Raw genomic sequence first — 102,650 nt, 5'->3', positions numbered from 1 at the left:
ACAATCTTCGCCAGTATCTTAGATACTTGTTGTGGTGTATAGAACTCGCCTGCTTTTTTACCTGCTGTCGCCGCAAAGCGCCCGATTAGGAATTCATATGCATCACCTAACATATCAATTTCCATATCACTATGAACAAATGGTAAATCGTCAAGGTTAACCATGACTTTGGAAATTAACGCAGTACGTTCTTTGACATTGTTACCTAAACGCGTTGAACTTAGGTCCATATCGCTGAACAGTCCGATAAAGTCATTTTCACTTTCTTCACCTAGTGTTGAAGTTTCAACTTTACGAATTGCCGTCGCCAGGTGTTCGATATCGAAATCTTGCGTTTCAATTTCACGAATCATCGCACTGAATAAATCTTGTGGCTCAATGAAGTAACCGACTTGATCAATTAATTCTGCTTTTAAGTCTTCACGATATTCTCCATCTGCCCATGCTTCTTGATACGTGATGTCTTCACCTGACAAGGCATCTGCATATTCTTGTTCGGCTTTTTCAGATAAGAAGCGATAGAAAATCAAGCCTAAAATGTAATTACGGAATTCACTCGCATCCATGTTCCCTCTTAAATCATTCGCAATCGACCATAATTTTTTATGTAATTCAGCTTGTTGCTGACGTTGTTTTTCAGTAATAGACATGTGATTCCTCCGCCTTTGAATAAGTAATTTATCTCTTTGTGTAATAGATTTATTATAACATTTGGTGTTGTTGCGATGTTGAGAATTTTGATGTTGGTGGTGGAAATTTTTGAGTTTTAGTGGCGCAATTGTTATTGAAAAATTTTAAGGAAATGTTGTAGCTTTCAAATGATTTCAAAATCATTTATATTCTCAATGATGTCAAAAAGCTGTTCATTCTTACATAAATAAAACCAATCAACAATTGAGTTGGTGAAAATCAATCATTGATTGGCTTTGATGCATATTAAATAATGCAATATATATTAATAAATGTTAGTTATAGTATATTTTGTCAGGATTGGGTGAATGTCTAAGTTTTAATTATTTATCTAAATTATCTGCAATGAATTTCTTAATTTCAGGAGAAAAATAAACAGCAAATCCTCTTTTACTTTCACCTGATGGAGTATTACCAGCAAAAATTACGCCAATTGCTTCTCGCTTACTATTTAATATAGGTGAACCAGAGCTACCAGGCTGGATAATTGCATCCGATGTCACTATATTTCCATTCACTGATAATACTTTACCAGTTGATTCATACATTTGTAGTTTATTTCCATTAGGATTTGGATAACCAATAACAGATATAGGTTCACTTTCTTTAGCTTCTGATGCTATTTTAAATTTGCTAGTGAAATCTTTGAATTTTCTACCTTTTGGTTGTGTTGATTTTTCTTCAACTTGTACGACCGCAATATCTTCTTTACCAGGATAGTCTACAATCTTAGTAACTTTATAAAGTCCACCACCGTTATTATAAAAACCATTAGGATGAGCTTTAATTTCATCACCGACTTTCATGTGATAAGTAACATGTTTATTAGTAATGATTGTATGATTTCCAACTACAAAGCCTGTTCCTGCGCCCATCCATGTAACACCACTGTATGGTGCAACATTCGTGTTGGTAATTAATTTCACACTATTTTCTGCTTTGGCCGTTTGTTGAATACCCTCAATTATTGTTGTGCCGACACCAGTCACTGATGTTAAAATCGTCAATGCCGCAATACTTTTGATGATAATATTTTTATTCATTTTTGTGCTCCTCTAAGTATTCGTATTAATATAAGGTTAAGTTTTTGAAGTTTTATTTTTTTAATCATTTCGAATAAATAGAATCACTGAGATGATTTGAATTGTTGATTTTGTTGTTAATTTTTAAAATCATTTATCTATGTAAGGATTTATTTATCTGTGTTATCTGCGATGAATTTCTTGATTTCAGGAGAGAAATAAACACCATATCCTTTTGTACTTTTATTTGCAGGGCCGTTACCACCAAAGTGAACACCTACAACTTCGTATTTACTGTTAAATACAGCTGAACCTGAGTTGCCTGGTTCTACGAAAGCATCAGTAATAATCATGTTGTCTTTAACTGTCAACACTTTTCCTGTTGATTCATACATTTGAAATTTATTTATATATGGTTCTGGATAGCCAACAATTGAAATGCGTTCATTTTCTTTCGCTTCTGATGCTATTTTTAAAATGCCTGTGTAATCTTTAAAATTCCTGTTTTTTGGATGAACAGCTTTATCTTCCACATGTAGAATGGCAATATCTTCTTGACCTGAATAACGGACAATTTTTTTAACTTTATAAAATCCGCCATTATTATATTCACCATTCGGATGCGCAATAATATGTGCGCCAATTTCCATACCTGCAACGACATGCTTGTTGGTAACAATTGTATTTTTACCGACAATGAACCCTGTTCCAGATCCTATCGAAACGATACCATTGTATGGTGCTACATTAGTATTTTTGATTAGTTTCACATTATGTTCGGCTTTAGCCGTTTGTTGAATCCCTTCAACCATTGTTGTGCCGACACCAGTCACTGATGTTAAAATAGTTAATGCTGCAATACTTTTGATGATTATATTTTTATTCATTTTTCTGCTCCTCTAAGTATTCGTATTAATATAAGGTTAGGTTTTTGAAGTTTTATTTTTTAAAATCATTTCGAATAAATAGAATCACAGAGATATGATTTGAATTGTTGATATTGTTGTTAATTTCTAAAAATCATTTATCAAAGTACGGATGGATGATTTATTTATCTAAATTATCTGCAATGAATTTCTTAATTTCAGGAGAAAAATAAACAGCAAATGACCTTGTACTTTCACCTGTTGGTTTATCACTAGCATACATAACACCAATTGCTTCTCGCTTACTATTTAATATAGGTGAACCAGAGCTGCCAGGTTGGACAACCGCATCAGATGTCACTATATTTCCATTCACTGATAGTACTTTACCAGTTGATTCATACATTTGTAGTTTATTTCCATTAGGATTTGGATAACCAATGATTGATATAGATTCATTTTCTTTAGCCTCTGATGCTATATTAAATTTGCTAGTGAAATCTTTGAATTTTCTACCTTTTGGTTGTGTTGATTTTTCTTCAACTTGTACAACCGCAATATCTTCTTTACCAGGATAATCTACAATCTTAGTAACTTTATAAAGTCCACCACCGTTATTATAAAAACCATTAGGATGAGCTTTAATTTCATCACCGACTTTCATGTGATAAGTCACATGTTTATTGGTAATGATTGTATGATTTCCAACTACAAAGCCTGTTCCTGCGCCCATCCATGTAACACCACTGTATGGTGCAACATTCGTATTGGTAATTAATTTCACACTATTTTCTGCTTTGGCTGTTTGTTGAACACCCTCAATTATTGTTGTGCCGACACCAGTCATTGATGTTAAAATCGTCAATGCTGCAATACTTTTGATGATTATATTTTTATTCATTTTTGTGCTCCTCTGTTTATTCATGATGCTTTTGATATAGACGTTTGTTTTTTTATGTTATATTCACCGATGTTTTTTCATTAAAATCATTGAACAACATGTTCTTGGTGTAAATTTAAATATGTTTATTGTTCAATGTGCTTTTGAATAAATTCTTTGATTTGAGGCGTAAAATAAACTGCACCATTGTATTCTGATCCGATTTTTCCAATACCTCCATAAACAACTCCTACGACTTCATTATTTGAATTTAAAACTGGAGATCCTGAATTTCCAGGCTCGATATATGCATCAAAATTTAAATTATTATCTTTAATACTTTTTACAGTTCCAGTTGATTCAAATTGTTTGAATGTATTTTGAGCTGGTAAAGGGTATCCAATAACTTTAATTTTGTCGTTAACTTTTGCATCTTTGGCAAATTTAAAAGCTTGTACATTTTCGTTAAAATTATAACCATTTGCTCCACGTTCAACAGCATTTTCTTCAACGTTTATTACTGATATATCCTCATTACCTGGATAATCAGAAATATTTTTAATTTTATAAATGCCACCGTTGCCTTTGTCGCCATTTGGGTGCGCGGTAATTCGATCACCCACTTTGTAATCTTTCGATACATGTTTATTAGTGATAATTGTATTTTTTCCAATTACAAAACCTGTCGCATCTTTAAATGAAACGACGCCATTATATGGAAAAACGTTTGTATCTTTAACTTGCGTAACATTCTTCTCTGCATTTGCTATTTGTTGTGTCTCATCAACGACTGCAGCATTTATTCCAGTTACTGAGGTTAGAATGGCTAATGCTGCCATGCTTTTAATGACTATATTTTTATTCATTTTCAAGCTCCTTTACAATTCGAGATATGTTGCAACGCTCGTTTAAAGTCAATTTGTTTATTTATCTATGTTTTCTGCAATGAATTTCTTAATTTCTGGTGTAAAGTAGACGCCATATGCATTTCTGTTATCATCATTTTTTACATCAGAAGCAAAATGAATACCAACTAATTCGTTGTTGCTGTTTAATACAGGTGATCCAGAGTTTCCGCTTTCAGTATGCGCTGAATATACAATGCTGCTACCTTCTACTGACATCACAGGACCAGTTGACTCATGTAAAACATATTTATTTTTGTATGGGTGTGGATAACCGATCACTTTAATTCGGTCACCAGCTTTAGCCCCTGCTGCATATTTGAATGGCGTTACATTATCATTAAAATTAAATCCTTTTGGTCCACGTTCTATTGCACGCTCTTCAACTTGAATGACTGATACATCTTCTTTACCTGGATAATTAATAATCTTTTTAATCGAATAAATACCACCATTACTTTTATCACTATTTGGATGTGCAGTAATACGATCGCCAACTTTGTAATTTTTCGCCACATGTTTATTTGTTAAAATAGTATTCTTTCCAATTACAAATCCGGTTGCACTATTAAAAGCAACTACACCAGTATATGGAAAAATATTAGTATCTTTAATTTTTGTGACATTATTTTCTGCTTTGGCAGTTTGTTGAACTTCCTCAACCAATGTTGCTCCAATACCTGTTACAGATGTTAAAATTGTTAAAGCTGCTAAACTCTTGATGACTACGTTTTTGTTCATTTTAAGTTCCTCTTTTTTAATTATTTTGATATCTAGATACATAATTCAGTATATTTAGTTAATTATGTAACCGTTTTCTTAAACACTCTTTAAAAAATCAACTTCACGAATGAATTGATGATACTTATTTTTCAATATTATTTTGAATAAATTCTTTTAATTGTGGTGTGAAATAGACACCAAAATTCTTTTCAGATTCATCTTTTCCACTACCTGCATATAAAATACCAATCAGTTCATTTTTAGAATTCAATACAGGTGATCCAGAGTTCCCTGGTTGTGCATACGCATCAAATTCCATAAATGTTCCATTGATATGATTAATCGTTCCAGTTGATTCAAACATTTTATATTTTGTTTGTGCACCCTTTGGATAACCAATAACAGAAATTCTATCTTTCGCTTTTGCTCCGTCTGCAAATTTTGTATAACTAACGTTCTTATTAAAATTCAAACCTTCTGTACTTGTTTCATGAACATGAACTATCGCAAGGTCTTCTTTTCCGGGATATTCTACAATGTCTTTAACGTCGTAGTTTCCTCCGCCTTTACCTTTACTCGAATGATGTGCTGATACTCTATTTTTAAAAATATTATTACTTTTAGCGATATGTTTGTTAGTTACGATTGTATTTTTCCAACAACTACACCAGTACCACCCGCAAATGCTACCACTGAATTGTATGTTGCCTTAGTTGCATCGGTAATTTCTTTGACATTCTTTTCTGCTTTGGCAATTGAATGAGGCTGATCAGAAATATTTTCAGCGAAACCAAGAGATGTTAAAATAGTTAAAGCAGTTAAACCTTTAACGATTACATTTTTATTCATATTTTACCTCCTTTCAAATTTATTTTTATAGTTAATGTATCTAGATAAACATTTACTATATACATTTTATATAAAAATATTAATTAAATATTAATTAACTACTTATTAACATTTTATTAAATTCATATACATGAATTGACTCATTTATTTAAATATGCTTAAAACTCAATATCACGCAATTAAAATTGACTTATCAGGATTATTTTGGTCTTAAATATTAATTATAGAACTGAAATTGTAATATTTATTCGGAAATTAGGTGATTGAATATTTATGGCGGAATGGTGAACAATTCATGTGTTTATAATCTTTCACTTTATTATGTATTGTGTTTAACTATATTATTAGCGATTAGTTCCCCTATTATTTATGACAATATGCAGTCAATCAATGAAACATGCATGTATTAGTATATTTGGAACTAGTAATGTATTGTTAATTATTGAAGATGATTGAATTATGGAATTTTTTTCGAGATATGTTATTTCGGGGATCAGATTTTGCGATTTTGACTTGGATAGAGTAGTTGCGATTTGTAAATACATTTTTCAAATTTGATTCAATTTCGTTGTTAAGATAATATGTATTATGTTCATTGACATGTTGATGCATGTCTTTTTTTGTTCTGATAAAGTATAAAATGTTTACTTAATATTACTAAGTATGACACCTGCTAATTCAAACATTATTTGAGACATTCTTTTCAAATTAATTATAAATTTTTACCTATAGACTAGTTTGATACTTATCTACATCTCAAAATTCTCACCAACAATTTTTCATTCCCAACATTTTTACTTTAATTTTTATAATTCAAAACAACAAAACGATGTTAAAAAATTATTCTATTTTTTATTTAATAGATAGTTAATACATTTTTGATGTTTAGTTAATTGTTCTTTTAAAAAAATATTATTATATTTGCATTGTAAACGTTTGTAATATAAAAAAAGGAGCAATTAAAATGAATACAAAATTTTTAGGTAAAACATTAGTAGCAAGTGCTTTAGTATTAACAACATTAGGAACAGGCTTACATTCTTCATATTTAGGATTAGATACAAATAAAGTTGTTAAAACAGCTAAAGCAGAAGAAAATATGACAGAAGGTCAATTGTGGAAAAAAGTTAAAGATTCTTTAATTGATTCACAGATTATTAGTGGTAACAATGGCGAGTCAGTTAAAGTAACTTATAGCAATGGTACAGGTCAATCTAATAGTGTTGAATCAACTGGTAATCAAACTGGTGATGTGTTTTCAACACCAAGTAACTTTTCAAAGTTAAATAATATAAATATAACTAGACAAAATGTAGGAGAAGAAGATTTCAATAAAGTTTTAAATGGAAACACCACTTGGAATACTCTTACTGAAAAACTTGAATCTAAAGGTTTAATTACAAAAGGTCAAAAAGTTACAATCCACAGTAATAGCACAACAGTTTCAGGAGTGGTTGGAGAAAAATTGACCAATTCAAATGATATCAACCTTGAAAAACGCTTCATCAACAAAATCACAATTGAATAAACCTTAAACTCAAATTTCCTTAATTCATAAAACCTTAATAACTAACCCTTTCTTACAAACCACCTAGCCCATAATAAATTAAAACGTCATTTTTATTTCAAATAGCGGAAAATAAAAAAACCATTCCGCATTAACTTTGGCAAGTTGGAATGGTTAAAAAAATATTTTAGAAGCCAGCGTTTGGCTTGCTTAGACGACATGTTCGCGCATGTCGTCTTATTTTTATATTTATATAATAACACGCAATTCAATAAAATGTCTAATCAATAAACCTCAATTACATTCAAATTCAAAAACTTTGCACCTAATATTCATCGCTTAAATAAACATTACGTTTAATTAACCAGACATTGTCAATCGCGTCTAATACCCCTGTTGTCCGAATACAAAATTATTTTGTATTCATATTTATCTGTTCTTTTTCCTCCCTTTTAAACGCAACTAAATTTCTTTTACCATTAGCGCCCCAATCTTTAATCTTTAATTGTTCTACCGCTCCATTTATTAAATCCTTTAAAGAGTAAAACTGCTAATAGCAACGTGATAATAATATAGATCGCCAATGTTAATGTAATTGGTATACTCCCTTCGATAAACATATAAACGTAACGTGTAGCATATGTGATTGGTAAATAGAACCACGAATGATCTCCAAGCACTTCTAATCCAAAATAAACGTTAAAAATAAACATTAAAACTCCGACAACAATAGCCATTACATCTTTAATGAAAATACTAAAAATAAAAAGTAGCAATAATATAATTACATTGAAAAACAATGATACGCCTATAAACATAAGTGTTATTTTCATATCATGTGAATGCCACAATAAATTAATTGATGCTAATAGAATACATATGGCTGTATTAGTATAAGTAAAAATCATTGATGCATTTAACCAATTTAGCCTATTAGCTTTTCCTAAAATATGATTAAAGTGACCAATATTTTCTTCAAAATTGATAACTTGATAGACGTTTATAGAAATTAATAGTGATGTAATTGCATTAAAACTCGCTGTAAACAAACTAATTTGTCGACCATTCCATTCATTCACGTTTAAATACCAATTAATAAATAATATAAATAGTATGGTTACAATAATAGGTACAAATGTAAGTGCTTGCTTAGAAAATTTCAACTTACATGACTTTAATTCGTTAATTATCATTTTAATCGCCAACTTTTCTTATTATTTAAAAATGTTAATATTGCGAAAAGAATGATGCTTATAATAATCGAAATATATACGGCATTGAGATCATTAAAATATTTTGAGTTATGATTTACAACTAAACCATTAGGTAATATGCCAAGCGTTACAAGCGGGATTCTCTGCATGATCGCCCATGGCAACACCCAAAATAAACTTTTCAATGTTAAAAATATGACACAAATGACTGATAATACTAAGTTTATTAATATTGATACGAACACCCCAAAGTATCGTGTTAATAAAAAGTTGAGCGGTATCAATGGTAGAGATACAACATACATAAATAATATTGTCACCAATAACAACATAGCATTAACCGGATGCGGATTAATAATAAGATCACCTATATAAGCAATAATGTATACTAAAAAGCAATGTACCAAAAATGCTAATGATAAAATGGCAATCTTTGTTCTTATTTCTTTTGTAATTGACCAATTATTACTTAAGTAATAATTAAATGATTTATTTCTCATTTCAATTTTAAATAACGAATTACAAGCCATACATAATACAATTGGAATGAATGCAATTGGCCAAATATTAAATAATAATGTTATATATGGTGACACACTATTCGCTGTTCCTGAATTACTTTTGGCGAATAAAACTGTGAAAATAGCAAAACAAAGAAATACCAGTGGACTTATTAATAATACATACATACTGAAAGAATTTTTAAATTTGATACCTTCTATCTTTAAATGTATCATTTGTAATCTCCTTTCGTTATTTTGAAGAATATGTCTTCTAAGTTTTCATCTTTGTTATTTCTTTGCTGGTATTTTAGCTCACCTTCATGAATAATACCGATATGATCTGCTAAAACTTGGATTTCAGATAAAATGTGACTTGAGATAATGATACTAGTACCTTGTTCTGTTAATAATTTTAGAAGTTCTCTAAGTTCTTGTATTCCATATGGGTCTAAACCATTAGATGGTTCGTCTAATACTAAAATTTCTGGCTTTTTAATTAATGCCATTGCAATTCCAAGTCTTTGTTTCATACCTAAAGAAAAGTCCTTAACCTTTTTCTTTTTATCGACATTTAAATTAACTAAACTTAAAACATTTTTAATTTCACTGAAATCTACACTTTCATTTAAACACACGATTTTCAAATTATCTTGTGCACTTAAATGGTTATACGTCGCCGGTGTTTCTATAAGTGAACCAACTTTGTGTAAATCATTGCGTTTCATCGGTTGATTATCTAATAATATCTCTCCAGAATCTTGTTGAAGTATGCCACATATAATTTTCATAAGTGTCGTTTTACCGGCTCCATTAATACCAAGTAATCCATAAACTTCGTTATTTTCTAAAGTGATATTAATATGCTTTAATACATCTTGATTTTTAAACCGCTTCGAAATATTTTCAGTAACTAATTTTGCCATAATCAAAAACTCCTTTGATTTATTAACTTGCTTTTTGATTTGTTACATTTAATGCTTTATACACATCAAGCTCACCATGTCCATACCTACTAAATGGTTTATTATTCTTAGATGTCCCATGCTGATATAACAATTCAATCGCTTTATCTGGATGTTTTTCAAGATGATATTTATCAATGATTAAAGCTAGCACTCCCGAAACTTTAGGTGTGGCTAATGAAGTTCCAGCTTGATAAATATATCTTCCGTTATTGGCAGTAGTTAAAATGTTCTCCTTATGCATATACCCTTCATTCATCCATTTATCCTCACCAAATTGTTTTAAATAAGCAAATGATCCTCCGGGCGCAACAATATCTGTATAATTCATACCAAAGTTGGAAAACTCAGATAGATTACTATTTTGATCTGTTGATCCTACTGTAACGACATTGTCCATAGATGCAGGAACATCTTTCACTTCGCCATTACCTTGATATTCACGCTGTAAATTTAGTTTCTGTTTGTCATTGACATCAATACCATCGTTACCAGCTGCAGCAACAACGATAGATTTTTTCTTCTTGGCGTAATTAATTGCTTTCTGTAACGCATCGTATTCTACTTTTTCATCTTTTCTAAAAGTTTGATGGTCATTTTTGTCCAAAACAGTATAACTACCAACACTAATATTGATGACTTGATTTCCATCATTTGCAGCTTGAACAATCGCTTTTGATACCCAAAGCAGTTCTGTTTTTTTACTACCAAACACGCGATACATTGTAAATTTATTATTCGGTGCAACACCTATTAATCTACCATTAGCACTCGTTTGACCTGACACCATCGTGCCATGTCCTTTTCTATCATTGACATCGCGAACATCACCTGTTTCTTCCGGTTCAGTCCCTCTAAAGCCGTTTAAAGGTACTAAATTTTTAGAATCAGTCGAGAAATTATTTTTCAAATCGTCATGGGTTTGCATCACACCTGTATCTATGATTGCTATTTTGGTGTTTGCATGTTTTGGCAAATCATCATACGATGCTCCATTTTTTGTTATTTTATTCATATCCCATTGTCTTGAAAATAATGACTCATTTGATGTTCTGTCTATTGTTTTCTCGCTAGTAATACAAGTTGAACATGTGGCATTGATATATTTAATATCATTTTTATAGTTTGCTAATGCATTAGCATGCGTTTTCGTCATTTTAATCTGTGCCACATGTAATTCCGGTATATTATAGACAACGTTTAAGGCATTCTTTTTAACTAACTTGTTAAATGTTGCTGTATTTTTGTATTCAACACTGTAATATTGTTCTTCCGACGCTGATGCAGTACTCATTGTAAAAGAAATTAAAAGACTCAATATTATTAAATTATTAAGCACGCGCTTTATGGTTTTCATCTTCTTATCTCAAATGAATTCCAGAACTTTATATGGTTCTGGTGCGACAACATTCTTTTTAAATGTTTTTGACGCTAATTCATAACTTTCTGAAATATTTACTGGATATATTGATACACCATAATCTTTTAATAATCGAATATTATTTTGAGTAACTGGATTTTCCCACATGCGTAAATTCATATTTGGAAATATTGAGAGTTTTTCAAAAGCTGTATGACAAATAGTTAGTAATAAATTGTCACATATACCGTTTGCTATTTTATTAATCGTATTAGATGTCGCAGGTAAAATAATAATCTTGTCATGTTTATTTGCTATATCAACATGATTTAAAAAAGGATTGTCAAATTCGTCATAATAGTTATCACAAAATTGTTTTAATATTTCACCGTTAATAAACTTTCTACCATTCGTTGATGCAATTACATTTACTTCATCAAATTTTGATTTCAATTCAATAATATAATGGCTAATGTTGATACTATTTACTGAGCCACACAAACAAATCAATACATTTTTTCCCATAATATACGCCTCCATTCAGCTGATTAAAAACGCATTTGTCCAATTTTTTTCATTGAGAATATTTGTATTTTGCAATGTTATCAATGTTAAATAGACTCCTAGTTCTCCTTCTAAAAGACCTACTTTCTGACTTTTAAATACGCCTTCTTGATTCTCATTAATGTCTATAAAATTCACTAGATGATTTTCCTTATAATGAGAAATCAGTTTATTTATTAATTCATTTATATAATCAGAAACTACATTTGATTCAAAATGCAAATTCATGGTCGTTAACATTAATATTTGTGAAGATAATCCATGACAAATAGTAGGACTTATTAGATTTTTCTCCTTATCATTTACAACTTGTAACATCACTTTTTTAGACGTTTGAATAATTTCATCATCTTGTAATGCTTGGCCGATTAAAAATAACGTCGTCATCACACCCGTATTACCATAACACCAGCCATTCCGAATATAATTGAAATGATTACGTTCAGAAATCAAATCGTAACGCTGCAACCATCGATCATTGCAACAAAATTTTTCATCCACAATAAATTTGTACATGTCTTTTAATATGTGCTGATGATTTTCAATCGTAATTCCTTTAATCACGCATAATGCAAATAAAGACATCGGTCCTAGCACTCCATGTGCAAGGCCAAGATTGATATTACCTTCAGTAAAATAATTTTTATCAGACTCTAAAAATTGACTTTCTTGTGGGACTACCCAGCTATTTTGAGAATATTGAATGTCTTTAAAGTATGTTAATATACTTTTTAACGCTTTAACATTTGTGGCGTTTGCGTCTACCCGATTTAATAAATATCGCCCTATCCCCGCTAAACCACTGATAGTATCATAATTTAATGGATTTAATGGTTCTTGTAATATTTGATCCATTTTATTTTCTATTTCATTCACAATGACTTCATCAATATTATTTAATATATTTTGATAATTCCTGCCATTTTGTGATGCTATATCCATTGAAAATGCAATTCCTGAAAGTCCACCAAATAGAGAATGATTATATTGATGTTTTTGTAAGTATGGTGCTAATTTCATGATATACTTATGCACGATTTGTTCAGTATTTGTGTTGTATGCTTTTTGATAGGCATCTAAAAATAATATTAAACCTGGAATGCCATGTGATAATGTTACTGGTTCAAAGTAATCTGTTTCAGTTGATGCTTTTGAAATAAAATCATCTACTTCTGAAATCTCTTGAAACTTTTTCTTCAAAATTAGATTCAAATCAGTCATTTTTATCACCACACCAATACTTTTGAGTTTTAACAATTTCTTTTACAATAGATAAAACAAATCTTTCTTGGTCCTTATCAACGCCAAATATTCGATTGCAACGCATATGAATTAAACTGCCAATAATCCTTGACCTTTTCGTAGCTAAAGGTTGTTTAAGACCTTTATTTAATTTTCTCAAAATTTGGTTGTCATCTTTTAAAATTCGATAAATATCACTATAGTGTTTGGCGATGTTTTCGAAATTATTTTCAGGATTACATATAGTTACGAGTTCATTTTTAAAAGGTCTAATCTCTTTGCTTTTATATGAGGTAGGTACATAGTTATTAACAATTTCCATACGCTCTTCATTAGAAATTGACAACATTTCAAATAAATACATTATTGAAATAGCAACAATAAATGGTCGCTCAAACTTAAAATCATTGTCAATAATATTGACAGCTAAATTCGAGTCATATTCAAAAAAGGATTCTATTTCATCAATCGTGTTTTTACCGCCATATCTAAAAAATTCTGGCTCATATGATACAATTTCATAATCTGAAACCTCTGTCGTTTGACAAATAAATGATAACCAATCTTTCAAGATACTGTATATTACATTATAATTTTCGTCATTCCTGTATAACCTCAACTTTAAAATGTCACTTTGTTTGATATAGCGCATTAAAAAATATTGATCTATATCTCCCTTATCTTTAAGATGTTTTACAAATGGATACAAATTGTCGATGATAAATGTATCTTGCGACGGCTTATCGATATGAATATGTAATGCAAACCAGTCTTTGTCATATTCAATATCTGTATTTTTATATTTTGGAATTTCGATTTCGGGTCCTCGATAAGATGATTTTTTATAAATTGGTGTAACAATTTCATACACATGATCATTCTTTGATTGAGGTAAAAATGATTCTACTAAACGTACACGTTTATGCTTCTTATATTCTTTCATCAATAAATATCTATGATTAGCTAATGATAAATTTAGTAGAAGCTTGTTATCTCCATAAACTAAATTCACGATGTTAGGTATATTGAATTGTTCTTGATATTTCAAAAATTGTTGATCCCATTCTTCATTTTTAGGTAAAGGTAATACCATCTCGTTAATTTTCCAATATGCTGGTTTAAGAATGACATTTTTATATCTGATTCGTGGTGAATAACTAAATGAATCAATACTCACATCATTCATAGGTTCAATGCATTTCACAGATTCCATTGAAATTTCTCGTAACAATCGATATAAATTACTTTCTTTTAAAAAGTTATACATATTGTTTGATTCAAATAGTACCCTTTTATTTAGTTGGCTAGAATATAAATATAATTTGTTAAAGGTAGCACCAACATAAATATCATCTAAGGTAAGCTTATACTTTGAATCACTATTACTACTTCCTAAATTCAATGAATATTCGTATGAGTCATGATTAGTTAATACATTATGATTTCTCGGATATTTCGGTATGTTATTTATAGAAACAAATTCTACATTGTCATCATGCATCGACTTTTGATAATAATGCGCTTTTTCATGTTCTAATTTTGCTAAAGTTTCAGTATCAATTAAATGATGAAAGCGCCCAAATGTAGCTCCTGCATTTAACGAAACTGTTATAGGACTAATAACAATGAGTTCATTATACTGATTGTAAAAACGTCCTAAATAAATTTCAGCATAAACATCTGCACTCATTGGCGCATGATAATGATTGATTTCATTATCGTTAATCAATGTCTCTACATCTTTTTCATTTATGACTATCTCATCGTTATTTCTCAAGGCATGTAAAAATTTTTGCTTAAGCATTACAATATTATTTTCGTCGCCTTTAACTTCATTATAAATCGATGTTCCAAATCCTGTGATATCCGAAAGTAAATCTTTAACATTAACAAGTTGTTCAAATCCATACTTTTCAATAAAACGATTGTGAAGAGCTTTCAAATCTGTGAATCCAATATTATTTCTTGATAAAAGCCACAAAAAGTACGCTGCTTCAGATATATTTGTTGCTATATCTTGGTGTAATTGATTGTTAATCATGTCAATTTTGGTATCAATTTGAAGATAATTTTTACATTTGAATAGTGCCTTCATATGCTGAATAATGTCTTTATATAATTTCTCACCAAATCCAATTTCTGTTTTTTCATAAGCTAGTATCAATTTCTGGATTTCTCTAATTTTTTTCACAAAATTATCATTATGTAAAGAAAGTTTAGTTAAAATATAATTTAAATTATCATTATTTGATAACGGTGGTCTGATTGTTGAATATATAATTTCCTTCGAGACAAGATTATGAATATATGCTTTTACTTTAGAAATATCATGAATTTCAAATTCTTGATTTATCTTTTCAGCTAAATTTGAAAAAGTAATATTATTATTCGTCACAGTGATTTTGATAAATACGAGTAATTCACTATTTTTAATGGAAAAAGATGTGTCTTTATTGTTATTCAAATAAATAGCACTTTGTTCATTTAAATATATTCGATCATTGATAATATGTGCTTTACTATTCCAAATAACTTTCAAATTTTGATAATATTCATCAATACTCTCAATATAACTAATCAGTTTATACAACCATTCGCCATCGACTTTCACATATTTTTGAATACTATTTCCAACTTTAAGACGTGTTGGTTCATTTACAAAATGCCCAAATTAATACCACTTAATAATCCAAATGGCGTTGGACGTGTTGACATTCTAATTAAATATTTTAATAAACTTTCTTTAGCATCTCTAACCTTCTTGTTATCGCCATCAAAATTTATTTCTTGTAAAGTACGATATAAGTTAAATGTTGTTGTTAGGATTGATTCTTTCATCTGAGCATTTAATTGTAAGTCGCTATATTTAATTTGTTCAGTATTTAAAAATAAATTGAAAAATTCAACTGATAATAAAGGTGTTCTAATCATACAAATACTTGACGGTTCGTAAATTGTGTTCATTTGTAAGCACCTCACATATTTGAATAGACAAATAGAGCCCTTTCAGGCTCTATTTGCTATAGTCTTAACAGCAGAAGCTATTAAAACTACCAGTCTTACCACAACCAGGAGTACAACCAATGAAACTAGTAATACGTTCGTCACCCGCTGAATCAGAAGTGTCGTTTTTCGCTTTTACTTGTACGTCTAAATCAAGAACATTTTCCATAGATAATACCTCCTATTAAAAGTTGAAGTTAAGGCCCACTTCAATTGTCATATTATCTCTTTTAACACAACAAATCAATAAATTATATAATTATATTTTGTGAATTTTTTGTAAACGCTTATTAATTTATCAATACTATTTTGACATTTAGATTTTTGTGTTTTTTTATTACTATTTATTTTCACTAATTATTTTACATCTAAGTTCATAATTTTAAATTTATTGATGAATTTTTTAATAGATTAATCATTTCATTTATACAAATACTTAGATATTTTTATCTATCAATACTATTACGAATTTGGAGATGGCTGCTTGAGATTAATTAATAGATATTTATGCAGTTTTGTTCTATTTATACAAAATTTAGAAAATAATAATTGAAGTTATTTTAAAGATGAGGATATAAACATATAATTTCAATGACTTGATTATTTTCTTAAATGACATGTTCTAAGAGGGTCAATATAATAACCAAAGCTTGTCATTACTTATATGTAAAGATAGAGGCTAATTACATAATCCTAACTTATTTAACAGGAAGTCATGAAAACTATATTACAACTAAAAGTATAACTTTCCATCACCAAAGTCAGAATGTGTTGAAACACTCAACTGATAATATAGAAGGCTAATTATAAAAATACCTGACGATTAGTAAACTGTTTCCCTTTTTAACACCTAATATATTTAAAAAGACAAATAGAGCCTTCTCAGGCTCTATTTGCTGTACCCTTAACAACAGAAGCTGTTAAAACTACCCGTCTTTCCACAACCAAAGCTACATAAAAAATGGCTAGTTATTCTTTCGTCAGCCGCTGAATCATTAGTGTTGTTATTTCCTTTAACTTGCACGTCTAAATCAAGAACTTTTTCCATAGATAAAACCCCCTATTTAAAAGTTGAAGTTAAGACCCACTTCAATTGTCATATTAATCATTACCACACAATAAATCAATGAATTTAATAATAATTATTTGTTATTAATTTGTAAATCGTCATTAATTTTATGGTACTATTGTAAGTTTAAACAAATAATGTAACTTCTATTTTATAATATGTTGTGAATATTTTTTGTTTAACTCTTAAATTTCGGGTTTAACTTCCTATATTTCTAACAGTTATACTCCAGGATTAGTTTCTTTAGAATCCGTACCGATTAATTTAACAGTATGGTTTTGCCAGTCAACTTCATAAGTAGATGTAAACGTTACTGTATTTTGATTTTTGTAGTTATTACCAATCCAGTGTAGTCGATTCCATTGATTAGTATATCTATCCATTTCTCTTTGGTAAGTTACTTTGATTTTAGATTTTTTTGTATCATTTTGTTTATGAGAAAGTACGCTTATAAATTCTGGGTTAAAGTTACCACGCGCCAATAAAGGCATTTGATGTGTTGGCAAGAAATTTTGACCAGCATTTGAACTACTTTGTCTACCACCTAAAAACAGTTCATTACCATATGTTGGGTCATAACTATCTCTACCATATGGTCCCCAACCATTATTCATAATTTTGTGCGCCTCAACACCCCAGCCAATTGATTTATGATTTGTTTTTCTATCAATCGTAGTTCTGTAACTTTCCTGTTTATAATTTATCGTTTCTGAAAATGATTTTGATCCATTCAATCCACCTGATAGGCCGTTAGATATATTAATATCTCCACCATAAGAATAACCTAATGTTTGTTGAACTTGGAATTCTTCATTTTGATTTTTAGGTGCATAGTCAACAACATTTACAGCATCATTTGACTCTGAACTAACCGAAACATTATACTTACCGCCCCAATAAAACTGTGAGTAATCGTAATCTTTTGGATTAGGCTTTTTATAACCTGAATTAACGTTTCCGGCTGCCTTAAGTACTAACGTATCTTTGTCATAACTTTTATCCTTAATGAAATTAAACGTTAAAATTTGAGAAATATTCAATTTATCATTATCAGATGTTGCTGTCGTTTTGTATAAAGTGATTTTATCGTCTACTTTTTTCTCGCTAACAGGTGTAATATGTTGAGCTGCATCAACTGTATTCGATAGCATAAGCAATGCAATTGATGTAGCAACTGATGATTTGACTAATTTCTTCATTTTCATATTAATTATGTCCTTTCACTTTAATTTCGTGTGTTTTCCAGTTAACTTCATATCTAACTACAAAGTTTCTATTTACAAATGCATTATGCTTTCTTTCTGCGTAAATACCAGTTCTAGGGAATAAAGTCGCATATGTAATATCTAAGTTTCTGCCATATGAAATTTCAAATTCACTCGTATCACTTGAACCTTTTTCATGTGATAGTGTAGTGATAAATGATGGGTTAAAGCCACTTTGAACTAATGGTGGCAATTGGTTATCAGGCACGAAATATTCTCGTGCTGAACCTGACGGACCATTTGGACTTTGTACGAATAAATATCTATCATGCGCAGATTTTTTACCATCAGGCGTAACAAATTCGTTTGCTTTAACACCCCATTTAACAGATTTTGAGTTTTACTTGTCTACTTCACTGACATAACTCTTTTGGGTATAACTAATTGTTTTAGAATAATTAAATGAGCCATTGCCACCTATAGATGGTGCTGACTGGAAATTACCTCCAATGTTATATCCTAATGTTTGACCAACATCAGTAGTTTCTATTTTATTTTTAGGAAGGTAATTGATTAAGCTAACATTTGGATCTTTAGTCGTCAGTCCTATATTATATTGGAATGGCCAAATCATTCGTTTAGTTAATTCATATCCACTACCCTTCACATCTGAAAATGAAGTTCTGGAATTGATAAAACCTTGCATTTTAACAATTAAAGCGTCTTTGTTATATTTTTTATCTTTTACAAAGTCAAATTGAACATTTTGAGTAACGCCCCATTTCTTACTACTTACATCCTCCGTACGTTTGATTACTTCAGCACCATCACCAATATTTTCAATATTAGTATTCGCTCTAGATTCTTGAATCGGAGATGCTAAAGGCGCAATCAGTCCTACTGACAAAGTTGCAGCTAACATTTTTTTCTTAAACATAAGTTTCACTTTCTTTCTATATAAATTTTTAATACAAATTTATTTTAGATTATTTCACTTATTTATAAAATTAACTGTTCATTAAAAATAAAATGCTATAAAATATTAAAAATGACACAATTTATTCATTTATGATGCTGAAAACCGGTCATTTTGGCGCAACCTTCATTGTATTTAAATAGTTCCCTTTATACTCGAACAATATGATAAAATTGCCGACACTCAACTTTTTCTCTATAAAAATCAAAACGAACTTTAATCAAATCTTAAAAAATAATGTTTGTATTATCACAAATAATCAATAATTTAATTTAAAATTAACTGATTATTAACTATTGTCCGTTAAATGGAGATGATTACTTCATATACTGTTATAACTGAATCAATACGTATATTTACATAATCGTTAACCAAAAAAGTAATGGCCCATTTACAATTAATAAAAGATAAGATGAGAAAAATCTCCTAATAAAATAATATTTTTTATTAGAAGATTTTCGTATAATATAATCATATATGGTAAATATACTGCCAATGAGTAAAAAGTACTTCAATAATGCTGTAATACTTTTTTTGTGAGAGAGAAAAAATGATTGAACAATTCTTTCTAATAGTTTTAAAAATAGTAAATTACTATAAAAAGTTAGAAATACATGGTTATATTTCATTCTTATATTAAATTTATATCCATCATTTAAAAGAAATTCTATTATTGGAGGATGCATAATGGAAACAGAATTATATAAAAACCTACTACATAAAATAAAGATTTTCGAAAATAATGTAATAAATATACCTATGATTGGGGAACAAACAAAGCATAAGTTATTTCATATAATAGATGATAAAGAAAAATTCACTCTAATTATTAACAAAGGTGGTCGTAGAAATCCACTTAACCTAACTATTTTGCTAAGAAGTAATAATTATAATTCTAATATGATTAGGTTTGATGTTAATGGTAGTGATCATGCAAATCCACCAAATAATGAAAGAATACCTACGCCACATATACACATATATACTGAAGAATATAATAATGGTGGTATTGCGATCCCATTAAAAGATATTGAAGATTTAGAATTAACAGATGAAATTATAGAATCATTAGACTTCTTTATGAAGTATACTAATATAAAACACGATAATGTTATAATAGAATCAAGATTACTGTAAAAGAAATGGAGGGATACTAAGTGAAGACTATCGAAGAAAGAATGAACGAATATTTCAACTGGTTAAAACAAAATTATATCTTCAAAGAATTAGATAGTTCTACAGAAATTACTACTCCCTTTAAGAATCATTTGAATGATTTTATTAGAATATATGCTGATACACTACCTAATAATGAAATTTGTCTATCAGATGACGGATTGACGATTAATGAATTAGAAATGTTGGGTATTGATATAAACACAAAAACGAGAACTAAACTTATACAGAATATTTTAAATCAATTTAATTTAAAATTAGTTGATAAAGAAATTACAGCCGATGTTAAAAATGAGAGTTTTGCTCAGTCTAAACATAATTTAATTCAAGGCATATTGAAAATTTATGACCTTACTTTAACTACTAAATCTAACGTTACAAACATATTCTATGAAGAAGTATTTGAATTCTTATATGACCGAGAAATAAGAGGTTTAGCACAAGTTTCTGTTTCTGGAGAATCAGGTTTAAAATATTCTATTGATTATATTGTTTCAGAAACAAAATCACAACCAGAAAAACTAGTTAACTTTACAAATAACTTAGATTTTAACAAAATAACTAATGAAGCTTATATTTACCGTGATATCAAACCAAACAGACCATCCAGAAACAAATTAGAACCTATCATGTTAATAATTGTAAATGATGTAGATCATCCGATAAATGAAAGAGCACAAACTGTAGCAGAACATGAGAACCTTGAAATTTTAAAATGGTCTAATAAATCAAAAATCATTAAAACTTTAACCTCATAAATTAGCAGTAGTCCCTTATTCATATTCTTTAATTTTCAAATCATATCGTGCAAGTAAAAAAGTAGATACTTTTTTATTTGCACGTTTTATTTTAGAACAAAAAGAGCAAGGTCAACGAATCAGAAAATCTTTTTCTTGAAACGTATTTGACACTTGCTCTTTTAAGAATACTAACATTTCATTGTATTTCTGTTAAATTAACGGAGAATGAATGATATCTTTATACTAATAATCTTAACTTTTTAACATATAAAATTAATACATTGTACTAAAGTTTCAATTATTTTATAATTATATAAATGAATCGTATACACTTAGTTAGACAAATCTAAGAATTTAGATATTGTTTAATTATAAAACTATCGATTCACATAAAAATAAAAGGAGATAACAGTATGACGAGATTATTCAGTCTATTACTAGCTAGTACAATGATTTTAGTCGCATGTGGAAAAGCTAGCAATGAAAATAAGGAAATGGAAGACGAAAAAAAAACAGAAGTCAAAAAAGAAGCTAAGAAAAATAATGATAAGCCAAAGAACGAAAAGAAGAATCAAGATATAAACAAAAACAATAATGAGCAAGTTCAAAATGTCAATAATAAACAACCAGTCTTAAATAATAATAGTAATCATAACAATCAACAACAAAGCAATAAAAACAATTACACAGTTATAGAAAACGGGAATACAGTTACAGAAATTTATAATGGGAAATCACACACAACTACAAATAACCCTATTAGAGAAGGATATGTAGAAGGAGAAACAGACCCGATATATAAAAGAGAGTATAAGCATTTTTATACACCTGAAGAAGCTCAAAGAGCACAAGAAAATAGCGATCAAATTTTAAGAGAAATGGGTCTCGAACCAGAAAGGTATGAATAAAATCAAACTAAATAATTTCGGGTAGCCCGCCTACCCTTATTATTTTTTTGCCGATTTTGAGGAGGAGAAATAAGATGGCATCATTTACTATTACAAAAAGAAAGAATAAAACGTCGACATCTTGGCAATACGATTTGAAACATCCGTCTTTCAAATCAGGAAAGAAAAGAAAGTCGGGATTCAAAACTAAAGCAGAGGCAAGTAATGCTGCACAACAATTGATTAGAGATTTGGAGGACGGAAATAACATTGAAGATAACAAAAAATTTAAAGAATACTACAGTGATTGGATAAATATAAAAAATAAAAAACAATTATCCAGCAAACAGTTTTATTGGTACAAAAGATCAATTAAGTTATTTAGCGAGTTTTTTGGGGAAAACATGTTAGTAAAAAATATTACTCGAAGCGAATATCAAAGGTTTTTAAATAAATACGCACAAGGTCATACTGACGAGACCGTGAGAAAGGTTCACGGTTGTTTAGCAAGATGTATCAAAGACGCATTATATGATGGTTATTTTAAAAAAGACCCTACCTATGATGTTAATATCAAAGGCACTGAAAAATCTAAAGATGAGAAGTTTAAATATATAACGATTAAAGACTACTTAAACTTACTAGAATACTTTAAAAAAAGAGATGAAGAAAGTTATATCTTTCTGTATATTTTAGGTATTACTGGTGCAAGATATAGCGATGTTATCAATATGACATACAAAGATTTAAACAAAGCAAATGGTATAGTTCATTTACCCGGAACAAAAACAAAGAATTCAAAACGAGACGTAGAAGTTAATCCAAGAGATATTATGCGTATAAATTCAAAGTTGGCTAGATTGCCACGTAGAATTAACGGAAAGCTATTTTCGGTTAGTCATACATCAGTGAGCAAATCATTTAAAAAAGCAAAAGAAGTAATAGGATTAAATAATGATAACATCACTCCCTATTCACTTAGACATACTCACACATCTTACTTACTATCAAAAGGCATACCGATTGAATATATTAGCAAACGATTAGGTCACTCTACAATATCGCAAACGTTAAACACCTATTCACACCTACTTGAAGAACATAAAAAAGAGCAAGGTCAACGAGTCAGAGAATTATTTTCTTGACACCTATTTGACACTTGCTAGAATAAAAAGCTGTTAAATCAAGGTTTTAAAGCTTATTTTTACGGAGAGTGAGGGAGTTTTAAAAACCTATAACAACGGTCAATTCGAGTTATTAGGAACGTTTTAGGGACGTTAATTTCCATACAAAAATAACCACGTCAATTAAGACGTGGTTTTTCTAATTATTCATTCTTTTTAAGCTTCAATTCAATATCGTTCAATTCATTTTCGAGCTCATGGCGTTCTTCCGAAGTGAGTTCTAAATTTTGCAACATACCTATAATGCTTGCCCTCTTAATTAATAGGCTTTGCCTTTTGTTATCTTCGTCATTAAAAATATCAATAGCGAAGTTATAGAGTAGCTCAGCATTTTTCAATGACATGTTGTCTAATGATCGTTCATTTTTTCTCATTCTGTGTATTGTGCTTTGTGGCACTCCTGTTTGCTTAGATATATGCAAACTACTCAAATCACTATCAAATAATTTTTGGATTAATTCCCTCATTTAAACACCACCCATAACAATATGATTATTAAGCTCCATGCAATGAATCCGGATATAAATTCTTTTTTGGTTGATTTTCTGATATTTATTTTCATATATTTTTAATGAGAATTATGTTATATTTTTATTAGAGAGGGGAAGAAATCCCCTCATTGACTAGTACTCAAAAGCAAGTTCAATTTGCAAAACGACCAAGTTTATTTTGATTGAACACTTTATGCTTTTGGGTGCTTTTATTTTTATTCTCATCTTGCTACCTCCTATACTTATATTATACTATGCCTTTTGCTATAATGCAACGCTTTTTATAAACTTTTTTCGTTTTTTTTGCATAAAAAAATAGGCAAGTACCGAAGTACCTGCCCAGAAAAGGATCATTCACTTTTTTATTCTAACTGATTTCTCCCCATAAGTCACCTAATATCTGATTAGGCGGGGCAGAACCATTCCATGTTCTAATAGGTAAGTAATATCGTTGCCCCTCCCATGTATATCCTACCCAAACGTGGCCATCTTGTAACATCACTTCTGTATAATCACAGTATCCGCCAGGTTGGAACTGATAACCTACTGGGCATGATAAGAATGGCCCTACTTTTCTCACTGTGATTGGTTGATTGCCGTTTGTGAATCTAGCACTTTCTTCCATGTAGTAAGTACCATATTTATTACGTTTCCATGCACTTGCAACTGGTTTGACTGTATTACTTGAAGCGCTTGACTCGTTTGAGACAGTGGCAACCGGTATTTTACCGTCCATATACGCTCTAATTTGCTTGATAAAATAGTCTTTTAACTGTAATTGTTTATCTTCCGGCAATAGCCCGCGAGTTATTGGGTCAAAACCAGTGTGTAAAACCGAACTTCTATGAGGGCATGATGTTGAAGTAAATTCATTATGCAATCTGATTGTATTTCTGTTTGCTGGTAATCCCCATTTTTTCAACAATCTAGCGCATTCTTGGAAAGTTGCCTGTTCATTTTTTAAGAACGTAGCATTATCTGCGCCCATTGATTGACACACTTCAATACCGTAATAATATTTATTGCCTACTTGGTTAGCAGTATGCCAACCTACTTGCGATTCATCTAAAGCTTGCCAAACTGTGTTACCTGATACATAACTATGCGCAATACCTGCCTCTAATCTCGATAAAGGTGCGTTAACTAATCCGTTGCGATACGCTTCTGCTGTTGCCCCTTTGCTTCCTGCGTCATTATGAATGACAATACCTTTAGGATTACCACCACGTTTAGGTAGGTCATAACCTTTAACTACATCTTTGATGATTTTAAGTTCTACCGCTTTAGGCTGTGACGTAGTTGTTTCCTTTTTAGACGCTTGTGTAGGAGATTGAACTGAACGTGGAGCTATTTCACTTTTGAAGTTAGGACGGATAAACCACATAGGGAAGTCATAAGCATGTTTTCGTCTTGTAACTTTTTCCCATCCCCAGCCGGGCTGTTCAATTCCGTCAGTCCAGCCACCGCCGAGCCAATTCTGCTCATATACAATGATATAATCTAAAGTTGCTTCGATAACCCATGCAACGTGACCATATCCAGCACCGTAATTACTACCGAATACAACCATGTCGCCGGGTTGTGCCAAGAAGTCTGGTGTATTTTGGTAAACAGTAGCTAGTCCGTCAAAATTGTTGGCGAATGGAATATCTTTTGCACCTACACCTTTTAGAAGTAATCCAAACAAAACTTTCCAACCAGCATTGGCATAATCAAAGCATTGAAATCCATACCATAAGTCCACATTGAATTGTTTTCCCTCAGAAGTTTTCAACCACTCTATAAACTCTTTTTTAGTTAGTTTTGCTTGCATTGTCGCCACCTCCATAATGATATTCGTTCACGTCAAAACCAACCTCATTAGAAGCATCTGTAAATGGCTGTGATGTGTCATACTCTTTCGGTGCTTTTGCGCTTAATTCCGGTGTTAAGCTAGTATCTTGTGAAGTTTTCCAAGTGACTTGTTGTTCTTCTTTGCTACTATCTCTAGGCGCTTGATATGTCTGTGCTATAGATGAATCAGCAACACCTTTTGACGTCGGGTCAGTAATAACGCCAATACCTGTAAGTAACGTGAGGATGGCGCCTATAATTGCGCTAGCTTGATTTAATTGAGTAGATAAATCTAATCCGAATAAATCCGTGATTTGCTTGATAAATAGCAACAATGCACCAACTAAACCTGTTAATACTGCTTTATTTTTAAATCTCAATTTCCAGTTAATATCCATTTGTTTGCTCCTTTTATCCAAAATAAAAAGCCAACCTCGAAAGGTTAGCTTTAAATTAATGTGTTTGCGTATGGTATTTCTGTTGTTCTGTAATTCAGTTTGAATTGCCATTCATAACCAGCTTCAATTGTTTCTTCTTTGAATTGTTGGTTATAAATCTTGCCCATGTCTGCGTTTCTATGCTCTATCCATATATCGCCTTTTATCGCATTATCGTCGATTAAAACTGGCTCATTTTTGAATATAGAACCATCTTCTAAGAATAGATGTAATTTAGGTGTCAAATTACTTTCTTTGAAGTTGATTCTGCCTTTTTCGTCGTTGATTCCGATTCTGACATAAGCTGTGTTTTCGTCTTCCGTGTAGAAGCGACAACCTATGTCGCCGATATCAACATTTTTGTTATTTATTCGCGTTTCAATGTCTTTTATTTTGTACATTTACACACCTCTTTATTTATATTTATCCCTTGTGAAGTAGATACCTTTTAAACCGATTTGTTTATATAGCTTAGCGATTGTACTTGCTTGATGTTGGCACCACTCTATAGCAGTAGCGTATTGGTGCGTAGCTGGATTCTTAGGATTCCATCTGATTCTGTACAGTGTATTTTGTCCTTTGTTGATGTAATCCTTTCTTACGAAGCTAGCACCGCCCATGATTGCTTTTGCTGGAGTTGTCCAACCTTTATTCCTTGCAAACGTCATTGCGTAGTTAGGATTGTTGTCGTAAGCGCCAATGCCGAAGTAATTATATGCACCGTATCTACCACTAGCGAAGTTACTTGTTCCGTATCCACTTTCTAAGAAAGCGTGCGCGATCAAATAAATTTCGTTAATGTTGTTTTTCTTACAAGCTTCCGCGAATGCTTTGCCTTGTCCGTCGAGCGTTCCTTTTCCTTTAAGTATTTTGTTAAGCGCACTAACTGAAATGCCTTGATACTTGCCTAAATTAAGCATTTGATAGCATTGTGTGTTACTTTCCCATATTCGCTTAACATTCATTGCCGAGCTCGTTTGTGCTCGTGTTGCATTAGCCCAGCCCCATGTATGAGATTTTTTCGGGTTACCCCTAGACATTTGTCTATCCAGTGCTTGCTGGAATGTGAATGGACTTGTTTCAGTAACGATGCTTGGTTTTTCGTCTGATGGAGTAGGGCCTCGTGTGGACGCACTGTCAACTGATGTTTTATCACTAATTCTTATTGTTGTTTTTGTCGTTACTTCTTTTATATTTTCTCGTGTCAATATATCTCGTTTAATGTATGTCTCAAGCATTTTCTTTTTAACTTGCTCATACTTTGCGTTATCCGGTATACCTTGCTTAATCAAGTCGTAATTAATTAAATCTTTCATACTACGCCAAATATTAGGGTCTACCTTTAACGTCGTTTCAGATAAGTTTTTATCAATCCCTGACAATAACCAAACACCACGTATTAACGCTTGTATTTGATTCAATAAGAATTGTCGTTTGCTATCTGTTTGACCACCACATACTTCAATAACTAGCCAATTAGGGTGACGCGGGTCATCAAAATTGGTTGGTCTAGCAAGCCATGTAGCCTCTCTATCGACATATAAATGCGGTATTTCATAATCGCTTATAAACTTATTTCTTTGCGTATACAGTTCGTCTACAGAACGCATATGCATTGATTCTTTTATATATAATCCTTGAATATCTGAGCGTTCATCACCCATTACAACTATATGATCAATGAAGTGCTCTTCTTTATCTAAAACATTGCTGTAAGCAGTGTATTTTACTGTTTTAACTTCTTTAAATTGCGGTTTCTTCGCTTCGCCAGTAATTGTTGAGTCATTGGCTTTTGATGCTGAACTTGTATCAGTACTACTAGGTTTGCTAGTATCTTTTGAATATGGAGGCCTAACAAAGCCTGTAACACTTACATAAGGGTGTCTTACTAATCTTCCTGGAGAACCTGTCCAACTATTAGAATTAACCCAGTTTTGGTCAACGCTATAAAAATAACTTTTATTAGATGGTCCTACTACTATTGCGGTGTGTCCGTCCGAACCTATTCCGTTGCCAGGGTGCCAAACTGCGATGTCTCCAGGTTCCGGTACAAATCCAGATGAATAACGATAGAATCGGAAACCCTTAGGATACCTGTAATTAGCCATATCCTTAGCATTGCCCCATGTTACAAAACCCCAATATCTTTTAAAAATAAAGTTAGGTGTATCCCAACATTGCGTTTGTATTTAATTTAACGTCTTTCCCTGTATTGATTTCTCAACGCGCTTGTATAACGTTAAACCGCTCTATAAAAAGAGCCTCATGCTTTCACATGAGACTAGACTATATCTTAATATTCATTTTTAGCTTTTTTATACGCTAAATACGCTTCTTCTGCAGTTTCGTAAACACCTAAGTATATAAATTTTTTGTTTTTGTACAATTGAGCTTGATACTTATTTATTTTAGGTTTAAAAGTGACACCAGTATATCCTGTTTTATTGTGATATTTCCTGCGATTATTTGAGTTTTCTTTATGGCTTACCCATCGACAATTTGAAGGTTTATAATCATCGTCATTATCAATTCTATCTAGTTCAGCACCTTTGAAAGGCACATCTCCCATATCTTTATAGAATTGCATAAAGTCATCTTTCCATTCATCACAAACCTTTATTCCCCTACCACCATACGCATTATAAAAATCATAATTATGGTTATAGCATCTTTGTTTCATGCCTTTCCATTTATGATAAATTAAAGTGCCTGTCATTCCGTGTTTTTTATGATGGTTATCTTTCGCTAGACAACCACAACTTTTAGAATACCCGTTTTTCACTGCAGTACCGATCATAATTTTTTCATTACCACATCTTGTACATAAGCATTTATATAACTTCTTTTTATGTTTATTTCTACCATAAAATTCCAATACTTTTAAATAATTAAACTGCATACCCACAATGTCCATTTGACCACTCCTCGTTAATCGTCAAAAACATTGTATCACATATGAATATTTAATGCACTGTCTACAAATTTGTAGCACTTAGTCGTTGAACGTTCCTCTACTGTTACCATAGAGGCTTCGCTGCTGATTGCCCAATTCTTAATATTTTTTAACATTCACGCTTATCGTTGCCAATTACGTTGTAGTTATTAAGACTCTAAGGGTGTTCCAGCAATTCACATTATTTTTTTACGTGGAACCCTTAATTAAGCACCACGATAACCGTCTATATTAATCCTCTTACCAATATTCGACTTTGCCCACTCCACCACTTCACTAGCTGTAGGCTTTCTAGTCTTTGGGTTAGGTAATCCCATGTATGCACCTCATTTCAATCAAAATAAAAAGCCAGTGCCGAAGCACTGACTCTTAACTGTTATTTACATTTACCAAACCAGAAGCACGCCCAGAAGCTATATCCTAAAATCCCTTTAAGCATGGTAATCACCTCCTTTAAATACCAAAAATAGTTCTTAGTAAAGCTATGACAATCGTACTGAAGATAGTCCCTATCAAACCGAGAATCCACATCTTGATGTCTCTAATATTTTTAGCATTTTTCTTTTTGTTTTTTTCATCTTCAATCTTATCGCGCCTTAATTCTTCGAATTTTCTATCTAACTTGTCATAAATTTTTTCTTGTGTTCTTAAACTGTTTTCAATGCTATCTAGTTTTTTAAACGTGTCTTTAGTGTTTTCTTCTAAGCGTATAATTCGCCATTCGTGCTCACGTCGTTTGATAAAACCAAACACTACGCCACCTACTTTGTGTTAAATTAAATAGCCACAAGCATTACACCTGTGACTTTTCATCTTTTGTTTCTGGGTATTTTTCTCCAGTGATTAATGCATACTCTTCTTTGTCGATTACACCCATATCTACATACCACTTAATTTGTTCGTTTTTGTAGCAACCCCACACATAAAAAGTTTTAATGTCCTTGAAAGTTGGATAAATCATCTTAATTTTCTCCATTTAAACGTCCTCCTCTGCATTTGTTTTACCAGCTTTTATTTCAGTCAACTGTTGTGTTAACATAGCGTTTTGTTGCTTTAATTCCATCGCCAAAATGTTTACTTGCGTCACCTGCATTTGCATACTTGCAACCATTCCGCGAAGTTCCTCATCACTCAAATCTGTTGCAGTTTGTTGACTTGGTGTGTTCGAATCATCTTCTTTTTCAAAATTGTTGTTGTATTTAATTTCGCCGTTAGTGAATACAAACTTTCTAGGCTCGAATTCTTCTTTAAATTTAATAGGCACATTGTTATCATCTACATCTAAACTATTGCGTAATCCGCCAGTATTAACGTATCCGATAACTTCGTTTTTATCGTTTACTGTGATTTTCATTATTTCCACCCCTCAATACGTTTAATAGTAATTTTGTTTGCATTTGCACCAGAGCCCGTACTTCTACCAATGTCATATAGGATATCAACGTCGATTCTGAATGTAGTATTGCTAGTTTTAGAAACAGAACATTCATATAAGCCACCACCGTTGCCATCACTATCAACTAGATTTGTTTTAGATATTACTATGGAATTTGGCATAGATGTTAAACTGACTTCTGCAAAAGTGCCTCCAGGATAAGTACCTGATATTACTAAAAGAGAATAGTTTTGATATGATTCAGTTAAGTTAAGTGTTGTACCAACCCCGTTAGCCGCGCCATCAAATAAAACCGCTTTTTTATACTCATTTGGTACAGTCCATTGTGAGTCTAATCGACCATTTATGATTGATCGTGTATAAACTTTTTTTGAGTTTGCAGGCGTATAGTTGAAAAATTTGTTTGTTTCATCTTTAACGAACACAGATAAATACCCCTCATAACTTTCAACGCTACTTGGTAAATCCGGCACTCTTGTTGCATAGTAATTACCTGCAGTTAGATAACCCAAATCGCCTTGCGCATTGTTTAAGTTAACTTGAATTGATTGACCGTTAGGCTCAGTTAACTTATGTTGTTGCCAGCTAGTTGTTCCAAACTTATCATCAACATACTGCTTGGCTTGATTTAAAGCGTTGTTAGAAGTTTCTTCAACAAATTTCTTCGTTAATTCTTCGTCAACTTTTTTATAGAACGGATACCATGTGCCAGCAATTTTATATTTTGTGTACTCATCGTTTGAATCATCTGGGTGCCATGTAGCACGTGCCGTACTATCATCGACAACATAGATAACTAATACGCCTGATTTACCTAAAGTATTAGGAGCTACTGGAACTTCAGAACCATCATCAACACCATCTTCTATGGGTGTATCAACAGTGCCTATATCTTTAAATGTTGGCGCGTCTGTTGCGCTAGTGATATGAATAATCCTAGATGTATTAACTGCGCTTAAAATAGCCTCTATGGACTTCTCAGATGATTCAATCGCTTTACCGTAATCATCAGTAATTTTAGATTTTTGCCAATTTGTCGTTGAGTTGCCTTTGACAAGATCAGCACCAGTGATTTGTTGCTCAACTTCATTCACACGCGAAAATATCGCTTGTTCTTTTTCAACTATTTTATTGAATTCAGATGTAACAGCCTGTGTTGCACTATTTTGTGTCGCAGTAATAGCTTGTATAGCTTCGTTTTGCTTGATTTCAATTTGTTGAATGCCTTTTGTCGCACTATCATTCACTTTTGCTATTAACGTTTGTGTATCAACCATACTTTGCTTTAATTGGTTAAAGTCTTTACCGACAGCTTCGATAGTATCTTGAATAGATTTGATATAAACAAGCTTTGTTATGCCATCAAACCCACTAACTAAATCATTTTTGATATTGAAACTAAATTGACGTTCAACAACTACGTTATTACTACCATGTTGCGTGAAGAATGCTTGTGCGTGTACTTTACCTGCATGTTTTAAAAATTCATTTGGTATCACATATTGTAATCGACCATTTATTGCGTCTATTATCGTCAATTCATCTGAAATATAAGCGCCTCTATCAACGTTATAATCATCGGTTTTTAACACGATGGAAGTTTTAACATGTTCAGAACTTATAGATAACGGTCTGTTATTCTTAGTTACTGCAAAATTTAAGACACCAGTTCCTCTATCTGATTCATAGAAACTGATGTTTGTGTCAATAACTGGATTATATTGTGATGTCGTTTGTAACTCGATTAAGTTATCATCTTTCGAAAAATTATCTACCACCATTACTTAACCTCCTCGCCTTTTATAATGCTCCAACCGCTATTGCCACCAGTTCCAAAGTTTCTAACTAAAAATTGATGCGCAGATGCAAAGTTGTTACGTCTTAACACTTGTGTTGTGTTGCCTGGTGTGTTTGATTTTACCTCTAACACCCAACCTGCAATACCTTTAAAGTCTTTAGGGAAATCAGTAAACCTCTTTGATTCTTCTGTAGTGATATAGAAGTCTAAGCCAACAATTTTTAAATCAGATAGCTTAGTAATGCTTTTCGGAATATGTTCCCAAAAACCTGCACTCTGTGGGTTAAAGTTCCATGAACCATTGTTTTTCTTGTTGAAAATGTCGACAACACGCTCAAATTTGAGCATATTTCTACCTGTACTATTTCTAGTAAGTACTTGTCTTAAAGCGCCGTTATAGTGACCAGGCAATACATCAAAGAACCAACCTGCATCCCTAAATTCTTTAGGCAATGGAAAGTCTAGCGCATTTTGCGTATCTTGAGAGTATAAGTAATAGTTACCAACTTCAGTAACATCACTTAGATACGCTGGGTTTTGCACCGGTAATGGTTTAACACGTCCGCCTGAATCAGTCATCGATACTTGAGGTGCAATGTTTTTTAAGAATTGGTTTACACCTCTTTGGCCGATAGAATAAATTGAGTGATGTCTGTTGTTACCTGGTCCAATAGTTACCCCGATTAAAAGTGCTTTACGTCCTGTTTCTAGATCGTAATACATATCTAGACCCTCAGCCTCTTGGAAATCTCCTTTAAAGTTGTTATTCACACCGCCTATATCGATACGACGTTTAAATAACAATTCTTTCGTTTTGATATCAAAGCCTTGTAAGTAATTAGGATTAGCCGGATTAGAATCGCCAGTGTACCAATATAAGATACCCGCATCATAAGCAATACCTTGCATAGGTTGCGTACCTGATGTGTATTGCATAGGGATATCCATTTGGTACAGTACTTTGTCTATACCTTTATCAATATCGTCAGCACTTCTTACTTCAACAAAATTTAATGCGTTCTTAGCTTGTTGTTCAGAAGTTTTATATTCACGTCTAAAAACCATTAAGTTTTCTATAGGATTATAAATTGCTGACGTATATCTATCGTTAAATACATTTGGCATAACGTCTTGCATTTCGTTGCCATACGTCATTTCTCCGCTTCTGTATTTAAAGCGTACAAACTTGTTTTTGTTGTTAGCGTCTAACACTGCTGAATAAACCCACAACTCATTGCCGATATATCTATAGGCGTTGTGTGTGCCGTGTCCGCCATTTTTAACTAGCAGTCTATCAATAAATTGTCCGTTAGGCTTCAATCTAGATAACATGTAATGATTGCCTGGACGCGCTTGTGTCATGTAAATAATTTTTGTTCTAGGGTCTACCCAAAATGATTGCATTACTGCGTTAGTATATGGCGATAAATCTGTGATGAATTCCGGTTCTTGCTCTTTTGGTTCAAATCGGTATTCTGTCGCTTGATATTCTTTATAGTGTTCATCTACAGCTTTCTCAACCTTTTTAGTGAAAGCATCTAGTGTTGAATAATCATGATACAAACGATCTTGCAATGTCTTATGATCATAACCAGTATTATCAACACGCGCGTCTTTTACTTCATTGATACCGTCGCCGTTATGACCTAGTACCATATTGCTGAAACGGCCGTTTAAATAAGCTAAAAAGTCTGAGACACTACCATTCAAATATTTAATTTGGTTAGCTGTGTGCGCATATATTTCTTCTTTTTGATGATATATAAACATCTTTTCAAGTTTGCTCATTCCATTATCAAGTAATCGATAGTTGTACTCGTGCTGAGCAACTACTTTTTCACCAGTGATAGAATGCAAACTTGTTATTAATCCGTAAGCCATTGGTTGCCTCCTTTAGTCGTAAAAACTGTAATAATCCTTGATTAACTCGTACATAATAACCTCGTGACCTTTTTCGTTAGGGTGTAAGCCGTCCTCCATGCTCGCTTTCCTAAAAGCTGGATTGTATGGCTTAAAGTAATCTGTGTGATATGCGTCAAACACTGGTACATCTAACTCACTACAAGCTAATATTTGAGCGTTTACATAGTCCTCAAGTGTTAACCCTAGTTTGTTTTTGTCCGTGTCTTTACGGCGTATCGTTGTGCCACTCATTGGGCATTGCCTTGTAGCTGTCATCACTAGTATTTTTGAATCTGGATTATTCTTCCGTATAACTTCAATTGCAGAACAAAAGGCACCGTAAAACGTTTTTGTATCCGTTTTATCAGTGCCTATCGGTACGCCTGCCCAATAACCGTGTAACCAGTCATCATCAGTGCCTTGTAATATGATTAGGTCTCCTCTTATTTGTTCTGCTTGTCTATAAATGCTGTTTTCTACCGCTTCTTTACCTATTGGAACTGTTGCCATTGTTGCGCCACCTCTTGCAAGATTAGTCGTTTTGGCTTTCAATTTCTTGCCTAACATTTCTGTGAAATTAGTTTTTGCGTGCGACCCTCTAGCTACAGAGTCGCCAATCGTTCCAATTGATTTGATGTTTCTTATACTTGATTGACTAGTAAAGTCGTACATGATCGTACCATTAGCAGTTGTAACTGTTTTAGTATTCATCTTATCGACTTTAGCGTTTATTTTTTCATTCTGCTTAACCAATTCATTATTTATAGATAAACTAGCATTAACTTTAGCGTTTAGTTCTCTCAAGTACTTAGCCGGGTCTGACTTAGTTGTTTTTACATTCTTAACATAGTTCGTAGCTTCATGGATAGCTTTTCTATATCTGTCACGCATTGTAAAGTCGCCTAATACTACATCTTGTTTGATGATGTTGTTATATGCATCTCTATGTGTAGTAATCTCGACTATTCTCACTAAATCGTTATAGCCTATAGTTGGTTCAGCTACTCTTACGACATCGCCAATTCTAGGGTTAGCCTCTGGAAAATGCTCAGGCTGTGCTACGAAGTCCAAAGAAATAGAAGCAGTGACACTTTTCTTTATCACTAGCTCCATTGATTTTTTCAAAACATCTTCTTTTTTTATACGTCCATCTATTAACGGAGGCGCTTCCCTTTTCCCAATAAGTTGTGCTAATGGGTGTGTGAATTCGAATTGTAATCCAGCCTCTGTAAAGGTTTGTTGACCGTCAAAGTCGCCATAACCTCTTATATATGTGTAGCATTTCGAAGCATCTTCTTGAATTTTGACATTATCAGCATTTACACCTGATTTGATGTAGTAATCTGCTACTTTAGATAATTCATCATACAAGTGAAATGTTTTTGTTTTAGCGTCGTACTCATATTCGAGATGATAGCGTTCAAGTCCTTTTTTGAATATCTCAAGTCTTGTGTCTCCCTTGCCTAATCCCTCGAACTTTGATGCGTCAACCTTAGTGTGCAATACGTACTTATAACCAGTTCCTTTAAATACAGTGTTAAAAAACTCTACGCCAGTGAAACTTTCGTTATATTCTTGGTAAATCCTAGAATTGTTTAGATCATCTAATTCTTTTTGTCTCGCTTTGATACTAAGTTTGATTTTGTTTCCAATCGTTGATTTATCAAGCATTACTATTACATATTCATCGAGGTCATCTTCCCCCTTTATATTTGTGATAGTCCACATCTTTGTAATAGCGCCGATTGCGTCGAAAGTGCTGGCATTTTCTATCATATCAATGTCTAACGTGCTATCTTCATTCAATTTTTCGTTTAATTTTGTATTAACATGAATCGCATGACCGACGCCTTGCAAACTTTTTAATAATACCGGCATATGCTACTCCTTATCTGTAATATAATTTGTGTCTAAAGACTATCTTTTTCATAAGTCTGTTGGCTTTAAAATGATTCCAACCAGGATACAACACCGGTTGTTCTAACGTCTTGTTGTATAGGTCAATATTTAAATTGCCTCTATATGTGTGCTTGTTATCAAAAATGATTTTATCGCCTGCTTTTAAATCGACATCTTTAATTACTGAGATGTTTCCTTTATCCATATAGAAAGTGAAACCGTCTTTATCATCAGCTTTAACATCTTCGGCTAATTCAATTTCAACTACATTGAATTGGTTGAACTGTGTTATCGCTACATCTCCGTTGTAATAAACATCTCCAGAACTCGTATTATAGAATGTCATTTGTCTACTTCTATCATTTTCATTTAGTGCTATTCTGTCCGGAACTGACCATTTCTCTAAATCGTTATCACTTTCTAAATCAGTGCTATAGCCGATACTTTCAAAGAACGGCAATTCTGTCGTCTCAAAGGTCAAAGTGATTTCTCCTGATGTCTTAGTTGTGTCAAAAGATACTTCGCTAACTAATCCAACGTATAGTTGTCTACCGTCAACATAATCTAATTCAAATTCTTGTTCTAATGGTTCGAACATATTTTCAAATTTGATAGTGTTATCCGGTGTCGCCAATTCTCTTAGGTAAAAGCGACCATAAAACAATGTTTGAATGTCCGATTTAAGATGTGAGGCATAAGCAATTTTAGGTACTTCATACCTCAATCTTAATTCAACTTTTTTATATTCCTCTTTAGCGTAATTGTGAAAACGTCCATCAACACCATCTAAAGGCGAATAATTCCTTTTGTAACCCGAACCGATAACATTGTAATCAAGCACTCTTAAGTGTTTGTAAGTGTGAGGATTGTCACTGACACGATACTTCACACCATTTTTAATAATTTCTACATCATGGGCTATCAATAAACAAACCTCCCTTACATTAAGTTGAAACTACCATCTTTTGCATCCATATCGTCAATGTGAGATTTAATCATGTTTAGATCGCCCTCGTTTCTAACAGTTACATTAACAATAGGTCTGTTATTTTCTTTCATGCTATGTTGCACATCGTTTGTCATATGACCGTCAACGCTTGGTGTTAAACTGTCGTTGAATCCATCTGTCAACGTTGAACCTAACTCACTAGTGAACGTTTTACCGAAGCTAGTAGCCATTACTTTAGCTTGTGATACCGCTAAACCTTTACCTAAACCACTACCTCCACCGTGTCCACTTACAAACGAAGTTACAGAGTCCCACGCTGATGAAATCGCATCGCCTACCGCGCTCACTACTTTGTGCGCGGCGTTAGCTACACCCTCAGCTACTTTGCCTATTAATTCTGCTCCGGCATTTAAAAAATCGCTGAAAAAGCTTTTAATCTTATCAAGCGCGTTTTTCATGCCGTCGCCTACATTTGAGACAACTCTTTTAAATCCATCAGCTACTTTACTTGCGAAACTTATAACTGTATTCCAAATATTAGAAACCCATTCGGAACCTTTTGTGATAATAAAGTTTAGTGCTTGCCCCATTTTTTCAGCTACACTCGAAGCCACTCGACTGAACCAACTTGTAACAGTGTTCCAAATACTGCTAACAAAATTAGTGATTGTACTCCATATCTGTGACCAACTTGTACCAAACATAGAAAGCGTTCGATTCATTACGCCAGTTAAAAAGCCGATAATTGACTCCCAAACTGATTGCATGTATTGCCAAATCGTATCAAGTACATTGGTAACCGTAGTTTTAATAGTCTCCCAAGCACCTGAGAAGTCGCCAGTAAGCAACTGAATTAAAGCAGTGAACAAACCTACTATGATTTGGACTGCTACGGATATCACTGTTCCTATGGCTTGGAACGCAATTGTAATTAAAGTCCACAAACCTTGTATGATATTCATAACATTTGTAATAATGCCTATTACTAAAACACCTAAGACTTGCATGAATATTTGTCCTAATACTTGCAATATAGGCATTATCGGTTGTAAGGTAGATTGGATTTTGCCCCACAATTCAGTTAACCAGCCAACCACACCTTGAATCGCACCAGAAACCGCCGTTTTAACGCCGTTCCATGCTTCAGTAATAGTATTTCTAAAGTTCTCGTTTGTTTTCCATAAATAAACGAGAACACCGATGAATGCGCCAATTACTGCAATTACCGCTAAAATAGGTGCTGAAATCGTTCCAAAAACACCTGTTAATGCTTCCAAAGCTCCAGTAACTAAACTTGATGTTCTAACGAATTCTAAAATCTTTTCGACGACACTGAATAAACTCAAGCCAAACACATTTGTAAGCACACTACTTATAGCAACAATTGGAGCCATTAAAGCCCAAAATGCACCGCCTAAAATACCCATAACACCAATAATCTGTGCTACTGCCGGATGCGTTTCAAACAACTTAGCAATAAAACCAGCTAAATTAGTTATGAAATCTAACAACTTACTAGCTATAGGAGCCATTGCAGTACCAAATGCTACTAACGCTTTTACGATATTACCGATTAACTGCATAATAGTGGGACCATTCTCTTGAACATAACTTATAAAGTCTTTGAACCCTTGAGATTGTCCAACTTGTTCAGACCACGCTCTAAATTGAGAAGTTAATTTAACCAACCAATCAAAAATGTTAGAACTGTTTTGAGCAAACGCAATCATTAAATTACCAATGCCAGCGAATACATTGCCAAATATCTGACCAATCTTAGGTAAGTTAGTTGTAGTGTAATCAATAAAAGTTTTAATAGCATTCTGACCAGCTACACTATTAGCCCAATTTTGGAAAGCTATAGACATGTTCTGTAATCCTTGGGACATAAATTTGAACAACGGCATTAGTTGAGTGAATATGTTAACTAGTCCATCGCCAAATCGTCCTGCGGCGTTCAATAAATCTCCGAATATTGCACCACCTACGCTATTTAATGCTTCAAATGCTTTCTTAGCTGTTTCAGAATGTTTAACCCAATCTTCAAACTTACGTGCGTTTGCTTCGACCAGCATAGATACTTCGGATAAGAAAGGTTTTAATTGAGACATCGCACTTGTAACGCCTCTGATACCTGCTGACATCGCATTAAAAATACTTGCTTGATTCTCTTTTACAATGCCTTGCCATGTAGTTTTTAATTGATCACTGGCATTTCTAAAGTTCTGCACTTCTTTTGTTACTGCCAATGTGCCATCTTTTACCATTTTCAGTGCAGTTATAGCCATTGCACCGAAACCAACTGCTCCAACACCAGCTACAGAGAACGCACCAGCAAGCCCGATGACACCGCCACCTAATACACCAACGGCATTAAGTACTGCCATAATAGCCGGAACTAATCCAGCAATTACTGGTATTAACGCTTGTATACTAGCAATCATTAAACCTTTGACTTGTTGTGCAAAGATAGTACCGAAAGTTCTAATATTTGATGCGATGCCATCCATTGTTGATTGATACTGATCTAACGCTCTTTTACCAGCAGTCAATGCTACTTGCATTTTTGTCATTCCAGTTGTATCAAAGTCTAATTTCACAGTATGTTTGCGCCAACCAGCTAGCATCGCTTTAGAAGTCGCAACATTTCTTTTTAATCCGCTTGCGTCGCCGTCAATTTCAACTTTTTTACGTCTGATATTCGATAGTTCTGCTTTAACAAACGATATGACTTGTTTTACTTTGCTAGCGTCTGCATCAATATTAACTTTATGTTCTCGCCATCGTTGAGCCATTGATTTAGCTCGCGTTAACTCTCTTTGGTAGTCTCTTATGTTAGCTGTAACTTCTGTCTTGATTTCGTCCGGTATATCAGTCTTAGCCATACGTTGCGCAGTTCTCATATTCCTTTTAAAATCACTGATTATAGCTGTAATACGAGCCAGAAAATTCTTTTCCATGCCTAACCTCCTTTATGACTTGTTTTTAAGCTGTTAAGGAACTTGCGAGTACCTTGTTTTTGTATTTCTCTTTTACGTTTGTTTTTAGCTAGCTCACGCTGTTTCATTTTTTCATATTCGTCTTCTTGACCACGAATAATATAATGTTCTCTTTCGTTCTGCCTAACAAAACGTTTTAGTGATTTACCGGCTTGAGCGACTGCATTATATTGAGCGCCGTACAACGCAATGTCCCTTTGGTCAATCAATGCTTGTCTAGCGCCTATAATCCAGTCATTCCATTCTGCAGGTAGCATGCTCATTAGCTCGTCGTTACTCATATAACCTATGTAACGACTGGTCATCTGCCTTATTTCCGAATAGTCTAATAAGGTGCTACGGTCATGATTTCTTTGTAGTTGTTCTTCATCATCTCGATACCAGCTTTCGCGCCCTCTTTCTCGTCTTCTTTGGCTAACGATGGCGCTTGGTTCATCTGTTTCCAGAATAGACGTGATTTCTGCTTGAAAAAACCGCTATTATTCATTACGTCCAACGCACCTTGCAAAAGATTTAACGTGTCGTTTTCTCTTTCGATGATTTCCATGATTTCCGCTTCAATATCTTCTCTTTTAGGTGCGCTTTTACCTAGATAAGCTGTTGCGCATTCCCAAAAGTCTACAATTGCCACTGTGTCACGTTCTAATAAAGCATTATAAACGTTAGTAAATCCTGAAATCGTTTGTTTTCTACCTTTATTATCTTCTTGTTCAGTTGCAAACTTTTTAGCAGTTTTATCGAACATAAATGTTGCTTTTGCTTTAACTTCTTCGTTGTTAATTGTTAATGATGTAATTGGATTAAAAGTTGTTTCAGTCATATTAAATACCTCGTTTATCGTTATTTTGTACAAAAAAATAGAGGGCTAATGCCCTCGTTAATTACATGCTTAAGTCGCTACTGCCAGCAGTTATTTTTTTAGTTCGGTTTTCATAACTATCTTCGTAAGCGTTCATGTCTTCGAATTCAACAACTGGAGCCAATGCGCTAGGGTTAAGCCATTCTTTTGGTAAATCGTTGATTGTACCGTCTGCACTATTGAACTTAACTTTCGCTGTGATTTCGATTTTGTTATCTTCATCATCAAATGACCATTCGTGCTCTTCGATAACTACGTATGCGAATACACCGTGATGTTTGCCATCACGTTTTTTAGTCTCCCAAATCCAAACACGTAACTGTTTGAATTGTTTAACTGATTCTTTTAATGCTAATTGTCCTTTATCTCCCGGAACGACATCAAGCGTCAACTTGATTTCTTCTTCGACAGAGTTACGGCTATAATCTTTCTTACCGCCTTGAATAATTTCAGCAAGGTCATTACTGATAGTGTGCCCACCCTCTGCTAAACTACCTAAAAGTGTTGCTTCTTCGATAGTTAGCTTTTTAGCTAAATCTTTATCAGCGATTTGGAGAGCGACAATATATTTATCCTGCGCCATTCGTTACACTCCTTTGTAATGTGTTATGTCTGTATTTAAAAACAAGCCGAATGATACCGTGTTTAGTGTACTGATCTATGTCAGTAATCACTTCTTGTGTATCAATTCGACTTTTAATGAATGAATAATAATCAATTTCTATTTCGTTGTTTAAAACGAAGCCTAAAAATTGAATTATTTGCGATGCTTCATCTCTATTACGCGCTTGACTATAAACATGCAACGTGATGCCGACATCTTCGACCATGCTCGTGGTCGTTTCTTTGTTAGTGACGTTTGTTTCACCCACAACGATATATGGGTAAACAGCGTCTTTCTGAACGCAATCAAAAACCCTACCGTCCAATTGTTTTCGGATAATAGGGTTACTTTTTAATTTGTTATATACTTTGTTAAATAAGTACCGTTCAACTGATACCCACATATCTTAACCACCTCATGAAAAATACTTATTAAAGAATGCTCGTCCAGCGTCTATTGCCGGCTCCCAAAAAGGTTGAGCATGTTGCCCTTTAGTAGTGTGCCACTTACCGTTCGCATCTTTGTACGACCACGGTATCTTTTTCGCTCTACTACCTCCAGCGCCTGTTGCATATATACCAGTACCATAATTGATATATATTGCGTATTCACTACCAATATTAATAACACCAGTAAAACCGCCGTCTTTAAAGTCCATTGTTACACTTTCTCTAAGATATCCGGTATCAACTGGCATTAATGAAATGATTGTATTGTGAATCTTAGCAGTAGTCTTTGCTATACCTCGTTTGACCCATCGCTCCATGTCTCGCTCGTAATTTTCCAACTCTTTTACTAAGTCCCAATTACCATACTTAACCTTTGCCAATAGATCGCACCCTCAATCTAGTTAAATTGATTTCATGTTGTCCGCCTTGGTCGACCGGTTCGCCTACAACTTCGTACGTTTTACCCTCGTAATTAAATAAAGTTTTGTTTGTTATTGGTATGTGATACGGCGTATATAGGTTACGGTCGAAGTCTTTGCTCATTTGATGAAATTTGAGTGTCTCGCTTGATGTAGGCGTATCCATAAATCCTTTAATTGTTTCGTTACTTTTAAAACGCTCGTATTCTTTAGGAAATGTTCCTGCAACTTCAACCTCTCCAATTTCAATTGTGTGCGGAAACTCATCGAACGGATTAAACATATCGCTTACCCCAACTCAACTTACGATAAGGCATTAGATAAGCGTAAGCACTACTAGGTATGTCAGTTACATAGGTATAACTCACAGCGCCCATCGTGCGCGCTGAGATATTGCCGGTTGCACCAAACTTGATACATTCAGCAATAAACTTCTTAACACCCGACGGCACTGCTTTGTCATCAAACTTCTGATTACAATAATCTTCTGCAACACTTTTATATTCTTCAATAAGATATTCGATTTGCTCATCGTTAGACGAATCATTGAGTGAAAGTCCATTAATCATTTTGACGTCTTTTGCGTCCATTACTTAACACCCTCTAAAACTTTGATAAGCTCATCTTTTTTCATATCGCTATAACCTTTAATTTCACGCTTTTTAGCAAGTTCTTTTAATTCTGCTACTTTCATATCAGATAAACTTTTTTGCTCGTCAGCGCTCGCCTCAGACTGTTCTACTTGCTTGTCTTCAACAAGTTTGATAGCGATTAAATTACGGCAGTTGTTTGTTGTAGATAATTCAGTGAATCGTTCTTCTGATACTTCCAAACCATCACGTGGGTAAATGTCTCCCACTTGATATTCATGTCCGTTGTCTTGTGCATCTTCAAAACGTTCGATTACTTTATACATACGTCACTACCTCCTATTACATTTCTAAGCTTCCAGAACCTTTAGTGATTTTCACTGCTTTAGATTCATCATATAAATAAGCTACATAGTGCTTATCACTGTATAATGCAGTTGTTTTTGTTGATGCATCACGCGCTACTTCTAAGAAGAAATCACGTTTCAAGATTAATTTAACTGCGCCTTTTTTAGCTAAAATAGCTGTGCCAGCTTCTAACTTATTAGTACGTACAATGATAGCGCCTAGAGCTTCGCCAAACGCACCTTTAACGATGATGTCATCGCCTAATTCGGTTGCACGTGTAAAGTTTGTTGATGCATCTCCGCGTAATTTACCAGCATCAAGTGGATTGATAAATAAAACCATTGGTTCTAAGTCTTCATCGTTAAATTTATCGATTGCTGATTGTAAACCGTTTAATTTAGTGATGTCCGCATTAACAGTAAGTTTAGCTCCCATCAAAGCGTCTAATACGTCATTATCAACTTTGTTAGCGTGCGCTAAACCGTGTTGACGTACTTGTTCGCCTTGAGGGTCTCCATAGCCACTTAATAAAGCCTCATCTGTAATAGATGTACCTTTAGCGATTTTACGGATTTTAGCCTCACGTTTTTTAGTTTCTAAGATGTCAGTTGGGATTTTTTCGCCCTCTGCAACTACTTGTGCATCTCCGCTATAAACGAATGCTGGGAATGTCAAAGTGTCTCCCGGTTGTCCTTGTAATGTGCTATCTACTTCTGCAAATGAAGCGAAACGCAATTTCTTTTCGAGTTGCGCTTGCATCATAGGCGCTAATACTTCTGGAATGATTTGATTACTTGTTTTAGTAAGTCCTTGTGGCATGCTTTTACCTCTTTCTTTGTTTAATTTTGATTAACTAATTTTTCGAATGTCTCGCGATCGTTCAAATACAATTCGTTACGTTCAGCGACACTCATGTTGTCAAACTTTTCTTTCGTTACACTTGAGTCCGGATTACCTCCGCCTTGTGGTGTTTTTCCTACAGGCTTAGACGGCGCAAATAAATAAGGCTTAGACTCCTTAAGCGTTTCAATCGCTTTGTCTAAACCTTTTACAGTGCCGTCGTCTTCTAATTCAAGTTCATCTTTATTGATGAATGCTAGAATGTCGTTAGCATCATTTGCTTCTTTAGCAACCGCTAACTTAACTGCGTTATTAAGTTGTGTTTCTTTATACTTTGTCTCCCACTCTGAATTTTGATTCTTTAATTCTTCGAGTTCTTTTTGAATCTCGCTATCATCTTTAACAGAGTCTTGCAATTTGACAATTTGTTCATCACGTTTAGAAATCTCTTCTTTTAACTCTTCAATCTCGGTATTCTTGTCGTTCAATCTTGAACGTGGTACCATTCCCGATTTCGATTCGTCAATCGCATCAATTACTTTCTGCTTATCGATTTCTCCGTCTTTAAATTGTCCTAACAATGTGTATAAATCCATTTAAACTACTCCTTTTTACGAGTTTTACGTGCAACGCCACGAAGAATTTTGGTATAAAAGGAAGCAGTTTAACGACATGCTAAGGTCGAGTAGTAAACTACTTTCTTTTACGTTTATATTTCTCCCACTCACGATAAGTCATTTGTGGTATTACTTCGGTTGTCCCGTCATCTTTACGTACTCTCGTTGTACTAGGCAAATCATCTTCATCAATGTAATACATAAGCTTACAACGACAGTTGATGTTTTCTTTTGCACTATTCACACCAACGAACAACTTAGGCGCTTGTCCAACGCAACCACTCGACTTGAACGGTTCGTCTATTTTCTTCTTAGCACCGTCTAGATGCCTGTGTGTGTCTCTTGTACGTGTATCTTTAGTAGCATGCCAATGCTTATACATCTGTAAGCCATTCTTTTGAGCTACTAATGCGCTATCAAGTCCAGCTTGTGACATCGCTCTACCCGCTTCTGTACGCGCTACACGCAACGATTGAGCTTTAGACATACCAATATCATCACGGATTGCTTTAGCTATCTTAGCGTAACCCTCTCCGCTCATAATGCCTTGTGTGATGTGTAAGCGTATCTTTTTCAATACTTCATCACGATGCTTCTGTAGCGTCGGTACTAAACGAATGAACTCGATAGGTTGTTCGATAGCTGATGTGATAACTTCTTTGCTTGGAACATCAAACTGCATAGATGTTTGACTTGCCGTCTCATATAAATAAAGGCTCATAAGGAACTTTTCTATATAAGCATCTTCCTGTGACTTCTGAATCATCTTAGCTACTTGCCTGTAGTCATCAGTCAACATTGTGCCTATACGAGTTAACTCCTTATTGAGCCTGTTATATTTATTGAATTCAGTCCATGTAACATGAACGTCGTCGCTTTGATACTTCTCAAACATATTCGCGATGATTTGCTTTATCTCTTTAAGTCGATTAGCAAATAATTGTTCTATCGGCTTCTCAGCTTTAGAGATTAGACTGTCGATATATTCATCAATATCATTCTGATTCTTTATCGTTAGATCTTTCTTGTTGTTGGGCACCGTCAGCACCTCCGTCATCTAAATTAGGCAGTTGCTTGTTGTACTCCATTTGCTCTTGTTCTATTCGTTCGAGTTCTGCTTTATAATCATCAACAAGCGGAGAACTCTTCACAAGTGTTTCTCTAGATAAATATTGAGATTGTGCAATGATTTGTGATTGTTCGGCATCATTCATCATTCTGTTAAAGTTAAACGATATCTCGATGTCTTTCACGTCCATATTTAAGTTATTAAAATCTATAATAAAGCTAATTAGCTCTTGTATCGCTACAGTTGCTTTGTTCTTAAGTTTATTCGCTTTCAAATCTAAGTTGCCATATAAGAATTTTAGTGCGATACCACTTGGAGCTGAGCCGAATTTATCAGTTTGGAAGTCAACACCTTGCCCAAATTCCATGATATAAGCTCTCATAAGGTCGATGTATTCTTTGGTACTCGAGACCGGCACCTCAACTTGTATAGTCTCTACTCCGCCGTCTCCATCAACATTGATAGCTTTATAATACTTAAGCCCACGCATGAATTCTTCTAAGTCTTGACCCTCATAACCTTTTAAGATATAGATGAGTTCAACTGATTCATCGAACATATTTTGTGCGTCAGATAATCTTTTGTCGATTGCATCGATTAATGATTTGTACATCCATATGTCTGACACTTCTTCAGGATTGTTCTTAAACGCTATAAACGGCACTCTGCCCCAATTACCATTACTGAAATGTGATTGAACATGATTAGCGCCGTAATAATAATCTGGTATTAATCCGCCGTTCTCTAGTACATAATAAGTAACAGTAGCATCAGTCCAAAACTCCACTTTTTCCTCGTTATTAAACTTGTAGTAACGAATGAAAGATTTTAATTCTTCCCTTTCTTTATCAACCCAAATCGGTATAGCTTGTTCAGCTGGAACACGGAATAGTTTCATTTCTCCGTTTTCATTAATGTAAACTTGTAGCCAGTCGATGCCCTTATTACTTGTTGCAGTCAAGATATCTATCAACTTATTATCCCAACGAGTATCTAGCACATCATGAATTACTTTTAAAACATCCTCGTCCTCGCATGAATATGTTACTGGTTTGCTAGCAACATAGCTGACTTTTTGGTCAACAAGGTTTTGATGAAAATTGGTAGTGATGCGCCAATCCGGCTTATCATAATCAATATTGCCGTGCACATCTACTTTTTTCATTTGCTTAATGATGTCGTTATCTTTGTCGTAATACCTTTGTCCTACTGTAATTTTATCTAATTGCTTTCTATGATCATCAATTAATCTAATAATCATTTCCTCTTGTGTTTCGAATTGCGGTTTTAACTGTTCGACGACTTCCTCGCCGTATGGTTTATCCCATGGCATACGAATAATGTTAAACACCTACCTCAATATACTTAGTTTGTTTTGCCTCATATCACGTTCTAGTGCGTATCTTGTTGCATCTATAGTGTGGTTGTCCTTGTCTTCTAATTTAGGCTTAACATTGCCGTCTTTGTCCGTCTCATAGTCTATGTTTTCGAACTCTCTAGCAATATTAGGTGTGCGTCTAGGGTCAATTACAATAGCATCTAAATCATCAAGCCATTGCTCCCCGAATTCCACGCTGTCAGCACCTTTTTTAACGCCTTTAATCTTCTTAATTCCGTGTTCTTGTTTCAATTCAGCGATTGATTTAGGTTCAGCACTATCAGCGAATACCTCATCACTTTGGTAACCTTTCTTTTTAAGCCAATTAGCAAACTCACGGTTACTTATCTGCACACCGTAATACTCGTCCATAGCATAAATAACACGTTTCTTTTTATCATAATGCCAACGTACAAAAGCTAATGGATCAGTAGCATAACCAAAATCGACTGCATTTCTAATGTTGTCGAATGTGTCGTATTGTCTTTGCGGTATTTCTTCTATTCTTAAATTATTAAACGGCACAACGCCACTCCCTATCGCTTCGCCCATATATTCCCATCGATAACGTTGTTCATTACGTTGTTTAGCACTCTCAGCCTCTTGTATAAACTGCTTAGATATAAACGGGTTATTCAAGTACGTAGAGTGGTGTACAAACGTGTTACCAGCTTGGAATGAGCTTTCATATTTTTTGTTAACCCACGATTGCTTACGTTTAGGTGGGTTGTAGCTGAAGAAGAATTTATAAAACAATCCCTCGTCTAACTCTCCACGTAGTAACGAGTTGGTAATCGTTGTAACTTCATCTTCTGTTTTGAACTCTGCCAACTCTTCAATCCACGAAATAGAAAAAGGAAACCTACTATCTTTCAACGACTTCAATCGCTCAGGGTTTTGTGCCCCTCTAAAGATAATACGGTTCCCTCTAGGTATATAAGTTATTTCCATTGGCGACACTTTTACTTTGAATAAGTGTGACACCTTTTGCTCTTCAATTGCCCATTTGATTTGCTCAAACACCGAAGTAGCTAGTGTGTTGTCTGTCTTACGTATAACAACCGCATTCATCGGATATCGCATAATAAGTTGTGTAATGATGATTGATATGTCAGATGACTTACCTGAGCCACGTCCGCCCTTTGCAACGATGTTAAGTACATCTTTGTCTTTCGTCGCTTTCCACAATGGGTAGAAATGTTTAGGTAGCAAGTCAGATAAGTTAATCGATATCGTCATTAAACGTCACCGCGCTCTGCATTGTTATTTCTTGTTTGTCGACAGGATTATAACCTGTACGATCTAAAATATCTTTAGAAGCTTGGAATCTCACAAGCTCACTCTTAGCGTTCAATAAATTAATCATTGTTTGTAGAGCTTTGGGTACTTGTTTTTGCAAATGCTCAGCTTGATACCCTTTAAACCCTTCTCTAAATTTATCGTTAGCTTTCCACCTCGATATAGTAGCGCGGTTCACGTCAATTTGCTCTGCGATATCCATATCTTTTGCGCCAGTGTCTGTCTTTATTTGTATATAAGCTTGTTGTTTCTTCGTTAATTCTAAATACGCGCCAAATGTTGCGTTATTTTGCATATTACTCATCGTATAATACCACCCACTTTATGTTAATTACTCTAGTTATTTAAATATAAAAAATGCCCCTACATCTTGTGCAGGAGCTACGTTCAATAAATATGAAAGGAGGGAAATAGTTATGACTCAAAATGCAAGAATTAAACTACCCACCATATAGGCAGGTAGTAAGTGATTAATAGCGTAACATATCATCTTTTATATGTTTGTCACTTCTCAATCACATCGATGAGAACATCTAATGTGGCTATTACCCCACGTCTTAAGATAATTCTTACAAATCAATTATATAAAATTAATTCACGGATTAAAAATAGTGTCATTTTCGTCATTTCCGTCATTTTTGTCATTTTCGTCACTGTAGTAGATAAATCTTTTCTGCTAACTCATCACGGCGTGCTAGGAAGTTGTTTCTGTTCAATTTAGAGTTAGGCATCTTCTTGATAATTGCATCCCTGTTATAACCTTTCTTCAATAACTCTAAGAAGCAAAAGTCAACGTGTCCTAATCTCTGTTGTGATTGATTTATAAACTCGACTTCTTTTAACATCTGCGCATACCTTTTATTTGCTCTCTCAAGCCTCACAACAACATCTTCAACTTTACTTGAGTTTTCCCCTTGTGGTTTCGGTAACGTTGCTTGTATGCCATACTGTGCGATTGAGTTGCTATCATATTCCGGTATTACATCAGCTAACACATTACACTTCATTTTATGTGTGCCTATCATATTAACGATTGACTCTTTGCTATACATCTATTCACAACCCCCGTTAATCTTCAAAATGTCTCAATCTACTTCTTAATATCTCTATCTCTCGCTCTTTAACTTTCACATCGCCTTTTAACTGTTCAGCTTGCAACATCACACCAAACAATAAGATGACTAGTAATATAATTGCTATGATCAACCACATCATCTATTCAACCACCTCTAAATTCGGTTTATATTTTAATACACGACCACGCATAAATTCAGCATCTATTTTAGCTGAAAATAAATTGTCATATGATTTAGCTTCAAAAACATTACTAGTTGTAATAAGCGTTGTCCTTTCCGCAAACGAAGATGTATATTTTTCTTGTAAATACACACCGTTTTTTAACTCAACGATATATTCGATTGGTCTGTTTTCTTTCTTATAATTTTCAAATAATTTTTCATTCTTTTTTATATCATGCTTTAATTCATCAATCTTTTCCCTCACTTCAATTTTGTCTATATACCTTACATAAAGCAATGTAATTAAAATAAAGATACCGATAGCAACTATTTCCCACATCATCTACTCCGACACCTCCGCCTTAATCAAATCTGACTGATCACTCAACTTTGCGAAATCACTCGGCGCCTCTACATCATCGTTAGCCGTCATCATAATATATACTTGCTCCGTTACATACTTACCTAACTCATACATCGTTAGTAAGAATAATAGTCTTAGTATTTCTTTAATCATTTCCCACACTCCCTTATATTTTCAAACAACTGACCTAATTTAATAACTGCATCTCTTTTAACTTGCGCCTCGTACTTCTCTTTTGCTTCTTCTTTACTCTCTGCCTCAACAACTGTAAACCTTTGATTGCTCTTAGCTCGAGTTATGTGTGTATGCTTACGCCCTGTTGAATCTTTGAATGTTGTGACTAAATATTGCGTCACTTCCCCAAAACCTCCTTGACTCGATCTAAGATGTCTTTACACTCCGCTACTTCCGAAGCCTTTTGCTCCACGTTCTGAAACACTTCCGAATTCCTCCACTTGCTTTAGTTCAGGTGTCCATATAGGCACGATAACCAATTGAGCTAGTTTGTCGCCTTCGTTGATTTGATAAGTTCCATATTGTCTTATGGCGTCACTCAAATCGATTTCTCCTTTAATATCAAAAACACCTGGTGTGATATAACCATTCGATGCAATAGCGTCATTCTTGATATTAATCCCTAAATTGCCGTGATATCCCGCATCTATCTTGCCAGTTTCAATCACTAAATGGGTTTTACTACTTACACCACTACGGCTAGTTAATAGCCCAACATAGCCCTCTGGTATACTCACAGCTACATCTGTTTTAATCACTGCCTTTTCTTGTGGCTCAAGTACAACAGTTTCAGCTGAGAATATGTCATAACCTGCATCCGTCTCATGATTTCGTTCGGGCATTCTAGCAGTTTCTGATAATAGTTTCACTTGTAATGTGTTAGTCATTTTCCTGCTCCTCCTCATATTTATAGACAACTTGACTCGTCATAATCCCTACTGCTTCATCAAGACCAATATCTTCTTTGAGTGCATCTTGCATAGCATTAGGTAAACCCTCAAGTATTTCATCAAACGCTTGCGCTTTCTTATACACGTCCTCAATCTCTTTTAACAATCCCTCTGTGTCATTGCCGTTATACGCACTAGCACTTATAACGGATTGTTCGATTTGTTCGCGGTTATTCATTAGTGTCATCCTCCATAAAAATTTTATTGTTTAATTCCATTCCAAATTTAACTCTTTCATCATCTTTGCCGAATTCGTTTATTAAATCTTTTTCAACGCTCTTGCAATACCTATCCCATGCGCTTGCTTTCTTCTCCAGCTCTTTGTTGCGTTCTCGTAACTTAGCTATATCCACGATAAGCTCATCACGTTGTTTTCTCATCTTCTTCAACCTAGCTTCCATTACGCTTAGCTGGAACCCTGTTTCATAGTTCATTTTGTTACCTCCAGTAACTCCGGATTTTCAAACTTATTGCCTAGGTATTCAATGGCTGGCATTTCACGAACTTCTTCAGCATCAAAAGCTCTCAATAGATGTACGTCGCCAATCATAGTGCCAATATGGTCGCGAGTGACTACGCCTGCAGCATCTAAATAAATGTATGTTTTATCCCGTTCGATGCCCCACAGTTTCGTTGATACGACTTTTAATATATCGCCCTCGTATAATTCTCTTCCCCACAGATTTATACCAATTGACTGCATAAGTTCTACATCTGCCATTTTCTCAGTCTTTATAAACTCCTTTATAACCTTGCCGTATTCATTTTCTTTAGTTGAATAACTAACTTCGCTATTGTGAAGATCCAACGCAACAACCTCACACATCTTTTTTGTTTCGGTGTCCCATACTCGATATTTAGGCATCATTTGACCAACTCCCCATCTTTCCAGATTAACGTCATGGTCAGGTCGTCATTTAAGATGTAGAATGCTTTGGTAGGAAAAATGTTGTCGTCTTCAAAACGTTCGTTCAAACTGATACCTTTGTGTAATGCGGATTTATAGACTCCTTCTTGAATCTCACATACCTCAAGCAACCTATCAAACTTAGTCTCTTCTGTGATTTCCTCTTCATATTCAACTTCGAAAGTGTCATCGGCTTTTATAAAATCTCTCATGAGGCATCTTCTTCCGTCGTAAAGATGGAAATACACACATGTTTCATATCTATTGCCTTGCGGATAAAATTTCTCTCCTCTTACTAATTCAGGGTTATCCCATGCCCACTTAATTAATTCATCTAGTCTCATTTCTTTTTTTACTTTGATTTTCATTTTTATATCTCCTCTAAAATAAAGTTAGTTGCTTCTGTTCCTCGTATTCCAAACCATGTTGCTTTATATATGTTTCAAGCTCTTCAGCTGTATCAAATGTCTTCTTCACACCTTGCCAACCTGGCACGATATGCCCATGAAAGTAATAAGTACCATTCACTACATGGATATGTGCCACTCGCTCGTTATCCTGATATAGATATCTCTTAGATCCGAAAAATTGGTTTAAGTATTCTTTACATGCGCTATCTGTCATGGTCATCACTCCTTTTAACAATTAGGCAGACCAAACGACATGCATTCGTCATATAGCTCTTCGTTCCTTATGCTTGTCTTATAGTTTTCAATCACATTGCTAACTTCTTTATGACTCATTGCTTTAACTTGTTCGTCTGTGTATTTTTCACAGTCTTCTAATTCCAGTTGCTCCTGTAATGACATCACATATTCAACTTGTTTTTGAGTTGCCATCGTTAACCCTCCCACAAGTCAAAAGCTCTTTGGACGTAAAACTTCGCCTTTGCTAAATCCTCATGACCATTCTTTAACGGTGCTCTAGACAAGTATTTGATTGCATTGCCTATTGCGAATGCTAGTTGTGGTGGGTACTGTGCCGTAACTTGTTCGATAAAATCTATAATTTCAATGTCGCCGTATGTGTAATGTGCAGGTTGCTTAACATTGTCTTGCGTTTCGTTCATATCTACTTTTCTGTTACTGATTATGCTCATTATGCTTCACTCCATTTCTTGAACATTTGGTTATAAGTGACATCGAACCAGTACGGATCACGTGAATGTTTCTGTGGCACATTAAACAAATGCGGTTTCTTTCTTCTTAGCTCCGCCTCTTTCTTTCGCTCTCTTTCCAATTTGCGTTCGAGTCTAGCTTGTTTAATCTTTTCCATTTGTTTCATTTCTCTGTATTCTTTTAGGTGCATACCATAGGGCGCATCTAAAGCTTCTGAAAATTCCCAACAACCTCTTACACGTTTAGAAACAATTCCAGCATTTATCCCTCGCTTTGACATTAATTCTCTTTCAAAATTATTAAATTTATATGGTTTGTTATTAATAATTACAACACTGCCCATTTATTCCACCTCTATACATTTACTGTTTTAATCCAATCCTCTAATTTGTGCGTGTTGTGATTTCTAGTAAATAGTTCACTTACATTAACACCTAGAGCATCTGCCAATTTATCTAATACATTTAAGTTAACCATCTCAGCTTTTCCGTTTTTATATCCACTAATAGTTGATCTTGATACGCCAGTTTCGTTGTGCAAATCTTGAATACTTACATTATCTCTAGCCATGATTACTCTTAAATTAGTTGCAAACACTTCGTTCAACTTCATTTATTCCACCTCTATATACGCATGTCTTATTGTTATGCTGTCATACTTTAGTAATTCATACGGATTGTCATCTAAGCGCTCTGCTAGCGCATCTTTTTCATCATCCACATCATCGAAATGCTGATATTCAACTTCTGTAGGTATCCTTATATCAATCGTTGCGTTTATATATGCTTGTTGTTGCATTAGATCACTTCCTCAACTCGCATGATTATTTTTGGTTCTAGTCCATAACGCTTTGAGCTAGTTATTTCTGTAATTTGGTTATCGTCTTTCCATACATGACCATTACAAGCATCTAATACTGTTTTAATTAAGTTATCGATATCCGGCTTAGTCACTTTATACTGTCCAACCATTTCACTTTTCTTTTTCTTCGACCACGATTTAAGCAATGGAAAGTAAAAGTCTAATTCGATTTTTAGTGCGCGCTCTAGATTTAACTTAGGTATTTGCCCTTGTATATACGCTTTATGCTTTGTGTAAGACGTAGGCATGTAAGTTTGGACAAATCTACCTGTTTTACGAAAGCGCGGACGAGGCGAGCCTATAGGTGCCTCAAACGTTTCGTTAAATTTAATTTCTATTTCCATGTGCCACCTCTAAATATCAAATATCGTTGCTTGCAAACCTAGCTCTTGCTCATATAGAAGCCCGTGAGCGCCTTTGAATCGTTTTAGGTCACTATCAGTCATAATTTTCTTTTCGTCGCTGAAATGGGCTCCTGAGAGCGAATAAACTTCATTTACGTTGTCTTTATACTTGATAACCTTAATATCTTCTGTGCCATCTTCTCGGTATAAGTAATATTTTTCTTTCGGCATTTTTAACACTCCTTAATGTGCGTTTTCTTCCAGTTGATTTCATTCATAATTTTCTCTTCAACTCTGTCGTAATCATCGAAAGGCGATAACTCGTTATTGTCCAACAATCTATTGACCGCCCAACCAGTCTCGATATATACATTTGCTACAATCGGGTCGTTTTGCTTTGTCTCTTCATACATCGATTTCAATAAGCTTTTGAATTGCATGATGTTCATGTGAAAAACCTCTGAGTCTTCTTGTAATACTCAAATTCAATTACTCCGGTTTCGCCGTCTTTGTTTTTAGCTATGTTACACTCCACAATCGATTTGCCGGTTGTATCATCTTCGTCACGGTTATAGTAATCATCACGGTAAAGTAGCATTGCCAAACTTGCATCGGCTTCTATTCCGCCCGATTCCTTCATGTCCGATAGCATTGGTCGTTTATCCTGTCTAGACTCGACACCACGATTCAGTTGTGAAAGTAGTACGATGATTGCGCCTGTCTCATTAGCGATTATCTTTAAGTCACGTGATATCTTTTCTACTGCTACGCGTCTATCAACTTTCGCATCCGTATCCATCAGTTGAAGGTAATCTATAAAAATAACTTGTTGCCCGTCTGAATGCCTCATTGCTTGTGCTCGCACATCTTGAGGTGTGATATTACTTTTATCAGAAATATCAATACCTAATTTCATGATTTTATCCATCGCATTCGTTAACTTTGTTAAGTCATCCGGCGTTAAGTTCCTGATTTCTTTTATCTTTGTTAACTCAATACCAGTAATTGTTGATAACATACGTTTCAATACCGATGTGCCGGTTGTTTCGAGACTAAAGAAAGATGTTTTGTATCCATTTTGTGCTATGTTCAGCATCATGTTTAATGCAAAACCTGTCTTACCCACTGAGGGACGCGCTGCGATGACGATTAATTGTGATGGTTCTAATCCCCCTATTTTGTAATCCATGAGCTTATAACCCGTCTTAATTTGCTTCTTAGGGCTATCGCTGTATAACTCTTCGACAAACTCCTCAACAAACTTCTTGGTTCCATCTTCTTTTTTGTTAGTAATCGTTTTTAAATCCTTGAGTTCATCAATCAAGTTGTTAAAGTTTTGATTCGTAGGTTGTTGTTTGAACTCAGTTACCAATTCGTTAGCTTTGTTGAGTTGATAACTTTCCAATAATTCTTGTTGATATCGTTCAAAGAAGCCGTATCCAATGAAATCGGAGTTGTAAAGTTTAGTTATAGTATCTGCATCTAAAAATTCTTTATCTTTAGTTGCTTTTAAATAAATTTCTTGATGGTCTATCTTTCCGGCGTCCATTACATAATTGAAAAAGGTTTTAAACTTTTCGTTCGTAAACATGTAATCTTTAACTCTTATCTTTTCTAGTACGTCCGGTTGTTTAAGTAGCGTAGCGATTATTGTGCTTTCAATTTCAAATTGTCCGTAATTCATTCGTTATCGCCCCCAAATTCTGCCAACTTATTCATGAAGTTATCTAGCGCTATCTTTCTTTGTCTGACATATTCGGGGTCATTCTGCATTTTCCATTGGTGTGTAGCGGTTTCGTTGTCTACCGGCTCGATAGATACTTTTTTAGGTTCCTTACGCATGATTGCTGGTAGGTTAGGCGGGTACGGGTTGTTACTGTTGATATATCCATCTACCGCTTTTACAGTTGGTTGATAATCTCCGTTTTGACTCAATACGTCAATCCACGTTTCTAACTTTGGTTTATCAAAATCAATGTTATAGACGTACCTAACCTTTTTAATAATTTCTAATGCTTGAGTTTTGCTCATCGGCATTAGCCATCACTCAATTCTTTTTCCATTTGTGCAATGACATCATCAGTAGTTTCTTTTTTAGAGTTACGAGGTTTCAATTTGTTTTCAGCACTTTCTTTATCTGAAACGCCTTCTTTATTCCAGTTCTTTAATACAGTTATTAAGTAATTAAGTCCTTTATTGTTTTCTTTACAGTAATCGGTAGCGACTTTTACTATTTCGAACTGATCTTGTTTAAATGATTTAATTTCGTGTTCTAACTGTTCTGCTTTTAAAGGGTTTTGTATAATTTCTAAATTGGTACTAATATACTTAAATGACTTTGAGACGTCGTCTGTCTCTCTATGTTTGTTAGTCTCTGTAGTAATCTCTGTTAAGGATTCTTGAGTTTCTTCACTATCCATTCTTGAGTTTCTTAAGTTTCCATTCTTAAGTTTCTTAAGAATCCATTCTGAAACTTCTTTAGTATCGACTTTATAATGTAAAGTGGGTGCGCCGTTCGCTTTTTTCAAAGCGGTTTCAACGAATCCAAATGATTTTAATTTATTAGTAGCACGTCTTACTTGATATTCAGTCAGATGTAATTCTTCGAACCATTCAACATATGATTTGTAAAAATAACCATCCTTCCTATTAGTTCTATCTGACCAATAAATCATCTGATTTAACAATGCTGCACTTGGATAATCTTCAGTAATCTTCAAGTAAATCACAGGTATAGGTATGACGTTGTTTTGTCCACTAAATTGCGAAATAATGGATGATATATAATCTCTGTTATTCATTTTTCTCTCCTTTCAACATTTCGTTGAGCCTCTCATCAACTTTTATCCACGAGTCATGCAAGTGGTATTTATCATCAAACGACTTGACGCCAATCGCATGTTGCTCGTTGTGATGTTCGCGACATAACGCTAATACATGTTTGTCGTAGTGATTCATCTTGTTTCTGTTCATACCTCTACCTACTGCTTCGTAATGTGCTAGGTCAGCGTGAGGCTTTCCGCATATTACACAGTTGCGGTTAACAGTTGACCAGTATAAGAATGATTTATCTTGTTTCAGCAAGTCGCTTGTTTTGTAGCTAAGTGGTATGTCATTGTAGAACGTCCAGTCAAGCGTTGCTTCAATGATTTGACTTGCTTGTGTTCTCGTACAATTACTTAGTGAAATACGTTCATCATAGCCGTAGTAAGTCCTTACATACTCGATGAACATATGTCGCATATAGTCCATTGGTTGACCTGTATATTCTTCTATGTCTTTGACAAGCGCGAATATTTTTCGTCGTTGCTTGCCGGTAATTTGAAACGGATCTATGACGCTTACATCGACTTCCACATCAAATCCGTTATCAAGTAGTAATGTTTCTTTATTGCCTAATTCAACACCCGAGATGACAACTGTTGTTGTGCCGTCGTCTTGAGTGATATAACTAGTAATTTTTGGCATTTAATCATTCCAATCAGAACGGGAGGTCTGAAAAATCTTCTTCAGTATTGTCAAACGGATTATTACCAGTTTGAGTTTGTCCTTGTTGTTGATAATTGTCATTTTGTTGTTGGTTGCTATTCTTCGGTTCTAAGAATTGAACACTGTCACATACAACTTCGGTAACGAATACACGACGACCTTCTTGATTTTCATAACTACGTGATTGTAGGCGTCCGTCAACACCAGCTAATGATCCTTTTGATAAATAGTTATTCACGTTATCTGCTTGTTTTCTAAAAGTTACACAATTAATAAAATCTGCCTCACGTTCTCCTTGTGCGTTTGTGAATGTTCTATTGACTGCAAGAGTGAAAGTAGCTACACTTACACCGTTTGGCGTTGTTCTGAATTCTGGGTCTTTTGTTAATCGTCCTACTAATACTGTTCTGTTTAACATTATTGTTTCTCCTCACTATCTAATTGTTTTAATCCCGCATCTAATTTTTGGTGTGCTTCTGCGATTTGTTTTTGACTCAATTTATTAATGTTAGAGATTTTTAGCCATCTCATCGTTTTATCGATAGTTGCATCTCGTCCCTTTTCTTGAGATAAACTCACAAACTGATTGATACGCTCTTCTAATTCTGTAATATCGTTGTCGCTTGCACTTGGCAGTTCCTCTCCGTTGTAAATATATAAACCTAAACCATGCAAAGCCGAAGCTTTAACGAAACATCGTTTTTGCGCTTTGTTGATATCGAAAGTTGTCGCATTACCTTTAGCAAGCGATTTATTTCTAAAGTCTAATACCGGAAGCCATTCAGTTTCTGTACTATCTTTCACAGTCACAGATACCTGTACAAAGTAGCCTTCTGGTGTAGCCAAATAAGGTACAAAATAGTTTTCTGTGCTAATATCCGGATGCGGAAACTCGTGCACTTTTACTGTGTAGTTAGGGTCAATCTTTTTCAGCTCTTGATGTGCATATGACCATGCTAGATAAGTTAATCCGTTTTTTTGTTCTGTATGATCATTCACGTTTTTACTGTTCAACTGTTCAAATAATGTTTGTTCAGTCATCTATTCTCCCACCTTTACCGTGTATGACGTTGGTTTTTCAACGATGCTAGCACCCTCTAAAACTTCGCCGTTTGCGTCAATCAAAGTGCCGTTTTCAGTTACGTTGAAATCTTTCTTAATGTCTGATTGGCTAAGTTTTTTAGTTACTTTTACATAGTTGTCAAAACCTCGTTGCTCAAGTTGTTTAATGACTTCTTGCTCATTGCTAACTTGAATGACTTTTGAACCTTTTCTGGCTGTTACTTTTCCGTAAGGTGTGTTTAATTTGAATTTGCTATCTTGTTCTTTTTGTATTCTGAAATATTCAACCACAAGGCTTTGTAAATACTCTTTGCCACTTTGTAATTTTTCTACTTCTTTATCTTTCCATTCGTTTATGCGTTCAATTTCTTTATTTGCTAACTCGTTGATTTCGTTCTCTTTAGTTGTGATTGCATCCAGTTTCTTAAAAACCCAGTTAGCACTGTCTAGATCAGTTACTTTGAAACGGTCGTCTTGTTCAAATGTTTCTAGTTCTCTCTCTTGTAATTCATTCACTTTTCATACCTCCTACCATCTCATGACTAAGTTAATTAGTCTGTCCTGTTCATCTGTGTTCTCTTCAATCCATTCGTTTATAACGTCGTACATTGCATCCATTGCAATATATAGTTCGCTTAAATCTGTAACATGAAATGATTTAAGTGGAACATTATTCATATCCTTGATTTGTATACTGATACCGTCATGCCTCTTCATCGCAGACACTTTAAATTCGAACCCGTTAAAGCTGATAATTTTATTTTTGATCTCACCAAATTTGTAATACATTGTTTTAGTCCTCCTTGTTGTCATCATTACCGAGAAATTTTTGTGATTTACACATTTGGAGAACATTGACAATGTCTTTATAACTCTTAGTGCTATCCAATAAGGAAGCAAGATCGAAAGTATGACCAATCACAGAACTTGAACCTGCTAAATAATCTCCGTCGATAACTCCTATTGATGAGAAAAGTAAAATATCAAATTTACTTTCTCCCTTAATTTCTTTCGCTAATTCATACAATTCTGCGGTTTTTTCAGATAATAAGTCTTTTATTTCTTTCTGCGTCATGTCTTTATATTTTTTAGTCATAGTTGACATCCTCCGTATTTCGTTTTATATTGAACACGAATTAATTTTGTTAATCGTTTGTCACTGTTACTTGTTGGCGCAAGTAGCAGTTTTTTTATTCTTCATAAAAGTATTCTTTATAGAATATGAATGTTGCGATACTTGCGAATCCTGCAATTGACCACGCTGTAGTGAAGTATAGAAACGGCATGAGTACAATCGCTAAGACTGTGAAACACAGTACTGCTACTAGGTAGCTTTTATAAGTTTTACTCATTTGTTGTGCCTCCTTTAACCTAATATCAATTTGAATTTATCTTCTAAAAACTGTTTCATTTTACTGCCTACAAATCGATATTCATCATTTCTATTTATTGGATAGTGTGCGAATTCTTCTATTTCTTTTTTATATACCGGAACTTCTAAAATATTTTTCTTTAACCAGTTACGTGACTTGCTTGTTTCTGTTTCAAGATCTTTCATTGTCCACCACGTTTTTGTGTTCATTGATAATCCCTCCTATTAAGTTGTTTGTTTTTCTCCTAAAAACTTGTTAACAAAGTATTGTTGTCCTTTGCCTGTTACTTTTGGCGTCTTACTAATTGATGTGTGACCGTCTGAATGTGTAATTGATGTTTCTTTAATTTCGAATAACTCACGTTCCATTGAATACTGTGTAGGCATGTTATAATCCACACCCTTGCGTTTAATAAGGAATCCGTTTTGACGTAACCACTCAAACAATCTGCGTTGCCCGATGTTTACACCGTTTTGTTTAATGATCTTTGCTAACTCTCCAACTAAAATTGATGTCTTAGTAGTAGCTACTGCGTCCGCAAATACAATTTTTGGTTTGTCACGTTCAATCTTTGTTTCTAATTGATTAATTGTGTTATTAGCAATTTTTAATGCGCGTTGCATAATCATTTCTGGACTGTTCCATGCTTTTTCAACTTGGATGAAGTATTGTCTTGCACGTTTACCAGGTTCACTACGTTGAATCATTGCGATTTCTTTTGCAGTGTCTAGTGTTAGTGCGTGGTCAATATAGTGAGTCATATTGCCTTGAGCTGTTGCTCTTTTTTGAGCGATAGCTGTGTAATCTGTATTTTCTTCAAATCCGTATTTAAGCATTCTTGGAAACCAATCTTTATATGCCGTCTTAACTTCTAATGCTTGATGAAGTTCTCGACCGCTGATTGCGATTTCTCCATTTTCTTTTTCTTGTATGTTGAACATTTCGCCGATGTTCGATTTTGTTTGTAATGCTTGCATTTTATTTCTCCTTTACATTAGCGATATCAATTTGTAGTGCATCGCATATTTTTTTTACTGTGAGGAAACCGGGGTTTTTAACTTCTGTTTCGATAGATCGAATTGTCGAGTTTTGTAATTCTGTTAGCTTCGCTAGTTGATAGCGTGTTATCCCCTTTTCTTCTCTCAATTCTTTTAAGTTCAGCATCTTAACACTCCTTATTGCTTGTAACGGAATTTCGTTATATACTTATCTCAACCCCACATAAACTGGGAGGTGATGGCCTTGCTTATGCGAGGTTTTAAATCACCCTGTGGTTCTATAGATAAGTAAATCTAAATTCAGAGCATCGTTTGTTGTGCTCCATCGCCAACTGAGGCGTTAAAAAGGTATGCGTACTGTAAGGTAGTAACTTATAGGACGCTAGACTTTGATTGAACACCTAAGCTCATTACAGGGCTGGGGACGATACCAGCAAAACTTGAGCTGTTAGTCGTGGCGACTAGAATCAAACAAAATTTCCGTAGCACATGCTTTCCACGACAAAGCATGTGTTTTTTTATTGGAAACAAAATGTTTGTAATGCTTGCATAATATTTATGCTCCTTTCATGTATAATGTTGTTATCAACCTAAGGAGGTGATAAGTATGGATAATATAAATCTCACTCAACGACAATTAGATTTAATAAAGAAAAATCAAGCCATCTTGTCTAAGTTGCCTATTGAAACTTACGCTAAAGTCGTAAATACTATGAATGATCTTAGAATCAACCAATCGAAATTATCTGATTGGGCTTCCTATATGCATCGAGTAACTAAGAATCATCCAATGTTCAAAACTAATTTATTTTCTGAAAAAATTCTTGATGAATTCATAAGTTCTAACAGCTTTCCGGAGGATGAAGTCCGCAAAGTTAGCACTCATTTGAGAAATTCTTTTGTCGATACTGTCGATGTCCCTGTTCTTGGTAAAACCGTCGATTCTGCCCATCCAATAGATGACGTAAATACTGAGAAATACAATAGTGTATTCAATGAATCGCTCAATCATATTTTTATTTCTCCTTCTGCAAAATTTATAAAAAAGGTTTCTGTCGGTTCTGCTATCGGAGTAACATCTCCGGTTATGGTTAGAACGATACTTGACCAATATGTGAACTACTTTATGTTTTTTAATGTAATAGCAACTCTTTTAACACTTTACGTAATTGCTAATTACTTATATGACGAGAACTGAAACGATGATTAGTTCTCTAATTTATCGATTAATCTCTTTAAGCAACTCTGCAACTGCTCGCAACAGTTCAGGGTTGTTACTTGTTTCCAAACAGTAACTAGCATGCTTTAGTAATTTGAGTTTTAATTTATTTTTTTCTTTAGCGATTCTAAATTTTTGTAACATTTGTAGTTCCTCCTATTAAGTTGTTTGTTTAAATTTCAAATTGGCTAATATCTACACCGTATTTAATCGCCATACTCTTAATCACTGAAATGTATATCTCAACCAATCTAGGTTCATCAGTAATCACATCTAATTTTGACAACTTGTTAATCTGGGTTTTCGTTGCACCATTCGCTAGCATTTTGCCTTTGCGGTTCTGCATACGAATTTTTAAATTACAGCGTCCTTTTTCTTCTAAAGCTTTATATGCTTCAGACTTAACTTTCTGGTGCATTGCTCCGCCACCTAAATGTTGCGCAATCGCAGATAACATTTTGTTTGTGTCGTTACGCCAGTTTTTTGTTTCAATACCGACAATGTGACGAATGCCTGTGATTTCTTGTTGCATTTGTTTGTTAAACTGTTCTTGGTCTTTTTGTGCTTTGAACATCATCTCTAATGCTTGCATTGGTGTTTGTGGTACATTAAGCTGTGCTTGTTGTTTAATGTATTCATCCATTTTATGGAATGCATCAACATAAGTTGCAGTAAACAAAACGCCTTTACTACCTGTCATCTTGTTTGCCACTATGTCGCAACCTTTTTTGGTTAATAAGTAGTGTTTGTATTGCTTACCTGTTCCTGCTTGATATGAACTTTCCACGAAGAAATCATCAGCCCCCAAATTTGGGTTTTGTAAAATTACATCTAAATAATTACCGATGTCTCTTACTAAGTGGTCGTGTCGCTTTCCTACCATTTCTGCTACTTCTCTACTATCTACATAATGTGTCTCGTTCTGTTCTACTATTTGTAATTCTTGCATTTGGGCTTCCTCCTATTACGGTTTAACCGTTATTTTTGATCAAAAAAATAATGTCATCATAAGATATATCAAACTCTTCTTCTATCTTTTTTAACTGAGGAACATTAGGGAAAGTTTTCCCTTTCTCCCAGTTATGCCACACATCAGCAGACACACCAACTTTAGCGCCAGCTTTAGCTTGAGTCAAATCATATTTAGCTCTCAGTGTCTTTAATGTTACCGGTTCTTTTTTAACGATGATTTGTGTCATTGTAGTACCTCCTTGCTTAAGAACTGACTTAAGTATATTACGGTTTAAACGTAATGTCAACACTTAAACCGTAATTTTATTTTTCTTCTTGTATATTTTACGATTAAGCCGTATAATGAGGTTGTAATATTAGATGAAGGGATTGAAATTATAATGTTAGGCAACAAAGAAATTATGGCAAAAAATATTTCTCGCCTCATGAAAGAAAACAATGTTGATAGAAATAAATTATCTAGAGATTTAAAAATAAGTTATACAACTTTGTCAGATTGGATTAACGCAAAAACATACCCAAGAATAGACAAAATTGAAATGTTAGCCAAATACTTCGGAGTAGAAAAATCATCACTTGTTGAATCACCTAACAAAATAGTACAACTCGACACACTACCAGTTAAAAAGATACCGGTTGTATCGCGGATATCTGCAGGAATGCCTATTTACACAGAAGAAAATTTAATCGACTACATATACTTTGCTACTAAAAATTTGAATTCTAATAAAGAAGAGTTCGGTTTGAAAGTGTCTGGAGATAGCATGGACAAACTCTTTCAAGACGGAGACGTTGTAGTTGTTGAAAAGGATTCGACTGTTGAGAATGGTCAACTAGGTGTTGTACTAGTCAATGGTTACAACGGTACTGTCAAAAGAATACGTTACAATAATGATCAAATTATTTTAATTCCTGAGTCAAATAATCCTAGTCACTATCCACAAGTGTATGGAAAAGATGACGAGGTCAAGATTGTAGGCAGGGTTGTAGCAAGTCAAAAACTATTTTATTAAATGTCGTATTGGCATTTTAATATATAATATTCATTAAAGGAGAAAGAACGATGGAAGAAAAGAACTCACAAGAACAACATAGACAACAATGGGAGCAATTTCAAGAGTATCAAAAGCAACAAGATGAGGAAAAGAAGAAAAAGCGCAAAAAAGGTTGGTTATTTGGCTGTGGTGGCTGTCTAGTCTTATTAATATTAATTATAATAGGAATTTCTGCTTGTACTGGTGCTGTAGTAAACGATGTAAACAATGGCGGAAGTGGTAGTAATTCAGAAACTAAAATTGATAAAAATGCTACACGTGAACAAAAATCTGCTTTAAACAAAGCTAAAACATATTCTAGTGTGATGCATATGTCTAAAGATGGTATTTATAATCAATTAATATCTGAAGCTGATGGTTTTAAAGAAGCTGACGCTAAATACGCTGTTGATAATTTGAAAGCAGACTATAAAAAGAACGCTTTAGCAAAAGCTAAAGATTATGCAAAAACACAAAACATGTCTAATGATGCCATTTACAATCAACTTACTTCAAGTGTTGAAGGATTCACAGAAGAACAGGCACGTTATGCAGTAGATAATTTAGATAAATAATTTCAAGGGGTACCTAGTACCCTTTTATTATACTCAGTTACATTTGAGCCGTTGAGAGTTTTTAAATATAAGGAAATATAAACAAAGGAGAAATGAAAATGAAAAGATTATTAGGTTTACTATTAGCAAGTACGTTGGTGTTAGGCGCATGTGGTAGTAACGATACAGACAAAAAAGAAGAAAGTAAAAAAATCATGAACAATCTTGAAAAGGTGTCAAAAGCAGAAAACCCATACGATCAAAAATTACTTGATGAAAACAAATCGCTGAATGACGACTTCAAAAAATATTCGAAGGTTCGCAAAAGATATGAGCGATTCAAGTATAAAAAGACCTATGCTAATGTTTTAAATATCACTACAATCAGCAAGGATAGAATATCGAAAATTAATAGGTATGACCCTGCCGGAGAAATATCATATTCAAAAGAAACAGTAGATAAAATTGAAAATAGTATAAAAAATAGATTTCTTAGTTAAATCGCTTGTACTACACTCTCTTTGATGGTATATTACATATATACAAAACAAGCCGCTGAAATATTTGCGGCAAGCTTCAAATTAGACAAGTCGCTGAAATATTTGCGACATGAGAGGGTGCATCTGCGCTCTCTCTTTTTTTATACAATTTTCACGGGTAGCCCACCTACCCTTATTATTTTTTGCCAATTTTGAGGAGGGATAATCTTGTCAGTAAATAAATATGGTAAAGGTAAATGGTATTATGACTTTGGGCATGAAGGTAAACGATATAAAAAGAAAGGTTTTACAACTAAACGTGAGGCAGTACAAGCAGAATCTATAGCACGTAATAAAGTGATGAAAGGTTTTAAAATTAATAATAAAACATCATTTATTGATTATTATAATGATTGGATTAAAGTTAACAAAGAAGGTGTTATTACAGATAAAGCTTATGCAACTTTCAAAAACGCAATCAATCAATTTAAAACATTTTTAGAAGTTGAAAATATTAGTAATCTTGTTTTATCAGATTTAAACACTACATTTTATCGAAAATTTATTAAATGGTATGGTTCTAACCATTCAACAGAAACAGTCAGAAAGATTCACAACTGCTTAAAACAACCTATCGACGATGCGATTCAAGAAGGATTAATTCATAAAGATCCTACATATAAAGTTGTTGTTAAAGGTAGTATTCCAGCACAGCGTGAAGAAGAAAAGTTTATGAGTATTAAAGACTTTATCAATCTGAAGGAATATGTTTCTAAGACCCCTATTCAATCTTATTTGTTTATTTATATTTTAATCATCACTGGTGGACGCTTTGGCGAAGTACAACGCTTATGTACCTCTGATTTAGATTATAAGAATTGTACAATTCATCTGCCAGGTACTAAAACAGAAACATCTGACAGAACGGTTGATATACCTAAGACTGATATGAAAATTTTAAAAAATACTTTAGCTGAAATGCCAATTAGTCTAACTACCCAATTATTCAACACTGGTACTTCACTAATTACGCATAACGCAGTAACAAAAGTTATGCAAAAATACTGTTTAGAAAAACGCATTGGCAAATACACATTGCACAGCATTAGACACACCCATTGCTCTTATCTATTACACAATGATGTTTCTATTTATTATATTTCAAAAAGATTAGGTCACAAAAGCATAAAGACTACTATGGACGTTTATTCTCATTTATTAGATGAAATTGAACAAAAAGAAAAGGGAAAAGCGCTCAATGCATTGGAAAATATGACGGGAACGTTAGATTAATTTTCGGGGACGTTATATACAAAATAAGCATGTCTTGGGAACGTTTCGGGAACGTTAAAATTCTTCTACGATATAAATCGAAAAATAACGGAAAATAACAAATCCCTGTTAAATCAATGTTTTGTTTAACGAGATTTAACGAGGGATAGGCAAATAACAGAGAGTGAGGGATTCGAACCCTCGAGACGCTTGTGGCGCCTACACACTTTCCAGGCGTGCTCCTTCGGCCAACTCGGACAACTCTCCTCAACAATAAATATGTAATAAAAAAACAGAAGCGATATTTCACTTCTGTTTGTATGACTCCTACGGGACTCGAACCCGTGTTACCGCCGTGAAAGGGCGGTGTCTTAACCGCTTGACCAAGGAGCCATGGCTCCACAGGTAGGACTCGAACCTACGACCGATCGGTTAACAGCCGATAGCTCTACCACTGAGCTACTGTGGAATAATAGAAAATAATGGAGCGGGTGATGGGAATCGAACCCACAACATCAGCTTGGAAGGCTGAGGTTTTGCCATTAAACTACACCCGCTAATGTAAACGATTATGGGGCGGCTGAAGGGGATCGAACCCTCGAATGTCGGAACCACAATCCGATGTGTTAACCACTTCACCACAACCGCCATGAATTAAGAATGGTTCAGGACAGAGTCGAACTGCCGACACATGGAGCTTCAATCCATTGCTCTACCAACTGAGCTACTGAACCGTAATGGTAATAATAATGGCGGTCTCGACGGGAATCGAACCCGCGATCTCCTGCGTGACAGGCAGGCGTGTTAACCGCTACACTACGAGACCTATTAAATTAAAAACTATGTATTGCGGGAGGCGGATTTGAACCACCGACCTTCGGGTTATGAGCCCGACGAGCTACCGAACTGCTCCATCCCGCGCTAATATTATTTTGAATTACCTAATTAATATACCATAATCAAAAACCTAAAGTCAAGAACTTTTTGAATTTAATTTAAATGTTATCTCTTAAATAATTACTTAAATATCGTAGCAACATGTTCTCTGTTGAACACAAATATTAGTATATTCATTTTTGTAGTATACGTCAACGACATTTTTAAAGTTTTTTGTGTAAAAAAACGCTTCTTATTCCCTTTTATCATATAAGTGTCTAATAGTTGTCATAAATAGTGTTACAGCATTTTAAAAGGTATAGAAATTATAAAGTTTATAACGCCTATACCTTCTGAAAAAGAAATTATAAAAGTTTGTTACAACCGCATATTCATTCAGTCAGCAACTACCAATATAACATTGTAGCCCTAAGACATTGCTTGGCGCCTCAATTACCACAATTTTTTCAAAATCAGCAACTACTTACTGACACAACATAACACAACAATACATTACCTATCGTGTCATGTAATCTTGCATCCGATCTTGCAACGCTGTAAATGTTTCGAAGCCATCCTCTTCTAAGAAATGCCCTCCATCTTCCACGATTCGCAAGTTCCCCTCTAATGCATTCATTAAACGCTGAGTTTCTTTATATGAAACGTATTTGTCATTTTTAGAACTCAATCCGTAAAAATTGTCAACTTTCTTTTTAATATTATCGTAATCAATGGTTACATTACTTAAATCAATATCTAAATCTATATTTTCTGCATCTTCTTTAAAGCCCGCTATACTAAAAAAGCCTTCAATCGGCTGATCAATCATTTCAATATATTTTAAAGCTGTGATTGAACCTAAACCATGTGTTACAAAATATGTATCCTTTTTGCGTACATTAATTTGTTTCGTCATAGCTTCAATCCACTGTTCCACTGTATTCGCTTCAGGGGATTCAAAATTAAATAATGTTACGTCATATCCTTCTAAAGTTAAGTTATGCTCCAACCACTGATACCAATGATTTCTACTATTTCCATGCATAGAATGTACAATGATTACATCTGTCATCTCATTCTCTCCTTTCAACTTACTACTTCTTTTCTATTTAAAAAATGAATGATTACCTATAATTGTAAAATAAAAACACCTTAATTAGAAATGTTATATCGCAAAGTGACATTTCTAATTAAAGTGCATTGTCATCATTTCAATATCATTCAATAATAGCTAAACCTTTGTCTCTGCCACAGTTTCATGAAATAATTCCCGCTGAAAGTATCATAATTTACACATTACTTCCACCATTATATAACTTAAAAATGACTATATTTCATCAAACATTATCTAAAGGCATAGCACCTACACCAACACCATCCAGCAATTAACTTACAACTCTGCGATTACTTCTTCAGCAGCAACTTTACCTTGCGTAATACAATCAGGTAGTCCAACCGCTTCAAAAGATGCACCAGTTACTCTAAGTCGTGGATATGTTTGTTTAATATGTGCTTGAATCTGTCTAATTTGTTGAATGTGACCAACATGGTACTGTGGCATACTTTTCGGCAAACGATTGACAATTGTAAATTCAGGATCGCCTTTAAATGTCATCATTTGACTTAAATCTCTACGTACAAGCGATACTAATTCATCATCTGTATGATCATCAACCACAGTATCACCTGGTTTACCTACATAAGCACGAATCAAAACCTTACCTTCTGGTGTAGTAAATGGCCATTTTTTCGATGTCCAAGTACATGCGGTAATGTCTGTATCACTCGTTCTCGCAATCACAAAGCCAGTACCATCATAAGTATTTTCAATGTCTTTTTCATCAAATGCCAATACAACAGTTGCAACAGTCGTACTATCCATCGTTTTAAAGTAATCAAATGCTGGATCTTGCCCGAACCAATTCAAAAAGACTTGATGTGGTGTTGTCACTAATACCCCATCGAATACATCTTCTTGTTGATTACTGTAAACAATTTTATATTGCTTTTGAGATGTAATAATATCATCCACTGACGTATTGTAGCGTATTGTCACACCTTTATTTTTCACATCTTGTTCTAATGCTTCAATAAATGAACTTAAACCATGCTTAAATTGTTTGAATTGTCCTTTTGGTGCGCCAGGATATAATTGTCTTTGTTTCAGACGCTTATTTTTTTCATCCTTCATACCCTTTATCAGACTTCCGAATGCCTCTTCTTTTTCTTTAAAATTAGGAAACGTACTCATCAAACTTAATTTATCAATATCGGTACCATAAATACCACCCATTAAAGGCTCAATTAAATTCTCAAGTACCTCATTACCTAATCTTGCTCTGAAAAATGCACCAACAGAAATGTCACCATCCCACATTTGAGTAGGTTTTTTAAGTAAATCTAACCCTGCTCTTAACTTTCCAAGTGGTGAAATTAATTTAGTTGTCACAAACGGTTTGATATCTGTCGGAATTCCCATAATTGATCCACCTGGAATAGGATACAATTTGTTTTTCGCAAAAATATAAGATTGTCCAGTCTTATTTGTAACAATATCTTGTTCTAATCCAATATCTTTCGCTAATTCTGTCATGATCGTTTTTCTACCTAAATAAGATTCAGGCCCTAGTTCAATCATATAACCATCTTTACGATACGATTGAATCTTTCCCCCCGGACGATTCGATGCTTCAAAGATGGTTACATCAATATTAGGATCTTGCTGTTTTAAAAAATATGCACTTGATAAACCTGTTATCCCCGCTCCTATAATAGCCACTGATTTAGTCACAACGTTTCACGCTTCTTTCGTCATTAAAATATAGACTTGATTTCATCAACAATTGCACCGATAAATAATGGATGTGTATTCGGCATTTTTGGACGATAATAATTCGCACCAATATCATCGCAAACAACTTTACATTCATAATCATTGTCATAAAGCACCTCTAAATGCTCACATACAAAACCTACTGGCGTATATATAAAGTTTTTATACTGATGTTTTTCATATAAATCACGTGTTAAATCTTGTACATCTGGCCCTAACCAAGGTGTACCAGTATTACCTTCAGATTGCCAACCAATCGCGATATGTTCAATATTAGATTGTTCTTTAATTAAAAGCGCAGTATGTTCTAGTTCTTGTGGATATGGATCATTATTCTTTTCGATTAAACCTTTCGGCAAACTATGTGCCGAAACAACTAATACCGTGTCTTTATGTTCCTCTTCCGGTATTTGAGCTAATGTTTCGTTGACTTCATTCGTCCAATATTCAATAAATTTAGGTTGTTCATAATAATGTTTCACATGCGTAAGTTGAATACCATATTTTGCAGCTTCTTCATCAGCACGTTTGTCATATGATCCTACTGAAAATGAAGAATAATGTGGTGCTAGTACTACAGTGATTGCTTCAGTAATGCCATCATTGTGCATTTGTTCAACCGCATCTTCGATAAATGGTGAAATGTGTTTTAATCCTAAGTATAGTTTAAATTCAACATCTGCATATGCTTTATTTAATGCTGAAACTAGCGCATCAGCCTGGTCATCTGTTGTACCTGCTAATGGTGATAAACCACCTATAAATTCATATCTATCTTTCAAATCTTGAAGTTCTTCTTCAGATGGACGTTTACCATGTCTAATATCTGTATAATATGGCTCTATGTCACTTTCTTTATAAGGTGTGCCATAAGCCATAACTAATAATCCCATTTTTTTAGTCATTGATAATACCTTCCTTTAAATGAATTATCTTTCATGTGCTTCAATGTAATACTATGATTATCTTTGTGTATATGTGTGTACGAATTCGCTTACTTTACGTAACGTCTCTGGTTGCACTTCTGGGAAAACACCGTGTCCTAAATTAAAGATGTGTTTACCGTTCTCCATACCTTGATCTAATATTGGTTTCAATCTCTCTTCAATGACATTCCATGGTGCTAATAAAATTGATGGATCTAAATTCCCTTGTAATGTTTTAGTAACGCCTAATTGTTGAGCCTGATTAATAGACGTTCTCCAATCTAGGCCTAATACATCAATCGGCAAATCATTCCATTCATTGATTAAATGACTGGCACCTACACCGAATAAAATTACCGGCACATCATGTTTTTCTTTAACCTCACTGATTAATCGAATCATATGTGGTTTAATGTAACGTCTGTAATCCTCGACATTTAATGCACCTACCCATGAATCGAAAATTTGAATCAATTCGGCACCTGCTTCGACTTGAGCTGTTACATATTTAACAGATACATCAACTAAATGATTCATTAAAGCAAACCATGTTGCTTCATCTCTATACATCATCGCTTTTGTAAAATTGTAATTTTTCGATGGTCCGCCTTCAATCATATATGACGCTAATGTAAATGGTGCCCCAGTAAATCCTATTAGCGGCACATTTAACTTTTCTTCTGTTAAAAGTTTAATTGTATCTAATACATATGGTACATCTCGTTCGGGGTCTATTTGAGAAAGTTTCTCAACATCTTGAATTGTTTTGATAGGATTATGAATCACTGGACCAATACCCGATTTAATTTCTACATCGACACCAATTGGCTTTAATGGTGTCATAATATCTTTGTATAAAATTGCTGCATCTGTATGATAATTATCAACTGGTAAATGTGTAACATAAGCGCACAACTCCGGCTGATGGGTAATATCGAATAGTGAATATTTTTCTTTCAATTTTCGATATTCTGGTTGCGAACGGCCAGCTTGTCGCATAAACCAAACAGGTGTATGTGTCGTTTCTTCACCTTTAATCATTTTCAAAATTGTATTGTTTTTATTATGCACCATAAAGGCCTCCTAAATTAAAATCATTCTTATCTATATTATCATATCGCTCATTCGTTCGTATTTTCAATAAATAAATGTCATAAAACTGACATTAAATTACACATCATTTGTTTGTGCATTTAAATTTTAAAATCTTGATGGATTATCTCCACATCTTTTTGTCTTGCATGACTTATTATAGTAACTTTAACCGTATATTAATAGTGGTAATGACTAGTTTATCGTCGTATAATAAATAAAAACATAAGGGGGACCTTTCATATGAAGAAATTATATACATCTTATGGCACATATGGATTTTTAAATCAGATAAAAATCAATAATCCATCTCATCATTTATTCCAAATTTCAACTGCTGATTCATCGGTGATTTTTGAAGAGACTGAAGAAAAAACTGTACTGAAATCACCTTCAATTTATGAAGTTATTAAAGAAATAGGCGCATTCAATGAAGATCATTTTTATTGCGCAATTTTTATTCCGTCAACTGAAGACCATGTTTATCAACTTGAAAAGAAATTAATCAGTGTTGATGACAATTTCAAAAACTTTGGTGGCTTTAAAAGTTATCGATTGCTGAGACCTGTTAAAGGTACAACTTACAAAATTTACTTTGGCTTTGCTGATCGACAAACTTATGAAGACTTTAAAAATTCTGATGCTTTTAAAGATCATTTTTCAAAAGAAGCATTAAGTCATTACTTTGGTTCAAGCGGACAACATTCAAGTTATTTTGAAAGATATTTATACCCAATAAAAGAATAGATTCGAAGAAAACTTCCATTGGTTATGCTGTTAACGTATAGATGCTAATGTAATCTGAACGCCGTATCATTTGGCGTTCAACATTACATGCACCTTTACAACATACATGCCAATGGAAGTTTTTTAGTCTCGTAATAATGTTTCCTGATATTTTAACTTTTTAATAATACTTCTAATCGTTAATAAACCTACAATATAGAAAATGAGTACAACATAGAATAACGTCATATGTTTTATAATAAATGTCACTGAAAACACAGTACAAATAACAAACATCAATCTATATAAAAACTGTTCATACCCTTTGATTACCTTCTCTTCAGGTACAGGCCACACTTGAGGCCATAAGCCATATACTTGTTGAGAATAAAATTGTGCCATTTGTAACAATATAATATATACAAATAAACACCCGATAATTGCTGTCACTAATGGATATGATAACCAAACCATAAGTAAAACTGCAATAATTACTAATCTAAAAATAATATTAAATGCGTCTCTCCCTCTTATAAAGCTTCTAATAAATAAGAATAAATACATCGCATTAGAGTTAAATTTACTACCCTTTGGAACTGGTAAAAGTATATCTAGATAACTTCTTCTGACTGCAGATTCTTTCAAATGTTTTACATCGGTGAACATATTAACAAATTTATAATAATTCATATGATGTCGATGTTCGATTGCAATCATTTTCTCCCAAGGATACAAAAAACCTGGTTTATATTTTTTAACTAAAAATTCTATTAACACAGGCAAAGCAACCATCACAAATGCGATGTACCATTTTGGAGCTAATAGTAAGTAATATGTTAGAGCAAAGATGATGAATGATATTAAATTAACTTGCCACGTTTTAAGTCCCGATTGATACCATTGCCATCTTAAGCGTAAACCAACATATGGAAAAATTAATGCACTGACTCCAAAACAAATATAAAATGTCACATTATGTTGATTAATATTGTAAAACAACGGGAACATCACAATAACAATAATGAGTTGGATTAATATGCGCGCAAAGTAACTATATAAAATCGCATGGCGCATAAATTGAGACATGTGTTTTTCAAATGGTAATAAAAAGATTTTATCCGCTTCTTTTAGGAGTGGTCGCATTGGAAAAATGGATGTCAACGCAACAATCACTGCTGCTATTAATGCAAAATTGATATTCGTTGGAATATGTTTTAACCATTCACCATATCCAAAAATAAATGCACCCAGCAAAATAAGTAAAAAGACCATGAAATGACCATTAAATATAAACTTATTATAATAATTTTTCTCTTTACGAAGGGCATGTAATCTTTTATTAAATAATGTGGTCGCTTGGTTACGCATGTACATCTCCACCTTGCGTCACATGAATATATATATCGTCTAACGTTTGATTATGTAAGCCAGTTTGTTGTCTCAATGCTTCTAAATCTCCAAATGCAACGACTTCACCTTCGTCTAGTATGATAAAACGATCACAATAACGTTCAGCTGTTGCTAAAATATGTGTACTCATTAGAACGGTTCTACCTTCGTTTTTCTTTTCAACCATTAAATCTAACATGGATTGAATTCCTAATGGATCTAGACCAAGGAATGGTTCGTCTATAATATACAATTCGGGATTAACGATAAACGCACAAATAATCATGACTTTTTGTTTCATCCCCTTAGAAAAATGACTCGGAAAAACTTTCAATTCATTTTCTAAACGGAATGTCTTTAATAATGGCATTGCTCGATTCATCGCTTCATCACGATCAATATCATATGCCATTGCTGTCATCTCAATGTGTTCCTCTAATGTGAGTTCTTCATAAATAACCGGTGATTCCGGAATATAAGATAACTTTCTTCTATAAGCCTCTATGTCATCATTAATGTTGATATCTGAAATTGATAGAGATCCTTCCATAGGTGTAAGCAATCCTAGCATATGTTTAATCGTTGTACTCTTACCAGCGCCATTAAGGCCAATAAGTCCAACGATTTCGCCTTTGTTTAATTCAAAATTTATATCTTTAATTACAGGGCGTTTTCCATATCCACCTGTAAGCTGTTCTACTTTAACTGTCATAAGGCACCTCCATGACTTATATTGTACCAAAAATTATAAAATGCTCATATTAAATACACATGTCCTAATATCGAATTTTTAGCGACAATGTTATAATGAATGGTAATACAAGTTGAAAAGGAGTGTAGTCATCATGTCAGAAACAATTTTCGGCAAAATTTTAACTGGAGAAATTCCTAGCTTTAAAGTATATGAAGACGATTATGTCTATGCCTTTTTAGATATATCACAAGTTACTAAAGGACATACGTTATTAATTCCTAAAAAAGCTTCTGCTAATATCTTTGAAACTGATGAAGAAACAATGAAACATATCGGTGCAGCATTACCTAAAGTAGCAAATGCTATTAAGCGTGCATTTAATCCTGATGGTTTAAACATTATTCAAAATAATGGTGAGTTTGCAGATCAATCTGTATTTCATATTCATTTCCACTTAATTCCTCGATATGAAAATGATATTGATGGATTTGGTTATAAGTGGGAAACACATGAAGATATTTTAGATAACGATGCAAAACAACAAATTGCTGAACAAATTCAAGCACAATTTTAAATGTATGCTTAATCTAAGCTCGAACGGGTATAATATGATTAATATTATAACAATTGCGTTTGAAGTGATAACATCAAGGTTAGCAATTTTAAACAAAATGAGTTATCAAGATAACAGATGTTAAAAGTGAGGAGAATATAAATGAAAGCATCACGCATTCTATTCGGTATCGGTGTTGGCGTAGCAGCTGGTTTTGTAGTTGCACTTCAAGGACGAGACGACAAAAGTGTCAAGAACAACACGATCGATCGTACTGCCCCTACTGGTTCAAAATCAGAACTACAACGTGAATTTGAAACGATTAAACAAAGTTTTAATGACATTTTAAACTATGGTGTTCAAATTAAAAACGAAAGTGCGGAATTTGGTAGTTCAATCGGTGGTGAAATTAAGTCATTACTTGGAAACTTCAAATCTGACATCAATCCTAATATTGAACGTTTACAGTCACACATCGAAAATTTACAAAATCGTGGCGAGGATATTGGAAACGAAATTTCTAAGTAGCACGTTACGTTCTCGATCACAACTATTTTTATTAGTAACAGCATATTTATTTTTTAAAATTAAATGCCAAATAAAAGAGATGACATTAGAAATTAGATATTTCTTGTCATCTCTTTTTTATAACTCGAATGAACTTATGTTTACAAATTACAGGAAGACGTTGTTTGTAGTGATTTCCACTTAAATCATATTTATGAATTGATTGAAAACATTGCTTAGGATTCATTGTGTTATCCTTGCACTTTGATTACGCTTTACTTAAATCATTATCGACAAATAACATTCTTATATTTTCATTGAGTCGAACCTTATATGCACATTACATATACCTTACTTGCACAAATAATTAATCTGGTGTTTATTATAATTACATATCACTATATTTTTAGCATTTGTATGACTTAGTTGGTCAAAAGATGCTTTTGCATATGCCCTGCCATATCCATTTTTATATTATTCAAGTTTTCAAATACTCATGTCACACGCGCCTTTTTCATAAGTGATGCTTTATTAGCAAGAATATGTGTTCGCAGAAATTTGTTCTGCATTCTACTTCTACGCTAGTCAATCAGCCAATTTTACCAATCCCCACTTTCGCGTTTCAAATCAAACAATACGTCGTCCCTTTCTTCATATATAACAATTCTTCTAACTTGATATGTTACTATTGAATTACTGAACCTGAGTTAGTTATAATCTAACTTATATTGAAAAGAGATGAGGCGTAAGATATGTTTTTATGTAAAAGACAAATTGATATCAATGCACGATTTGGGTTGCCTAGAATTGCATTTATGAGTGCAGTTGCAACCATCATTATGTTTTTAGTTAGTTATGAAGTAATGTATTTTTTATCTAATACGCCATTATCAGATAGACATTTTCTCATCTTTTTATTACTTGTATTTATGACGTATCCATTACATAAAAGTATACATTTATTATTTTTCTTACCATATAGAAAATCGTTTAAAGTTCATAAGTTGACTAAAAGAAAATGGCTTATATTCTATAATACCTACGTCAATCAACCTGTACACAAATTTTATTTTTGCATTAACTTAATATTGCCGTTAATTATCTTATCTGCAATGTTCGTTTATCTAACAATTTCATTCCCTCAATATGGACATTATTTTATGTTCTTATTGGCATTGAATTTCGGTATTTCCATTACAGATTTATTATATTTAAAAATAATTATATTTTCTAATTATGGACAATATATAGAAGAACATAGTACAGGTATTAATATTTTGAAAAAAATTAAAAATCCATATCATTTATAACAAAATAATTATAGCAAGGTGTTATTATTTGTTTTTAGGCTATGTAATAGCTTACAATCAAATGTATATAGACCTTGTTTTTTTATTTTCATCAATTACTACCCCTAAACCTAATGCTCTAGTCTGATGTCATGGGTTATTGATTGGTGATAATATAAAACTATGTTATATTCACGATGATTAACTTACAAAGGAGTTTCAACTATGAAGATGATAAACAAATTAATCGTTCCGGTAACAGCTAGTGCTCTATTATTAGGCGCTTGTGGCGCTAGTGCCACAGATTCTAAAGAAAATACATTAATTTCTTCTAAAGCTGGAGATGTAACAGTTGCAGATACAATGAAAAAAATCGGTAAAGATCAAATTGCAAATGCATCATTTACTGAAATGTTAAATAAAATTTTAGCTGATAAATATAAAAATAAAGTTAATGATAAGAAGATTGACGAACAAATTGAAAAAATGCAAAAGCAATACGGCGGTAAAGATAAATTTGAAAAGGCCCTTCAACAGCAAGGTTTAACAGCCGATAAATATAAAGAAAATTTACGTACTGCTGCTTATCATAAAGAATTACTATCAGATAAAATTAAAATCTCTGATTCTGAAATTAAAGAAGACAGCAAGAAAGCTTCACACATTTTAATTAAAGTTAAATCTAAGAAAAGCGACAAAGAAGGCTTAGATGATAAAGAAGCGAAACAAAAAGCTGAAGAAATTCAAAAAGAAGTTTCAAAAGATCCAAGTAAATTTGGTGAAATCGCTAAAAAAGAATCAATGGATACTGGTTCAGCTAAAAAAGATGGCGAATTAGGTTATGTTCTTAAAGGACAAACTGATAAAGATTTTGAAAAAGCACTATTCAAACTTAAAGATGGTGAAGTATCAGACGTTGTTAAATCAAGTTTTGGATATCATATTATTAAAGCTGATAAACCAACAGACTTTAACAGTGAAAAACAAAGCCTGAAAGAAAAATTAGTCGATCAGAAAGTACAAAAAAATCCAAAATTATTAACTGATGCATACAAAGATCTATTAAAAGAATACGATGTTGACTTTAAAGATCGTGATATTAAATCAGTTGTCGAAGATAAAATCTTAAACCCTGAAAAACTTAAACAAGGTGGCGCACAAGGCGGACAATCCGGCATGAGCCAATAACACAAAACCGAGCGACCGTGGTTCAAAAATCATACCACGGCCGCTCGGTTTTTTCGCATTAAAAATCGGACAGATGAGCTCATGTTTCAGTATACTCATCTGTCCGATATCTTTTAATTCTTAATCGAGTGATTCAGGATTGTAGAATCTACGATTTTCAAGACCAAATATTTTATCTGTAAACTGACCCTTGTCAGTTTTTTTATAAGCCTTTTCAAACATATTCATTCTAGCATCGATATTATCAATATAGCATAAAATTTCTGCTTCTTTTAAGTATGGCAGTTTTGGCGAACCATACTCTAACTTACCATGATGAGATAAAATCATATGTCTTAACAACATGATTTCTTCTCCTTCAATGTTCAATTCACGAGCTGCTTCAACTACTTCATCACTCGCAATCGAGATGTGTCCTAATAAGTTACCTTCGACTGTATACGACGTCGCAACAGGACCACTTAATTCTCTAACTTTACCAATATCATGCAAAATAATACCACTATATAACAAACTTTTGTTTAACAATGGATAAATGTCACAAATTGATTTTGCAATACGTAACATCGTTAATACATGATAGCTTAAGCCACTCGCAAAGTTATGATGATGAGAACTAGCAGCTGGATATGTGTAAAATCGTTCTTGATATTTTTTCAATAAATGACGTGTGATACGTTGTAAATTAGCATTTTCAATATCTAGCAAATAATGAGAAATCTCTTCTTGTATTTCTGCCGGTGATAAAGGTGCACCATCTACAAATTGTTCTGTTTTTAATTGATCTTCAGTTGTCGCTAGTCTAATTTGGTTGACTTTCATCTGTTTATTTCCGCGATAGTTTATGATGTCACCTTTAACATGTACAATTTCTTCAGGCTTGATTGTTGCCATATCATTTTTTGTAGCCGTCCAAAATTTCGCTTCAATTTCACCACTTTTATCTTGCAAATGTAATGTCATATAATCTTTACCTTGTGCTGTTACACCCTGTGTAGCTTTATGCACTAAGAAAAAGTGATCAACTGAATCTCCGGGATTTAGATTCTCTATATTTCTCATCGTTTCCCGCCTTCCTCTATTTTGTTTAATGTAATCACTTCTTTTGATGGAACAATATTATCTTTTACACATGTAAAGTATAGTACTTGATAGTGTTCTGATAATGATCGTAAATAATTCAACATTTTTTCAGTACGTTTTTTATCAAAATGAACAAATGCATCATCAACAATTAATGGGAACGGATAATATGGTCGTAGTACCTTAATTAAACTGATACGTAAAGCTACATAAAGTAATTCTTTTGTAGATTGACTTAGTTCAACAGGATCATATAATTGACCATTAACATGTTTAACCGTAATTGAATCTTCATTATAGTTAATCATCGTATATCTGCCATCTGTTAAATGCTTCAATATTTCTACCGCTTCATTAATAACTTGAGGCAAACGTTTATCTTTAATTTGTTTAATGTGTTCATCAACTAAACTTTGTAAATAACTTAAACTTGCCCAATCTTTTGCAATATCATTAAGTTGATTTTTAAGACTGTGATATTCATGTCTTAAATTAGCAAGTGTTGTATCAGTTTCCATGTGATTGATTTGTGCACTTAAATCACTGACTTGTGCTTGCATTTCAAGATATTGCTCATTATATTCGTCAACTTGAGTAGCCAATAAATGATCTTCTTCTTCAAGTTGTGCTGTTGTTTTTTCACTTAAACTAGAACTTAATTCATAAGAATAGTTTTGGTTCTCAAGATATTTAGTTAAATCATTAAAACGACTCAAATTACTAGTATAAGTTTGGTAATCTTCATGATGTTGATAAAAATCTTCTTCAGTACCAACATTGATAAAATCGAATAGTGCTGTAATTTCTTTATTATTTTCTTCTAATTGAGCATTTAAATGATTTAATTCATTTGTAACAAGTTTGGTATTTTCAGCATTAATACGCCATTTTTCATTCGTGTCTTCAGCTGATTTCAACCATTGTTGCACATCGTGGAATAAAGATAATTTGTTGAAATAAACAAATTGTGATTTTGTAACAGCTTCAGCATGATTGTAGAATGTATCTAATTCTTGAACCAATTGCTGGCGTTGTTGATTTAAATCACTGATATGTTGATCTAATGCTTTAATATTCGCCATTGTAGAAATACTATCAACAATTAAATCATTTGAAATTTTAGATGATAAGTATAATTCATCCTTAACGTTTTCAACTGTCGATTGCAATTCATCATGACGCCCTTTCGCATCATTTAAACGACCTTCAATATACTGACGTTTCTCTTCTAAAATATCTTTATTTTTCAAAGCTTGTTGCCAGTGATCACGAATGCGATATTGCTCATCAAGATCAAAATCTAAGTCATAGTTTTCATCTAAAATGGCTAGTTGTTCTTTAATTTCTTCGATTTCATCTGTGATGGCCTCGCTATAATCTACTTCTTTTGATTTAGACATGATGATACCGATAACAAATACTAAAGTTAATACTGCGAAAATAATACCAAACAACATGTTGTTTGAAATAAATGAGAAGGCAGTTAAACCAATACCTACTAATGTTAAAAGAATAAACGTTGTTCGTAACAATTTTTGACGTTTTTGTTTTTCTTGTTGCTCAATTTCGAAACGTTCTTTCAATTTGCTATACAAGTTCTCTTTTTCGTTTAATTCAATGACTTGTTGTGAGTATTCTTTTTTCTTTTCAAAAGTCTCTTCAGGAACTATTTTTTCTTCAACAGAATCTAGTTCGCTATGAACCGCATTATCTTCGATTTTATTTTCTTCTAAACTACGTTCTAATTGCTTAATGTATGCCGCTTGTTCTTGTTTATTCTTGATTTGCTCACTGACATAACTTTTCATTGCCTCAGAACTATCTACGTCATGATGCGTTTCAGACCAACCAATATTTGCTTGCAATTCATCTTTATCACGTTGTTTATTCGCAATATCCTTTTCGATTGCAGTAAGTTCAAATTCTTTATTTTTAATTTCATTTTCTTGTTGATTCAAACTAATGAAGGCGTCAATATCAGATTGTTTAACTGGCTCTAATTGAGTCGCTTCTTCTTTAAGTTGAGCTAAACGCTCATTTCTTAAACCAATATCTCTTTCTAACGATTGCTTATGCGCTCGTGCTTTTTCGTAACGATCCACACCTTTTTCTGGGAATGTGATTGGCTCAATATTTAACTGTTGTTCTAGAGACTTCCATTCTTGTGAATGATCATGTAAAGCAACCTCTTTTTGTTTTTCTTCATGCATTTTTGATAATTGATTTAAATTATGCTTTAAATTCTCTAATCGACGTGATGATTTATCTCGATCATCTACTAAGCGATGATATGTTTCTAGTTTAGCTTCTTCTTCACGAATTTGACTTTCTAGTTGTTTTAATTGCTCAATTTGTTGATTAATGATTGGATTTTTACCTGATTTTTTATATAATTCATCTTTTTTACGATTAATCACTTCGCGCATTGACGTGAATTCAGTTGATCCTAAAGCCCCTGCTTGTAATAAATAATCTTGCAATTGTTTTTCATTTAGGTTTCTATGAATGTCTTGAAGCCCTAGTACATCAAATGAAAAGATACCTTGATATGTCTTTTTAGAAATATAATTAAGTTTCTTTTGTAACCAAGCATCATCACGCACAGCACCATTAGGTAAATATACTTTCACATCACCTTGAGCACTGCCTTTAATTCGTTCAACTTCAATCTCTAAGCCATCATCAAGAATAAGTACTAATTTACCACCGTATTGGTTACCTAGACGTGGTTCTAGTCTTGGCTCTTTAGACTTTTTAGTTGGAAAACCAAATAATATCGAATGGATGAATGCTTGAATCGTCGATTTACCCGCTTCATTTTCACCAAAAATTTCAGTGAAGTTTTTATTAAATTCAATTTTACGTTGAACAAATTGACCGTAACCATAAATTTCAAGTGATTTAATTATCATTTTGTTCACCTCTCATTTCAGCTTTTAATATTTCTTCAGCACGATTAACTAATGCTGTATGGTCGAATGTTCCATAATCGTCTAGGAACTTAGATGCCCTTGGATTTAAATATAAGTCTGACATCGCTTTATCAAAAACAGTTTGATCGACTAATAATTCCGCTGAAAATTCATTAACTAAAGGTGACTCATCATTTTGTGCATATTGTATTTTTAACTCATCAATATATACAAATTGATTTTCGTTTTCTTCATAATCTGTAATCATTTCTTCAACTTGTAATAAATCTTGAGGTGAAATTAATGTCTCACTATTAATAACAAGCGTTAAACGATAAAAGGCTTTTCCTTCTTCTCTCACTTGTTCTTTAAAGTTTTGAATGACCTCGTATAAACCTTGCTTAGATGTCTTATCCGTTTCAATAGTTGCTTCTTCAAATCTAATATACTGTGTAGGATAAAATTTAGTTTTTAATTTTAAGTGGTCACCCTCGATTAATAAGCAACCTTTTTCACCTTGCTCATTAAAATGTCTACCTTGAATATTACCTGAATAGTTAATTACAGGCATATCACTTAATTGTTGACGTTCATGTATATGACCTAAAGCCCAATAATGATACAATTTACTGTTTAAATCTTCTAAAATGAACTCGGTATATCTTTCGTTAACAGAAGATTTACTGTACGTACCATGCAAGACACCAATATATATGCCTTTTTGGCCTTGACTTGACGGATATTCATCAATCTTGTTCTCATAACTTGCTCTATTTTCATAACTAAATCCGTGAATATAAATTGTTTCACCAGATTTAGTAATTGCTTCATACGTCTCAACTTTATTTGAAAATACAGAAACATTATCTGGCCAGTTTGATGAAATCTTTGATGATAATGGGTCGTGATTACCATGACAAACATAAACAAAGATTTGTTCATTTTGTAAACGTTCAAATTGCTGTTTTAAGAAAATTTCAGCACGTAATGTTCTGTTTTCACTATCAAATAAATCACCCGCGATAATTACAAAATCAACATCTTGTTGTAATGCAATATCTACAATGTTTTTAAAACTTTCATAAGCACTTTTTTGAACATCCTCAAAAATTTTAGGGCTTATATGACTCTTAGATTTGAAAGGACTATCTAAATGTAAATCCGAACAATGAATAAATTTAACCATACATCCATATCTCCTTAATTAAAGGTTCTAACATCAATTTTGCAAAATCCAACTATACAAAGCATACTAATCACTATATTCATACTTATAGGTGTAGTGATTCATTAGCTGATTTATTAAAACCAGTCGCCATTTTTATTTTTATTTCGTTAAAAAATTATTATCTACACAATAATAAAGTGCTTTAGTCAAATCGTGATGTTTTATTTATTAACAAGTTTATTATTTCTTCATTTTACCATAATACGCTTCATATCGTCGATGAACATATGAAATTGAGACACATTTATAACAGTTTAAAATTTTATTTGTAGCGTACGTTGATTTTTTTCAAAAATTTCAGTCGGAAATGCAATTTCCGTAGTTGTTAACACCACTAGTGAACCAACTGACACATTAACGATTTACATGTTTACTCTACTAGATTTGCTCGGCAGTAATCACCAATTAGAAGCTAAATGTCAAAACTATCATTGCACTTAATACGCCAAACATTTTCAGGCCGTTCTTAATGAGTCATTAAAAGTGAAACACTTTTCCATCAGTCCAATACATGACCGAACTAATAGTATTATGTTGAAAACTTTACACTCCAAAATGCAAAAAGGAAGTTAGGACACGTTTACTAGCCTAACTTCCGGTACTGAAAACATCACCCCAATTTGACATAGAACCTCTAACTTCTGTTATCAAGCTCATCCGCCCGTTTTGTCATAGAGCCAATATTGTTTGATTGTCCAGCTTCCGTCGTCCGTTCTGAGCTAAAGCTAGACACGTTTACTAGCCTAACTTCCGATACTGAACGCATTTGCCCAATTTGACAGAGAGCCTCTAACTTCCGTTATCAAGCTCATCTGCCCGTTTTGGCATAGAGCCAATATTGTTTGATTGCCCAGCTTCCGTCGTCCGTTCTTTGCTAGAGCTAGGACATGTTTGATAGCCTAACTTCCGGTAGTGAACGCATTTGCCCAATTTGACAGAGAACCTCTAACTTCTGTTATCAAAACTAAAAAAACTACCCACAAAGTCTCGGACTCTGTCGGCAGTCTATTCCTCTATTTAAAGGATTGAAAAATATTAGTCAGCGTAAATTTCGTCTAATGGTTTAACGATAATTTGGTTGATTTCTTGGAATACTTGACTCATTTTTTGTTCAGCATTCATTAATGCAGAGATGTTTTCATCTTTTTCAATTGCTTGCGCTTGTTCTTGCGCTTTTTGTAAATCTTCTTCAGCAATTTCTTCACCTTGCATTTGTTTTTGTTGGAAGTTAATTTGAGTTTCACGGAACTCGTCGAATAACTTTTTAGATTCTTCGTTAGCTTTTACATTAGCGAATGCTTCTTTGATTGCTTTGTATTCTTCGCTTTCTCTTAAAGCTTGTTCTAATTGATTTGCATAATCATATAAATTTACTGCCATGGTTATAGCACTCCTTTGTTGTGATGTTTATTAAAACGTTCGATATTACTTTACCACATCTCGCTTTTTTAGACAAAGATTGCAACCAAACCTTGGAAAAATCCAATAATACCACCTAAAATGAAACCTAATGACATAATCAACTTTAGTTCTTTGTTAGCAATTTCTATAATTAATTTTTCAATATAATCTAAGTCAAACGTATTAATTTGTTCTTCAATTAATCCTCGTAAATCCACTTTTTTCATAATTGCAGATAAGTGAATCGATAATTGTTCAATGATTAAATTTGCTAATTTGCTAGAGAGTTGACCTTCTAAATAATCAACGAATTGAGGCATTAATGTAACCACTGGCTTATTCGCTTGTTTGCTTGCATATGTTGTTACATACACTGATAGATTTTCAGCGATTTCATTAAACTGCGACGCATCTAACAGTTCATTCAATGGTTTATCTTTAAAAGTTTGATATTCATTGGTAATTAACGATGTCACAATTGCTCTTGCTTTAGGATGAGATGTTAAACGTATAAGTTCTTGTTGAATTCGATCTGCAATGCTCTCTTTTGTCATAAACATTTGCAACATACCAATTAACTTACCTTTCTCATTGAAAAAAGTATCCAACATATCATTAATATCTTGTGTGCCTTTTGCAGATGATAAATAATTTCTTGCACGATCACATAATAAGTCTGTTGCGTTATCTACATGCTGATCTAAAAATGTTACAAGTTGATTTGGCAATAAAGATGCTATTGTTTGGTTTTGATGCTTTGTATAATAATTATTCAATTGTGATTCAATATATTGATTTCCATTAGTTTGTAATACTTGTTCTAAATCAATATCGATTTGAGAAGTAATTTGTTTTATTGACAATTGATCTTTCGTCACCTTTTGTAACTGCTGTTGAATCATAGATTCTATTGCTTGCTGTGATTGCTCGCTTTTTAATTTTTCATTAATTAAAGTTTCTGTAAGCAAATGCTCTTCAATCACTTGGCCAATTTTAGTTGCAATTTCTTCGCGTCTTTTCGGTATTAAACCTGGTGTAAATGGGACTCTAAATTTAAATATATAGTATGGTTTAAAGGGGTGAAACAGCATTCTAATTGCAATTACATTAGTAATGCCACCAATTATCGCCCCTACTACAATCATAAATATGATAATAAATAGTGCATTCATAATTTTGACTCCTTTGTGACAACATAGTTATTCATTATACCACTATTTTTATTTTTTAATTCATTAATCATTTCACTTTCTGCTCAATTTATTATTAGTTTACATACAAAAAGCGATGCCTCACCTCTCGAAACAGGTGTGTTACATCGCTTTTATTATTTATTAAAAGTATATAGGCCTAGATATGTACTAATTCTTCTTTAGCATTTCTGTTAAAGTATGTTTCAGCTTCTCTCATTTTAGAAGTACCGAAAATTGGTTGGTTATCTGGATTTAATACACGATAAATATTGCTTACTTTGTTACTTTGTAAAATGTACCCATTACGAGTCTCAATGTTATTCCAATAAATATCACTTGTTGGTGCATGGTTTGGATATGCACAGTGATTTCTTGAAATTGTTTGAACGATTTCTAATGGATCACAGCCAAATGTACTGTTTAATACTTCAGAGTCTCTGAATAATGCACAAATTGAAATACAAGTTGTCCAGTTTGGTAATACTCTCTCTTTTTCGATTTGTACTAAAGTCTTTTTAGAAAGTCCAATTGTTTGCGCCATAGTATCTTGCGTATAACCAGCCTCTATACGAACCATTTTAAATTTTGTTTGAATTAAATCTGTAAAACTCTGTCTATCCATTCTGTTATCTACCTTTCTGTTTGGGGAATTTTATCCGGACACAAGAAATTGCAATAATACACATTTCTTGAAACACAGATTACATCTTAATATATTTTTAATAAAATGAAAAGAGTCAATTTCACATTTGTATTAAATTTTGATCAAGTCAACAAGAGTTAAGTTTACTTTATAATGAAGTGAAAGTAAATGAAGTAAAATTTTATGCATAATCACTAGATTTGATAAAACTTACACTTTTATAATGATATCAAATTTACAAAGAAAACTGTATAATAAACCCTATCGCTATAAAAAAATCATCAAAATCAGATTAAAAATTGTCTATTTTTCGACAAATATTTAAAAGCTCATTCTAAATCAACTTATTTTCCATTGCATAAATTGCTGCTTGTGTACGATCGCTAACTTGTAATTTACTAAATATATGACTGACATGTGTTTTAATTGTTTTTTCAGATACAAATAAAGTTTCTGCTATCTCTTTATTTGTTTTACCTTTAACCATTTCACGTAACACTTCAATTTCTCTCTTTGACAACTTATTCGTGTAGTGTGGTTTTTGGCTAACTGTTTCGAATACATCTTGTGCCTTAGGATGTATCATTTTTTCACCGTTCATAACTCGTCTAATAGTTTCAATTAATTGCTGAGGCTCAACGTCTTTCATTTCATAACCATCAGCACCTTTATTGATTGCTGAAATTACATGTTCATCATCAACATAACTTGTTAATACCAAAACTTTAATATCCGGATAATGTGCCTTAATATATTCCGTAATTTCAATACCATTCATGCCAGGCATCACTAAATCTAATAGCACAATATCAGGGTGCTCATGCTCTTTTAAATATTCTAAAAATGTTTCTCCATCTGCAAAGTCTTGTAAAACTTCTATGTTTTCAATCGTGGATAATAAAAATCGCAATCCTTGTCGCACAATATAATGGTCATCTACTAATATTACTTTGTTCATGGGTTATCTCCTTAAATCAAGCTATTTTATAGGAATTGTGAATTGTATTTGTGTACCCTTTGTTGGCTGAGAATGAAAGGTCACTTTACCTCTTAATAATTTAACTCTTTGTTTTATGTTATTTATACCGTGTGATGAAGCTATCTGAACATTATCAATCTCAAATCCTTGACCATAATCAATCACGTCAATATATAGTATATCGTTCATTTGTTTTAATGTAAGATCCATTTTATTCGTATCAGCATGTTTCTTAACATTATTAATACACTCTTGTAATGCTCTGTATATGTTTTCTTCGATTTCATTAGATAAATCGATTAAACCTTCTACATTTACATTTAATTGTATATGCATTAATTTACTATATGCTGTCAAAGCATGAATTAAACCTTGCTCAAGTCCAACTGGCTTAAGTTGCCAAATCAATGCACGCATTTCATTAACGGCATTTTGACTCGTTTCCTCAATCGTCTTGAATGCTTGTTTAGCGATGGATTCGTTTGACACGCCATACGCAGCATGTGCTGTTAGTTTTACAGAAAATAACATTTGATTTACTGAATCATGTAAATCTCTAGCTAAACGATTACGTTCATTAATTTTTGCTGCTTCTTTTTCACGGTCTGTTAAATAAATACGTTTGATGGCTGACCCTAATTGAAATGCGACAGACTCTAGCAACTCTAAATCTTCATCACTATATATTTCAGTATTTGGTGACGCTACATTTAAAATGCCGAATTGTTCTTGACCCGATTTAAGTGGTACCGTTGCATGATATGTAATATTGTCATTTTGGCTAGGAAATGCTTTAGAGGCTAAGTTAATACGAGAACAATTGACGATATTCGACGCTTTCATTAGCCTACGTTGATTAAATGCTTTCACACACCAACAAGACCCATCTTTAATATAGTGACAGTGGTCTGCTGTCAAAGATTGTGGTAAAGCCACATGTGATACAAGTTCATGTTCACCTACGCTATTGATGAAAAATATCCAGCCTGTCGTGAAATTACTGCCCTCAATTAAATATTTTAAAGCACCTTGGGTCATGCTATACATTTCAGTTTCTTCGTTTAAAAATTCGGCAATCTCTTTTAATAAAGCTAGTCGCGTCCTTTGTTCCATCAAATCGCTCCAATTCATTTTTACGTGTATTAACTATTATACATTGAGTTATTATATTTTTAAATCTTAGACGTGAACATGATAAAATGGCCTTGATTACTTAATAGTTATATTTCGGAGAACTGATTTGTGATATGATATTAAAGACTATAGGAGGATTTTATGAAATTTAAAATACCAGAAAACTTTAATGACTTAAGTTTACGAGATATTTTCCAACAACTTAAGGTACCTAAAAAAGATTTACATCATTTAAATATGTCTAAAGATATTACTATTAATGATAAACCTGCGCGATTAATGAATAAAGTGCATACTGGCGACGATGTATTTGTTCCAACCATCGATGAAAAAAGTAATTATGTTCCAAGTTATCGTTATGCACAAATTAAATACGAAGACGATGATATGGCAATCGTAATGAAACCTAAAGGTGTTAAGACCCACCCTAATGATTTAAAAGAAAGCAATACTTTAATGAATCATGTGATTTACACTATTGATAGTGACTATGTCGAACCAATTCATCGACTGGACCAGGAAACAGTAGGATTATTAATTGTTGCTAAAAACCCTTTAATGAAAAAAATTCTTGATCGCATGTTAGAAGACAATGATATTACGCGGATATACAAAGCAAATGTTAAGGCACTTTTACCTTTAAAACCACAAACGATTGATATGCCAATTGGTAAAGATAAATTCCATTCGAATAAACGACGTGTGTCTCCTACTGGACAGCGTGCAATTACACACATTTTAACTTCAAAAATGATAAAAGAAACTGTGTGCCAACTTGAAATCAAGTTGGATACTGGACGTACTCATCAAATTCGTGTGCATTTAGCTGAAATTGGCCACCCAGTTATTGGTGATCCTTTATACGGTGATTCAACGTTAAGACAATTAGAACTTGAAAGTTACAAAATAGAGTTTGTGCATCCCTTGACTAAGGAAGTCATTTCCGTTTCTTTGGATGACTAATTTGTTTAGTTTGGCATGATATTTAAATATGCAATACTGCATTGTAACTAAATCAAGTATCAACTTAAATCGGATAGATGGAAAATTATTAATTTTTTCAGATGTTCGGTTTTTTTATGTTTTTTACGATGCTTAGGATTTTATATTTTGATATTTTAGTAATTTTTCATTTTATAGCATCCTTGGATATTTTCAACTGCGTTACGTGTATCTATGGACAATACATGACATCATAAGATTTTTATCACAGGTTGTTTGGCCAATACATGTACAACAATTCATCATAAAAAAAATAGGTTCTATAATAAAAAGGACTCCATGAAAAGTTTTTTCTTTCATGGCTATATATCAAATCGGACTTATAAGTTCAATTTGACATAGACAAAAAAATAAAGCTTGAACACTACATCTACCTGTAATGCCCAAACTTTATTTTATATTAATATTTAATTAATGAGGATCTACCATATCTTCTGGTTTAATCCATGCTTCAAATTGTTCTTCTGTAACATATCCAGTTTGAATTGCAGATTCTTTTAAAGTTAAACCTTCTTTATGGGCTTTCTTAGCAATTTGAGCAGCTTTTTCATAACCAATATGTGGATTTAATGCAGTAACTAACATTAATGATTGATTTAAATAATTATCAATATTCTCTTCGATTGGTTCAATGCCCACTGCACAATTGTTATTAAATGTTTCCATACCGTCAGCTAAAAGGTAAATTGATTGTAGTGTATTATGCATAATAACTGGTTTATAAACATTCAATTCAAAGTTACCTTGTGAACTTGCGAAGCCAACAACTGTATCATTACCCATTACTTGGACTGCAACCATTGTTAACATTTCACATTGAGTAGGATTAACTTTACCAGGCATAATTGATGAACCTGGTTCATTTTCAGGGATAGAAATTTCTGCCAAACCAGCTCGTGGTCCTGAAGCCAACCATCTCACATCATTAGCAATTTTCATTAAGTCTCCTGCTAGCGCCTTCAATGTTCCGTGTAGTTGTACTACTTCATCATGTGCTGTTAATGCATGGAATTTATTTTCAGAAGATACAAATGGATAACCCGTATTTTCTGAAATATAATGTGCCACTTTATCACCAAATTCAGGATGCGCATTAATACCAGTACCAACAGCCGTACCACCGATGGCAAGATTTAAAATGTGCTTCTTAGATTCAGATAACATTGTTTCGCAACGGTCAAGCATATAACGCCAGCCACTAATCTCTTGTCCTAGTTTGATCGGTGTTGCATCTTGTAAATGTGTACGACCAATTTTAATAATTGAATCAAATTTATCTTCTTTTTCTTTCAATGTATTTCTTAAAAGTTTTAATGCAGGTTCTAATTTTGTTTCAACCTCTTGATATAATGCAACGTGCATAGCAGTTGGAAATGTATCATTCGAACTTTGTGATTTATTTACATCATCATTTGGGTGGATACTTTCATCACTTTGATGATCTTTTAAATACATATTAGCAACATAACTTACTACTTCGTTCACATTCATATTACTTTGTGTACCGCTTCCTGTTTGCCATACAACTAGTGGGAAGTGTTCATCTAATTCACCTGATAAAATTTGATCACATGCGTATACAATGGCATCTTTCTTTGCCTCGCTTAATTTTCCTAAATCAAAATTAGCTAATGCTGCTGCACGCTTTAGTTGTGCAAAACCATAAACTACTTCGATTGGCATACGCTCTTTACCAACTGGGAAATTACGTTTACTTCTTTCTGTTTGAGCACCCCAATATTTATCTGCAGGTACTTCTATTTCTCCAAAAGTATCATGTTCAATTCTTACTGACATTCAATTTCTCCCCTTATCACTGTTTATTTAACTGTAGTATATCATTAAATAATTTAATTGAGCAATTTATGATTAAAACGTTTTCATTATTTGAAATAAAAATACACTAATCGCACATGCCCATCCTTTATTACAGAGATACGGTCATACGATTAGTGTGTTATCTATCATTATTTAGTTATTGTTGAACTAAGTTTAATTACGATACTTTGTTTTAGTAGCTTCAACCGTAGCAATAGCTGTAAGTATATATAATACAGCACTAACAATTGTCGTATATGGATTTAGAGCAACAAGCGTACCTAATACTCCTGTTAAACTCGCATAAAACCCATCAAGTGTATAATACAATATTCCTGTTATTAATAAACAACAAATTACACTTATTACAATACCTGATTGATTACTTTTAATGAATGTTTGCGCATTAACATCATCGATTAATCCTTTTGATAAATTGAGTTGTAATTTTATTACTTTGAAAATAACAGGTAAATATAATGCCCCAATTGCCAATGGAAAAGCTTTAATTGATATTAAACTTATAATAACTGTTGCTATCAATAATTGAATCCAGTATTTTCCTAACATAAATATATAAATCTCCTCTAATTTCATTCTTCAATAGCATATCATAATCTTGACATATTAAGAAACGCGGTTTAATGATTTCATTAAAAATATTAATGATAGATGACTTCTTTCAATTATGTCTGGGGTATTTAATTATCAATTCCGTTTAAATGTTGTTTTAATATTTAAAATTGAATTTTTGATATATTACTATGTCTGGTACACAAATCAATGTTTTATGCTTTACAAAGTTATATTGGCAGTAGTTGACTACGGGCCACAACATAGAAGCTTCGGTATGTCAGCTTACTATTTCATGCAAGCTGGTGGAAAGTCAGTTTTCAATAACGTGCAAGTTGGCGGGGCCTCAAACTCAGAAGCTGGCGAAAAGTCAGCTTCTATGAATATAATAAAAAAGCTAGGTAACAAAATGCTACCTAACTTCATATTCAAGATTATCAATCCTATTTGATATAGGTTCTACAATATTCATTGTTTACATCATAAATAGCTGAATATTACACAATTATAATACTTTACTGACTGTCTTCTTCAGAATTCTTTTCTTGATCATTTTGATCAGAAATTTGTTCCATTTCTTTACCTAATTCTTTTAAATCTTCAAAATCAGTTACCATACTGTTTTCTTCTTCATGATAATTTAATTTTGGATCTTTGTCTTTAGACATAATCAATACCTCACAGATTTTTAATTAAGCAAAGCGTGACGTAAAGTAAGCTTTAACATCTTCAGGTAAACCTGCAGCCGCTTCTTTATCAAGAATAACATTTACCATTCTATGTGCTTTTAAATCAGCTGGTTCGAAGCTTGTTTTACCATTTTCTTGATATAATTTTTCAACTACATCTCGTTTATTAGCACCAGTCACTACTAAGAAAATTTCTCTTGCTTCCATTAGTCCTTGACGAATACTAACATTTAACTTACCTTGCTCATCGATAGAAACAACTTGTAATGTTAATTTCCCTTTATTTTCTTTAGTTTTAATCTTATCAGCGATTAATTCGATTGCATCTTTTTCATAAGCAATTGGATAAACTTGACCTGCTGGTACACCTAACGCTTCGAAATATGATTTTTTATCGTCATAATCTAAAATATTTATTTGGCTAAAATCAACAGCATGTTTTTCAATATTTTTCTTTAATTCATCTAGTACTGGCGCTTGATCAGTATCTAAATGAAAACCTGCAATTGTAGTAGGATTATTGTTAAATTGCTTTCTAATAATATCAGCAGCATATTCTGCTACAAGTTGACTATTGTCAAAGACTTTAAAGTTCATTGCCATGATTTCTACACTCCTCTTAGTTTGCATTTTACATAAAAACGGCGATATTAATAATTATTATACCCTAACTTTCAATATATCAAACCATTTAACTTTAACATGCTTATACTCTAAATATAGCACTTAAGCATCATTTTTATAATGAAAATGAGTAAATTTTAATTCAATCCTGGAAAATCTTGTTGACGTAACGCTTCATAAATTAACAACGCAGCAGTATTTGATAAATTTAATGAACGAATATGTTCGCTCATAGGAATTCTTAACGCTGTGTCTTGATATTTCTCTTTCACCCAGTCTGGTAATCCTGTCGTTTCTTTTCCAAAAATGAAGTAAAAATCTTTGTCATGATTTGAAAAATCAAAATCACTATAAGTCTTTTTACCAAATTTTGTTAATAAGTAATACTCGCCATTTGTGGCTTCAAAAAATGCTTCAATACTATCATGATACGTAATATTCACAAATTCCCAATAATCTAAACCGGCTCTTTTTAACATTTTATCATCAGTTCTAAATCCAAGAGGTTTAATTAAATGTAAATGTGTGTTTGTACCTGCACACGTACGTGCAATGTTACCAGTATTAGCTGGGATTTCTGGTTGATATAAAACGATATGATTTGTCATATTACTATTCTCTCCTTGTGTCCAATCCTTTTATCATTTCATTCTGAACTTCTGCATCCTCTTTATCGTAATTTGCATTGATAAAATCTCTTGCTTCTTCCCCAAGAATTTGACCAATAGCCCAATAAGCAGTTGCTCGAATCATCGGTCTTTCATCTGTTGTTGCAACTTTTTTCAATTCTGGAATTGCATCCACTTCATTAAAATGCGCCAATGCTAAAATAGCATTTCGTTGTATCGGTTTTTTACCACGCCAAGCACCTGCAAGGTGACCATATGTTTGTTTGAATTCTTTATTAGACATACGTAGTAAAGGTACTAATCTTGGCTTTAAAATTTCTGGTTCCAAAATGATGTCATCTTGTTCGGTATTAATACCTCTATTTTTCGGGCAAACTTGTTGACACGTATCGCAACCATATAATCTATTCCCAATTTTATAACGATATTGGTCAGGCATATAGCCTTTTGTTTGCGTTAAAAAACTAATGCATTTCTGACTATTTAATTGGCCATTTCCAACTAATGCACTTGTTGGACAACGATCAACACAAATTGTACAATCACCACAGCTATCTAATAATGGATCATCAGGTTCAAAAGGTATACTGACTAACATTTCACCGAGGTATGTCCATGTTCCTAGTTTAGGATTGATGACAAAGCCATTACGACCAACAAATCCTAAACCTGCTCGTTCTGCTACTGCCCTATCTGATAATACATCCGTATCTACCATAGATTTGATTTCAACATCTGGAACTTTAGATTCAATAAATGCAGCTAACATGTCTAATCGTTTACGCATAATTGTATGATAATCTTGACCCCACGATGCTCTAGCAAATAAGCCTCTGCGATCACCTCTAACACTCTTAGGTGCACCTTTCAGTTTGTTAGGATAACCAACTGCAATTGCTATGATTGACCTTGCTGTTGGTAAGGATAATTTAGGATCCGTTCGTAAAGCAATATCAGATTCTTCAAATCCTGAGGCATAACCATTTGCATGATATGCTTCTAGCTTTTGCTTCAATTCATCAAAGGGATCGGCAGTAGTAAATCCAATACTGTCGATACCAATTGTATATGCATAGTCAATGATATCTTGCTTTATCTGCTTTGTATCCAATCGTATGCCCCCCATAAAATAATACTATGTTATTTTAACACAACCATTATTCATATTGAGGTTTCATTTCACATAATTTTAATAATAAAAAGCTTGAATATATGATATAACTTTGTGGTGCGTATCATATATTCAAGCTTCGTTAGGTTATTATAATACTCTTGCTAAGAAATTTTGTGTTCTTTCATGTTGCGGTTGTTCAAATATTTCGACTGGTGTGCCTGACTCTACGACAACGCCATCTGCCATAAATATGACTTTGTCACTTACATCTTTGGCAAATCCCATTTCATGTGTCACAACCACCATGGTCATACCTTCTTTGGCTAGGTCTTTCATTACTTTTAATACATCACCAACTACCTCAGGATCTAATGCTGAAGTTGGTTCATCGAATAAAATAACATCTGGATGCATTGCTAAAGCTCTTGCAATTGCTACCCTTTGTTTTTGACCACCTGATAATTGATTCGGATATACATCTGCTTTTTCTTTTAATCCCACTTTATCTAATAACGACAATGCTTCCTTATGCAATTCATCGTTATTATCTTTCTTTAATAATTTAGGAGCTAAAATAATATTATCGACAACTTTTTTATGTGGAAATAGGTTGAAGTTTTGAAATACCATACCCATTTTTTGACGTAGTTTATCTACTTGTGTCCCTTTTTCCGTTAAGTCATTGCCTTCAAAAATCACTTGACCTTTAGTGGGTACTTCTAATAAATTCATACATCTTAACAATGTACTTTTACCACTACCAGATGGACCTATTATTGCTACTACTTCCCCTTGATTGATTTCAAGATTGATATCTTTTAAAACTTCATTATCTCCAAAAACTTTATTAAGATTGTTTATTTTAATCACTGGCATTCAATCTCCCTTCAATCATGTTCATAATGCGTGTTAGTACAAATGTTAAGACAAAGTATAATGCTGCTGCCACTAGTAATGGTGTGAATGGGTCAAATGAAATACCTTGAACTACTTGTGCATTAAACATAATTTCGCCAACTCCAATTGTTGACACAATAGATGATTCTTTAATTAAAGTGACAAATTCATTACCTAAAGCTGGTAAAATGTTTTTAATTGCTTGTGGCATAATTACACTTTTCATCGTTTGTCTATAATTCAAACCTAGACTACGTGCGGCTTCCATTTGGCCTTTATCAACAGCATTTATACCTGCACGAATAATTTCAGCAATGTAAGCTGAGGAATTAATAACTAATGCAATTGTTCCACAAACAAGAGCTGAAATATCTAGTCCTAATGCAGCAGTTATACCAAAGAATACGATAAATACTTGAACTAACATTGGTGTTCCTCTTAATATTTCGATATAGATAGAGGCAATCCATGAAATAATTTTTATTTTACTTAATTTCATTAACGCAACGAATGCACCTAAAATAGAACCTAATGCAACACCGATAAGTGAAATTAATATTGTAATCTTAATTCCTTTCAAGAAAAAACTACCATACTTAGAAATAAAACCACTGTCATCATTCATCGCATTTGCAGCATTAGTCATATATTTATCGATTAATCCTTTATCTTTAACCTCTTTAATCGTTTTATTAATTTGTGACAATAATTTTGGTGAATCTTTTGGCACTGCTATCACTGTATCTTTTTCTTCTTCATTAAATTTCACATTGGAAATTCCTAATTTAGGATTTTGTTTTAAATATGCTTCTGCTACAGGTTTTTCAACTACAGCACCTTCAACCTTTCCACTTTTCAGAGCTAATATAACGTCTGGTAAACGGCTTAATGAAGTAATAGATGCATTTTCAATTTCGGTTTGAGCGATTTTTTCTTGTTCAGTTCCCTTTTGTGCCCCTACTTTTTTATTATTAAAGTCTTTGATATCTTTATATTCATTAACTTTATCTTTCTTTACAAGCATGATATTTTTAGTCATCATATATGAATCTGAAAAATCAACTTGCTTCTTACGTTCAGGCGTTGAAGTCATTCCGGAAATAATAATATCAATTTTTCCAGTTTTAAGAGCTCCTAACAAACTATCAAATGACATATTGACGATTTTTAATTTTAAATTATTATCTTTCGCAATTTTTTTAGCTAAATCAATATCTACACCTGCATACTCAGTCTTACCATTAACTGTATGCTCAAATTCCATTGGTGCATAATCTGCAGAAAGACCCACTCTAAGTTCACCGCGTTCTTTAATCTTCTCCCATGCTTGATCTTGTTCAGCATGTGCTGTGGGATTGATATACACCATAGCACTGCTAATTAACAACCCTAATATTAATATAAACCTAATTAAACACTTCATTTATGCAGCCCTCCCTAATTAATATTCATAATTATACATATTAATACATTTTGATGCAATAGTGTTTTATAAATGTATTTTTATCAATATAAAGAAAAGCTTCTTTTTAAAAGACTTAACTTAAAAAATCCCTATTATACGCGAACAATTCTTACATTTTAAAATCAATCAAAAAAAGCGCTACTATCAATATCTTATTGACAGTAACGCCTATATTTATCATATATCAAAACTTATTCTTGTCATCAAGCTATAAATTATTGTTTTGGAACTTCAAATTTATAAATATCATTGGAATATATAGGAATGAATTTTTTACACAATTCATGAACAATAAACGCCGATACAAATGGTATGACAAAATAACCAAGAGCTAATAAAATAATATTCATTGTTGGATCACCTGACATTCGGTTAAATGCATTTATTGGGCCAACTAATCCTGTATATCCAAATCCAGCAGACAATGGTGTTCCTTTAACCTGAAGAACGTAAGCAATGATTCCAGTAATTATTCCATTTATAGTCAATGGTATCGAAATAATTAAATTTTTCAAGTAAACTGGGATCATCATTTTTGCAGCTCCTATGAGTAAAACTGCATTTACACCAATAGAATTGACACGCAATGAGCCGAATAAGAAAGTAACACAGGCAGCCACTATACCTAAGTTTGCTGCTCCACTTCCTAGCCCGTTTAAACTAATCGCAGTTGCAATCGCTACTAACGATATTGGTGTTACCATTAATAATGAAAATGCCACACTAATAAGTATAGACATTAACAACGGATTTAACTCTGTAAAAGAATGAATTACATTTCCAATTGCTTGAGTAATTTTTCGAATGTAAGGTAATGTGATTAGACCGATACCCCCACTAACGATAGGTACTAAAACTGGTAAAATAATTAATTCAAAAGATCCAAGTTTGTTTTGTAATACCATATATATAAGACATGCAATAATAACAACCAAACTCGTATTTATAATGTCACCTATACCTTTTAACATAAAACTATTATTGCTATATACAACAGCACCTGAACCAATCATAGCTGATGTACCTACTATAGCAGCACCTGCGCCATTAAATTTAAATTGATGAGCAGCTAAAACCCCAATAATAAATGCCATAAATGATTGAATTAGTATCACTAACTGATACGTTAATTCTAAAATTTCATTACCACTTTTAAATATTTTTAATACTTCACCTAATAAAGCATTCGGAACAAGTGCAATAACAACACCAGCACCAATAGAATTTAAAATCTTACTGAAAAACTGTTTATTATCAGCATTCTTTGCGTTACTCATAAACGACCTCCAATTTGAACATTAAATTCATCATATTATAGAAAATTAACTTTAACAATGATTAGTTGGCTAATTTAATCTAAATATAACAATCCACAAAAGGAATAAAGTAAATTTGAACAATCTACTCAGTAAACAATGTCATGTTAATTTTAAAATACTACTAATTACATCCTGTGACTAATAATGTAATAAATTGTAAATAATAAAATAGCCATATTACTTTTAAGATAGATAAATTGATTCGACTTGATATAAAGCAGATTAAAATAGCACTTTTACAAATATTTTATTAGAAAAGTTAAAACAAATACATAACCCCAGATAATATAGTCATTATCATTAATGTAATACCAAAAAAAGAAGTTAAACAATCTATAGTTGCTTAACTTCCTATATTGAACGCATCATTACAATTTGACATAGAGCCTATTAAAGCGTTTGCCATTTGAGTGCCACTTTTATTTGTATTGTACAAAGAGAAATAAAAAGAAACCTTGTTTTACAAGGTTTCTAGTACGTTATGTTATGTAAATAACAGTTAATATACCGGTGGTCGGGGTCGAACCGACACTCCACAAGTGGAACGGGATTTTGAGTCCCGCGCGTCTGCCAATTCCGCCACACCGGCTTAATGGTAAACAAAAAACTTCCCTTTGGAAGCAATTATGGAGCGGAAGATAGGATTTACACCTATACCTCGTTCCGGGAAGGAACGTGTTCTAAAAGTTGAACTACTCCCGCAAATATTAAATTATGGAGCGGAAGATAGGATTTACACCTATACCTCATTCCAGGAAGGAATGTATTCTAAGAGTTGAAATACTCCCGCATTATTATTAAATTATGGAGCGGAAGATAGGATTTGCACCTATACCTCGTTCCGGGAAGGAACGTGTTCTAAAAGTTGAACTACTCCCGCATAAACCTGGAGGCGGCAACCGGATTTGAACCGGTGATAAAGGTTTTGCAGACCTCTGCCTTACCACTTGGCTATGCCGCCAATAACTGGGCTAGCTGGATTCGAACCAACGAGTGACGGAGTCAAAGTCCGTTGCCTTACCGCTTGGCTATAGCCCATTAATAATAAGGGCGGCTGAAGGGGATCGAACCCTCGAATGTCGGAACCACAATCCGATGTGTTAACCACTTCACCACAGCCGCCATGGCAGGGGCAGTAGGAATCGAACCCACACCAAAGGTTTTGGAGACCTCTATTCTACCGTTGAACTATGCCCCTATTAAAAATAATAAATGGAGGGGGGCAGATTCGAACTGCCGAACCCGAAGGAGCGGATTTACAGTCCGCCGCGTTTAGCCACTTCGCTACCCCTCCATAAATGGTGCCGGCCAGAGGACTTGAACCCCCAACCTACTGATTACAAGTCAGTTGCTCTACCAATTGAGCTAGGCCGGCTAAGAAATGGTTCAGGACAGAGTCGAACTGCCGACACATGGAGCTTCAATCCATTGCTCTACCAACTGAGCTACTGAACCATAATAAAAATGTAATGATGGCGGTCTCGACGGGAATCGAACCCGCGATCTCCTGCGTGACAGGCAGGCGTGTTAACCGCTACACTACGAGACCTATAAAATATTGCGGGAGGCGGATTTGAACCACCGACCTTCGGGTTATGAGCCCGACGAGCTACCGAACTGCTCCATCCCGCGATAATAAAAAATAATGGCGGAGGAAGAGGGATTCGAACCCCCGCGGCCCGTTAAGGCCCTGTCGGTTTTCAAGACCGATCCCTTCAGCCGGACTTGGGTATTCCTCCATTATTATAGGTAAATCGCTATTAATTATAAAATTAAATGGCGGTCTCGACGGGAATCGAACCCGCGATCTCCTGCGTGACAGGCAGGCGTGTTAACCGCTACACTACGAGACCATTAGTAAAACGGAGGAAGAGGGATTCGAACCCCCGCGAGCCGTTAAGCCCCTGTCGGTTTTCAAGACCGATCCCTTCAGCCGGACTTGGGTATTCCTCCAAAATTATATGGACCTTGCAGGACTCGAACCTGCGACCGAACGGTTATGAGCCGTTAGCTCTAACCAACTGAGCTAAAGGTCCTAAATATAATTTTACAACTAATAAATAGTGGCGGTGGAGGGGATCGAACCCCCGACCTCACGGGTATGAACCGTACGCTCTAGCCAGCTGAGCTACACCGCCTTATATAGTTTGTAAATAATATGGTGGAGACTAGCGGGATCGAACCGCTGACCTCCTGCGTGCAAAGCAGGCGCTCTCCCAGCTGAGCTAAGCCCCCATAATAATTACAGTATATCGGGAAGACAGGATTCGAACCTGCGACCCCTTGGTCCCAAACCAAGTGCTCTACCAAGCTGAGCTACTTCCCGTATAATTAACGCGCCCGATAGGAGTCGAACCCATAACCTCTTGATCCGTAGTCAAACGCTCTATCCAATTGAGCTACGGGCGCATATGTTTTTATTGAAAATGGTGCCGAGGACCGGAATCGAACCGGTACGATGATCACTCACCGCAGGATTTTAAGTCCTGTGCGTCTGCCAGTTCCGCCACCCCGGCACTATAAAAATGGAGCAGAAGACGGGATTCGAACCCGCGACCCCAACCTTGGCAAGGTTGTATTCTACCGCTGAACTACTTCTGCATATGCGGGTGAAGGGAGTCGAACCCCCACGCCGTAAGGCGCTAGATCCTAAGTCTAGTGCGTCTGCCAATTCCGCCACACCCGCAAATGGTGAGCCATAGAGGATTCGAACCTCTGACCCTCTGATTAAAAGTCAGATGCTCTACCAACTGAGCTAATGGCTCTTCCATGGTGCCGGCCAGAGGACTTGAACCCCCAACCTACTGATTACAAGTCAGTTGCTCTACCAATTGAGCTAGGCCGGCAATATGTAAGAATAAATGGTGGAGAATGACGGGTTCGAACCGCCGACCCTCTGCTTGTAAGGCAGATGCTCTCCCAGCTGAGCTAATTCTCCGATTTAAAACTGCCTGGCAACGTTCTACTCT

116 protein-coding genes, 34 tRNA genes and 9 pseudogenes are annotated in these 102,650 nt (G+C 33.7%); 17 read left to right on the top strand and 142 right to left on the bottom strand.

From position 1 onward, the window contains the following. The 8 genes and pseudogenes from JV528_RS05130 to splA form a co-directional block, all read right to left on the bottom strand. Window positions 1–650: type I restriction-modification system subunit M N-terminal domain-containing protein (locus JV528_RS05130; protein ID WP_204177754.1), on the bottom strand; the 650-nt coding region annotated here is incomplete at its 3' end. A gap of 164 nt (window positions 651–814) precedes the next feature. Continuing rightward, a pseudogene (locus JV528_RS05125) lies at window positions 815–949 on the bottom strand (hypothetical protein). A gap of 64 nt (window positions 950–1,013) precedes the next feature. Next, entirely contained in the window at window positions 1,014–1,733 is a 720-nt protein-coding gene (locus JV528_RS05120; protein ID WP_044122215.1) for a trypsin-like serine peptidase, read from the bottom strand. A gap of 149 nt (window positions 1,734–1,882) precedes the next feature. Further along, the gene (gene splE, locus JV528_RS05115; protein ID WP_196931722.1) at window positions 1,883–2,599 is read right to left on the bottom strand and encodes a serine protease SplE; all 717 of its coding nucleotides are present in this window, start codon (window positions 2,597–2,599) and stop codon (window positions 1,883–1,885) included. A gap of 160 nt (window positions 2,600–2,759) precedes the next feature. Beyond that, complete coding sequence (gene splD / locus JV528_RS05105; protein WP_196931723.1) at window positions 2,760–3,479, bottom strand: serine protease SplD; 720 nt, start codon at window positions 3,477–3,479, stop codon at window positions 2,760–2,762. Window positions 3,480–3,604: 125 nt separating this feature from the next. After that, on the bottom strand, window positions 3,605–4,324 hold the full coding sequence (locus JV528_RS05100) for a trypsin-like serine peptidase (RefSeq protein WP_001038862.1): 720 nt from the start codon (window positions 4,322–4,324) through the stop codon (window positions 3,605–3,607). A 57-nt stretch (window positions 4,325–4,381) separates the two neighbouring features. After that, on the bottom strand, window positions 4,382–5,104 hold the full coding sequence (splB, locus tag JV528_RS05095; protein ID WP_001039441.1) for a serine protease SplB: 723 nt from the start codon (window positions 5,102–5,104) through the stop codon (window positions 4,382–4,384). Window positions 5,105–5,228: 124 nt separating this feature from the next. After that, window positions 5,229–5,935 (bottom strand): annotated as a pseudogene (gene splA, locus JV528_RS05090) (serine protease SplA). Window positions 5,936–6,899: 964 nt separating this feature from the next. Here splA and JV528_RS05085 point away from each other — a divergent pair. Beyond that, the gene (locus tag JV528_RS05085) at window positions 6,900–7,463 is read left to right on the top strand and encodes a DUF4888 domain-containing protein (protein WP_001092775.1); all 564 of its coding nucleotides are present in this window, start codon (window positions 6,900–6,902) and stop codon (window positions 7,461–7,463) included. A 473-nt stretch (window positions 7,464–7,936) separates the two neighbouring features. On the opposite strand, the gene JV528_RS05080 is transcribed toward JV528_RS05085, so the two are convergent. The 11 genes and pseudogenes from JV528_RS05080 to lukE all read right to left on the bottom strand — a co-directional run bounded on the left by JV528_RS05080 (window position 7,937) and on the right by lukE (window position 19,501). Beyond that, on the bottom strand, window positions 7,937–8,635 hold the full coding sequence (locus JV528_RS05080) for a BsaG family lantibiotic immunity ABC transporter permease subunit (RefSeq protein ID WP_000586137.1): 699 nt from the start codon (window positions 8,633–8,635) through the stop codon (window positions 7,937–7,939). Next, the gene (locus tag JV528_RS05075; protein WP_000581548.1) at window positions 8,632–9,393 is read right to left on the bottom strand and encodes a lantibiotic immunity ABC transporter MutE/EpiE family permease subunit; all 762 of its coding nucleotides are present in this window, start codon (window positions 9,391–9,393) and stop codon (window positions 8,632–8,634) included. Before JV528_RS05075 ends, JV528_RS05080 begins: the two co-directional genes overlap by 4 nt. Next, window positions 9,390–10,082 carry a lantibiotic protection ABC transporter ATP-binding subunit gene (locus tag JV528_RS05070; protein ID WP_001096793.1) on the bottom strand — a complete coding sequence of 231 codons (693 nt, stop codon included), beginning with the start codon at window positions 10,080–10,082 and terminating at the stop codon, window positions 9,390–9,392. Before JV528_RS05070 ends, JV528_RS05075 begins: the two co-directional genes overlap by 4 nt. Before the next feature lie 22 nt (window positions 10,083–10,104). Beyond that, entirely contained in the window at window positions 10,105–11,478 is a 1,374-nt protein-coding gene (locus JV528_RS05065) for a S8 family peptidase (protein ID WP_000849076.1), read from the bottom strand. A 9-nt stretch (window positions 11,479–11,487) separates the two neighbouring features. Continuing rightward, window positions 11,488–12,006, bottom strand: a complete 519-nt coding sequence (locus JV528_RS05060) for a flavoprotein (RefSeq protein ID WP_000517786.1) — start codon at window positions 12,004–12,006, stop codon at window positions 11,488–11,490. A gap of 15 nt (window positions 12,007–12,021) precedes the next feature. Further along, complete coding sequence (locus tag JV528_RS05055; protein WP_000130810.1) at window positions 12,022–13,266, bottom strand: lanthionine synthetase C family protein; 1,245 nt, start codon at window positions 13,264–13,266, stop codon at window positions 12,022–12,024. Next, window positions 13,259–16,251 (bottom strand): annotated as a pseudogene (locus JV528_RS05050) (lantibiotic dehydratase). Before JV528_RS05050 ends, JV528_RS05055 begins: the two are co-directional and overlap by 8 nt. Before the next feature lie 64 nt (window positions 16,252–16,315). Then, complete coding sequence (locus JV528_RS05045) at window positions 16,316–16,459, bottom strand: gallidermin/nisin family lantibiotic (protein ID WP_000432510.1); 144 nt, start codon at window positions 16,457–16,459, stop codon at window positions 16,316–16,318. 735 nt (window positions 16,460–17,194) lie between these two features. Continuing rightward, the gene (locus tag JV528_RS05040) at window positions 17,195–17,338 is read right to left on the bottom strand and encodes a gallidermin/nisin family lantibiotic (protein ID WP_000416757.1); all 144 of its coding nucleotides are present in this window, start codon (window positions 17,336–17,338) and stop codon (window positions 17,195–17,197) included. Between the two features lie 242 nt (window positions 17,339–17,580). After that, window positions 17,581–18,564, bottom strand: a complete 984-nt coding sequence (locus JV528_RS05035; protein WP_000782475.1) for a leukocidin/hemolysin toxin family protein — start codon at window positions 18,562–18,564, stop codon at window positions 17,581–17,583. A gap of 1 nt (window position 18,565) precedes the next feature. Next, a pseudogene (gene lukE / locus JV528_RS05030) lies at window positions 18,566–19,501 on the bottom strand (bi-component leukocidin LukED subunit E). Window positions 19,502–20,227: 726 nt separating this feature from the next. Between lukE and JV528_RS14890 the strand changes: the two are divergent. The 4 genes from JV528_RS14890 (at window position 20,228) to JV528_RS05010 (ending at window position 23,488) form a co-directional block, all read left to right on the top strand. Next, window positions 20,228–20,677, top strand: coding sequence for a DUF6978 family protein (locus JV528_RS14890; RefSeq protein WP_000447125.1), 450 nt, complete (start codon window positions 20,228–20,230; stop codon window positions 20,675–20,677). 20 nt (window positions 20,678–20,697) lie between these two features. Then, window positions 20,698–21,474 carry a DUF1828 domain-containing protein gene (locus tag JV528_RS05020; protein WP_000848320.1) on the top strand — a complete coding sequence of 259 codons (777 nt, stop codon included), beginning with the start codon at window positions 20,698–20,700 and terminating at the stop codon, window positions 21,472–21,474. Window positions 21,475–21,869: 395 nt separating this feature from the next. Continuing rightward, window positions 21,870–22,364 (top strand): hypothetical protein, encoded by a 495-nt coding sequence (locus tag JV528_RS05015; protein WP_000197444.1) that lies wholly within the window; start codon window positions 21,870–21,872, stop codon window positions 22,362–22,364. A gap of 74 nt (window positions 22,365–22,438) precedes the next feature. Beyond that, window positions 22,439–23,488: a tyrosine-type recombinase/integrase gene (locus tag JV528_RS05010; RefSeq protein WP_000146087.1), complete on the top strand. Its 1,050-nt coding sequence runs from the start codon at window positions 22,439–22,441 to the stop codon at window positions 23,486–23,488. A gap of 320 nt (window positions 23,489–23,808) precedes the next feature. Here the strand turns inward: JV528_RS05010 and JV528_RS05005 are convergent. The 61 genes and pseudogenes from JV528_RS05005 to JV528_RS04710 all read right to left on the bottom strand — a co-directional run. Next, a pseudogene (locus JV528_RS05005) lies at window positions 23,809–23,994 on the bottom strand (DNA-binding protein); the annotation flags it as partial. A gap of 391 nt (window positions 23,995–24,385) precedes the next feature. Next, window positions 24,386–25,831 (bottom strand): SH3 domain-containing protein, encoded by a 1,446-nt coding sequence (locus tag JV528_RS05000; RefSeq protein ID WP_204177424.1) that lies wholly within the window; start codon window positions 25,829–25,831, stop codon window positions 24,386–24,388. Beyond that, a complete protein-coding gene (locus JV528_RS04995; RefSeq protein WP_000354125.1) occupies window positions 25,812–26,249 on the bottom strand; it encodes a phage holin in 438 nt (145 codons plus the stop codon). The genes JV528_RS05000 and JV528_RS04995 overlap by 20 nt, the downstream gene beginning before the upstream one ends. A gap of 191 nt (window positions 26,250–26,440) precedes the next feature. Beyond that, window positions 26,441–26,689 (bottom strand): annotated as a pseudogene (locus tag JV528_RS04990) (BppU family phage baseplate upper protein); the annotation flags it as partial. A 12-nt stretch (window positions 26,690–26,701) separates the two neighbouring features. Further along, window positions 26,702–28,471 (bottom strand): annotated as a pseudogene (locus tag JV528_RS04985) (glucosaminidase domain-containing protein); the annotation flags it as partial. 110 nt (window positions 28,472–28,581) lie between these two features. Continuing rightward, the gene (locus JV528_RS04980) at window positions 28,582–29,202 is read right to left on the bottom strand and encodes an AP2/ERF family transcription factor (protein ID WP_031870345.1); all 621 of its coding nucleotides are present in this window, start codon (window positions 29,200–29,202) and stop codon (window positions 28,582–28,584) included. Between the two features lie 248 nt (window positions 29,203–29,450). Beyond that, window positions 29,451–29,558 (bottom strand): annotated as a pseudogene (locus JV528_RS14885) (hypothetical protein); the annotation flags it as partial. A gap of 136 nt (window positions 29,559–29,694) precedes the next feature. Continuing rightward, window positions 29,695–29,994 carry a DUF2951 family protein gene (locus JV528_RS04975; RefSeq protein WP_204177423.1) on the bottom strand — a complete coding sequence of 100 codons (300 nt, stop codon included), beginning with the start codon at window positions 29,992–29,994 and terminating at the stop codon, window positions 29,695–29,697. Between the two features lie 40 nt (window positions 29,995–30,034). After that, entirely contained in the window at window positions 30,035–30,208 is a 174-nt protein-coding gene (locus JV528_RS04970; RefSeq protein WP_001800921.1) for an XkdX family protein, read from the bottom strand. Window positions 30,209–30,217: 9 nt separating this feature from the next. Continuing rightward, on the bottom strand, window positions 30,218–30,595 hold the full coding sequence (locus JV528_RS04965; RefSeq protein WP_204177421.1) for a DUF2977 domain-containing protein: 378 nt from the start codon (window positions 30,593–30,595) through the stop codon (window positions 30,218–30,220). Beyond that, the gene (locus JV528_RS04960; RefSeq protein ID WP_204177419.1) at window positions 30,595–32,418 is read right to left on the bottom strand and encodes a phage baseplate upper protein; all 1,824 of its coding nucleotides are present in this window, start codon (window positions 32,416–32,418) and stop codon (window positions 30,595–30,597) included. The genes JV528_RS04965 and JV528_RS04960 overlap by 1 nt, the downstream gene beginning before the upstream one ends. Next, the gene (locus JV528_RS04955; protein ID WP_204177418.1) at window positions 32,418–34,316 is read right to left on the bottom strand and encodes a phage baseplate protein; all 1,899 of its coding nucleotides are present in this window, start codon (window positions 34,314–34,316) and stop codon (window positions 32,418–32,420) included. The genes JV528_RS04960 and JV528_RS04955 overlap by 1 nt, the downstream gene beginning before the upstream one ends. A 12-nt stretch (window positions 34,317–34,328) precedes the next feature. Continuing rightward, window positions 34,329–36,215 carry an SGNH/GDSL hydrolase family protein gene (locus tag JV528_RS04950; RefSeq protein WP_204177417.1) on the bottom strand — a complete coding sequence of 629 codons (1,887 nt, stop codon included), beginning with the start codon at window positions 36,213–36,215 and terminating at the stop codon, window positions 34,329–34,331. 10 nt (window positions 36,216–36,225) lie between these two features. Beyond that, entirely contained in the window at window positions 36,226–37,161 is a 936-nt protein-coding gene (locus JV528_RS04945) for a phage tail family protein (RefSeq protein ID WP_204177416.1), read from the bottom strand. A 14-nt stretch (window positions 37,162–37,175) separates the two neighbouring features. Continuing rightward, window positions 37,176–40,145: a phage tail protein gene (locus JV528_RS04940; RefSeq protein ID WP_204177415.1), complete on the bottom strand. Its 2,970-nt coding sequence runs from the start codon at window positions 40,143–40,145 to the stop codon at window positions 37,176–37,178. A gap of 2 nt (window positions 40,146–40,147) precedes the next feature. Next, window positions 40,148–40,489, bottom strand: coding sequence for a hypothetical protein (locus JV528_RS04935; protein ID WP_001580347.1), 342 nt, complete (start codon window positions 40,487–40,489; stop codon window positions 40,148–40,150). A 20-nt stretch (window positions 40,490–40,509) separates the two neighbouring features. After that, window positions 40,510–41,004, bottom strand: a complete 495-nt coding sequence (locus JV528_RS04930; protein WP_050960854.1) for a tail assembly chaperone — start codon at window positions 41,002–41,004, stop codon at window positions 40,510–40,512. 61 nt (window positions 41,005–41,065) lie between these two features. Next, a complete protein-coding gene (locus JV528_RS04925; RefSeq protein WP_137042447.1) occupies window positions 41,066–41,626 on the bottom strand; it encodes a phage tail protein in 561 nt (186 codons plus the stop codon). Further along, window positions 41,613–42,050 carry a DUF3168 domain-containing protein gene (locus tag JV528_RS04920; protein WP_000270199.1) on the bottom strand — a complete coding sequence of 146 codons (438 nt, stop codon included), beginning with the start codon at window positions 42,048–42,050 and terminating at the stop codon, window positions 41,613–41,615. The genes JV528_RS04925 and JV528_RS04920 overlap by 14 nt, the downstream gene beginning before the upstream one ends. 12 nt (window positions 42,051–42,062) lie before the next feature. After that, a complete protein-coding gene (locus tag JV528_RS04915) occupies window positions 42,063–42,476 on the bottom strand; it encodes an HK97-gp10 family putative phage morphogenesis protein (RefSeq protein ID WP_137042446.1) in 414 nt (137 codons plus the stop codon). Next, complete coding sequence (locus tag JV528_RS04910; protein WP_000482986.1) at window positions 42,463–42,798, bottom strand: phage head closure protein; 336 nt, start codon at window positions 42,796–42,798, stop codon at window positions 42,463–42,465. The genes JV528_RS04915 and JV528_RS04910 overlap by 14 nt, the downstream gene beginning before the upstream one ends. Beyond that, on the bottom strand, window positions 42,791–43,105 hold the full coding sequence (locus tag JV528_RS04905) for a phage head-tail connector protein (protein ID WP_204177414.1): 315 nt from the start codon (window positions 43,103–43,105) through the stop codon (window positions 42,791–42,793). Before JV528_RS04905 ends, JV528_RS04910 begins: the two co-directional genes overlap by 8 nt. Further along, the gene (locus JV528_RS04900; RefSeq protein WP_204177412.1) at window positions 43,105–43,431 is read right to left on the bottom strand and encodes a Rho termination factor N-terminal domain-containing protein; all 327 of its coding nucleotides are present in this window, start codon (window positions 43,429–43,431) and stop codon (window positions 43,105–43,107) included. The genes JV528_RS04905 and JV528_RS04900 overlap by 1 nt, the downstream gene beginning before the upstream one ends. A gap of 16 nt (window positions 43,432–43,447) precedes the next feature. Then, entirely contained in the window at window positions 43,448–44,272 is an 825-nt protein-coding gene (locus tag JV528_RS04895) for a N4-gp56 family major capsid protein (protein ID WP_103151602.1), read from the bottom strand. Window positions 44,273–44,292: 20 nt separating this feature from the next. Beyond that, the gene (locus JV528_RS04890; RefSeq protein WP_137042445.1) at window positions 44,293–44,889 is read right to left on the bottom strand and encodes a phage scaffolding protein; all 597 of its coding nucleotides are present in this window, start codon (window positions 44,887–44,889) and stop codon (window positions 44,293–44,295) included. A 97-nt stretch (window positions 44,890–44,986) separates the two neighbouring features. Continuing rightward, complete coding sequence (locus JV528_RS04885; RefSeq protein ID WP_204177410.1) at window positions 44,987–45,967, bottom strand: phage head morphogenesis protein; 981 nt, start codon at window positions 45,965–45,967, stop codon at window positions 44,987–44,989. Continuing rightward, window positions 45,906–47,330, bottom strand: a complete 1,425-nt coding sequence (locus tag JV528_RS04880; protein ID WP_260018618.1) for a phage portal protein — start codon at window positions 47,328–47,330, stop codon at window positions 45,906–45,908. Before JV528_RS04880 ends, JV528_RS04885 begins: the two co-directional genes overlap by 62 nt. Further along, window positions 47,331–48,596 carry a PBSX family phage terminase large subunit gene (locus JV528_RS04875; RefSeq protein WP_204177408.1) on the bottom strand — a complete coding sequence of 422 codons (1,266 nt, stop codon included), beginning with the start codon at window positions 48,594–48,596 and terminating at the stop codon, window positions 47,331–47,333. It abuts the gene before it with no gap. Next, window positions 48,580–48,960, bottom strand: coding sequence for a DNA-binding protein (locus JV528_RS04870; RefSeq protein WP_193573595.1), 381 nt, complete (start codon window positions 48,958–48,960; stop codon window positions 48,580–48,582). Before JV528_RS04870 ends, JV528_RS04875 begins: the two co-directional genes overlap by 17 nt. 346 nt (window positions 48,961–49,306) lie before the next feature. Continuing rightward, a complete protein-coding gene (locus JV528_RS04865) occupies window positions 49,307–49,708 on the bottom strand; it encodes a hypothetical protein (RefSeq protein WP_000286968.1) in 402 nt (133 codons plus the stop codon). A 16-nt stretch (window positions 49,709–49,724) separates the two neighbouring features. Next, window positions 49,725–49,871, bottom strand: coding sequence for a hypothetical protein (locus JV528_RS04860; RefSeq protein WP_000989998.1), 147 nt, complete (start codon window positions 49,869–49,871; stop codon window positions 49,725–49,727). Beyond that, window positions 49,872–50,237: a hypothetical protein gene (locus JV528_RS04855; RefSeq protein ID WP_114305773.1), complete on the bottom strand. Its 366-nt coding sequence runs from the start codon at window positions 50,235–50,237 to the stop codon at window positions 49,872–49,874. It abuts the gene before it with no gap. Continuing rightward, on the bottom strand, window positions 50,238–50,411 hold the full coding sequence (rinB, locus tag JV528_RS04850) for a transcriptional activator RinB (RefSeq protein ID WP_204177407.1): 174 nt from the start codon (window positions 50,409–50,411) through the stop codon (window positions 50,238–50,240). Beyond that, entirely contained in the window at window positions 50,408–50,614 is a 207-nt protein-coding gene (locus JV528_RS04845; protein WP_000195826.1) for a DUF1381 domain-containing protein, read from the bottom strand. The genes rinB and JV528_RS04845 overlap by 4 nt, the downstream gene beginning before the upstream one ends. Window positions 50,615–50,650: 36 nt before the next feature. After that, window positions 50,651–51,160: a dUTP diphosphatase gene (locus JV528_RS04840; protein ID WP_204177402.1), complete on the bottom strand. Its 510-nt coding sequence runs from the start codon at window positions 51,158–51,160 to the stop codon at window positions 50,651–50,653. Further along, complete coding sequence (gene higB, locus JV528_RS04835; protein WP_031889184.1) at window positions 51,153–51,401, bottom strand: type II toxin-antitoxin system toxin HigB; 249 nt, start codon at window positions 51,399–51,401, stop codon at window positions 51,153–51,155. Before higB ends, JV528_RS04840 begins: the two co-directional genes overlap by 8 nt. Further along, complete coding sequence (locus tag JV528_RS04830; RefSeq protein ID WP_204177400.1) at window positions 51,394–51,657, bottom strand: hypothetical protein; 264 nt, start codon at window positions 51,655–51,657, stop codon at window positions 51,394–51,396. Before JV528_RS04830 ends, higB begins: the two co-directional genes overlap by 8 nt. Continuing rightward, window positions 51,654–52,091 (bottom strand): YopX family protein, encoded by a 438-nt coding sequence (locus JV528_RS04825; RefSeq protein ID WP_086037655.1) that lies wholly within the window; start codon window positions 52,089–52,091, stop codon window positions 51,654–51,656. Before JV528_RS04825 ends, JV528_RS04830 begins: the two co-directional genes overlap by 4 nt. Next, window positions 52,088–52,498, bottom strand: coding sequence for a hypothetical protein (locus JV528_RS04820; RefSeq protein ID WP_204177398.1), 411 nt, complete (start codon window positions 52,496–52,498; stop codon window positions 52,088–52,090). Before JV528_RS04820 ends, JV528_RS04825 begins: the two co-directional genes overlap by 4 nt. A 13-nt stretch (window positions 52,499–52,511) precedes the next feature. Further along, window positions 52,512–52,760: a phi PVL orf 51-like protein gene (locus tag JV528_RS04815; protein WP_000178882.1), complete on the bottom strand. Its 249-nt coding sequence runs from the start codon at window positions 52,758–52,760 to the stop codon at window positions 52,512–52,514. Window positions 52,761–52,768: 8 nt separating this feature from the next. After that, window positions 52,769–52,969 carry a hypothetical protein gene (locus JV528_RS04810; protein WP_000235326.1) on the bottom strand — a complete coding sequence of 67 codons (201 nt, stop codon included), beginning with the start codon at window positions 52,967–52,969 and terminating at the stop codon, window positions 52,769–52,771. A gap of 2 nt (window positions 52,970–52,971) precedes the next feature. Continuing rightward, window positions 52,972–53,229 carry a DUF3310 domain-containing protein gene (locus JV528_RS04805; RefSeq protein ID WP_000022733.1) on the bottom strand — a complete coding sequence of 86 codons (258 nt, stop codon included), beginning with the start codon at window positions 53,227–53,229 and terminating at the stop codon, window positions 52,972–52,974. Further along, window positions 53,229–53,591 carry an SA1788 family PVL leukocidin-associated protein gene (locus tag JV528_RS04800; RefSeq protein WP_031775798.1) on the bottom strand — a complete coding sequence of 121 codons (363 nt, stop codon included), beginning with the start codon at window positions 53,589–53,591 and terminating at the stop codon, window positions 53,229–53,231. The genes JV528_RS04805 and JV528_RS04800 overlap by 1 nt, the downstream gene beginning before the upstream one ends. Continuing rightward, window positions 53,592–53,860: pseudogene (locus tag JV528_RS04795) on the bottom strand (helix-turn-helix domain-containing protein). Then, the gene (locus JV528_RS04790) at window positions 53,861–54,046 is read right to left on the bottom strand and encodes a DUF3113 family protein (protein WP_001187247.1); all 186 of its coding nucleotides are present in this window, start codon (window positions 54,044–54,046) and stop codon (window positions 53,861–53,863) included. Continuing rightward, window positions 54,046–54,453, bottom strand: a complete 408-nt coding sequence (locus JV528_RS04785) for a RusA family crossover junction endodeoxyribonuclease (protein ID WP_204177397.1) — start codon at window positions 54,451–54,453, stop codon at window positions 54,046–54,048. The genes JV528_RS04790 and JV528_RS04785 overlap by 1 nt, the downstream gene beginning before the upstream one ends. A 9-nt stretch (window positions 54,454–54,462) precedes the next feature. Then, entirely contained in the window at window positions 54,463–54,684 is a 222-nt protein-coding gene (locus JV528_RS04780) for a DUF3269 family protein (RefSeq protein ID WP_001123681.1), read from the bottom strand. Between the two features lie 2 nt (window positions 54,685–54,686). After that, entirely contained in the window at window positions 54,687–54,902 is a 216-nt protein-coding gene (locus JV528_RS04775; RefSeq protein WP_001024402.1) for a hypothetical protein, read from the bottom strand. Next, the gene (locus JV528_RS04770; RefSeq protein WP_204177396.1) at window positions 54,899–56,137 is read right to left on the bottom strand and encodes a DnaB helicase C-terminal domain-containing protein; all 1,239 of its coding nucleotides are present in this window, start codon (window positions 56,135–56,137) and stop codon (window positions 54,899–54,901) included. The genes JV528_RS04775 and JV528_RS04770 overlap by 4 nt, the downstream gene beginning before the upstream one ends. Next, window positions 56,134–56,490 carry a hypothetical protein gene (locus tag JV528_RS04765; protein WP_073391010.1) on the bottom strand — a complete coding sequence of 119 codons (357 nt, stop codon included), beginning with the start codon at window positions 56,488–56,490 and terminating at the stop codon, window positions 56,134–56,136. Before JV528_RS04765 ends, JV528_RS04770 begins: the two co-directional genes overlap by 4 nt. Further along, window positions 56,490–57,254, bottom strand: a complete 765-nt coding sequence (locus JV528_RS04760) for a DnaD domain protein (protein WP_204177395.1) — start codon at window positions 57,252–57,254, stop codon at window positions 56,490–56,492. The genes JV528_RS04765 and JV528_RS04760 overlap by 1 nt, the downstream gene beginning before the upstream one ends. Next, window positions 57,247–57,921: a putative HNHc nuclease gene (locus JV528_RS04755; RefSeq protein WP_204177387.1), complete on the bottom strand. Its 675-nt coding sequence runs from the start codon at window positions 57,919–57,921 to the stop codon at window positions 57,247–57,249. Before JV528_RS04755 ends, JV528_RS04760 begins: the two co-directional genes overlap by 8 nt. Before the next feature lie 13 nt (window positions 57,922–57,934). Further along, window positions 57,935–58,360, bottom strand: a complete 426-nt coding sequence (ssb, locus tag JV528_RS04750) for a single-stranded DNA-binding protein (protein WP_204177386.1) — start codon at window positions 58,358–58,360, stop codon at window positions 57,935–57,937. Then, on the bottom strand, window positions 58,360–58,983 hold the full coding sequence (locus JV528_RS04745; protein WP_204177385.1) for a Sak single strand annealing protein: 624 nt from the start codon (window positions 58,981–58,983) through the stop codon (window positions 58,360–58,362). The genes ssb and JV528_RS04745 overlap by 1 nt, the downstream gene beginning before the upstream one ends. Continuing rightward, window positions 58,984–59,520, bottom strand: coding sequence for a host-nuclease inhibitor Gam family protein (locus JV528_RS04740; protein WP_204177384.1), 537 nt, complete (start codon window positions 59,518–59,520; stop codon window positions 58,984–58,986). 12 nt (window positions 59,521–59,532) lie between these two features. After that, the gene (locus JV528_RS04735) at window positions 59,533–59,793 is read right to left on the bottom strand and encodes a DUF1108 family protein (protein WP_204177382.1); all 261 of its coding nucleotides are present in this window, start codon (window positions 59,791–59,793) and stop codon (window positions 59,533–59,535) included. A 4-nt stretch (window positions 59,794–59,797) separates the two neighbouring features. Next, complete coding sequence (locus JV528_RS04730) at window positions 59,798–60,100, bottom strand: DUF2482 family protein (RefSeq protein WP_204177381.1); 303 nt, start codon at window positions 60,098–60,100, stop codon at window positions 59,798–59,800. A gap of 94 nt (window positions 60,101–60,194) precedes the next feature. After that, window positions 60,195–60,356 (bottom strand): DUF1270 family protein, encoded by a 162-nt coding sequence (locus tag JV528_RS04725; RefSeq protein ID WP_000048129.1) that lies wholly within the window; start codon window positions 60,354–60,356, stop codon window positions 60,195–60,197. Window positions 60,357–60,370: 14 nt separating this feature from the next. Then, complete coding sequence (locus JV528_RS04720) at window positions 60,371–60,586, bottom strand: DUF771 domain-containing protein (protein ID WP_001093507.1); 216 nt, start codon at window positions 60,584–60,586, stop codon at window positions 60,371–60,373. A 15-nt stretch (window positions 60,587–60,601) separates the two neighbouring features. Further along, entirely contained in the window at window positions 60,602–61,354 is a 753-nt protein-coding gene (locus JV528_RS04715; protein ID WP_001148596.1) for a phage antirepressor KilAC domain-containing protein, read from the bottom strand. A gap of 1 nt (window position 61,355) precedes the next feature. Further along, window positions 61,356–61,541, bottom strand: a complete 186-nt coding sequence (locus JV528_RS04710) for a helix-turn-helix domain-containing protein (protein WP_000933364.1) — start codon at window positions 61,539–61,541, stop codon at window positions 61,356–61,358. A gap of 441 nt (window positions 61,542–61,982) precedes the next feature. Here JV528_RS04710 and JV528_RS04705 point away from each other — a divergent pair, with 441 nt between their 5' ends. After that, window positions 61,983–62,573, top strand: coding sequence for a hypothetical protein (locus JV528_RS04705; RefSeq protein ID WP_204177380.1), 591 nt, complete (start codon window positions 61,983–61,985; stop codon window positions 62,571–62,573). 21 nt (window positions 62,574–62,594) lie between these two features. Here the strand turns inward: JV528_RS04705 and JV528_RS04700 are convergent, their stop codons facing one another. The 3 genes from JV528_RS04700 to JV528_RS04690 are packed head-to-tail and all read right to left on the bottom strand — an operon-like array spanning window position 62,595 to window position 63,793. After that, complete coding sequence (locus tag JV528_RS04700; protein WP_204177378.1) at window positions 62,595–62,738, bottom strand: hypothetical protein; 144 nt, start codon at window positions 62,736–62,738, stop codon at window positions 62,595–62,597. 28 nt (window positions 62,739–62,766) lie between these two features. Beyond that, window positions 62,767–63,543, bottom strand: a complete 777-nt coding sequence (locus tag JV528_RS04695; RefSeq protein WP_204177376.1) for a Rha family transcriptional regulator — start codon at window positions 63,541–63,543, stop codon at window positions 62,767–62,769. 22 nt (window positions 63,544–63,565) lie between these two features. Then, on the bottom strand, window positions 63,566–63,793 hold the full coding sequence (locus JV528_RS04690) for a helix-turn-helix transcriptional regulator (RefSeq protein WP_023604791.1): 228 nt from the start codon (window positions 63,791–63,793) through the stop codon (window positions 63,566–63,568). 153 nt (window positions 63,794–63,946) lie between these two features. On the opposite strand from JV528_RS04690, the gene JV528_RS04685 reads away from it, so the two are divergent. From JV528_RS04685 to JV528_RS04670, 4 genes are all read left to right on the top strand, one after another. Further along, entirely contained in the window at window positions 63,947–64,579 is a 633-nt protein-coding gene (locus tag JV528_RS04685) for a LexA family protein (protein WP_204177374.1), read from the top strand. A 50-nt stretch (window positions 64,580–64,629) separates the two neighbouring features. Next, on the top strand, window positions 64,630–65,175 hold the full coding sequence (locus tag JV528_RS04680; protein WP_031904591.1) for an Ltp family lipoprotein: 546 nt from the start codon (window positions 64,630–64,632) through the stop codon (window positions 65,173–65,175). A gap of 98 nt (window positions 65,176–65,273) precedes the next feature. Beyond that, on the top strand, window positions 65,274–65,654 hold the full coding sequence (locus tag JV528_RS04675) for a hypothetical protein (protein WP_239469919.1): 381 nt from the start codon (window positions 65,274–65,276) through the stop codon (window positions 65,652–65,654). 207 nt (window positions 65,655–65,861) lie between these two features. Continuing rightward, window positions 65,862–66,926, top strand: a complete 1,065-nt coding sequence (locus JV528_RS04670; RefSeq protein WP_137042379.1) for a tyrosine-type recombinase/integrase — start codon at window positions 65,862–65,864, stop codon at window positions 66,924–66,926. Window positions 66,927–67,083: 157 nt separating this feature from the next. Here the strand turns inward: JV528_RS04670 and JV528_RS04665 are convergent. From JV528_RS04665 to JV528_RS04605, 13 genes are all read right to left on the bottom strand, one after another. Continuing rightward, window positions 67,084–67,172 (bottom strand) — tRNA-Ser (locus JV528_RS04665). A 54-nt stretch (window positions 67,173–67,226) separates the two neighbouring features. After that, window positions 67,227–67,298 (bottom strand) — tRNA-Glu (locus tag JV528_RS04660). 1 nt (window position 67,299) lies between these two features. Beyond that, a tRNA-Asn gene (locus JV528_RS04655) sits at window positions 67,300–67,374 on the bottom strand. A gap of 14 nt (window positions 67,375–67,388) precedes the next feature. Next, window positions 67,389–67,462 (bottom strand) — tRNA-Gly (locus JV528_RS04650). A gap of 15 nt (window positions 67,463–67,477) precedes the next feature. Beyond that, window positions 67,478–67,553, bottom strand: a tRNA-His gene (locus JV528_RS04645). A gap of 13 nt (window positions 67,554–67,566) precedes the next feature. Then, window positions 67,567–67,639 (bottom strand) — tRNA-Phe (locus JV528_RS04640). Window positions 67,640–67,655: 16 nt separating this feature from the next. After that, window positions 67,656–67,731 (bottom strand) — tRNA-Asp (locus JV528_RS04635). Window positions 67,732–67,752: 21 nt separating this feature from the next. Next, window positions 67,753–67,826 (bottom strand) — tRNA-Met (locus JV528_RS04630). A gap of 472 nt (window positions 67,827–68,298) precedes the next feature. Next, a complete protein-coding gene (locus JV528_RS04625; RefSeq protein ID WP_000132894.1) occupies window positions 68,299–68,853 on the bottom strand; it encodes an RBBP9/YdeN family alpha/beta hydrolase in 555 nt (184 codons plus the stop codon). A gap of 318 nt (window positions 68,854–69,171) precedes the next feature. Further along, window positions 69,172–70,572, bottom strand: coding sequence for a protoporphyrinogen oxidase (gene hemY, locus JV528_RS04620; RefSeq protein ID WP_204177372.1), 1,401 nt, complete (start codon window positions 70,570–70,572; stop codon window positions 69,172–69,174). Between the two features lie 23 nt (window positions 70,573–70,595). Beyond that, on the bottom strand, window positions 70,596–71,519 hold the full coding sequence (gene hemH / locus JV528_RS04615; RefSeq protein WP_000162878.1) for a ferrochelatase: 924 nt from the start codon (window positions 71,517–71,519) through the stop codon (window positions 70,596–70,598). Window positions 71,520–71,576: 57 nt separating this feature from the next. Then, complete coding sequence (gene hemE, locus JV528_RS04610) at window positions 71,577–72,614, bottom strand: uroporphyrinogen decarboxylase (protein WP_000233540.1); 1,038 nt, start codon at window positions 72,612–72,614, stop codon at window positions 71,577–71,579. After that, window positions 72,604–72,690, bottom strand: coding sequence for a hypothetical protein (locus JV528_RS04605; RefSeq protein ID WP_031875110.1), 87 nt, complete (start codon window positions 72,688–72,690; stop codon window positions 72,604–72,606). Before JV528_RS04605 ends, hemE begins: the two co-directional genes overlap by 11 nt. A gap of 185 nt (window positions 72,691–72,875) precedes the next feature. On the opposite strand from JV528_RS04605, the gene traP reads away from it, so the two are divergent. After that, on the top strand, window positions 72,876–73,379 hold the full coding sequence (traP, locus tag JV528_RS04600; RefSeq protein WP_204177370.1) for a signal transduction protein TRAP: 504 nt from the start codon (window positions 72,876–72,878) through the stop codon (window positions 73,377–73,379). Window positions 73,380–73,502: 123 nt separating this feature from the next. On the opposite strand, the gene ecsB is transcribed toward traP, so the two are convergent. Both ecsB and ecsA read right to left on the bottom strand, forming a co-directional pair. Then, window positions 73,503–74,726: an ABC transporter permease EcsB gene (ecsB, locus tag JV528_RS04595; protein WP_204177368.1), complete on the bottom strand. Its 1,224-nt coding sequence runs from the start codon at window positions 74,724–74,726 to the stop codon at window positions 73,503–73,505. Continuing rightward, complete coding sequence (ecsA, locus tag JV528_RS04590) at window positions 74,719–75,459, bottom strand: ABC transporter ATP-binding protein EcsA (RefSeq protein ID WP_000216874.1); 741 nt, start codon at window positions 75,457–75,459, stop codon at window positions 74,719–74,721. The genes ecsB and ecsA overlap by 8 nt, the downstream gene beginning before the upstream one ends. 133 nt (window positions 75,460–75,592) lie before the next feature. Between ecsA and JV528_RS04585 the strand changes: the two genes are divergently transcribed. From JV528_RS04585 to prsA, 4 genes are all read left to right on the top strand, one after another. Further along, window positions 75,593–76,015, top strand: coding sequence for an HIT family protein (locus JV528_RS04585; RefSeq protein ID WP_000004981.1), 423 nt, complete (start codon window positions 75,593–75,595; stop codon window positions 76,013–76,015). A gap of 141 nt (window positions 76,016–76,156) precedes the next feature. After that, a complete protein-coding gene (locus tag JV528_RS04580; protein ID WP_000648118.1) occupies window positions 76,157–76,522 on the top strand; it encodes a YtxH domain-containing protein in 366 nt (121 codons plus the stop codon). 731 nt (window positions 76,523–77,253) lie between these two features. Beyond that, complete coding sequence (locus JV528_RS04575) at window positions 77,254–77,811, top strand: DUF3267 domain-containing protein (protein ID WP_000477959.1); 558 nt, start codon at window positions 77,254–77,256, stop codon at window positions 77,809–77,811. A 204-nt stretch (window positions 77,812–78,015) separates the two neighbouring features. Beyond that, a complete protein-coding gene (prsA, locus tag JV528_RS04570; protein WP_000782119.1) occupies window positions 78,016–78,978 on the top strand; it encodes a peptidylprolyl isomerase PrsA in 963 nt (320 codons plus the stop codon). A 120-nt stretch (window positions 78,979–79,098) separates the two neighbouring features. Here prsA and yhaM read toward each other — a convergent pair whose 3' ends face one another. The 9 genes from yhaM to JV528_RS04525 form a co-directional block, all read right to left on the bottom strand. Next, window positions 79,099–80,040: a 3'-5' exoribonuclease YhaM gene (yhaM, locus tag JV528_RS04565; protein ID WP_001244175.1), complete on the bottom strand. Its 942-nt coding sequence runs from the start codon at window positions 80,038–80,040 to the stop codon at window positions 79,099–79,101. After that, window positions 80,037–82,973 (bottom strand): ATP-binding protein, encoded by a 2,937-nt coding sequence (locus tag JV528_RS04560; RefSeq protein WP_000584637.1) that lies wholly within the window; start codon window positions 82,971–82,973, stop codon window positions 80,037–80,039. The genes yhaM and JV528_RS04560 overlap by 4 nt, the downstream gene beginning before the upstream one ends. Further along, window positions 82,963–84,159 (bottom strand): metallophosphoesterase family protein, encoded by a 1,197-nt coding sequence (locus JV528_RS04555; protein ID WP_204177367.1) that lies wholly within the window; start codon window positions 84,157–84,159, stop codon window positions 82,963–82,965. Before JV528_RS04555 ends, JV528_RS04560 begins: the two co-directional genes overlap by 11 nt. 296 nt (window positions 84,160–84,455) lie before the next feature. Then, window positions 84,456–84,554 carry a hypothetical protein gene (locus JV528_RS04550; RefSeq protein ID WP_014532656.1) on the bottom strand — a complete coding sequence of 33 codons (99 nt, stop codon included), beginning with the start codon at window positions 84,552–84,554 and terminating at the stop codon, window positions 84,456–84,458. 682 nt (window positions 84,555–85,236) lie between these two features. Beyond that, window positions 85,237–85,581 carry a YlbF/YmcA family competence regulator gene (locus tag JV528_RS04545; RefSeq protein WP_000290301.1) on the bottom strand — a complete coding sequence of 115 codons (345 nt, stop codon included), beginning with the start codon at window positions 85,579–85,581 and terminating at the stop codon, window positions 85,237–85,239. A 68-nt stretch (window positions 85,582–85,649) separates the two neighbouring features. Next, complete coding sequence (locus JV528_RS04540) at window positions 85,650–86,774, bottom strand: DUF445 domain-containing protein (protein WP_000992533.1); 1,125 nt, start codon at window positions 86,772–86,774, stop codon at window positions 85,650–85,652. Between the two features lie 178 nt (window positions 86,775–86,952). Next, the gene (gene xdrA / locus JV528_RS04535) at window positions 86,953–87,417 is read right to left on the bottom strand and encodes an XRE family transcriptional regulator XdrA (protein WP_000375864.1); all 465 of its coding nucleotides are present in this window, start codon (window positions 87,415–87,417) and stop codon (window positions 86,953–86,955) included. A 355-nt stretch (window positions 87,418–87,772) separates the two neighbouring features. Beyond that, a complete protein-coding gene (locus tag JV528_RS04530) occupies window positions 87,773–88,396 on the bottom strand; it encodes a response regulator (protein ID WP_001045133.1) in 624 nt (207 codons plus the stop codon). A gap of 21 nt (window positions 88,397–88,417) precedes the next feature. Then, window positions 88,418–89,530: a GAF domain-containing sensor histidine kinase gene (locus JV528_RS04525; protein ID WP_204177364.1), complete on the bottom strand. Its 1,113-nt coding sequence runs from the start codon at window positions 89,528–89,530 to the stop codon at window positions 88,418–88,420. Window positions 89,531–89,692: 162 nt separating this feature from the next. On the opposite strand from JV528_RS04525, the gene JV528_RS04520 reads away from it, so the two are divergent. Further along, a complete protein-coding gene (locus JV528_RS04520) occupies window positions 89,693–90,514 on the top strand; it encodes an RluA family pseudouridine synthase (protein ID WP_000669385.1) in 822 nt (273 codons plus the stop codon). A gap of 450 nt (window positions 90,515–90,964) precedes the next feature. Here JV528_RS04520 and fumC read toward each other — a convergent pair whose 3' ends face one another. Then, window positions 90,965–92,350: a class II fumarate hydratase gene (gene fumC, locus JV528_RS04515; RefSeq protein WP_000116236.1), complete on the bottom strand. Its 1,386-nt coding sequence runs from the start codon at window positions 92,348–92,350 to the stop codon at window positions 90,965–90,967. Between the two features lie 195 nt (window positions 92,351–92,545). After that, a complete protein-coding gene (locus JV528_RS04510) occupies window positions 92,546–92,941 on the bottom strand; it encodes a hypothetical protein (protein ID WP_000901023.1) in 396 nt (131 codons plus the stop codon). 220 nt (window positions 92,942–93,161) lie between these two features. On the opposite strand from JV528_RS04510, the gene JV528_RS04505 reads away from it, so the two are divergent. After that, window positions 93,162–93,395 (top strand): hypothetical protein, encoded by a 234-nt coding sequence (locus JV528_RS04505; protein ID WP_204254810.1) that lies wholly within the window; start codon window positions 93,162–93,164, stop codon window positions 93,393–93,395. A 64-nt stretch (window positions 93,396–93,459) separates the two neighbouring features. Here JV528_RS04505 and JV528_RS04500 read toward each other — a convergent pair whose 3' ends face one another. The 33 genes from JV528_RS04500 to JV528_RS04340 all read right to left on the bottom strand — a co-directional run bounded on the left by JV528_RS04500 (window position 93,460) and on the right by JV528_RS04340 (window position 102,619). Beyond that, entirely contained in the window at window positions 93,460–93,612 is a 153-nt protein-coding gene (locus JV528_RS04500; RefSeq protein ID WP_000031108.1) for an SAS053 family DNA gyrase inhibitor, read from the bottom strand. A gap of 24 nt (window positions 93,613–93,636) precedes the next feature. Then, window positions 93,637–94,236 (bottom strand): 6-phosphogluconolactonase, encoded by a 600-nt coding sequence (locus tag JV528_RS04495; RefSeq protein WP_001251219.1) that lies wholly within the window; start codon window positions 94,234–94,236, stop codon window positions 93,637–93,639. 158 nt (window positions 94,237–94,394) lie between these two features. Then, the gene (gene trmL, locus JV528_RS04490) at window positions 94,395–94,865 is read right to left on the bottom strand and encodes a tRNA (uridine(34)/cytosine(34)/5-carboxymethylaminomethyluridine(34)-2'-O)-methyltransferase TrmL (RefSeq protein WP_000181394.1); all 471 of its coding nucleotides are present in this window, start codon (window positions 94,863–94,865) and stop codon (window positions 94,395–94,397) included. Between the two features lie 4 nt (window positions 94,866–94,869). Further along, window positions 94,870–95,997 (bottom strand): tRNA epoxyqueuosine(34) reductase QueG, encoded by a 1,128-nt coding sequence (queG, locus tag JV528_RS04485; protein ID WP_204254809.1) that lies wholly within the window; start codon window positions 95,995–95,997, stop codon window positions 94,870–94,872. Between the two features lie 150 nt (window positions 95,998–96,147). Further along, window positions 96,148–96,870, bottom strand: coding sequence for an amino acid ABC transporter ATP-binding protein (locus JV528_RS04480; RefSeq protein ID WP_000590809.1), 723 nt, complete (start codon window positions 96,868–96,870; stop codon window positions 96,148–96,150). Further along, window positions 96,863–98,320 carry an ABC transporter substrate-binding protein/permease gene (locus JV528_RS04475; RefSeq protein WP_000649892.1) on the bottom strand — a complete coding sequence of 486 codons (1,458 nt, stop codon included), beginning with the start codon at window positions 98,318–98,320 and terminating at the stop codon, window positions 96,863–96,865. Before JV528_RS04475 ends, JV528_RS04480 begins: the two co-directional genes overlap by 8 nt. Before the next feature lie 257 nt (window positions 98,321–98,577). After that, a complete protein-coding gene (locus JV528_RS04470; protein WP_000063555.1) occupies window positions 98,578–99,639 on the bottom strand; it encodes a PTS sugar transporter subunit IIC in 1,062 nt (353 codons plus the stop codon). A 547-nt stretch (window positions 99,640–100,186) separates the two neighbouring features. After that, a tRNA-Leu gene (locus tag JV528_RS04465) sits at window positions 100,187–100,270 on the bottom strand. Between the two features lie 38 nt (window positions 100,271–100,308). Continuing rightward, window positions 100,309–100,383, bottom strand: a tRNA-Gly gene (locus tag JV528_RS04460). Between the two features lie 103 nt (window positions 100,384–100,486). Next, window positions 100,487–100,561: transfer RNA gene (locus JV528_RS04455), tRNA-Gly, on the bottom strand. A gap of 7 nt (window positions 100,562–100,568) precedes the next feature. Continuing rightward, window positions 100,569–100,642, bottom strand: a tRNA-Cys gene (locus tag JV528_RS04450). Window positions 100,643–100,647: 5 nt separating this feature from the next. Then, window positions 100,648–100,719 (bottom strand) — tRNA-Gln (locus tag JV528_RS04445). An 11-nt stretch (window positions 100,720–100,730) separates the two neighbouring features. Beyond that, window positions 100,731–100,803 (bottom strand) — tRNA-His (locus tag JV528_RS04440). A 2-nt stretch (window positions 100,804–100,805) separates the two neighbouring features. Then, window positions 100,806–100,879, bottom strand: a tRNA-Trp gene (locus JV528_RS04435). A gap of 15 nt (window positions 100,880–100,894) precedes the next feature. Then, window positions 100,895–100,975 (bottom strand) — tRNA-Tyr (locus tag JV528_RS04430). A 5-nt stretch (window positions 100,976–100,980) separates the two neighbouring features. Beyond that, a tRNA-Thr gene (locus tag JV528_RS04425) sits at window positions 100,981–101,056 on the bottom strand. Between the two features lie 7 nt (window positions 101,057–101,063). Then, window positions 101,064–101,136, bottom strand: a tRNA-Phe gene (locus tag JV528_RS04420). An 18-nt stretch (window positions 101,137–101,154) separates the two neighbouring features. Beyond that, window positions 101,155–101,230: transfer RNA gene (locus JV528_RS04415), tRNA-Asp, on the bottom strand. Window positions 101,231–101,239: 9 nt separating this feature from the next. Beyond that, window positions 101,240–101,313 (bottom strand) — tRNA-Met (locus JV528_RS04410). A gap of 14 nt (window positions 101,314–101,327) precedes the next feature. Further along, window positions 101,328–101,420, bottom strand: a tRNA-Ser gene (locus tag JV528_RS04405). 38 nt (window positions 101,421–101,458) lie between these two features. After that, window positions 101,459–101,534: transfer RNA gene (locus tag JV528_RS04400), tRNA-Asp, on the bottom strand. Window positions 101,535–101,544: 10 nt separating this feature from the next. After that, window positions 101,545–101,634, bottom strand: a tRNA-Ser gene (locus JV528_RS04395). A gap of 9 nt (window positions 101,635–101,643) precedes the next feature. Beyond that, window positions 101,644–101,717, bottom strand: a tRNA-Ile gene (locus JV528_RS04390). 28 nt (window positions 101,718–101,745) lie between these two features. After that, window positions 101,746–101,819: transfer RNA gene (locus JV528_RS04385), tRNA-Met, on the bottom strand. Window positions 101,820–101,840: 21 nt separating this feature from the next. After that, window positions 101,841–101,916, bottom strand: a tRNA-Ala gene (locus JV528_RS04380). A gap of 17 nt (window positions 101,917–101,933) precedes the next feature. After that, a tRNA-Pro gene (locus JV528_RS04375) sits at window positions 101,934–102,007 on the bottom strand. 9 nt (window positions 102,008–102,016) lie between these two features. Further along, a tRNA-Arg gene (locus tag JV528_RS04370) sits at window positions 102,017–102,090 on the bottom strand. A gap of 18 nt (window positions 102,091–102,108) precedes the next feature. Continuing rightward, a tRNA-Leu gene (locus tag JV528_RS04365) sits at window positions 102,109–102,197 on the bottom strand. Between the two features lie 10 nt (window positions 102,198–102,207). Continuing rightward, window positions 102,208–102,282: transfer RNA gene (locus JV528_RS04360), tRNA-Gly, on the bottom strand. A gap of 3 nt (window positions 102,283–102,285) precedes the next feature. Next, window positions 102,286–102,367: transfer RNA gene (locus tag JV528_RS04355), tRNA-Leu, on the bottom strand. 3 nt (window positions 102,368–102,370) lie between these two features. Then, window positions 102,371–102,446 (bottom strand) — tRNA-Lys (locus tag JV528_RS04350). Between the two features lie 5 nt (window positions 102,447–102,451). Continuing rightward, window positions 102,452–102,527 (bottom strand) — tRNA-Thr (locus JV528_RS04345). A 16-nt stretch (window positions 102,528–102,543) separates the two neighbouring features. Next, a tRNA-Val gene (locus JV528_RS04340) sits at window positions 102,544–102,619 on the bottom strand. Window positions 102,620–102,650: the final 31 nt, after the last annotated feature.

Origin of the sequence: Staphylococcus sp. GDB20D11A (assembly GCF_016893255.1) — a bacterium.
Lineage (GTDB): Bacteria > Bacillota > Bacilli > Staphylococcales > Staphylococcaceae > Staphylococcus > Staphylococcus aureus.
The sequence above is the reverse complement of the archived record's forward strand: the minus strand, read 5'-3'. Positions and strand labels throughout refer to the sequence as shown.

Excerpts from the sequence above, each read along its gene's own strand:
- JV528_RS05120 (WP_044122215.1), bottom strand. The coding sequence starts at position 1,733 with ATGAATAAAAATATTATCATCAAAAGTATTGCGGCATTGACGATTTTA.
- splE (WP_196931722.1), bottom strand. The coding sequence starts at position 2,599 with ATGAATAAAAATATAATCATCAAAAGTATTGCAGCATTAACTATTTTA.
- splD (WP_196931723.1), bottom strand. The coding sequence starts at position 3,479 with ATGAATAAAAATATAATCATCAAAAGTATTGCAGCATTGACGATTTTA.
- JV528_RS05100 (WP_001038862.1), bottom strand. The coding sequence starts at position 4,324 with ATGAATAAAAATATAGTCATTAAAAGCATGGCAGCATTAGCCATTCTA.
- splB (WP_001039441.1), bottom strand. The coding sequence starts at position 5,104 with ATGAACAAAAACGTAGTCATCAAGAGTTTAGCAGCTTTAACAATTTTA.
- JV528_RS05085 (WP_001092775.1), top strand. The coding sequence starts at position 6,900 with ATGAATACAAAATTTTTAGGTAAAACATTAGTAGCAAGTGCTTTAGTA.
- JV528_RS05080 (WP_000586137.1), bottom strand. The coding sequence starts at position 8,635 with ATGATAATTAACGAATTAAAGTCATGTAAGTTGAAATTTTCTAAGCAA.
- JV528_RS05075 (WP_000581548.1), bottom strand. The coding sequence starts at position 9,393 with ATGATACATTTAAAGATAGAAGGTATCAAATTTAAAAATTCTTTCAGT.
- JV528_RS05070 (WP_001096793.1), bottom strand. The coding sequence starts at position 10,082 with ATGGCAAAATTAGTTACTGAAAATATTTCGAAGCGGTTTAAAAATCAA.
- JV528_RS05065 (WP_000849076.1), bottom strand. The coding sequence starts at position 11,478 with ATGAAAACCATAAAGCGCGTGCTTAATAATTTAATAATATTGAGTCTT.
- JV528_RS05060 (WP_000517786.1), bottom strand. The coding sequence starts at position 12,006 with ATGGGAAAAAATGTATTGATTTGTTTGTGTGGCTCAGTAAATAGTATC.
- JV528_RS05055 (WP_000130810.1), bottom strand. The coding sequence starts at position 13,266 with ATGACTGATTTGAATCTAATTTTGAAGAAAAAGTTTCAAGAGATTTCA.
- JV528_RS05045 (WP_000432510.1), bottom strand. The coding sequence starts at position 16,459 with ATGGAAAATGTTCTTGATTTAGACGTACAAGTAAAAGCGAAAAACGAC.
- JV528_RS05040 (WP_000416757.1), bottom strand. The coding sequence starts at position 17,338 with ATGGAAAAAGTTCTTGATTTAGACGTGCAAGTTAAAGGAAATAACAAC.
- JV528_RS05035 (WP_000782475.1), bottom strand. The coding sequence starts at position 18,564 with ATGAAAATGAAGAAATTAGTCAAATCATCAGTTGCTACATCAATTGCA.
- JV528_RS14890 (WP_000447125.1), top strand. The coding sequence starts at position 20,228 with ATGGAAACAGAATTATATAAAAACCTACTACATAAAATAAAGATTTTC.
- JV528_RS05015 (WP_000197444.1), top strand. The coding sequence starts at position 21,870 with ATGACGAGATTATTCAGTCTATTACTAGCTAGTACAATGATTTTAGTC.
- JV528_RS05010 (WP_000146087.1), top strand. The coding sequence starts at position 22,439 with ATGGCATCATTTACTATTACAAAAAGAAAGAATAAAACGTCGACATCT.
- JV528_RS05000 (WP_204177424.1), bottom strand. The coding sequence starts at position 25,831 with ATGCAAGCAAAACTAACTAAAAAAGAGTTTATAGAGTGGTTGAAAACT.
- JV528_RS04995 (WP_000354125.1), bottom strand. The coding sequence starts at position 26,249 with ATGGATATTAACTGGAAATTGAGATTTAAAAATAAAGCAGTATTAACA.
- JV528_RS04980 (WP_031870345.1), bottom strand. The coding sequence starts at position 29,202 with ATGGACATTGTGGGTATGCAGTTTAATTATTTAAAAGTATTGGAATTT.
- JV528_RS04965 (WP_204177421.1), bottom strand. The coding sequence starts at position 30,595 with ATGAAAATCACAGTAAACGATAAAAACGAAGTTATCGGATACGTTAAT.
- JV528_RS04960 (WP_204177419.1), bottom strand. The coding sequence starts at position 32,418 with ATGGTGGTAGATAATTTTTCGAAAGATGATAACTTAATCGAGTTACAA.
- JV528_RS04955 (WP_204177418.1), bottom strand. The coding sequence starts at position 34,316 with ATGGCTTACGGATTAATAACAAGTTTGCATTCTATCACTGGTGAAAAA.
- JV528_RS04950 (WP_204177417.1), bottom strand. The coding sequence starts at position 36,215 with ATGCCGGTATTATTAAAAAGTTTGCAAGGCGTCGGTCATGCGATTCAT.
- JV528_RS04940 (WP_204177415.1), bottom strand. The coding sequence starts at position 40,145 with ATGGAAAAGAATTTTCTGGCTCGTATTACAGCTATAATCAGTGATTTT.
- JV528_RS04935 (WP_001580347.1), bottom strand. The coding sequence starts at position 40,489 with ATGACCAGTCGTTACATAGGTTATATGAGTAACGACGAGCTAATGAGC.
- JV528_RS04930 (WP_050960854.1), bottom strand. The coding sequence starts at position 41,004 with ATGACTGAAACAACTTTTAATCCAATTACATCATTAACAATTAACAAC.
- JV528_RS04925 (WP_137042447.1), bottom strand. The coding sequence starts at position 41,626 with ATGGCGCAGGATAAATATATTGTCGCTCTCCAAATCGCTGATAAAGAT.
- JV528_RS04920 (WP_000270199.1), bottom strand. The coding sequence starts at position 42,050 with ATGTGGGTATCAGTTGAACGGTACTTATTTAACAAAGTATATAACAAA.
- JV528_RS04910 (WP_000482986.1), bottom strand. The coding sequence starts at position 42,798 with ATGTTTAATCCGTTCGATGAGTTTCCGCACACAATTGAAATTGGAGAG.
- JV528_RS04905 (WP_204177414.1), bottom strand. The coding sequence starts at position 43,105 with ATGGACGCAAAAGACGTCAAAATGATTAATGGACTTTCACTCAATGAT.
- JV528_RS04900 (WP_204177412.1), bottom strand. The coding sequence starts at position 43,431 with ATGTATAAAGTAATCGAACGTTTTGAAGATGCACAAGACAACGGACAT.
- JV528_RS04895 (WP_103151602.1), bottom strand. The coding sequence starts at position 44,272 with ATGCCACAAGGACTTACTAAAACAAGTAATCAAATCATTCCAGAAGTA.
- JV528_RS04890 (WP_137042445.1), bottom strand. The coding sequence starts at position 44,889 with ATGGATTTATACACATTGTTAGGACAATTTAAAGACGGAGAAATCGAT.
- JV528_RS04885 (WP_204177410.1), bottom strand. The coding sequence starts at position 45,967 with ATGACGGAGGTGCTGACGGTGCCCAACAACAAGAAAGATCTAACGATA.
- JV528_RS04875 (WP_204177408.1), bottom strand. The coding sequence starts at position 48,596 with ATGACGATATCGATTAACTTATCTGACTTGCTACCTAAACATTTCTAC.
- JV528_RS04870 (WP_193573595.1), bottom strand. The coding sequence starts at position 48,960 with ATGAGTAATATGCAAAATAACGCAACATTTGGCGCGTATTTAGAATTA.
- JV528_RS04865 (WP_000286968.1), bottom strand. The coding sequence starts at position 49,708 with ATGTATAGCAAAGAGTCAATCGTTAATATGATAGGCACACATAAAATG.
- JV528_RS04860 (WP_000989998.1), bottom strand. The coding sequence starts at position 49,871 with ATGATGTGGTTGATCATAGCAATTATATTACTAGTCATCTTATTGTTT.
- JV528_RS04855 (WP_114305773.1), bottom strand. The coding sequence starts at position 50,237 with ATGATGTGGGAAATAGTTGCTATCGGTATCTTTATTTTAATTACATTG.
- rinB (WP_204177407.1), bottom strand. The coding sequence starts at position 50,411 with ATGATTAAAGAAATACTAAGACTATTATTCTTACTAACGATGTATGAG.
- JV528_RS04840 (WP_204177402.1), bottom strand. The coding sequence starts at position 51,160 with ATGACTAACACATTACAAGTGAAACTATTATCAGAAACTGCTAGAATG.
- higB (WP_031889184.1), bottom strand. The coding sequence starts at position 51,401 with ATGAATAACCGCGAACAAATCGAACAATCCGTTATAAGTGCTAGTGCG.
- JV528_RS04830 (WP_204177400.1), bottom strand. The coding sequence starts at position 51,657 with ATGAACTATGAAACAGGGTTCCAGCTAAGCGTAATGGAAGCTAGGTTG.
- JV528_RS04825 (WP_086037655.1), bottom strand. The coding sequence starts at position 52,091 with ATGATGCCTAAATATCGAGTATGGGACACCGAAACAAAAAAGATGTGT.
- JV528_RS04820 (WP_204177398.1), bottom strand. The coding sequence starts at position 52,498 with ATGAAAATCAAAGTAAAAAAAGAAATGAGACTAGATGAATTAATTAAG.
- JV528_RS04815 (WP_000178882.1), bottom strand. The coding sequence starts at position 52,760 with ATGACCATGACAGATAGCGCATGTAAAGAATACTTAAACCAATTTTTC.
- JV528_RS04810 (WP_000235326.1), bottom strand. The coding sequence starts at position 52,969 with ATGGCAACTCAAAAACAAGTTGAATATGTGATGTCATTACAGGAGCAA.
- JV528_RS04805 (WP_000022733.1), bottom strand. The coding sequence starts at position 53,229 with ATGAGCATAATCAGTAACAGAAAAGTAGATATGAACGAAACGCAAGAC.
- JV528_RS04800 (WP_031775798.1), bottom strand. The coding sequence starts at position 53,591 with ATGGGCAGTGTTGTAATTATTAATAACAAACCATATAAATTTAATAAT.
- JV528_RS04790 (WP_001187247.1), bottom strand. The coding sequence starts at position 54,046 with ATGCAACAACAAGCATATATAAACGCAACGATTGATATAAGGATACCT.
- JV528_RS04785 (WP_204177397.1), bottom strand. The coding sequence starts at position 54,453 with ATGGAAATAGAAATTAAATTTAACGAAACGTTTGAGGCACCTATAGGC.
- JV528_RS04780 (WP_001123681.1), bottom strand. The coding sequence starts at position 54,684 with ATGCCGAAAGAAAAATATTACTTATACCGAGAAGATGGCACAGAAGAT.
- JV528_RS04775 (WP_001024402.1), bottom strand. The coding sequence starts at position 54,902 with ATGAACATCATGCAATTCAAAAGCTTATTGAAATCGATGTATGAAGAG.
- JV528_RS04770 (WP_204177396.1), bottom strand. The coding sequence starts at position 56,137 with ATGAATTACGGACAATTTGAAATTGAAAGCACAATAATCGCTACGCTA.
- JV528_RS04765 (WP_073391010.1), bottom strand. The coding sequence starts at position 56,490 with ATGCCGATGAGCAAAACTCAAGCATTAGAAATTATTAAAAAGGTTAGG.
- JV528_RS04760 (WP_204177395.1), bottom strand. The coding sequence starts at position 57,254 with ATGAATAACAGAGATTATATATCATCCATTATTTCGCAATTTAGTGGA.
- JV528_RS04755 (WP_204177387.1), bottom strand. The coding sequence starts at position 57,921 with ATGCCAAAAATTACTAGTTATATCACTCAAGACGACGGCACAACAACA.
- ssb (WP_204177386.1), bottom strand. The coding sequence starts at position 58,360 with ATGTTAAACAGAACAGTATTAGTAGGACGATTAACAAAAGACCCAGAA.
- JV528_RS04745 (WP_204177385.1), bottom strand. The coding sequence starts at position 58,983 with ATGACTGAACAAACATTATTTGAACAGTTGAACAGTAAAAACGTGAAT.
- JV528_RS04735 (WP_204177382.1), bottom strand. The coding sequence starts at position 59,793 with ATGTATTACAAATTTGGTGAGATCAAAAATAAAATTATCAGCTTTAAC.
- JV528_RS04730 (WP_204177381.1), bottom strand. The coding sequence starts at position 60,100 with ATGACTAAAAAATATAAAGACATGACGCAGAAAGAAATAAAAGACTTA.
- JV528_RS04725 (WP_000048129.1), bottom strand. The coding sequence starts at position 60,356 with ATGAGTAAAACTTATAAAAGCTACCTAGTAGCAGTACTGTGTTTCACA.
- JV528_RS04720 (WP_001093507.1), bottom strand. The coding sequence starts at position 60,586 with ATGAACACAAAAACGTGGTGGACAATGAAAGATCTTGAAACAGAAACA.
- JV528_RS04715 (WP_001148596.1), bottom strand. The coding sequence starts at position 61,354 with ATGCAAGCATTACAAACAAAATCGAACATCGGCGAAATGTTCAACATA.
- JV528_RS04710 (WP_000933364.1), bottom strand. The coding sequence starts at position 61,541 with ATGCTGAACTTAAAAGAATTGAGAGAAGAAAAGGGGATAACACGCTAT.
- JV528_RS04705 (WP_204177380.1), top strand. The coding sequence starts at position 61,983 with ATGGATAATATAAATCTCACTCAACGACAATTAGATTTAATAAAGAAA.
- JV528_RS04700 (WP_204177378.1), bottom strand. The coding sequence starts at position 62,738 with ATGTTACAAAAATTTAGAATCGCTAAAGAAAAAAATAAATTAAAACTC.
- JV528_RS04695 (WP_204177376.1), bottom strand. The coding sequence starts at position 63,543 with ATGCAAGAATTACAAATAGTAGAACAGAACGAGACACATTATGTAGAT.
- JV528_RS04690 (WP_023604791.1), bottom strand. The coding sequence starts at position 63,793 with ATGACACAAATCATCGTTAAAAAAGAACCGGTAACATTAAAGACACTG.
- JV528_RS04685 (WP_204177374.1), top strand. The coding sequence starts at position 63,947 with ATGTTAGGCAACAAAGAAATTATGGCAAAAAATATTTCTCGCCTCATG.
- JV528_RS04680 (WP_031904591.1), top strand. The coding sequence starts at position 64,630 with ATGGAAGAAAAGAACTCACAAGAACAACATAGACAACAATGGGAGCAA.
- JV528_RS04675 (WP_239469919.1), top strand. The coding sequence starts at position 65,274 with ATGAAAAGATTATTAGGTTTACTATTAGCAAGTACGTTGGTGTTAGGC.
- JV528_RS04625 (WP_000132894.1), bottom strand. The coding sequence starts at position 68,853 with ATGACAGATGTAATCATTGTACATTCTATGCATGGAAATAGTAGAAAT.
- hemH (WP_000162878.1), bottom strand. The coding sequence starts at position 71,519 with ATGACTAAAAAAATGGGATTATTAGTTATGGCTTATGGCACACCTTAT.
- hemE (WP_000233540.1), bottom strand. The coding sequence starts at position 72,614 with ATGGTGCATAATAAAAACAATACAATTTTGAAAATGATTAAAGGTGAA.
- traP (WP_204177370.1), top strand. The coding sequence starts at position 72,876 with ATGAAGAAATTATATACATCTTATGGCACATATGGATTTTTAAATCAG.
- ecsB (WP_204177368.1), bottom strand. The coding sequence starts at position 74,726 with ATGCGTAACCAAGCGACCACATTATTTAATAAAAGATTACATGCCCTT.
- ecsA (WP_000216874.1), bottom strand. The coding sequence starts at position 75,459 with ATGACAGTTAAAGTAGAACAGCTTACAGGTGGATATGGAAAACGCCCT.
- JV528_RS04585 (WP_000004981.1), top strand. The coding sequence starts at position 75,593 with ATGTCAGAAACAATTTTCGGCAAAATTTTAACTGGAGAAATTCCTAGC.
- JV528_RS04580 (WP_000648118.1), top strand. The coding sequence starts at position 76,157 with ATGAAAGCATCACGCATTCTATTCGGTATCGGTGTTGGCGTAGCAGCT.
- JV528_RS04575 (WP_000477959.1), top strand. The coding sequence starts at position 77,254 with ATGTTTTTATGTAAAAGACAAATTGATATCAATGCACGATTTGGGTTG.
- prsA (WP_000782119.1), top strand. The coding sequence starts at position 78,016 with ATGAAGATGATAAACAAATTAATCGTTCCGGTAACAGCTAGTGCTCTA.
- yhaM (WP_001244175.1), bottom strand. The coding sequence starts at position 80,040 with ATGAGAAATATAGAGAATCTAAATCCCGGAGATTCAGTTGATCACTTT.
- JV528_RS04560 (WP_000584637.1), bottom strand. The coding sequence starts at position 82,973 with ATGATAATTAAATCACTTGAAATTTATGGTTACGGTCAATTTGTTCAA.
- JV528_RS04555 (WP_204177367.1), bottom strand. The coding sequence starts at position 84,159 with ATGGTTAAATTTATTCATTGTTCGGATTTACATTTAGATAGTCCTTTC.
- JV528_RS04545 (WP_000290301.1), bottom strand. The coding sequence starts at position 85,581 with ATGGCAGTAAATTTATATGATTATGCAAATCAATTAGAACAAGCTTTA.
- JV528_RS04540 (WP_000992533.1), bottom strand. The coding sequence starts at position 86,774 with ATGAATGCACTATTTATTATCATATTTATGATTGTAGTAGGGGCGATA.
- xdrA (WP_000375864.1), bottom strand. The coding sequence starts at position 87,417 with ATGGATAGACAGAGTTTTACAGATTTAATTCAAACAAAATTTAAAATG.
- JV528_RS04530 (WP_001045133.1), bottom strand. The coding sequence starts at position 88,396 with ATGAACAAAGTAATATTAGTAGATGACCATTATATTGTGCGACAAGGA.
- JV528_RS04525 (WP_204177364.1), bottom strand. The coding sequence starts at position 89,530 with ATGGAACAAAGGACGCGACTAGCTTTATTAAAAGAGATTGCCGAATTT.
- JV528_RS04520 (WP_000669385.1), top strand. The coding sequence starts at position 89,693 with ATGAAATTTAAAATACCAGAAAACTTTAATGACTTAAGTTTACGAGAT.
- fumC (WP_000116236.1), bottom strand. The coding sequence starts at position 92,350 with ATGTCAGTAAGAATTGAACATGATACTTTTGGAGAAATAGAAGTACCT.
- JV528_RS04510 (WP_000901023.1), bottom strand. The coding sequence starts at position 92,941 with ATGTTAGGAAAATACTGGATTCAATTATTGATAGCAACAGTTATTATA.
- JV528_RS04505 (WP_204254810.1), top strand. The coding sequence starts at position 93,162 with ATGCTTTACAAAGTTATATTGGCAGTAGTTGACTACGGGCCACAACAT.
- JV528_RS04500 (WP_000031108.1), bottom strand. The coding sequence starts at position 93,612 with ATGTCTAAAGACAAAGATCCAAAATTAAATTATCATGAAGAAGAAAAC.
- JV528_RS04495 (WP_001251219.1), bottom strand. The coding sequence starts at position 94,236 with ATGGCAATGAACTTTAAAGTCTTTGACAATAGTCAACTTGTAGCAGAA.
- trmL (WP_000181394.1), bottom strand. The coding sequence starts at position 94,865 with ATGACAAATCATATCGTTTTATATCAACCAGAAATCCCAGCTAATACT.
- JV528_RS04475 (WP_000649892.1), bottom strand. The coding sequence starts at position 98,320 with ATGAAGTGTTTAATTAGGTTTATATTAATATTAGGGTTGTTAATTAGC.
- JV528_RS04470 (WP_000063555.1), bottom strand. The coding sequence starts at position 99,639 with ATGAGTAACGCAAAGAATGCTGATAATAAACAGTTTTTCAGTAAGATT.